Genomic DNA, 89,360 nt, shown 5'->3' on the forward strand with positions numbered 1-89,360 from the left:
ACCTCCAACTTCTTCCAGGCCTTTGATCTTGAGAGACCGGGCATCCGGTGAACCCGTTTGACGCGCCTCGTAGCCAGCGAGAAGGCCGCCGTCGACAAAGCGGTCTACCTCGCCCAGCTCCGCTTGGCTTCCTGCTCATTGGGCACGACAGCGGACTTTTTCTTCAAGCAATGCCGTCACAATAAGCTAAATTAGGGAATAGCGCTGGATCCCGGCGCATTCACCAGTCTATATGGATTGGTCAAAGCCGCTCCCGGGAGTGCAGGCTTCTCAAAATACCCCTGCTGTTCCTTCGTAGTCTCACGGCTGATGCGAGGCTTGGTCCACTTGCGTGCAATCGACACGACGATCTGTCTAGCGGTTTCCTCCTCGATATCGAGGGGTCCTGCCGGCGGATCCTCAGGGCCGCCCCTCGGCGGTACCGCCGTGCAGGTCAGCACGTATGCGCCGTTCGGCTTTTAGATGCGAACAGGATCGCGTTGCCCGGCTACAAGGTAGTACCCGCTCGAGTGATCCACGGGCCATGCACCGAGTTGGAAAAGCGGCTCCAAAACGCGCCTTTCAGCGACGATACCCTGGATTCGGATCCGCGGTTTCACGTACTTGGACCCGTCTACGATGGCTAACGCGGACGCCATCGATCTCTGAGTTGACCAGCGAAATCGGCCTCTACCCAGAGGAGCGACTCCCTACCTCGTCAGACCCGCTTGCCGATCCAACTCAAAACTTCGTCATGTTTGCCGCAGGTGGATTGGGTGACCGCACGAGGGTCTTCTTGTATTCCGCCACTGCCTTCAATATCGGCCCTAAAACCCAGTCGTACATTGCGCCGATATTGTGCTCCTGTTGCGGGTCGGCCTCGATGTTGAATACCGGGGATAACCGTTCATGGGTGCAGCGCTTGCACCTACGCCTCCCATCAGGATTGCCCCGCCCGCACCGCTGCGGCCCGGCGCTACGTCAGCAAAATAGGCCCGGAACTGCTTCCAGCGAACGGCGACCAGTTCCGAACGCACGAAGGTCAGCAAATGCTGGCGCGCCCCGTTGTCATCTTCGCCGAGCAGGAGTTTGCTCTGGTCGACGCAGTCGATCGGCCGGTTGTCCGGAATTTTGCCGCCCGCAATATGTGCGAGGGTCGGGAAGAAGTCCATGATCGAGAACATTGCGTATAAGGACCGCGGCTTGATCCGTTGCGGCCAGCGGATCATGGCGGCGGCGCGGATTGCGCCTTCGCTCACTTCGCCAAGCGCGCCGCGGCAAGGCCCGGAGGCTCCCATGTCTGGCATGTCGGCGCCGAAGCGGCTCGCGCCAGGACCGTCCGGTCCGTTGTCGGAGGCGACAACGACGATGGTATCCTCCTCTGCGCCAAGCTGCTTCAACGCGTCAAGCATCGTGCCGACTAAGGCATCGCCCTCCAGCAGGGAGTCGCCAAACTGGCCGATACGGGACGCGCCTTCGATGACTGGTGCGCCTTTTGACCCGCGGTCGTGGAGATCTTTCCTCGATCCAGAGTTCACGATCCGAGCGCCCTTTCGACCGCGTCGACAAGTACGGCCGCCGCGAACGGCTTTCGCAAATATGCGATGCACCCTGCCTGCTCTGCCTCGGTTTTCAGGCGAGCGTCTTCGAGGGCGGTAATGAAGATCACCGGCAGCTTCAATCCAGCCACTTTCACCCTCCGCTGTAGTTCGATGCCGGACATGCCGCCCAGGTCGATGTCCAGCACGAGGCAGCCGATCGGCGTCTCTGGATCACGGCCGAGAAAGGCTTCCGCCGATGCATACTCCATCGCCAGAAACCCGTAGGCATTGAGGAGCCGCCCGACGCTTCGACGTAGGCTCGCATCATCATCGACGACTGCGACAGTGCGGCGCAGCTTTCCCACCTCATGCCCCCCATTCGTGACAATACGCGAGATACGCAGTTGCCTGTCATTGTAGGTGCGTCGGCGGTTGCTTGATATTGCCCTAAGGGGATGGTCGCCCGATCACTCCCAGAGAGCACTGCGTCCGCGGTCGAGGCCGATGTCGGCGGCGATCGTGACAACCTCCGCCAAAGACTTTGCTCCGAGCTTCTCCATAACCTGATGGCGGTGCACCTTCACCGTCCGCTCCGAAATGCCAAGGGCATAGGCGATCTGCTTGTTGAGCTGGCCACGGATGATCAGCCCGAAGACTTCCGCTTCGCGCGCGCTCAAGCTCGCCATCAATGTCCTCAGCTCCTGCAGACGCTCGTGCTCGGCCCGCCGCCTTTCATATTGAGCCAACGCGCACTCGATCGTTTCCATCAGGACGGCGACCGAGCTCGGCTTCTCCAGGAAGTCCTGTGCGCCCGCCTTCATCGCGTCGACGCCGGCCTTTATGTCTCCTTCGCCGGTGAGGAATACGATTGGCAGTAGCGGCGCCAGCTCCCACAACCGGCGCTGTATCTGCAGGCCAGACTGGCCGGGCATCTGCAGGTCAAGGAGAACGCAGCCCGGCTCGCAGCTTGGAAGGCAGGCGAGAAACTGATCTCCGGATTCATAGGCCTCGACCTTCACGCCGTAGGCGGAGAGCAGCCGTGCAGTCGCCGTTCGGTAGGATTTGTCGTCATCGACGATATGGACGACCGGTTTCATGAGCCTCGCTCCTCCCGTCGGGCCAGAGGCAGGACCACCCGGAAGATGGCGCCGCCTTCAGGCCGGTTGTGCGCAGAGATCGTGCCGCCATATGTCTCGACGATGGCGCGCGCTATGGAAAGACCCAACCCTGTCCCTGCCTTCTTGGTCGTATAGAACGGCTCGAAGATGCTGGACAGGCGTTCTTCGGGAATGCCGTTGCCTGTGTCGACCACACAGAGCTCGGCCCTCTCCTTCGCAATTCCTGTTACGAACGTCAGGATTCTTCTGGCGCAATCGGCGTCCATCATGGCGTCCATCGCGTTGGTCGCCAGATTGAGGACGACCTGTTGCACATGAACTTTGTCTGCCCGAACCGGCAGCTCGGTCGTCGGCTGTTTCGTATTAAGCGTAATCCCTCTGCGATCAGCCTCGCCGTGCATGATGTGGATCGCGCTCGACGTGATGTCGTTCAGGTCGAATTCCTGCCAATCAATCTCACGTCTCTTCTTGAGCAATCCTCGCATCCGGCCAATGATGTCGCCCGCACGCTGATCGTCCTCCTGTATGTCGAGAAGGATCTGCTGAATCAACTCCAGATCGGGGTTGCCACTTCGAAGGAGCTGTGACGCTGCCTCGGCATTGTTTCGAATTGCCGACAGGGGCTGGTTTAGTTCGTGGGCGATCGATGAAGACAAGGCGCCGGCCGTTGCGGACTGGTTGAGGTGGACAGCTTCGAGCAGGTGAAGGCGAGACATACTCTCTGCATCCTGGCGACGACGTCGCTCGAGCAGCAATGCAGCGATAACGCCGGCCTGCATTAGAACGACGCCGAGCGCCACTGTTACCGCCAGCCAGTGTTCTTCCCACAGGCTCTTCTCCTTGTGCATCTGGACGGTACCCGGAGGAAGGTTCCCCTCCGCAAGCCCCCAACGTCGGAGTTGTCGAGAATCTACGATGTTTATCTGGGGTGCCTGGATATCGGACACCGGTCGGCCGGCTATGACATCGACGACAAGATTTCCGACGGTCCGGCCCAAAGCGTCAAAGGTGACGGTATTGCCGCCGACGATGCCATGGTCGATGTAGGTCTGATAGGGGCCATAGACAGGCGCGCCGGCCGTTGCCGCGATCAGCTTGATCGCCTCGCGCGGAATGAAATTCCGCCCTGCCCGATCCTTAAAGACCGTCAACGCCAAGATAATGCTATCGGACGGGACATGCGATGCACGTTCGACAAATTCCTCGATCGTCAGATCTTCAAGGTACGTCGTTTCGTATGATTTGGAGAACTCGTCAAGATCGGCGTGCGCCGTCGACAACCATCCCCGGTCGAAGTCCGACGATCCACCGATGATATACAGGTAACGGGCATTGGGCTGCAGTTTGCGGGCCATTTCGGCCGTCTTCAAAATATCGAATGTGGCGAACGCGCCGATCACGTCATCGGGTAGATCGATGTTCTCCGCGGTGGAGCTGCCGAAGCCTGCGGCGACTATCTTCGCACCGGGAGCGATCCTTCCTCGGTTCGTCGATATGAAGCTGGCAGACTCCTTGCCAAGTGCGACGATCACGTCCGGGCGACGAGCGGCATACTTCTCCGCCAGATATCGGCCCATGCGTACGACATGATCGGCTTCCGGAAACCTCGACAGATCAAGAAACTCCGAAAACAGATCGATCTTGCCCTCAGTCGCTTCCAGCAGGCGGCTGCGCAATGCTTCTCCGGCAGCGGTCGTTGCCGCGATCCGCTCATCATAGGGATAAAGTATGAGAACCCGCGGCGGCCGATCGAGGAGTGCATGCGACGTTTCCGAGGCAACGGCGTAGCACCCGCAAACAACCGCTGAGACAGCGATCGCCAGAACGGCGGCTCCTTGAAATCTAGCGGAACAACTGCATCCCCAGCCCATCAGACTTCCCCCAGATGCTCGGCGAACATAACAGCTTCACGCTGTGGTGTCATCCGGACAATTGCTACTCCGGATTGTTCCGAAGTCCGCAGATTCCCCAAAGGGCAATATCGGGGGAGAACCTTATTCGGTAGAGTTGGGCGGCGCCGGATAGAGTGCAACTCGGCGGGCGCACTCATCTGGGAGTACATCCTATGCTAGCCAGCCCCGACCTCCGCAAAACGGCACGCGGCGTGATGCTCGTGCTCGCCGCCACACTTTTCCTGGCGGCGTCCGCCTCCGCGCAGAGCGATCCCCTGTCCTCCTGGAACGATACCGCGCCCAAGGCAGCTATCGTCTCCTTCGTCGAGAGGGTAACCAAGCAGGGTTCGCCCGATTTCGTCCCGGAAGCCGAACGCATCGCCGTCTTCGACAATGACGGCACGCTGTGGGTCGAGCATCCGATGTACACGCAGCTTGCCTTCGCCCTGGACCGCGTGATGACGCTCGCTCCGCAGCATCCGGAATGGAAAAATGTACAGCCGTTCAAGGCGGTGCTCGAAGGCGATATGAAAACGCTTGCGGCATCGGGCGAAAGAGGCCTCCTGGAACTCATCATGGTCACCCACGCGGGACTGACGAACGACGATTTCCAGAAGGTCGTCACCGATTGGCTTTCAACGGCACGGGACCCAAAATTCAAGCGGCCCTACACCGAACTCGTCTACCTGCCGATGGTGGAACTGCTTTCCTATTTGCGCGCCAACGGCTTCAAGACCTACATCGTGTCGGGTGGTGGCGTTGAGTTCATGCGGCCATGGACGGAGAAGGTCTACGGCGTCCCGCCGGAGCAGGTCATCGGTTCCTCGATCAAGACCGAGTTCAAGATGCAGGACGACACGCCGACCCTGTACCGTCTGCCGGAAGTCAACTTCGTCGATGACAAGGCGGGCAAGCCGGTCGGAATCAACCAACAGATCGGCCGTCGACCGATTGCAGCGTTCGGCAATTCCGACGGCGATCTCGAAATGCTGCAGTGGACGACGATGGCGGGCGCGCCTGCGCGTCTCGGCATGCTCGTCCACCACACCGATGCGCAGCGCGAATACGCCTACGACCGTGATACCGAATTCGGCCGCCTCGACAAGGCGCTGGATGCCGCCGCGATCACCGGCTGGACCGTCATCGACATGAAGGCCGACTGGAAGCAGATCTTCAAGGACTAGGACCGTGCGCCTGGGCGGCGTGCCAAATGCTTGAGACATCACACTTCAACGACGTTCACCAAGGGTGACGGGCTTCCTGCCCGTTCCAACTGGGAGGATAGATGCCATGAAAGTCGACCGTTTCACCACGCTGATCTTTGCCGCAGGTTTTGCGATGACGACCGCTGCCTTCGCACAGGATGCGCCGAAGAAGCCGCACGTACCGCTCGAAAGGGCAATTGGCCAAGTCACGCCGACAGGTCCGGTGCCGTCATTGGCAGTGATCAATTCGGCTGGTGCCAAAATCGAAAACGGAAAGCTCGTTCTGACCGGCGTCTCGGCCAACTCGATCGTCTTTGCCGACCGGCCGGTGCGCGCCGCCGGCCATGTGACGACCGAACAATTCATCATGCAATGGGACGACGGCAAGGACAATTTCGCCGTCGATCCTCCGAACGCGACGGTATCGGTGCTGGGCGGCGGATCTGACGTCAGCGACGCCGTCGTCACGCTGAAGACTCCGAAACTCGACGGCACGACGCTGACATTCGACATCGCCGTTCTGGAGGGAAGCCTAAGCGGTGCGACTGGACCCGCGGCACTCTTCATCGATCACTTCGGTGGAAGTTTCGGAGGAGGTGGTTTCGGTGGCTTCCATGGAGGCGGTTTGGGCGGCGGCAGCTTCGGCGGCGGCGGTTTCCGTGGCGGAGACTTCGCGGGAGGCGATTTCCGTGGCGGCTTCCGTGGAGACGACGTGCATATCGGCGACACGAACATCAACCGTGTCGGCGGCACCTACTGGCATGCGCCCGTCTACCATGGGGCTTGGTATCGCGGCGCTCCCGTTGCCGCGGGCGTGGTCGCCGGCGCAGCCATCGGAGCGGCGGCAGCCCGCCCCTACTATCCCTACTACAATTCCTACGACAACAACCAGCAATGCGGCTACTATCCCTACCCGCCATGCTATTGATCTTCCATCTGCGTCACGAAGGCGGCGTGACGCTTCCAAACCAGCTATCATGGAGCGATCGAGTGGCAGGATCTGTTCGGTCAGAAGCGGAAAAGGGATTGGTCCTCCTCCTGACCCTATTGTTCCTGTCGCTGGCGTTCAGCGGGCAGAGCCTTGCTACCGAGAAAATAGCGACGTCCGCTCCGGATCCCCGGTTGTCGATTCATGAAGGTTTTGTCGACGAAACGACCTGCGCCTCCTGCCATGGCGATCAGGCGGCCGCTTTCGCAAAATCCCACCATGCCAAGGCCATGGCGCTGGCGACCGACGGCACCGTCCGCGGCGATTTCAACAATGCTCGGTTTGAACACGACGGCATTGTCACGACGTTCTCTCGTCGCGAAGGCCGGTTTTTCGTCAAAACGGAAGGGCCGGATGGCAACGAAGGCGAGTTCGAAGTCAAATATACCTTCGCCTATGAACCGCTTCAGCAGTACCTCGCGGATATAGGAGGAGGACGGCTGCAGGCTCTCGACATAGCCTGGGACACGGCCAAACGACAGTGGTTCTGGCTCGGCAACGACGCCCCGGCCAAGCCCGGTTCGACATATCATTGGACAGGCTCCTTCTACCGCTGGAACCGCACCTGCATCGACTGTCATTCGACCGATCCTCAAGCGAACTTTCAACCGGCGGCGAACGAATACAACTCGACCTATGTCGCCACCAGCATCGGCTGTCAGTCCTGTCACGGTCCGGGTGCCGAGCACGTCGCATGGGCGCAGTCCAGCGACGCCTCGTCAGCCGACAAGCCAGACCTGGGCTTGCCGAAGGCCGATGCAAGCGTCTGTTTTGCCTGCCATGCAAGACGGACCAAGCTCTTGAGCGGCTACGATGCCGGGAAGCCTTTTCTCGACTACTTCTCCCCTGCACTACTCCGACAGGATCTCTATTTTTCAGATGGGCAGATACTCGACGAGGTCTTCGAGTATGGCTCCTTTCAACAAAGCAAAATGGCAAGGGCGGGGGTGACATGTCTGGACTGCCATCGGCCACACGATGCCGGCCTGAAGGCCGAGGGCAATGCGCTCTGCGCGCAATGCCACGCGGAAACCAAACCTGAGCGCTTCGTCAAGCAGGATCCGAGTGGCCTGTTCGACGCGCCTGTTCACACCCACCACCCGGTCGGTTCGGCGGGAGCTCAATGTGCCAATTGCCACATGCCCGAGCGCATATACATGAAGGTAGATCCGAGACGCGACCACTCGTTCGTCATCCCTCGGCCAGATCTGTCGACGACATTCGGAACGCCGAATGCATGCACGACGTGCCATGCTGAAAAGGACAATGCCTGGGCAGCCGAGAACATGGACAAATGGTATGGAACGAAATGGCGTCAACGCCCCACGATCACCCATACTTTCGCCGGAGCCGCAAACGGCGATCGGACAGCCGTGGAGGCGTTGCGCAAGCTTGTCAAGGATCGGGAACAGGCGGGGATCGTCAGGGGTAGCGCAATCGCTAGAATGAGCCGGATCGGCGGAGTGGATACAACCGCGGACATTCGGGCCGCGTCAACAGATGCAGATCCCCTTGTGAGGCTTGGCGCCGCAGAAGCAGCAAGCAGCCTCCCGCCAGAACACAGGCTAGAGGCGATCGGCGACCTGCTCAGCGATGACACCCGCGCTGTGCGTGTCGCGGCCGTCACCGCTCTCGGCAGCACTCCTGCCGACCTCTTCGGCAACCAGCGAGGCAGCTTCGAGAAAGCGGTCGAAGACCTGCGCGCCTACGTCGATACAAATGCAGACGTTGCGGAAACGCAAAGCAACTATGGTGTCTTCCTGTTCGGCCAACAGCGTATTCCAGAGGCCGAAGCCGCCTTCCGGCGGTCGATTTCTCTCGACCCTACCCTAGAAGGTTCGCGTGTCAATCTCGCGGAGTTTTACCGTGCCATCGGACGGAACGACAAATCCGAGCAAACCTATGCCGAAGCAATTTCAATTTCGCCCGAACGGGCAGATTTGCGCTACGGACATGGTCTCTCGCTGGTTCGCGAAAAGGCGCTGACCGACGCGATCGCAGAACTCGAGGAAGCGGTCCGGCTTGACGCTGGAAACTCCCGCTACCAGACGACGCTAGCAGTCGCCCTCGATTCCGTCGGCAGGACCGAAGACGCCCTGAACCGTCTCGATCGCTGGGCGGCGACGGGAGACGCAGCCATCATCGGCCTCGCGCTGCAATATAGTTTCAAGCTTCAGAGGCTGCCGGAAGCGTTGCAATTTGCCGAACGAATGGCCCAACTGAGACCCCAAGACCAGCAGATCTTGGATCTGCTCAGGCAGTTGCGCCAGGCAGTCAACCAAAAATAGGCGTACAGCTTGCGGAAATTCACCTCCTGTTGCACAGTCCCGACTCGGGATCAGTGCTGGGTTCAAACGAGATCGGGGGATTCTCATGAAGGCCATTCACTTGCATGCGATTGTCTTGCTAGCCGGCGTCACAGCCGCAACGATCGGCAACGCCGCCGATATGACGCCTCTCGCGCCGGAGGCGAAGACGGTCGAGACCCGGAGCGGCTGGGAGTTCACGGTCGCGCCATACTTCTGGGCTGCCGGGATTTCCGGAGACGTACGGCAATTCGGGCTTCCCGAAGTCAACATCGACGCCGATTTCGGCGACATTCTCGACAATCTCGACTTCGCCTTCATGGCGACAGGCGAAGCACGATATGACCGCTACAGCATCGTCGGCGACGTGATCTACGTCAAACTGGGGGCCGATGCGCACACGCCCCGTGGCATCTTTGCCGACAGCGTCGACGTGACGTCCGAGACCTTCGCAGGACTTCTCGGCGTGGGTTACGCCGTCCTCGAAGATCAAAATGGCCACCTTGACGTGTTCGGCGGTATGAAAGTCTGGTCGGTCGAGACGGACATCTCCTTCAACGGCGGACTTCTGGCCGGTGTGGAGCGGGAAGACAGTGCCACGTGGGTGGACGCGGTCGTCGGCCTGCGCGGGAACTACTTCTTCACCCCGGAAATCTATGTCACGGGATGGGGACTGGTGGGCGGCGGCGGTGCCGACGTCGACTGGGACGTGGGCCTCGGCCTCGGTTACAAGTTCAACGACACCATCTCGGCGGTGGCCGGATACCGCGCACTGGGCGTCAACTACGAGAACGACGGGTTTGTCTTCGACGTTGTCCAGCAGGGCCCGATCATCGGGGTTTCGTTCCACTTCTAATGAGGGCGAGAGCGCCTTGAGCAGTTCGGCGATCAGCGCAGCTGACGGTCGTCGTGCTCTCTTTGCGATAGCCGGATGTCCTGCAGAAATCGGACGAGCGACCCCGCCAGGAAGCAAAGTGCCGCAATGAATAGTACGGCGGCGCCTGGTTCGTGGCGGTATCCCAAAAAAGCGATGACGAATCCGAATAGGAGGAGAAGCGTCACGCCGATCCCGGCAAGGACGGCCATGTGCAATGCTCTGTTCAAGAGCAGTTCCCGCCGCCTCAGCTCCCCGATTTCCTGCTTCAGCCACACTCGAGAGACATCACCTTCATCGATCTCGCGGAGGCTTCTGATCCGCTCGGTTACGCCGGAAATCCGATTGACCAGAATCGCCACCATCGCCGCGACGGCATTGAGCACGAATGCCGGCGCGACCGCGTGATTGATCATTGTTGAAAGCTGATCAGCTTCGACTGACATACAGGCACCTTCGATCTATACGGACGAATGGACGACCGCGCCGTGGAGGCGCTACGGAATCACATTGACTGCACGCGCGGCCACGAGCACGAGTGTCAGCAGTGAAATGGCACTTTCGAGCATCATCAGCCCCTTCGCACGCCGGGTGAGCGGCAGCACGTCGGTAGGACTGAACGCGGTCGCCGTATTGAATGCGAGGGAAAGATAATCGAGGTAGAGCGGTCGCCAGTCCGGGGGCGCCAGTTCGGGAACCGAAGCCTGGGGAAAGAGCCAGTCGGGCGTTCCAGCCATCCCACGCGCGATACGCGATGGGCCACCCGCGTCGATCTGCCAATAGAGCAGCGAGAAGGTGAGCACGTTGGTGATCCAGATGGTAACTGAAGACGTCAACAGCGACACTGATCGCGTCTCGGGCGGGTGGATGGTGATGATCCCAACCATATCTCCGAGTTCTGCCGCCGTATTCCCTGCATAGACGCCGGCAAGCAGCATGATGGCGACGTGCTCGATGCGCAGCCACATTGCCTTGTCGGTCGACACCGTCACCATGATCATTGGAACGATAGCTGCAATCAGGACCGCGTATGACACCCATCGCGGCATGGCATAGACGTGATGCGGCAGCACGTCCAAAAGGGCGAACACCGCCAGGATCGCCATCACAGGAGGCCAGCGTGGTTCGTCGCGACCTGCTTGGATGAAATCGCTCATCGTTACGCCCTCAGTCGGCCCCAAGGCCTGACAGATAAAGCACGGAGCGGACGCCCCGAAGGGCGTCGGCTCCGACGTCGTTACGCTACTGCGCGCATCAATCGTGACCTGTCTTCATTTCCCGGACCTGCTGCATCACTTGCTCCAGATTGTAGCTTGCAGGGCTCTGAAGCGGCGGGAAGTCGATGTAGGTCTCGAGATGCTTCAGCCACAACTGCTGGCCGATGGGCAGGATGTTCCAGTCATAGACATAGGCGGTGGACGGTGACGCGATGGCGCCGCCTGTACCGAAGAGCGTCTTCAACTGTTCTCCGACCGAGGTTTCGAATGGGTCGCGCTTGATGTTGACGACCTGCGTCCAGGCGAACGGCCTCACCCCGGCAATGAATCCAGCCGGATCGTCGGAGACCATGGCGAAGTACATCTTCCAGTTCTTGTAGCGGACAGCCGACGGCTCCTTACCGGAATAGTACAAGAACGAGTCGCGCGCGGATGGCGACTTGCCTTCCAGGAAGTCGCGCTGGTCGATCCCGTCGAGCGTGGTCTTGACGATCTCCGGATACTTGCCCGCCTCGATCTCTTTCTTCAGGCCGTCGCCCTTCGGACCGCCTGCGATGTTCACAAAGGTCGGCAGCCAGTCGAGCGCAGAGAACATCTCGTTCTTGACTGTGCCGGGCTCGATGTGCCCCGGCCAGCGAACCAGAAGCGGCGCACGCATGCCGCCTTCCCAGGTGCTGAGCTTTCCGCCCTTGAACGGGGTTGTGCCGCCATCTGGGAAGGTGATCGTCTCGGCACCGTTGTCGGTCGTAAAGACGACGATGGTGTTGTCGAGTTCTCCCATCTCCTCGAGCCTCTTCAAAACGTAGCCGATATTGTCGTCCATCTGCTTCATGCCGGCTTCGTTGACGCCCCAGTCCTTGCCGCCGGGCTCGCCGACCATTGCCAAGTACTTGTCAGGCAGCACGGTGGTGATGTGCATGCGGGCCGGGTTGTACCAGACGAAGAACGGCTTGTTGGTCTTCTTCGGGTCATTGCGGTCGAGGAAATCGATGACCTTGGCCGAGATCTCCTCGTCAATCGTCTTGGAGCGCTCAAGCGTCAGAGGCCCCTCATCCTTGCAGCTTTGGTTCGCCGGGGATCCGTCGGACGATTTGCACGCAAGCATCGGACGCGGCGGCGTCAGGCAGGTCGTGGTTTTTGGGTCCACCGCCGCCGGGTCTTCCGCTATCCCAGGAATCGGCGTGTTCCTGCAAGCTGGTGCGATCCCCTGCTCGGTTGCGGTCTTGTTGATGTCGGGGAAGCTTACCCCCTGCATGGCGTCGAGGTGATAGAGGTAGCCCCAAAATTCCTGGAACCCGTGTGCCGTCGGCAGGGATTCGGTGGTATCTCCGAGATGGTTCTTGCCGAACTCACCTGTCGAGTAGCCGAGATCATACAGAAACTTGGCGAGGTGAGGCGTGCCGGCCCGCAGGTAGGACGGGCTTCCGGGAATCTCCGGCAGAACCATGCCGACGCGCACCGGCTGCATGCCGGTGATGAACGCGGTCCGCCCTGCCGTGCAGCTCTGCTCGGCATAGTAGGTCATGAACTTCGCCCCTTCCCGGCCGATGCGGTCGATATTGGGCGTTTCACCGACCGCAAGACCTTGGTGATAGATGCTCGGCTGCATCCATCCGATGTCGTCACCCATGATGAACAGGATGTTGGGCTTCCTGGTCTCCTGCGCATGTATTGCCGCCGTGCTCGCCAGCAGGCAACCGGCGACGGCAGCCGCCGCTGTGCATATCTTTGCCGTTCGTCTCATTTCTGATGCCTCCCTCAAGGGACTTCGCGTGGATGGCCACGTTGGTTGAAAAGACGTGTCAAAGCAGAGGAGACAATTCGGAGAGCTCCAAGTTGCAACTCAGCAGAATGGAGCGAAATAGCGCTCATGGCGCGCATTGTTGCCCCTCGACTTGCCGAAAGAGGGCATGTCCACTCTTCCACATATTTTCTACATCGTATCAGTGGGTGCAGATATTGCCCTTTAGGGAATCCGAATTCGGCTTGGCAGTTGCTCCGCCCAGACGAGCGTGAGGCCGAAATCGAGCTGGGGTGTCCTTCCTCCGGGAGCCTCTCGTCGCAACAGATGTTAGCACTGTCCCTGCAGTGAAAGGCGGCGAACGCGACTCCCCCTATTCAATCGCCCTTCAGCCACCAGCCAGGGCTTCATGGGCTTGTCCGGCAGGCGGGCCGTGAACCGCAGTGCCTGCGCGGAAGAGAGCGGCCACGAGGCGTCGGGCGGGCGTGATCGCGACTCTTCAAGTTGACGTTGGCTTCACCCGGCGCCGCAGATGCACTTGACAAAATCGGCTTTTGTTGGCGCCTAGACGCCAAGACTATGTTATCGTTCATTGAATACAACAAAGGAATTACATGGGCCGTTCATTTCAGACGCTTTCCTTCCTTGCCTCCTCGGCAACCGAGGCGCTGGCGGCGCGGGAAGAGCTGATTCGCATCTATGGCGACGTGCCCCCTGATGATGCCGACGTGATCGTCGCCCTTGGTGGCGACGGCTTCATGCTGCAGACCCTGCACAGCACAATGAATTCCGGCAAGCTTGTCTACGGCATGAATCGCGGCTCCATCGGCTTCCTCATGAACGACTACCGAACGGAGAACCTGCAGGATCGGATCTGCGCAGCCGTCGAAAACGCTTTTCACCCGTTGCAAATGACAACGGCGAATTCAGACGGCACGAATTCGACAGCACTTGCCATTAACGAGGTGTCGTTGTTCCGGCAATCCTACCAGGCCGCCAAGCTGCGGGTCGAGGTGGACGGCGTCGTCCGGCTCGACGAACTCATCTGCGACGGTCTGATGGTGGCAACGCCCGCGGGTTCGACGGCCTATAACCTCTCGGCCCATGGGCCGATCCTGCCGCTTGACGCACCTCTTCTGGCGATGACTCCGGTCAGCGCGTTCCGGCCGCGGCGTTGGCGCGGCGCGCTTCTGCCAAACAAGGTGACGGTCGATATTCACATCCTCGAGGCCGAGAAGCGCCCGGTCAACGCGGTTGCCGACAACACGGAAGTCAAATCGGTGCTTCACATTCGCATCGCTCAGTCGGAACATACCACGGCGCGCATTCTTTCCGATCCTGATCGATCATGGTCCGATCGAATTCTTGCCGAGCAGTTTGAGGACTGAGAGATGAGTCTGCGACGAACGACGCTTTGCGCACTGCTGCTCGCCGCGATCGCACTCTGCGCTCGAACCGCTGCGGCCGAAGACGCAACCCTGCCGGCTTCGATCATATTCGCGACAAGCACGGGTTACTGGGAGGACGACGGCACGACGCCTGTCGTCCAACGGGCACCTTCAGCTCCTCGGACCTCGGCGGCAGCTGCCGCTCCGGCAAAACCGCGCCACGGCTATTACAAACTGTTTGCTGTCAGGCAAACAGACCGGACGGCCAAAATCTATCTGCAACAGATCGAACAGGGCGCTGGTGGGCCTGCGATTGCCTCGACCGTGGAATTGCAGGAACTCAACGATCTAAAGCCATATGTCACCGACATCCGGCCTGAAAGCTCATCCGGCATGCTCAAGGAGCCTGGCCTTTTCGCAATGGTCTACCTAAAGACCGACCCGGATGCGGAATCGGAAACGTGGACAGTTGTCATCGACGAATTCGGTGAGGTTACCGTTGGCAAGGCAAGCAACTAAAGCGTTGTTGCTGCTCTTCCGCACGAGAATCCCCAACAAGCAGGCTTTTATGATTGAATCAAAAAAGGCCCCTTTCGGGACCTTCTTCAAATTCACACTTCGGAGTGATCAGTCGACGTCGTCTACGACCGCGTCCGGCTTGCCGCTGATGCGGTGGGCGAGCGCCGCTTCCATGAACTCGTTGAGTTCACCGTCCAGGACATCGCCCGGCGCCGTGCTTGCCACACCGGTGCGCAGGTCCTTGACCAGCTGATAAGGCTGCAGAACATAGGAGCGGATCTGGTGTCCCCAGCCGATGTCGGTCTTGGACGCCGCTTCCGCGTTCGCTGCTTCTTCGCGCTTCTTCAATTCCGCCTCGTACATGCGGGCACGCAGCATGTCCCAGGCCTTGGCACGGTTCTTGTGCTGCGAGCGTTCCTGCTGGCAGGCGACCACGATACCCGTCGGAATGTGCGTGATGCGCACGGCCGAGTCGGTCGTGTTGACGTGCTGGCCACCCGCGCCCGACGAACGGTACGTGTCGATGCGGCAATCGCTTTCGTTGATCTCGATGTTGATCGAGTCGTCTACGACGGGATAAACCCAGATCGACGAGAAGGACGTGTGACGGCGCGCGTTGCTGTCATAGGGCGAAATTCGAACGAGGCGATGAACGCCCGACTCGGTCTTCAGCCAGCCATAGGCATTGTGCCCCTTGACGAGCAGCGTCGCGGACTTGATTCCTGCTTCTTCGCCATCGTGAACTTCGAGAAGCTCGACCTTAAAGCGTTGACGCTCCGCCCAGCGGGTATACATGCGCAGAAGCATGTTGGCCCAGTCCTGGCTTTCCGTGCCGCCGGCGCCGGAGTGAACTTCGAGATAGGTGTCGTTGCTGTCGGCTTCGCCCGAAAGCATCGCTTCCACCTGACGGCGGGCAGCCTCAGCCTTCAATCCCTTGAGGGCGTCTTCGGCGTCCTTGACGACGCTCTCATCGCCCTCTTCCTCGCCCATCTCGATGAGCTCGATATTGTCGGTGAGCTCTTGCTCGAGCTGCCTCACGCCATTGATGCCGTCATCCAGCTGCTGGCGCTCGCGCATCAGCTTCTGTGCTTCCTGCGCATCGTTCCAGAGGTTCGGATCCTCTGCCTTGTTGTTCAACCAGTCCAGTCGTCTTACCGCCTGGTCCCAGTCAAAGATGCCTCCTCAGCAGGGTGATAGCCTGCTTGGTTTCATCGACCATGTTCTGGATTTCCGCTCGCATTTTCCTGCTTCTTTGCGTTGCTTCGAAAGTTGCCCGTCAAATAATTGTGGCGGCTGCGGATGTAAAGAGCCGCAGCCGCCACAACTGTTCGGGGGAAGGTTTAGTAGAGTCCGCCAGCGCCGGACTGCACGGCCTGATTGGCCTGCGGAGAGGTCTTCAAAATCTCCTCGGGCGCCATGGTGTTGTCCATGCCGATAACCGAGAAGCTGTCGGCAGGACCAGTGCCCGGCTTGAAAGCTTCGATGATCGTGTTCGGATCGCCCTGCGCCGCAGCCATGCCGGTCTTGCGGTCGATCGGAATGAGGTTCATCCCGGCGGGAATGACAAACTTGGACGCCGGCATGTCCTTAACGGCTGCCTGCATGAATTCGTTGAAGACCGGCGCCGACAGCGAGCCACCCGTGCCACCGCGGCCGAGCGTCGAAGGCGAGTCGAAGCCGATATAAAGACCGGCGACGAGATCCGGCGTGAAGCCAACGAACCATGCGTCCTTCTCGTCGTTCGTCGTACCGGTCTTGCCAGCAACGTCACGCTCACCGAGATCGATCTTGCCGGCAGCGGTACCACGCTGCACGACGCCCTGCAGCATCGAGGTGATCTGGTAGGAGGTCATCGGGTCAAGAACAGTTTCGCGATTGTCGACGACGTTGGGCTCGTCCTGGTTCTGCCATTCGCTGGCATTGCAGCCCTCGCAGACGCGCTCCTCGTGCTTGAAGATCGTGCGGCCGTAGCGATCCTGGATCCGGTCGATCAGCGTCGGTTTGATCTGCTTGCCGCCGTTGGCGATGACCGAATAGGCCGACACCATGCGAAGGACCGTGGTCTCGCCGGAGCCCAAAGACATGGCGAGAACCGGCATCATGTGATCGTAGATACCGAAGCGCTCGGCATATTCGGCAACAACATTCATGCCGAGGTCGTTGGCAAGACGCACCGTCATGCGGTTGCGCGAGTGCTCGATGGCGAAGCGAAGGGTATTGGCGCCACCGCCCTCGCCTTCATAATTGTCCGGCGCCCATACCTGGCCATTGCCGGTCTGGATCGAGAGCGGGTCGTCGCTGACAACTGAAGCCGGCGTATAGCCATTGTCCATGGCCGCCGCGTAGACGAACGGCTTGAAGGACGATCCCGGCTGGCGCATCGCCTGGGTCGCGCGGTTGAATTCCGACTGCGCGTAGGAGAAGCCGCCGACCATCGCAAGCACGCGACCGGTCTTCGGATCCATTGCGACCAGGCCGCCCTCGACCTTCGGCGGCTGGCGAAGCCGGTAGGAATTGGAACCGTCGTCGCCCAACCGCTCGACGTAGACGACATCGCCGGCGGACAGGACGCCCTCCGGCGACTTGACCGTCTTCCGGCCGGCAGCCGAGCGATACGCCCATTGCATGTTCTTGGCCTCGATGACACCGCGCTCACGCTCGGCAGGAATCTTGCCGGCGCCGTCTTTCGGCGGCTGAAGTCCGATGTCGACGCTGTCGCCGGAAACGGCCAGTACAACTGCCAATCGCCATTCGGACACGTCGGTCAGCGCCGGAATATCGGCCAGCGCCTTGCCCCAGTCAGCCGTCGTGTCGATCTGCTTGATTGGGCCGTGGAAGCCGCGGCGCTCGTCATAGGTCGTCAAGCCGTCCTGCAGCGCCTTGCGCGCGAAGACCTGCAGCGCAGGATCAAAGGAGGTACGAACGGACAGTCCGCCTTCGTACAGCATCTTCTCACCGTACTGCTCGATCAACTGGCGGCGGACCGCCTCGGCGAAATAGCCGGATGCAAAGAGCGAAGGCCCGCTGCTGCGACCGGTAACACCAAGCGGCTGCTTCTTGGCCTCGGCACCGTCAGACTGGCTGACATAGCCATTTTCGACCATGCGATCGATGACCCAATTACGACGGGTGACCGCTGCTTCGGGATGGCGGAATGGATGATAGTTGGCCGGGCCCTTCGGCAGGGAGGCAAGATAGGCCGCGTCGGCGATCGTCAGTTCGTTCACCGACTTGTTGAAATAGGTGAGCGAGGCGCTCGCAATACCGTAGGAGTTCAGGCCGAAGAAGATCTCGTTCAGGTACAGCTCAAGGATCTTGTCCTTGCTGTAGGCTTGCTCGATACGGAAGGAGAGGATCGCTTCCTTCGCCTTGCGCTCCATCGTCTGTTCGCTGGAAAGCAGGAAGTTCTTGGCGACCTGCTGCGTGATCGTCGAACCACCCTGCGTCGGACCGCCGGTCAGGTAGGCAACGACTGCGCGCGCAAAGCCAGTAACGTCGATGCCGGGATGCTGATAGAAGTTTTTGTCTTCCGCAGACAGGAATGCAGCCTTGACGCGATCGGGAACCGCCTGAATCGGCAGGAAAAGTCTGCGCTCCTTGGCGTACTCCGCCATCAGCGCACCGTTGCCTGCATGCACGCGGGTCGTCACCGGCGGCTCGTAGCTGCTCAGCACTGCGTAGTCTGGAAGGTCCTTCGTGACGGTTGCCAGGTAAACGGCAACAACAGCCGCCACGCCCAGGAACAGGACGCAAGCCACTCCGAAGAAATATCCAAGAAGTCTAATCATATTTAAGCTACCGGTATCTCAATCATCGATCGGCGCGAGCATAACCATCGCATGGATCGGGGCATCTTGCGTGTTGGGCGACTTACTCCATGAGCGTTTTCGCCACAAGCCGATTCCGTTTCACCTATGGAAACACAAGCCTGAGTAACGGCGTGAATGTGAGTAAAATAGGGCCTTGAAGCGCTATTCCCACATTGCAATTGCGTTACCCGAGCAAGTGTCGCATCTGCGCCACGGCTGAACTTAGCCGCCATTTGCAACCATCGCCATTCGATAGTGCTTCACCGCCTCCGTCAGCAGGTCCGCCATCTTTCCCCGCCATCCGTCATCGAGGAGCAGTTTTTCGTCTTCCCTGTTCGAAAGGAAGCCTAGTTCCAACAGGATAGACGGCACATCTGGCGCCTGCAGAACGCGGAAGCCGGCATGGCGATGCGGATTGTTGATTGTCCCCACCTGATCCTTGAAAGACGCGAGCACGCTCTCTGCCAGAGAAATCGAGAAAGCCTGCGTTTCGCGGCGTGTCAGGTCGAGCAGAATATCGGCGACTTCGGGAGGCTCGGCCACGGTCTCCTTGCCGGCAATCTGGTCGGAAAGGTTTTCGCGGTCGGCGAGATCGGCGGCGAGCTTGTCCGAGGCCCGGTCGGAGATCGTGTAGACTGTCGCGCCGCGAATATCCTTCTGCTTCAGGGTGTCGGCATGCATCGAAATGAAGAGGCCTGCATGGTTCTGACGGGCGATCTCCACACGCTCGGACAGCGACAGGAACGAGTCGTCCTTTCGCGTCAGAAACGCCTTGATGCCGGACTCGCGGTTGAGGCGATCGGCCAGCGCCTTGGCGAATGCGAGCGTTACGTCCTTCTCCTGCGTCTTGGTATCGACGCCGATCGCGCCCGTGTCGATCCCACCGTGACCGGCATCGACAGCGATGATGAAATCGCCGTTGGCCGGCTTCTCCGGCGCAGGAATCGCACTGGTCGTCTGTTGAGGCGAAGGATCGCTCCATGACTGGGCCTTGACCAGTTCGATGAACTTGTCCTTGTCCGTCATTGCAGCATCGAGGACGAGACGATGCCCCTTGCCGTCCTCATCCGCCTGAACCTTGGCGACTTCCATCTTCACCGGCTTCTTGGCCGTCAGTACGATGCGCGCACTGTCCTGATCCATCCTTCCGTAACGGATGTCCTTGAATAGCCCCCTCGCCTCGAGGTCGGCGGTTGGGAACCCGAAGGCCGTCGCGGGCAGATCGATCACCACGCGTTCGGGATTGGCGATGTAATGGACCGAAAAATCCGGGGCCCGATCGAAATCGATGACGATACGGGTGCGTGCATCGTCGCCGATGATGCGGGCACCGTAGGCGAGCAAAGGCTCAACCTTGGCTGCATCATTTGCTCTCACGTCCGGAAGACATACAAAAACCATCGCCGCCACAGCGACGAACGCACCCGCAACCTTCGTCCTCCGCCATCCGGATATCACCGTCGCGGGTCGTACCCTCTTAAACAATCGACCGCCACACCTTAAATAACATTCCGATCAAGTTCTCCCGGTAAACGCGAAATTGCCCGTGTCGACGTCCTTCGCGGCCGCGGAGCCGAATCGGGGCCCTTAATCCCCGATTTTCTATGCCTTCCAAAATCCATCAATATTATGGCACATTTGGCTTTTCCCTTGCTATTGTGACAGAGAAAACATACAAGGATTTTTAGGGTAGAAGTGCTGACGGGATAGAGTCGCCTGCACGGCAGCCAAACCGATAAGGAACTGGCGCCACAACCGGCAATCGTCTGCCGTCATATGTGTTTCCACTCGAAATTGGATCCTGAATTTTCCGGCGTATGCGGGAACTTCATCGGTGGATAGCCACCAACCGCTCTTTACAGAGAGAGCAAACTCATCGGACCTGAACAAGGTCTTAGTTTTGTCGATCTCGCTTGGTCTTTGATGGTGTCGCAGCAGGTTTTATCTGAAGTCTACAGGCCCCGGGAGAATATCTCCCCCGCTGCTGTCTGGCTGCTGCCTTCCACACCGCACCAATCGCGACTTTCATTATCCGGCGCTGCAATGACGAGCCGCACCTCTTCTGTCTCATCGACACAAGCGGATGCTGACGTTCGACCGCGCCGAGGAGCACAGCTTACATGGCAGACAAGATGCTTATCGACGCGTCTCACGAGGAAGAGACGCGCGTTGTTGTCGTTCGCGGAAACCGCATAGAAGAATTTGACTTCGAGTCGCAGCACAAGAAGCAGATTCGCGGCAATATCTATCTCGCAAAGGTAACGAGGGTCGAACCCTCGCTGCAGGCCGCCTTCGTTGATTACGGCGGCAACCGGCACGGCTTCCTGGCCTTTGCCGAAATTCACCCCGACTACTATCAGATCCCGCTTGCCGATCGTCAGGCCCTGCTTCGCGCCGAAGCCGAAGAGCATCGCCGCGACGACGACGTCGAACATGTCGAGACGGCACCGGTCGATCTCTCCACCCAAGAGCAGCCGGACGTCGGTGTCGAAGCGCCTACAGCGGAAGCCGCGCCAGAGGTAGAAACTGCTGCCGTAATCGAGACGGTCGAGGCCGTTGCGGAAGTTGCCGAGGAAGCACCGGCCAAGAAGGCAAAGCCCCGCCGCAGCCGCAAGAAGGCAGCGCCGGCTGCCGAAGCGCCGGCAAGCGATGAGGCTGCCAGCGAAGCCACTGTTGACAACGATGACGAAGGCTCCTCGGGCAACGAGATGGCTGCAATGGTCGAGACGGACTCGATCTCCGAAGAGGTCGACGCGCGCCGCCGCAGCGATGACGACGATGACGACGATCACGACCACGAAGAGGAAGTGATCGAATCAGTCGGCGCCGAAGATGCCATGGAGGAAGTTCCCGATCGCGTCCAGCGCAAGCCGCGCAAGCAGTATCGCATCCAGGAGGTCATCAAGCGCCGCCAGATCCTGCTCGTTCAGGTCGCCAAGGAAGAACGCGGCAACAAGGGTGCTGCGCTCACCACCTACCTGTCGCTGGCAGGCCGCTATTCGGTTCTGATGCCGAACACCGCCCGTGGCGGCGGCATTTCCCGCAAGATCACCAACCCGCAGGACCGCAAGCGCCTGAAGGAAATCGCGCGCATGCTCGAAGTGCCCCAGGGCATGGGCGTCATCCTGCGCACCGCGGGCGCAAATCGCACCAAGGTCGAGGTCAAGCGCGACTTCGAATATCTGATGCGTCTTTGGGAGAACGTCCGCACGCTGACGCTGCAGTCGACCGCTCCCTGCCTCGTCTATGAGGAAGGCTCACTTATCAAGCGCTCGATCCGCGACCTCTACAACAAGGATATCGGGGAGATCATCGTCGCCGGCGAGGAAGGCTATCGTGAAGCGAAAGACTTCATGAAAATGCTGATGCCGAGCCACGCCAAGGTGGTTCAGCCTTATCGCGACATCCACCCGATCTTCTCGCGCTCCGGCATCGAGGCGCAGCTCGACCGCATGCTGCAGCCGCAGGTGACGCTGAAGTCGGGCGGCTACCTGATCATGAACCAGACAGAAGCGCTGGTTTCGATCGACGTCAACTCCGGCCGTTCGACCCGCGAACATTCGATCGAAGATACGGCGCTCCAGACGAACCTCGAGGCGGCCGAAGAGATCGCCCGACAGCTTCGCCTGCGTGACCTTGCGGGCCTGATCGTCATCGACTTCATCGACATGGAAGAGAAGCGCAACAACCGCGCCGTCGAGAAGAAGCTGAAGGAATGCCTAAAGAACGACCGCGCCCGCATCCAGGTCGGCCGCATCTCGCATTTCGGTCTTCTCGAAATGTCGCGCCAGCGCATCCGCGCTTCCGTTCTCGAATCGACGACGCAGGTCTGCTCGCATTGTGGCGGCACCGGCCACGTCCGTTCGCAGTCCTCGGTTGCCCTGCATGTCCTGCGCGGCATCGAGGAATACCTGCTCAAGAACACGACGCACAACATCGCGGTTCGCACGACGCCTGATATTGCGCTGTACCTGCTCAATCACAAGCGCCAGACGATCGTCGACTACGAAGTCCGCTTCGGCGTTGCGATCATTATCGACGCAGACGGCTCTGTCGGCTCGCAGCACTTTGCGATCGACCGCGGCGAGCCGGTCGAGAACCCGGTCAAGATCGAAAGCCTGTTCAACTTTGCCGCCATTCCCGATGACGACGACGATATCGTGGTCGAAGTCGACGAGGAGGAAGAAGAGGAACTGGAGGCCAAGCCGGCCGCCGCTGAACGTCCGGCACAGCGCGCCGAAGGCGATGGAGAGGGCCGCAAGCGCAAGCGCCGCCGCCGTCGTCGGGGCCGTAACGGCAACGGCGAGCCGGTAGCCACCGACAGCAACTCTGCCGAGGCTGAGGAAGGCGACCAGACCGGCAGCGATGACGAGGATGAAGGCGACCAGAGCGTCGCCACCACCTCGGAAACGCGTGACGAAGGTGATGAGACCCAGCGCCGCAAGCGCCGCCGTCGTGGCAAGCGCGGCGGCCGCCGCAACCGCGAGGAAGGCGGCGAGCAAGAAGCTTCTGCGGCGGAAGTGGCAAGTGACGGTGCTGAGGATGGCGAGACAGAGGTAACCGCCGCCGAGGTGATCGAAGCTGCCGCTGACGAAGCAGTCGAAGCTCAGCCAGCGATGGCAGCTGTTGAAACAGGCGCCTCGGTTACTGAGGACGTGAAGCCGAAGCGCGCACGTCGTAGCCGCAAGGCATCTCCGATCGAGGAGCCCGTTGTGGAAGAGGCCGCGGCGGAAGCGGCACCGACCGCGGAAGCTGAAGCCGAGTCTGCAGCCGCAGACCTCGCAACGCCGGCCGTCGAAGACGCAAAGCCTGTCCGCGCCAACAGGGAGTCGAACATCTCTTCATCTGAACCGACGGTTAAGTCGACGCGCAGCGATGCCGCGGAAAGTGAAGGTGACGGCAAGCCGAAGAAAGCTGGCTGGTGGCAGCGCCGCGGTTTTTTCTAAGACTGATCTTCGGCGATAAATAAGCAATACGATCCGGTTGCGGCGACGCAGCCGGATCTTTTATGCTCTCGTGAGATCGACGTCTCACCTGCTCCGTAGCGAAGGAGCGCAGGTCAAAACCACCTTGGATAGCGCGACCATGCCTGAGCAAGCGTTTGTCGCGGCGCAGATGTTCCGGGCCGGATGCCTACCGCTGATAGCCAGATGATGGCCCCTAAGGACCGCTGACGAAGGCTGCTACGTACTCTTACAAAGTGCCACCCTTGTCGACACATCGGGGATACACGTCTCCGGTTGAATTACACCTGTGATCAACGGGTATGGCCAGCAGGCACGGGAGAGGCGATATGGACATGAAACAGATGATGGCGGCGGCTTTGTTGATGGGGTGCGCGCTTGCCGAGCAACCCGCTTACGCGCAACAGCCACAGCTCCAGCGCACCGATATTGTAAAAGGCGATCTAAGCATTCCTGGCCATGAAGCCGTGCAGGTTCGGGTAGATCTTGAGCCCGGCGCGGTGTCAATCAAACACAGGCATCCAGGCGAAGAGATTGCCTATGTCCTCGACGGCGTGATTGAGTATCAACTTGAAGGCAAAGAGCCCCTGACGATCAAGGCCGGCCAGGCCTTGTTCATTCCCGACGGAGTGGCGCATGTGGCGAAGAACGTGGGCGACGGCAAGGCATCCGAGCTTGCGACCTACGTCGTCAGGAAGGTGTCGGAGCTGGTTCAGCCCGACGAATGAGCCTTGGTGAGTGCGCTCGACGCACCTCAATCCCGCTCGGCAATCGCGGTCTCGTGCGGGTATTCTCCGTAAAACGCCCGCCAGTTCGCGATCGCGAAACCAAGGACCACGAGGGCTCCGCCCTGATGCAGCAGCCCCCAATGAAGCGGGACTTGCAACAACAAGGTGGCGATTCCAATCGCCGCCTGAGCCATCACTAGCACAAAGAGAACGACGGCGCGTCGAGCATGCGTCGTGGACGGCGCTGCAGCAAGGGCAATGATCATGTTGACCAGCGTCACTGCAAACAGGGTGTAGGCACCCAGCCGATGGAGGAACTGCACCGTCTTGGGGTTCTCGAAGAAATTGATCCAGGCCGGTTGCTGGATCAATAGGTCGGAGGGAACGACGGAGCCGTCCATCAACGGCCAGGTGTTGTAGGTAAAGCCGGCATCGAGGCCAGCGACGAGCGCACCGAGATAGATCTGAAAAAACGCAAAAACGGCGATCACAGCGGCCCAGACATGCGAGCCCGGCGTGGGCGCCGGATCATCGGAGTGAGGGGAAAGCCCTCGCATGATCCACATGCAGGACGCGAAGATGAGACAGGCCATGACAAGGTGCGTTGCCAACCGATACTGGCTGACGTCGGTTCGGACGGAGAGCCCTGACGATACCATCCACCAGCCGATCGCGCCCTGCAGTCCACCCAGCATCAGAATTCCGAAGAGAGGCCAGCGCAGCCGTCGCTCCACCTTTCCTGTTACCCAAAAATAGAGCAACGGCAACGCGAAGATGACACCAATGCCGCGTGCAATCAGACGGTGGGCCCACTCCCACCAAAAAATGCCCTTGAACTCGTCGATGGTCATTCCGTCATTTATTTGCTGATACTCGGGAATGCGCTGGTAGAGCTTGAATTCCTCGTCCCATTCCGCGGCGCTCAGAGGCGGAATCACGCCGTGGATCGGCTTCCACTCGGTGATCGACAGGCCCGAATTCGTAAGTCTGGTGGCGCCGCCGACGATCACGAGACAGAACAGTGCCAAGAGCACAAAGCCCAGCCAAATGCGAACAGCCCGGCGATTGCCCTCCTGCCGGCGTATCTCACCCAATATCTGCTGTTCGGTGCTCAAGTTCGCGATGGCCATGGCTGCTCCTTACGTCCGGTAGTTGATTTGCCTGAGCGGCTCATGCAAAACAAGCCCCGAACCTTTGCGGCATGCCGTCGCGGCAGTTCAACACCAGTGCGAAAGATATCTGATGCCTGTCCGCCTCCGGAAATTTATCGGTACGATCCTGATCGTCGTGCTCGTACTCGCCTACGCGGTGCTTGCAAACACGATCGCAGTCGCGACGCTCGGCAACGCTCCATGGTGGGGGCAACTCCTCTACTTTTTCCTGACCGGGCTGCTGTGGGTTCTTCCCGCCATGGTTATCATCAAATGGATGGCAGGGCCGAAGCAGCAGTGAGCCGTTAACGTCAGGATAACCGTGATCGACGGAAAGCACGGTGCGTCGTGGCCCATAAACGAAATGGATGCCCTGCTACCCTATTCTCCGCGCTAGCAAGTCAGACCGGAGAAAAACCGTGCAGGCGCAGAAGCTTCCTGTTCCAGATAAAGCGCAACATTCGAGGGAATCCGACGCGGGCATTTCCGAATTGCGGGCGCTGACCGCGCAGCTTGCAGTGACGGAACTCGATATCGTCGTCCTGGATGGCTTGGAACCGCTGGAAGAGCTCTGGCGCGAGCTCGATCGCGACGATCTGAATTCCCTACACCAAGGTTACGACTGGTGCATGTCGTGGACTAACGCCCATGGAAACCCACTATCGATCGTCTGGGGCAGGCTTGGCGAAGAGACCGCATTTATTCTGCCAATAGAGATAAACAGGTTTCACGGTTTCCGCACCGCCAGATTTGTCGGTGCAGATCACAGCAACATCAACACGGGCCTCTTCACAGCACGCTTCATCGAGCTGGCCAAGGGTCTCGAGCGCCGAAAATTCGCGGAGTTGCTGCGTCGCGCTCTGGTTGGAAGCGCCGACCTTCTGTTGCTGCAGAACATACCGCTGGAATGGCGCGGACGCCGCAGTCCTCTAGCGCTGTTGCCGATCGTCCAGAACCAGAACCACGCCTACCATCTTCCGCTCCTGGCAGACATGGAAACGACACTCCAACAAGTGAGCGCAAAGGGCCGACGTAAGAAGTTTCGAACGCAGCTGAGACGTCTGGAGGCGCTCGGCGGGTTCGACTACATTTCTACCGGAACTTCGTATGAGCAACATCGGCTGCTCGATCGCTTCTTCGAGCAGAAGGGCGAACGATTCAAGGCGCTTGGACTGCCGGATGCGTTCGAAGACTCAAAGACCAAGGCTTTCCTGCACGGCGCACTCGACATTCGCGACCCCGACAGCAAGACGGTGGGGCTGGAAATGCACGCGATCCGCCTGAAGGGCGAGTACGATGGTCATATCGCGGCCCTGGCTGGTATTTCTCGCAAGGGCGACCACATCATCTGCCAAATCAGCGCAATCGATGAAAGCTTGGCGGCGGATGCGAGCCCTGGCGAATTCCTATTCTGGCAGATGATCGCCGGGCAGCATGGCAAGGGCGTCGGCCTGTTCGACTTCGGCCTTGGCGACCAAAGATATAAGCGCTCATGGGCACCAGTAGAAACCGGGCACTATGACGTTGTTCTGCCGCTTTCGTTACGCGGCAGAGTGGGCGGCCTCGTTCACCGGGCAATCACACGATGCAAAGCTTTCATCAAGTCTCGCCAGAAGATCTACCAGCTTGTCCAGCGCATACACCGGATGATCGGCGTTTGATCACGCGGCATGCCGAGAGATCGGGCTTTCAAGGGGCTCGTCGCTATCGGACATCAGCACGACACGCCCGTAGCCGGCCGCTTCGAACTCGGTCATAGCGGTCACGAACTCCGGCTCGACGATCTCAGGCATGGAGAGGATGATTTCGACGTCCTTGCTCTGCGTCAGGCGCGAAACGCCGGCCACGTCGGCAGCGCCGCATTCCACGATCACGAGATCATAGGCCGAGACCAGAGCGTCCAACAGCAAAGACAGCCGATCGGCACCGCGCATCGCCCGGCGCGGATCGCTGATACCTTGCGGAATGAAGTGTGCGTCGGAGCGGCTGTCGCCATGGATCGTATCGCCGAAGGCCGCATCCCCGCAGAGCAAATCGGTTATGCCGAGCATGTTGCGATCCTCGGCCATGAGGTCGGTCGGCAGCCCCGAGCCCGTCATGTCGACTAGTATGACACGCGAGCCATCCTCGGCTAACTTGCGCACAAGCGATACGGTTGCCGCCGAGCCGTCATTGCCGGTCGGCGAAATGGCGATGGCCAAAGGCGCTCTGCTGCCGCGAAGGTAGCCCGAGACAGATGCTATCGAGAACTCGTTCGTTTCGACGGCACTTTCCTCCTCGACTGGCTCGGCAACCGGCTCCTCGTCTGCGGGTGTAGCCAACAGGCTCGGTGTAGCCACCCGCCTGGCGGAACCGGCAGTCGTCGCTTCGGGCTCCTCTGCTTCATCACGCACCACCTTCTCCTCGGGTGGCTCGACGGGGCGGAGTGCCCGACCGCTGAAGAGTTCGGCGAGAATGATCACAATCGATGTCATAATGAAGGTTGCCAACGCAGCGACGATGACGATCGGCAAAACCTTCGGGAAATAGGGATCGACGGGTTTTATCGCCTTCGACACGATACGTGCGTCGGCTGGGCTTGAATTCTTGTCGGAGCGCGACGCCGCCTCGCGGTAACGAGAGAGATAGCTTTCCAGGAGTTGCCGCTGCGCCGTGGCTTCGCGCGTCAGGGCATTTAGACCAACCTCGTCTTCCCCAGCCTGGGCGCTGTTGGCCTTCAGTTTGTCGGCCTGCCGCTCCAGTTCCTTTTGGCGAACCGCAGAGACCTTCGCTTCGTTTTCGATGCTTGCGAGGATCTTCTGCGTCTCCTGGCGAATCTGTGCCTTGATGTCCGAAAGCTGCGCGCGAAGGCTCTTCAGTCGCGGATGGTTATTGAGCAACGACGTCTGCAGGTCGGAGATCTGCGACTGCAGACCTGACTCCGTGCTCTTCAGCCGCTGGATCGACTGAGACGACATGATGTCCTGTAATGTATCGGATGGCTCACCGGAGGAGAGAGCATTGCGTACGGACTGAGCACGCGCCTCGGCATTGGCGCGCTCTCCCCGGACCCTGGTAAGCTCTGCCGAAATGTCGTTCAACTGCTGTGTGGCGAAATTCGAGCCGCCGTTGGTCGGCAGCAGTCCGTGCACGGCGCGGTATTCCGCCACCTTCTGCTCGGCATCATTGACCTTCTGGCGGAGATTTTCGATCTCCGGCTCCAGCCAGCGCGTCGCCTCGGAATTCGAATCCAGCTTGGCGCCGCTCTGGGTGGCAAGGTAGACCGCCGCCATTGCATTGGGGATTGTCGCCGCGAGCTTCGGATCCTTCGAGGTGAAGGTAATGCCGATCACGCGCGATCCCGGCACCTGATAGACCTGAAGCCTTTCCATGAAGGCGTCGATCACGCGCTCTTCGGGGGGATTCTCATACGGGTTTTTCTTGAGGTGGAGCGCCACCAGGATATCGGTGAGTGCCGAGCCATTCGCGGCCGCATCGAACTCCGGCAAATCGTAAAGCTTCTGGCCGTTGATGACCTGCTTGATGAGGTCCGAGGACTGGAGAAGCTGCACCTGGCTCGCAATATTGAGCTCGTCCAGCAATGGTCCCGCATTGGTATCGTTTACCTGCGCATTGGCGAAGGCTGGGGCACGGGGCTCGATCAGGATGCGCGTTTCGCTTCGGTACTTGGGGGAGATCATCTTAGCGCCCGTGAAGGCGATCCCTGCCCCCAACGCGGTGATTGCCAGGACCTTCAGCCGGCGTGCCCAAACGGCGCGGACCAATTGTCCAAGATCTATGTCCACATCCTGATTACCCGATACGCCGGACATGCTTGTACTCCAAGAACAAACGTGGCCGCGAGGGTAAATCACTATAGTAACCCAACGGTTAATGTTTGCGCCGCCCCTCCGGCGGCACATCGACCGGTCGAAGTCAAAAAAATCGGCGGTTTTTACCGACCGTTAACCCTAACGGATTGATAACGGCTGAGATCGAATTCGTTTTCCTATGAGCAGACGCGATGCCCTTCGCACAGCCCAAGTTCCTGATGGCTCTGAGCCTCGCCGCCACGACCGCGGTCCTGAGCGGCTGCAATAGCTACAAGCCCGCCCCCCAAGCCTTCAACCAGGCGACGATCCAGCCCTATTCGCTGGACAGCGGCGACCGGCTGCGCATTACCGTGTTTGATCAGCCAAGCATGACCAACACGTACACGATCGACCAGGCCGGCTACATCGCCTTCCCGCTTGTCGGTCAAGTCCCTGCTCGCGGGCGCACGCTGCAGCAGCTATCGGGGCAGATCGCGCAGAAACTCAGGCAGGGCTACTTGCGGGATCCCGACGTCACGATCGACGTCGACCGCTACCGCTCGATCTTCGTTATGGGCGAAGTTGGCCAGTCCGGCCAATACGCCTACCTTCCCGGAATGACGGTGCAGAATGCCGTTGCCGTTGCCGGCGGCTTCACCTCGCGCGCCAATCAGGGCGCGGTCGATGTGACCCGCAAGATTAACGGGCAAGTAATCACGGGGCGCGTCAATATCTCTTCGGCGATCATAGCCGGCGACACCATCTATGTTCGCGAACGACTGTTCTGATCCGCGATGACTGAACAGCGTCCGCTCCGCATTCTCCATTGTTTCAGGTCACCGGTTGGCGGAATCTTCCGCCATGTCCGCGATCTGGTGCTAGAGCACAGCAAGGCGGGGCACGAGGTCGGCATTCTCTGCGACAGCTCTACGGGCGGCGAGCATGAAGACCGTCTATTCGACGATATTCGTCCCTTCCTGGCGATGGGTTTGACGCGCATGCCGATGCGGCGGCACGTCAGCCTCTCCGATCTCGGAATGCTCTGGGATACGTACAAGAACATCAAAAGTTTGCGGCCGGATGTGCTGCACGGTCACGGCGCCAAAGGCGGTGTGCTCGCGCGCCTTGCCGGCTCAGCCCTGCGGGTGAACAGGTATCGCGTAGCCCGCCTCTATACAGCGCACGGCGGAAGCCTGCATTATTCCCGCAGATCGCTCATGGGGCAATTCGTGCTCCGCATGGAGCGCCTGCAGGAATACTTCACCGACGCCCTCGTCTTCATCTGCGAATACGAGCGCGATGCGTATACGAAGAAGGTCGGTCGACCACGGACGGAAACGCGGCTGATCTACAACGGGATCGGTGAGCGTGATTTCGAGCTCATCCCAACCCGTTCAGATGCAGTCCACTACATCTACGTCGGCATGCTGCGGGACCTTAAGGGTCCCGATCTCTTTGTGGAGGCCTTCGCGAAAGCGGAGCGTATTCTCGGACGTCCGCTTTCGGCCGTGATGGTCGGCGACGGACCAGACCGCGACCGATACCGGGACATGATGATCGAACGCGGCCTGGGCAAGCGGATCAGCATGCTGCCGGCAATGCGCGTCCAGCAAGCCTTCGCAATGTCCCAGAATCTCGTCGTGCCGTCACGCGCCGAAGCCATGCCTTACATCGTGCTCGAGGGTCTCGGCGCCGGCAAGACCATCATCGCAACTCGTGTTGGCGGAATTCCCGAGGCATTGGGCAGAGATAGCCCGGCCCTTGTCAACCCTGACGATTCCGACGATCTCGCGCGCGCCATGGCGGATGCGATCCGCATCCCCGATTGGCATGACGCCGTGATGCCGCCGATGGAGCAGGTGAAGTCGGTTTTCTCGGCCTCGGTGATGGCCAATGATGTCCTGAAATTGTACCACGACGTCCTGGAGCTCCAATCCGGGCAAGCTCTTGCGGTTGCTTCGTAAAAGTTTCTTAGGGGCTTCCTGCTATGCCGTTCCGATAACCAGCGGCGGTAGCCTCATGAACAAGGCAGAGAAGAGCGATCAATTTAACCTCGATGCGCTACGCAAACAGGTTTCAGACATCAATCGGCACAACAAAGACGCGGATAAAAAGGCCCAGCCGGAGCCGATCAACAGCTATGCCCGTCAGATCGCCGAGCAATTCAGTGCGGGAAACCGCTCGCCGGCTATCATCATCGGCCAGTTTCGCCTGTTGGAATTTGCTTCGCAATTTCTGATCGGGCTGCTCGTATTCCTTCTCTGGCCGGGGAATGAGGCGGAGACCCTCTTTGGACGCGCCGTCACTGCCGTAATTGTTGCGGCCCTCCTCGTCTGCGGGCTCCAGACGGCCGACACTTACTCCGTCCCCGCCTTGCGCACGCGTTTGCGCCTGCTGCCACGCGTTTTTGCCGTGTGGGGATCGGTCTTCGTGATCGTCGCTGGCGCAAGCGCATTCGCCGGCAACGTCGGCTCGACCGTGGTGCCGGCCTATTTTGCCTGGTTCGTTGCTGGCGCGATCTTCCTCCTCGCAGCTCGCTTCCTGTTCGCCTACGGCATCCGCAACTGGTCGCGCAACGGCATCATGGAGCGCCGCGCTGTGATCGTGGGCGGTGGAGCACCGGCCAAAGAGCTGATCCGGGTCCTCGAGCAGCAGCCCGACAATGACATCCGGATTTGCGGCATCTTCGATGATCGCGGTGAGAAACGGTCGCCGATCATGGTCGCAGGTTATCCGAAGCTCGGAACGGTCGCCGAACTGGTCGAGTTCGTCCGTATCACGCGCATTGACATGCTGATTATTTCGCTTCCGCTCAGCGCCGAGGCACGCATTCTGCAGCTGTTGAAGAAGCTTTGGGTCCTGCCCGTCGATATCCGCCTCGCCGCTCATGCAAATCGTCTGCGCTTTCGTCCGCGCGCCTACTCGCGCATCGGCTCCGTCCCGATGCTCGATATTTTCAACAAGCCGATCCGGGACTGGGATTCCGTCGCCAAGCGCTGCTTCGACATCTTCTTTGCGTTGCTCGCTCTGGCGCTTTTCTGGCCGATCATGCTGACAACAGCGGTCGCCATCAAGCTGACCTCGAAGGGGCCGGTCTTCTTCAGGCAGAAGCGTCACGGTTTCAACAACGAGATCATCAACATCTTCAAGTTTCGTTCGATGTATGCCGACAAAGGCGATCCGACCGGTCGCGCCGCCGTCACCAAAGGTGATCCTCGCGTAACCCCGATCGGACGCTTTATCCGCAAGAGCTCGATCGACGAACTGCCGCAGCTTTTCAACGTGCTGACGGGCGACCTTTCACTGGTCGGCCCGCGCCCGCACGCCATTCTTGCGCAGGCGAAGGATCGTGCTTTCGGGGACGTCGTGGAAGGCTATTTCGCTCGCCATCGCGTGAAGCCCGGGGTGACCGGCTGGGCGCAGATCAACGGTTGGCGCGGAGAGGTCGATCACGACGACAAGATCAAGTTCCGGACGGCCTACGACCTCTACTACATCGAGAACTGGTCGCTCTGGCTCGATCTGAAGATCCTGTTCCTCACGCCCTTCCGGTTGTTCAATACGGAAAACGCCTATTGAGCGCGGTCGAAGCGACATCTCTGCGCGTCGCCCAGCCGCAACGAGCAACGTTGCGGCTGCTTGGTTCGGCGATGGTCGCCTTTGGCGTCTTTCTCTCCGGCTTCGTTATCGACGAGCCGGCGCCTTATGAGCTCTGGATGGCCGCGCTTCTCTGCATCTGGTTCATTCTGGGGCTTAGGATCTCGCGCTTCACCGTGCCGCTTCTGGCACTGCTGCTTGCCTTCAACATTGGTGGCATGCTTTCGCTGACGCAAATGAAAGATCTCGGGACCGGACCGATGTATGTCGCCGTCTCAACCTTTCTCGCGCTCACAGCGATCCTCTATGCAGCGATTATCGAGGATAGCCATCGGCGCCTGCCGCTCATTTTCAATGCCTGGGCATTCGCCGCCGTCATCACCTCGATGCTCGGGATTCTCGGCTACTTTCACGCCTTCCCCGGCGCGGAGGTCTTCACGCTCTACGATCGTGCCAAGGGCGCCTTCCAGGACCCTAACGTATTCGGCCCGTTCCTGGTCCCGCCATCCCTCTACCTCGTCCACGGCATTCTCGTCGGCAACTTGAGGACGTCGCCGATCAAGGCCTTTGCACTGTTGATCCTGGCGCTTGGCGTGTTTTTGTCCTTCTCGCGTGCGGCCTGGGGTCTTTTTCTTCTCGGCATTGTCCTTCTGATCTTCTGCATGATGCTCAAGGAACGCAGCGGCGCGTTTCGCCTGCGGATCCTGATCCTGTCGCTTGCCGCGATCATGCTACTGATCGGATCGCTGGTCGTTGCATTGCAATTTCCGAAGGTCAGCGCGCTCTTTTCGGCACGCGCCCAGCTCGTGCAGCAGTATGACGGCGAGCACCTCGGTCGCTTCGATCGCCACCGCATTGGCTTCACGATGATGATGGAACGGCCACTCGGAATCGGTCCGCTGGTCTTTGGCACAATGTTTCCGGAAGACGAGCACAATGTCTGGCTGAAATCACTAACGAGCTACGGTTGGCTCGGCTTTCTCAGCTATGTCACAATGCTTTGCTGGACGATCCATCTCGGGTTCAGCAATCTCCTCAGGGATCGCCCGTGGCAGCCCTATCTGATGATCGCATGGATCGGGGTGTTAGGGCATGCAGCAATCGGCAACGTCATCGACATCGACCACTGGCGACATGTCTACCTGCTTTTCGGCGTCGTCTGGGGCTGCGCTGCGCTCGAACAGCGCCATAAACGACGTCTTACAACACGTCGGTCTTGCGAACGAACGCCGGCGCACTAGTCTTTGATTCATGATTACAGCCACACAAATGCGCGGTGCCCGCGCCATGACCGGAATGAGCATCGAGCAACTGGCAGCCGCATCCGGGTTGCCCGCTGCCACCATCGAAACAATGGAACGCGACGAGCAGGACGGGGAGCCACACGCATTGCTCGCCGTCAAGCAAGCACTTGAAGCGGCGGGCATTATCTTTATTGCCAGCGGCAATCACGACGAAGGCGGACCAGGGGTGAGATTGCGGGCGCGCACGGGGGCCGATGAAGGCATCCGCCCGGAAAACCTCAACGCTGCGAACGACGATTAATCCAGTATCTTTCTTGGAGACCTGAAATTACAAATAGGCCTTTGCGAGAGCCGAAAGCTTGCCCTGGTCTCTGACGCCCTGTCGATAGAGCTGGATCAGAAGCGCGCCGATAGTCTCGGCGGCCGAGGTGTTCCGCTCGAGCCCCCTGTCCTTACAGACATCGTCAAGCACCCCGGACAAAAGATCGAGATCGTCCGAGAAAAGCGGCAGGTCACGCGGAAGAACTGGGGATTTGAGCATGACGCCACAGCTCCCATCAGGGGCTATCAATACCAGCGATTGTCATCGACCGCCCATCCATAGCCGACGATGCGGCCACTATGCGCGCGAGCCGGCAATTTATCAACCGAACATTTCTTGCGGAAACATTTATGTGAATGGCGTAGGCCAAGCCTGCCGATGGGCGAGTTCTGCCTCAGTTCTTCAGCTGCTCCGAGGCAAGCTGCGACTGGAGCGAGCCCTCAATGATGATCCTTGCGCTGACCTTGACGACATAGGTCTCGGCCAGTTCGGTCAGCGCCAGCGCGACTTCGTGCTCCGGCCAACCCGACGACACGGCCTTCTCAACCAGAGCCCCAAAGGGCTCCGATAGCGCTTCCCGGCATGTTTTGCTCGTCTCGCGGTCTGCCATGCGTCATCCACCAGCATTTGCGGGGCATATATTACAGAAAACTAATAATTATTCGAGTTACCACGACAAATTTCTGACAGCGGTATTTCCGTTGAGCCTCGACAGGCAGCCATCAGCATCGGAAATACTGCCGGAACAACGCGATTGCGTCGGCGCCGCACAATTGATTCGTCGACAAGTACCATCAAGGAGGCGAGATGACCTTCGGGCTTCTGGGGGTGCCGAAGGTTGAGTAAATGGTCGGGGCGACTGGACTCGAACCAGCGACCCCTTGACCCCCAGTCAAGTGCGCTACCGGGCTGCGCTACGCCCCGACCTGCCAAAACGGCCTGATCCTGTTAGTCTTTTGGGATTCCACACGCAAGAGGAAAATCGCCACTGGTGAATAAAAAGGAATAAGCGCGCTTCAACACAGAAAATCCCGGGGAGATCCGACGGGCAGCTCGCTTCCATTCTCATCCGAAGTCAACGACGCCGACTGGGCCAATTGGAGATGCCGTTCGCAACATGGCAGCGCTCAGCAGCGCGCCACCTGGTGGTTTTCACAAAGCCAGCCAATCAACCGAATGTGCAGACGGACGTAAGGGCTGCCAGTGTTCCCGGTTGAGATCCCTTGATGGATAGTTTCACTTGTGAACAGCTTCCGTGGCGCGCCGTCGATGATTGATATGCCGAAGTGCAGCGAGCCCAATTCCGGTGAGACGCGATGGATCCTATTTTTGTTCCATCGCCTCCCATCGCCGTTCCTTGCGCGTCTTTGGCTTTAGCCGCTTGTAGGTTCTTTCAACGAAACGGAGGAATCTCGTCACATGCATCAGCTTGTCAACGAATGAGCTCAAATTCACGAGACGCTCCGCCAGCACCTCGTTTGCCGTGAAAGCGATCTCGGCAGGAGAGTATTCTGGAAAGTGTGCGGAAAGCTCTGCATAGGAATTGGTTCGCTCGCGGCCAATAATGTCGATCTTCCCGCGCCGATACATTAGTCGCAAGACCACTTGTTCGAACGTCCAGTCATGAACGTCAAGAACCTGATAGCGCTCGCTTCGCTTGGACGAAAAGCCGGCCAGAGTGACCGTTACTCCCAGTTGGAGATTGGCGAGCCAAAAGCACAATGCAAATCCCGTGGTTGGCAGACTTGCAGTTGGATAAAACGGAGCGAACACATCCGTCAGATCCAGATGCCTGACTTTCACATCACCAAATGCGGAAGCTGGGCTGAACTTTTCGCTGTCACCGATGGTCAGATTGATGATCCCAAGGAAGCTACTTTTATCAAAGTACTGGAGAACCTTGGATACTTTGCCGCTTTTGACAAGGTTGGCTCCCAGAGCTCCGCTTCGCGACACCAAAAGGGCATTGCGCGTAAACGGTTTGCTCAGGACCTTGTAGACCTTGTTGAAGAAGATGAAGAGCGTCGTCTCAGGAAAGCGCGACGCAAGCTCGTCGATGTCGACCTCGTCGCTATTTGCCACTAAGACGATATCGCTGTAGCCGAGAAAAAACGATCTCCAGTCCTCCGTGTTGATTTCCACTGGAGGAGTCGCGTTCATCGTTTCAAGATCGCTAGCGCCAGATCTGCTCATCGTTCAAACCATGTTTGTGTTGTCGTGCTAAAGGAACGCGTGGAGGCAGTTGCGCGATCGCCGTTCTCCGTTTCACTTCTTCGCCTGTCCCAGTTTTCACCAGGCGCCCCGGCGCTCCCACATAGACGCCAAAAGGCACCGTTATCCTTTCACCACACTGTTCGTCCCTATATGGCGCCTCGGGCGATACGGAAGCCCACAAGCACCGCGACTCCCGCGCCGATCCAATGAACGAAGCTTGACGAAAAAGCCGAGATTCAAGCGTCACACCGGAGCGAACTGCGGATCGATCGCGAGCGCCTTGTCGAGCCACTTTTGAGCATACTCGACATCCTGCCAGTTCTTGAACCAAGGGCCGCCGTTGGTGTAGTGAACGCCCTTCGGATAGCCGGCGGACGGCTTTGAGCTCCAGCCTTCCAGCCAGTTCCACTCTTCCGGAATTTCTCCGATCTCGCTGTCATCGGCCCATTGGAGACGATGAAGAAACGCGCCGGTTTCGGCGTTGATGCGTTCCGGCGTCAGGTTGCGGGTGGAGGGATGGCCGCAATTGAAGAGCATGAACGACGACCAGTTCTTCCGCGGATAAGTTGTCTGGATCTTGCCATCCATCTTTACGCCTTCCTTCGGCGTGTAATCATGATGGACGCAGGCAACGGCCTGGTCTTCATTGCGATACTGCAGCAGGTCAGCGACGTCGCCAAAGAACAGGAAATCGCAATCGCAAAACAAAGCCCAGCCCTTGTAATCGGCAAGCCATGGCGTGAAGAAGCGGGAATAGGTAAATTCCGTTGATGCCAGCGGATCGACCGCGCGGGTGTAGACACCACGGTCGATTAGATCCTGCAGCTTGATTGGGTGTACATCGACCTCGATCGAGGCATGTTCGAGCAGCGATTCCTTCGCAACTTCATAGGCGATATCTTCGCGTGAATCCCAACCGATGTAGACTGATAAGTCTGCCATGCACACTCCCCTTTTCTTCAGTAGTCAGAAGCCGATGGAACACTCGGCGCTGTTCTTATCAGCGCCGATGATTGCTAGCTCGCGCATCGTAACGTCGAGCGTGAGAAGGGCTTCAAAGCTCAAATCTGATTTGAGCAAATGTGAACAACAAATGTAAACAGCAAAACTCACCTTAAACGACGAAAGATGTGGACACTTCGCGACCAGACGCGCGATTGATATTGGCATATCAGCAACATCGAGGGATCGACGGTAGCAATCCGCCGGTCATGGGCCGATCCCACGGAGGACCCGTTTCTGACCTAATTTCCTTGTGTTTCGCCCGGATTGTCACCAACGACGCTTGGCACCTCGAGCGCCACGGCGAACAGACCTGTAACAACCCAATGTGGCTCGACTTTTTTACCGAACCTATGGAATCTCAAGCGCTCGGCGCCCTCTGCGGCAAAACACAGCCGGGCCGTCCGCGCGATATAACAGTCCCGTGGCGCACCTCGGTTGCCAAGACCGCTTGCTTTGTGTCTGCTCCGTGGCAGACCAGCCAAAGGCGAATCGTTGCCAAGATGGGGAAATCCGACCATGAAAACCCTAAAAACAATAGCAATTGTGGTTCTGAGTTCGGCATGCATAAGTGCGGCACAGCAGCCAACGATGATAGGCGATTTTGGCACCCAGACGCTGGCTCTCATCAATTCCTACAGGACGAGCCGTGGCCTATCTCCCCTCGCCGCAAATGGCACGTTGAAAGCGTTGGCCCGGCAACATAGCCTGTACCAAGCAGCTCGAAGAACCATCAGCCACGATGGCTTCCGCCAGAGATCGGCTCAAGCCAGAGCTGCGGGCCTCAGTGTGGTGTGTTCGGAAAACGTCGGTGTTGGATATATGACTCCACAGCAGCTTTTTTCTGGCTGGAGGAGTTCCCCGGGCCATAACACGAACCTGCTTCGACCTAACCTGCGATATGCGGGAATATCCGTGGTCGGAGGCTACTCGACTTTCTTCGCTTGTCGATAGTTTTGCCTTCGCCTGCGAACCGCAGGAAACTGCCGCTATTGGGGTAGCTCAAAAGGCTTGCTCGATCCGCCCTACCCGATTAAGAGACCTGCGAAACGCTAGACTTGGATAAGAACATGCAGATCGAGATCCCCTGCCCGAAATGCAGGAACACCCGAATGAAGTTCGAGCGACCCGAGCCGCTCGACAGCGATATACTTATCTGCTTCACCTGCGGCCACGAACTGGGAACACTGGGTTCGGTCAAGGCAAAGATGCTTGCTGCCTTCGAGCGCATGAAGAAGCAGGCGCAGCAACAGCGCAAGCACTAGCAGCAGCTATTTGACCAACGCAACGCGGCCGTCGGGGCCGCTGTCGACACGCCAACCCCGATAATCGGGGATCGAAAAGTGCGGCGTTGCGAACGGCGTCGTATGCGTTTGTGTAATGACCGTCACATCTGCCCCCGCCGCTTCGCCTGCGAGAATACCGGCAACGGCATCTTCGAACACCAGGCATTTTGTCGGATCGACTCCGAGGCGTTTGGCGCCCAGCAGGTAGCATTCCGGGCTCGGTTTGCCGGCCGCCACTTCTTCACCGCTTACCATTGCTACCGGTGTGGGAATGCCAGCCGCTGCCATGCGGCGCCTGGCGAGTTCGATCGGTGCCGACGTTACGATCGCCCACTTTTCCGGCGGAATACCGTTCAGGAAATCGATAGCGCCGGGAATCGCGACGATGCCCCCGACATCTTCCATCTCCTCCTTCAGCAATTGCCTTGCCTCATACTCCGGATCTACGCCTGGCAGCGCCAGTTGCCGAATGACGTCGGACGCGCGAATGCCGTGGATCGTCTTGAGGAAGACCTCCGGCTCGAAGCCATACCGGATCGCCCATTCGCTCCAGACGCGTTCGACCACCGCAATGGAATTCAAGAGCGTGCCGTCCATATCGAACAGGAAGGCGTCGTAGAATTTGCCGGGAACGGAATGAGAGGCGGTCACGAAAGTTTCCCTGGTACTGACTGATATTGAACTCGGCCAACTGCTGTGAACCCGGCAGAGGCTGCGCCCGAAGAGCGGGCGACGTTTCACTCACTAAGCCAAAGGCACCTGGCGCTCAGCGAACCTGGTCCAGCAAGCGCTTGCATTCGAGGAGATCGTAGAGTGCTTCCTGGAGCAGAGCCCGATCCTCCTTACCGACGCTCGACTTGCCGATCGAAACTTCGGGAGATTCTTCATCGCCACCGCCAAAATTAAAAAACCGGCGGGTGATCGGTGGTTTCGCGCGGCCGACGAGCTGATCCTCCTCGGACATCCCGACCCGCGGTTCGGCGGCGTCGGCGCCCTCCTGCTGGCCGCCCGTCAATGCCTGAACGCTGGCAAGGTCGCCATGTCCGATCGCTATGACGAACTTGTTGCCATTGGTCTTCAAGAGCTTCTGCACGCCCTTGATGGTATAGCCGTGATCATAGAGCAGGTGCCGGATGCCCTTCAGGAGATCGACATCCTCGGGCCTGTAGTAACGTCGGCCGCCGCCGCGCTTCATCGGCTTGATCTGCGGAAACCGCGTTTCCCAGAAGCGCAGGACATGCTGTGGAAGGTCTAGGTCGTCCGCCACCTCGCTGATGGTGCGGAACGCATCGGGGCTCTTATCCAACATCCTTACTCCCTACGCGGTCTCGGGGCGTGCCGCGCGTCTGTTCGGCTGATAAGACGCGGCTGTATCTCATGAACGCCAGAACCGAGCCGCGACTCATCATATTTCAACGGTTTGACGCCGTGAATTCAAGTCACGTCTTGAATACCGCACAGATCGTTCAGGGAAGATTATAGTTGTTGTCGGCAAACGAGAGAACGATTCTCTCTTTTTGGGTCCGATCAGGAGGCCGGATTGGCGGTCTTCTGCTTGGTCTTGCGCAGGGTATGCGCCTTGAGAATCCGCGTCTTCAAGACATTCGACGCCTTGAAGGTCATGACGCGGCGGGGAGAGATCGGCACTTCCTCGCCGGTCTTGGGGTTACGTCCGATGCGCTCATTTTTGTCGCGCACCTGGAAGGTCGCAAAAGACGAAAGCTTGACAGTTTCGCCGCGAACAATCGCGTTACAAATCTCGTCGATGACAGTTTCCACGAGCTCAGCAGATTCGGTTCTCGAAAGACCGACCTTGCGAAAAACCGATTCCGCCAGGTCTGCTCGCGTCACTGTCTTTCCGGTCATGGTTTCCCCGCCCATTTGCCAATTATATTATGAAAGCGAATAAAGAGTATTTGTCTTGCGCCTCACGGTCAAGCTCTTGTTCGTCGGTAGTTTTTTGGATTTTCGGGTTACCAGCGCAGGAGTGCGGCGCCCCAGGTAAAGCCGCCGCCCATCGCTTCCAGCATCACCAGATCGCCTTCCTTGATGCGGCCATCGCCGGCAGCCGTCGCCAGCGCGAGCGGAATCGAGGCGGCAGAGGTGTTGCCGTGAAGATCAACCGTAACGACTACTTTCTCTGGAGCAATATGCAACTTCTTGGCGGAACCATCGATGATGCGACGATTGGCCTGGTGCGGCACGAGCCAGTCGAGATCGTCAGCAGTCGTCCCTGTCGCGTCGAAGGCAGCCTGAATGACGTCGGTGATCATGCCGACCGCATATTTGAAGACTTCGCGGCCTTCCATGCGAAGCTTGCCAACTGTGCCAGTCGTCGAGGGGCCACCATCCACGTAGAGCTTTTCCTTGTGGGAGCCGTCGGAACGCAGATGCGCCGTCAGCACGCCGCGATCGACCGTCGTGCCCTCGCCTTCCGCAGCTTCCAGCACGATTGCGCCGGCGCCGTCGCCGAAGAGGACGCAGGTCGTGCGATCGTTCCAGTCGAGAATGCGCGAGAAGGTCTCGGCGCCGATCACCAGCACACGCTTGGCGAGACCGCCCCTGATATAGGCGTCGGCGGTCGTCACTGCGTAGACGAAGCCCGTGCACACGGCCTGCACGTCGAAGGCAAAGCCATGGTGCATGCCCAGTCGGTTCTGGATATTGACGGCAGTCGCCGGAAAGGTGTTATCGGGCGTTGAGGTGGCACAGATGATGACATCGATGTCGGCCGGGGTCAGACCAGCCCGGTCGAGCGCTGCGCGCGCTGCCGCTTCGCCGAGCGACGAAGTCGTCTCGCCCTCGCCGGCAATGTAGCGCTGGCGAATGCCAGTGCGCTGGACAATCCATTCGTCTGATGTGTCCACGACATCTTCCATGTCGCGATTGGTCATAACGCGTTTCGGAAGTGCGGCTCCGAACCCGCGAACAACTGAACGGATCATATTGCTTAAACCTCGTCGCTCATGCGGCTTCCGGCCCGATCGGGGGCAGCCGCTTGGCATGATACTTTTGAAGATCGTTTTCTATTTTCTGATTGAGGCCATTCTTGGCCATGTCGTAGCCGACCTCGATGGCTGCAGCGATGCCCTCGGCGCTGGCGCCGCCGTGGCTCTTGATGACGACGCCGTTGAGGCCAAGGAAGACGCCGCCGTTAACCCGGCTCGGATCCATCTTTTCGCGCAGCATGTCGAACGCGCCTTTGGCGAAGAAGTAGCCGATCTTGGCAAGCAGCGTGCGCGACATTGCGGCGCGCAGATACTCGCCGATCTGGCGCGCCGTGCCTTCGGCCGCCTTCAGCGCGATGTTGCCGGAGAAGCCTTCGGTCACGACGACGTCGACGGTCCCCTTGCCGAGATCGTTTCCTTCGACGAAGCCATAGTACTCGAGCGAGTCGATGTTCGCCTCGCGGAGCAGCCGCCCCGCCTCCTTCACCTCTTCCTGCCCCTTGATCTCTTCGACACCGACGTTCAGCAAGCCGATCGTCGGACGTTCGATCTCAAACAGCGCGCGGGCCATTGCCCCACCCATGAGGGCGAAATCCATCAACTGCTGCGAATCCGCGCCGATCGTCGCGCCGACGTCGAGAACGATGCTTTCGCCCTTCAGCGTCGGCCAGATGGCGGCGATCGCCGGCCGCTCGATATTGGCCATCGTGCGCAGACAGAACTTGGCCATCGCCATGAGGGCGCCGGTATTGCCGGCCGACACGGCAACGTCGGCCTCCTTCGTCTTCACCGCCTCGATCGTCCGCCACATGGTGGAGACATAACGACCGCGGCGAAGCGCCTGACTCGGCTTCTCGTCCATACGGACGGCCAGTTCGCAATCGTGGAAGACAGTCTTTTCCTTAAGCTTCGGAAACCTGTCGAGAACCGGCTCGCACTGTTCCTTCAAACCATACATCACGAAGGAAATATCGGGATGTCTTTCCAGTGCCTTGGCGGCGCCGGGGATGACAACCTGGGGACCATGGTCGCCACCCATGAGGTCGATAGAAATTCTGATCACGCGTCCCTGATCCTTATTTTTCGCCTCCGGCGGGCGAAATTTCGGCCAAAATACCGGTTTTCCCGTCGCTTACAACTGAATTGTGTCAAATCCCCAACGGCGTTCAGTCCTTTTTCCAATCCTTCAACACGGCGAAGGCGGACGGCTTTTTATCATTCTCTCCAGTGTCTTCTACGTGACCGCCGAACTCGACACCTGCCTTGCGGGGATAAGGATCTATCGCAAGAGCCGCGAATTCCGTCACGACCTCACCGGCATCGATTGTATCGCCGGTAAAGCTCTCGGGAAGGTCCGGACCGTCAGGATCGAGCACCATCTCACCGGCATCATTGGCTGGCCGACGCGCAAGCTTCGAATTTTCAGGCACGAAGATCTGCTCGAAGGTCTCATCGATGGCGGATGGAACCGGATCGAGGGTAACGACGCAGGATTGGACAATATTTGCCTGGACCCTGCCCTTCATGCGGATGCCGTCGCGCTTCCACCGAGCGATCTGAAGTTCGGCTTTGAGGCTGTCCACAGAAAGGACATTCCAACGCTCGGCGAGCGCCGCCAATTCCCGCTTGTCGGCCTCCAGATGCACCTCGACAGGATTGGCCGATATATGACCGACATTTACGAGGTAAGAGAATGGCACGTCATCTCTCTTGTTCTTCATCGTCTTCTCCTCAGGCAACCTTCGGGAGCGTCGCCGAGCCTGTCGCGATGACGTCTTCCGACTGAGACAAAAGATGGTCCTCGGCCTCGAACATCCAGCCCGCGAGACCGCGCATATCGACCGGCTCGGTCGTCTTGGGATGGATGTTTCGGACAAGCGCAGCGGCAAGCCCTTCGGCATCCCTGGTGTCCATCGCCTTGGAGTAAGCCTCGAGGCGGCCATAGAACATGCCCGCCAGCTTCTTCATGCGTTTCGGCACGCTGTTGTCGCCGATCCCCAGTTCACGAATGGAGTAGTCGATGTCCTGGAAAAAGGCATCGACGATTTCCTGCGCGATTTCCTGGCCGCTCGTCTCAGACGTTCGTGTGCGCCGGAAGAAGAGGATCATCACCGCGGAGAGCATTTCGAAGCGCCCCATGACCGTATCCGGCACATTCAGGCGCTCATAGAGTTCCGGCATCCGCGCGGCCGACGTTAATGCCTGATATTGCCGATCAACGATTGCCTGATTGTTGTTTTTCTTGCCAAAGAGCCCGAAGATCATTGTTTTGTCCGGAAAGGCCTCATTCTTGACGCCAAGCGGCGTCCGGCCTTGTTGCATGATTTCGAAAGCTGGTTTACCGAAGCAGGCGCGAATTGCAATGCCGAAGGTGGCCACTTTCGGGACAGCACCCCATCTGTCCGCACGAGCCAACGGGACGTCTGACCCCGGAATGGCCACAATGGTTTTGCATCAGCGATCTGAGGCCGGTGGCTGCCATTCATAATTTAGGGAGTAGATGTCGTTGACGAAACGGTATTTCAAGTCTGACAAGAAATTCCTCAGCAATGCCGCCATTGCCATCATGATCGCCTCCGCCGGACTTTCGGGCTGCCAGACAGGAACCGTCCTTAATGGCGGGTATGTCGCCGACGAGCAGTCTCTGAATCTCGTCCCGGAAGGATCGAGCCGCGAGCAGGTTCTCCTATCCCTGGGCACGCCGTCAACGACGGCGACGTTCGATGGCGAAGTCTTCTATTACATCTCACAGCGCCGCGAGCGCTCCATGGCCTTCCAGAAGCTGAAAGTCGTCGACCAGAGCGTTTTGGCGATCTATTTCGACAAGGACGGCATCGTTACGCGTCGCGCGAACTACACCCTCAAGGACGGCAAGGTTTTCGATACGATTACCCGCGTCACCCCGACAGGCGGCAAGGACTTCACCTTCCTGCAGCAACTCCTGTCCGGCGGCAGCGCCGCGAACGCTGCCAAGGGCCTCTTCGGTGGCGGCACCTCGCAGCCGGCGTCCCCGCAGAATCCGGCCAGCTTGCGCTAACGGGGATCGAACTCCCAAAGAAAAACCCGCCGGATCGCTCCGGCGGGTTTTTTAGTGTTCGTTCGCGGTTAACCTCGGGCCAGAACGGCAAGAAGCAGAAGCGCGACGATGTTGGTGATCTTGATCGCCGGATTGACGGCCGGACCCGCCGTGTCCTTGTAGGGATCGCCGACCGTGTCACCGGTCACCGAAGCCTTGTGGGCATCCGATCCCTTCATGTGGCGAACGCCGTCCTTGTCGACGAAACCGTCCTCGAAGCTCTTTTTGGCGTTGTCCCAAGCGCCACCGCCCGAGGTCATCGAGATCGCGACGAACAGGCCGTTAACGATCACGCCAAGCAGCGATGCGCCCAGCGCCGCGAAAGCCGATGCCTTGTCGCCGCCGGAAATGAGCAGGATGCCGAAATAGACGACGATCGGCGCCAGCACCGGCAGCAGCGATGGGATGACCATCTCGCGGATCGCTGCCTTAGTGAGCAGGTCCACGGCCCGGCCGTAGTCTGGCCGTTCAGTGCCTTCCATGATGCCCGGTTTTTCGCGGAATTGCCTGCGCACTTCCTCGACGATCGAGCCGGCCGCACGACCCACTGCGGTCATCGCGATGCCACCGAACAGGTATGGGATGAGGCCGCCGAAGATTAGGCCGGCAACGACATAGGGGTTAGACAGGCTGAAGGAAATTTCGCCGACGCCGTTGAAGTACGGATACTGGCTGGGATTGGCGGCGAAATATTGCAGGTCGTTGGCATAGGCGGCGAAGAGGACCAGTGCACCGAGACCAGCGGAACCGATCGCGTAACCCTTCGTCACGGCCTTCGTCGTGTTGCCGACCGCGTCGAGCGCATCGGTCGACTTGCGCACCTCCGGCGGCAGATGCGCCATTTCGGCGATGCCGCCGGCATTGTCGGTGACCGGACCGAAGGCATCGAGCGCGACAATTATGCCCGCAAGGCCGAGCATGGTGGTGACCGCGATGCCTATGCCGAACAGGCCGCCGAACTGGTAGGTCGCCAGGATGCCGCCGACGATGACGATGGCGGGTAGCGCCGTCGATTCCAGCGAGACGGCAAGTCCCTGGATGACGTTCGTGCCGTGGCCGGTCACTGACGCCTGGGCGATCGAATTGACCGGTCGCTTGTTGGTGCCGGTGTAGTATTCGGTAATGACGACGATCAGTGCCGTAACGATGAGGCCGATCAATCCACAGGCGAAAAGATTGGTTCCGGTCACCTCTGCGCCGCCGACGGTGCCGACTGAGCCCCAGCCGATCGTAAGCGACGTGGCGGCACCAAGACCAATGATCGAGAGCAGACCCGTGACGATCAGGCCCTTGTAGAGCGCGCCCATGATCGAACCGTTGCTGCCGAGCTTGACGAAGAATGTGCCAATGATCGAGGTGATGATGCACGCGCCGCAGATCGCAAGCGGATAGAGCATCGCCGATTGAAGAATGGGCGCCCCGGCGAAGAAGATCGCGGCGAGAACCATCGTTGCGACGACGGACACGACATAGGTTTCGAAAAGGTCTGCGGCCATACCGGCGCAATCGCCGACATTGTCGCCGACGTTATCGGCGATCGTGGCGGGGTTGCGCGGATCATCTTCCGGGATGCCCGCTTCGACCTTACCGACGAGGTCACCGCCGACGTCGGCGCCTTTGGTGAAGATGCCGCCGCCCAGACGGGCGAAGATCGAAATCAGCGACGCACCAAAGCCAAGCGCGACGAGTGAATCGACTACCTCGCGAGAGCTGCCTTCGTGCCCAAGCACGACAGTCAGAACGTAGTAGTAGATCGACACGCCAAGAAGCGCGAGACCGGCCACCAGAAGCCCGGTGATGGCACCCGACTTGAATGCGATTTCAAGGCCGGCCGCCAGGCTTTGAGATGCTGCCTGCGCCGTGCGGACGTTGGCGCGCACCGAGACGTGCATGCCGATGAAGCCGGCGGCGCCGGAGAGAACCGCGCCGATGAGGAACCCGATTGCAGCCGTGCCGGAGAGCAGCAGCCAGGCTGCAATGAAAACGACGATGCCGACGATTGCGATAGTCTTGTACTGGCGCGTCAGATACGCCTGCGCACCTTCACGAATATAGCCTGCAATTTCCTGCATACGCTTGTTGCCCTGATCGGCGGCAAGCACCGACCGGGTTGCCCAGATGGCATAGACCACCGAGAGCAGACCGCATGCTATTACCCATAAAAGAATGCTCATTTCGCTCTTTCCTCCAAAAGAGCCGGAGCTCACTCCCTCTCCGGCTGCGAATACGCCGACTCGATTTCCTCCCACAGAAATGCTGCAACGCCGCGCGGAGATTGCGTGGAGGAAAACGGCGCGTCAAGCCCGCAAACGCCAAAAGCCCTTGCAGCACAATGGGAACCGGGAGTTTCTGGAGGTCGGGGCCACGGCCCCGGCAAAACGCTACTTCTTGGCTTCGCCGCGAACCTGCTTCGCGATGCGGTCAAGCACTGCATTGACGAGCTTCGGCTCATCTTCGCTAAAGAAGGCCTGGGCAATCTCGACATATTCCGTCACGATGACCGCGACGGGAACATCCTTACGATCGAGGATCTCGAACACGCCGGCACGCAGGATTGCGCGGACCGTGCTATCGAGACGCGACAGCGCCCAGTCGTCCTGCAAAGCGGAGGCGATCAGCGGATCAAGTCGACGCTGTTCTCGTACGACGCCGGAGACGATGGAGCGGAACCAGGAGGGGTCGGCCTTCAGATAGGTCTCGCCGTCGAGTTCCTGACCGAGGCGATGCGCCTCATACTCGGCGACGATTTCCAGGACGCCGGTACCGCCAATATCCATCTGGTAGAGCGCCTGAACGGCAGCCAGGCGCGCAGCACCTCGCTGGTTTGCGGTCTTGACGGGACGCTCCGAGTTCTCGTTGTTCATTCGTTATGCACCCAACTTTTTCTTCAGCTCGATCATCGTGAGAGCTGCGCGGGCGGCAAATCCGCCCTTGTCCTTGTCTGAACGGCGGGCGCGAGCCCAAGCCTGATCGTCATTCTCAACAGTCAGAATGCCATTGCCAATGGCAAGGGATTCGCTCACGGCCAAATCCATCAGCGCGCGCGAGGATTCATTCGACACGATATCGAAATGGTAGGTCTCGCCGCGGATGACCATGCCAAGGGCGACATACCCGTCATACTGCGTACCATCATTATCCGCTCCGTCGAGCGCCATGGCAATCGCCGCTGGAATCTCGAGAGCGCCGGGAACGGTGACGACCTCATAGGTCGCGCCGGCCTCTTTCAAGGCGAAGGTCGCGCCTTCAAGCAAGGCATCGGCCATGTCGTCGTAGAAGCGTGCTTCAACGATCAGAATGTGGGGAGCGGTTTCTCGCGCCATGCTTCACCTTCGGTAGCTAGAGGACTTCGCCAATCGGCAGGCCGCGGTCAAAACACGCCGCGACCCGAATGGCAAGCAAATTCCGAACTCGGTTTGGACGCGAAATCCAAGAATCACGGCAGAGGCATGGTTGACAATCCTTGCATCGCCTTGCGCCGAAGGCGGCCCCGGCGCCTCGAAGATGGCAAATGAAGGGCGATCCGCATGAACAATTTGTAACTAAATTCCAGATACTTATTGGTTGAAGGCGGATGATCTGGACACCAATTTCATCTGTGTAACGCTGACGATCCACGGCCGATCGTCAGAGCAGATGAAAGGATACTCCCATGAATCGCGTTGCCGCCATCGCCTCCGCAGTCGCTACTCTTGCCTTCGCAGACGCCAGCCGTGCGGAAAGTCTGGATATGAACACCCCTTCGGGCATCGAACGAACGCTGCGCAGCTTCAGCGGCCGCAATCTCGATGTTCGGCAGGTGTACGATCACGGCGGCTCGGGAAATATCGGGGACCCCAAGTCCTTCGCCGCGCGCAGCGTAAACGACATCCAGATGATCCGTGCCGCTATTGCCGTCAACAAGCCTCTTGTGCATCAACTCAACGCCAGAGGCGTCCTGTTGGGTAACATCGTCAATGCCGACCAGGCCGCGGATGGCGGTATCACCGTCTACTATCGATGAAAGCAAGGGCGACAGCGGAAGCCTGTCGCCCTTACGATGCTTTGCGGTTGTATTTTCTCGCGGGATGGTGCCTCTTCTCCGGAAACAGGAGGGAGACAATGTCCACCGTATCGAAGCCCGTGATCAACATCGCCGATGTGGAGCTTGAACACTGGAAGCAGGGAGATCTGTATGAAAGCGCGGATGCCTCGTTTGGCTCGCTTCTCGGTCTCGCAGGTCTCGGCATAAGCTACAACGAAGTTCCGCCCGGCAAATCCAGCTGTCCGTTCCACAACCATCACGTGGAGGATGAGCTGTTTTTCATTATTGAGGGCACCGGCGAGTATCGCTTCGGCCGTGACCGCTACCCTATCCGGAAGGGTGACACACTCGGTGCGCCCGCCGGAGGACAAGAGACAGCTCACCAGATAATCAACACCGGTTCGACGCCTCTTATCTACCTCGGCATCTCGACAATGGCGAAGACCGAAATCGTAGAATATCCGGATTCCGGCAAATTTCTTGCCAAGACCAATCGCGACGGGGGACAAGCGAACCGCTTTCGCGTTATCGGCAGCGAGAGCGGTAAGTTGGACTACTGGGATGGTGAGCCCGGCGCATGACTTCCATCCGAGAGAGCACTTCGAAATGACAAGTATTCCGGCCATCGAGACCGCGCGGCTATTGCTGCGACCGCACACTGTTGATGATTTTTCGGACTATGCGACGATGTGGAGCGATCAAGCGGTGGTGCGCTTCATCAGTGGTGTGCCCTCTACCCGTGAGCAAACCTGGGCACGCATGCTGCGCGTTGCGGGCATGTGGTATTACTTGGGCTTCGGGTTTCTGGCGATCGAGGAAAAGCAGTCAGGGCGCTTCATCGGGGAAGCAGGCTTTCTCGACATGAAGCGGGACATGCATCCGCTCTCCACGGAAGGCACCCTGGAAACCGGCTGGGGTCTGATGCCCTTCGCGCAAGGACGCGGCTACGCCAGCGAAGCGCTGACGGCGCTGATTGCCTGGGCGGAAGAACGCTTCCCCTCCAAACCGATGACCTGCATCATCCACCCCGAGAACGACCGCTCGCTACGCCTAGCGCGCAAGCTCGGCTTCCGCGAAGTCCAGCGATGCAACTACAATGGAGACGTCATTCTGCTTGCGCGGTCGGGAACTCCGCCAGCCTAGCGGCATAGCGCGCCATGGTATCGACTTCGAAATTGACGAAGTCGCCTGCCTTGCGCTCGCCCCAGGTCGTGACCTCAAGCGTGTGACGGATCAGCAGGACGTCGAAATCCGTGCCGTCGACCGCATTGACCGTGAGCGACGTGCCGTCCAGGGCGATAGAGCCCTTGGGTGCAACGAACTTGGCGAGATGTTCAGGCGCGCGCAGGCGAAAGCGTGTAGCGTCACCCTCTTCGGTCACAGAGAGAATCTCTGCCTTGCCGTCGACGTGACCGGAAACGATGTGACCGCCGAGTTCGTCACCGATCTTCAGCGAACGCTCGAGATTGATGCGGCTACCTTCCTTCCACGTTCCGATTGTCGTCAGACGCAGAGCCTCTTCCCAGGCTTCGACCTCGAACCAGCGGCCGTTGCTGCCGTCGCTCGGCAGGCCGGTCACCGTCAGGCAGATGCCGCCGTGCGAGATCGAGGCGCCCATGTCGATGGTCGCCGGATCATAGGCAGTGGCGACACGCAGCTTGATGCCTTCCTTCAACGGGGAAACGGACTCTATCGTGCCGATGTCGGTGACAATTCCGGTAAACATCAAAGCTCTCTTTCGTATTCGTCCAGGCGGTCGTCGCCAAACATGAAGGTGCCCTTGCGCAGGAAACCCGATGGCATATCGGTCTTCGTCACCGGCGATTCAATACCGCCCTGCCCGATCACCGCAGGGCCTTGATAGAGCAGAATCCGGTCGACGTATCCGGCGTCAAGGAAGAGCCTTGCCGTCCGCGCACCACCTTCGACAACAAGCGAGGAAATGCCGCGTGAGGCGAGCGCAGGCAGCAGCTCGTCCAGGCGGTAGGGATTGCACTGGACGACTTCGACGCCCGCCCGATCGAGCGCGGCACGGCGCGCAAGAAAGGCCGCGTCCTCGCTTTCGTCGAAGCGGGGCGGCTCGGTTGCAACGACGATCAACGGCACCTGCTTGGCGGTCGCAACCAGCTTGCTATCGAGCGGCAAAGAGAGATCTTCGTCGAGCACGACCCGGATCGGCGAGCGGGTCTCAAGGCCTGGGGTGCGAACTGTCAGCAAGGGATCATCAGCAATCGCAGTACCGATCCCAACCAGTATCGCATCGGTTTCAGCGCGCAGCTTCTGCACCTCGGCGCGTGCGGCAGGCCCGGTAATTGCAATCTGCCCTTCGCCCTTTTTCCCGATCATACCGTCGGCAGAAACCGCAAGCTTGAGAGTCACGTACGGCCGGTTCTTTGTCTGCCGCGTGAGGTAGGCGGCAAGCGAACGCTTACCTTCATCTTCAAGAATTCCGGACTCGACCTCGATCCCGGCATCGCGCAGCATGGCAATGCCCCTGCCCGAGACGCGCGGATCCGGATCGGTCACGCTGATGACGACGCGACCGACGCCATAGGCAATCAGCGCCTCCACGCAGGGCGGCGTCTTGCCATGGTGCGAGCAAGGTTCGAGCGTCACATAGGCGGTGGCGCCCCGTGCCAGATCGCCGGCTCCGGCCAGAGCTTGCGGCTCCGCATGCGGGCGCCCGCCGACTGCCGTTACGCCACGGCCGACGATCTGCCCGTCACTCACGATGACGCAGCCGACCGAAGGATTGGTTGATGTCTGGCCGAGGTGCAGGAGACCCAGCCGGATCGCCTCTTGCATGAAACGCGCGTCGTTTTCCGAAGCGCTCATCAGCTAGTTGTCCAAGGGATCGCGAGCGATCTTGGCGTTGATCTCGGATATCACTTTCTCGAAATCCTCGGCATGAGAGAAGTCCCGATAGACCGAAGCGTAGCGAACAAAGCCAACATCATCCAGACTCTTCAATGCTTCCAGCACCTGCAGACCGATCTGCTCGGAGCTGATCTCAACCTCGCCGGAGCTTTCAAGCCGTCGAACGATACCGGAGACCGCGCGCTCGATGCGGTCGCGGTCGACGGGGCGTTTGCGCAACGCGATCTCGAAAGAACGCACCAGCTTGTCGCGGTCGAAAGGCACCTTGCGGCCGGTCTTCTTGACGACCATCAGTTCGCGCAGTTGCACGCGCTCGAAGGTTGTGAAGCGACCGCCGCAGTCGGGACAGATACGCCTCCGGCGGATGGACGTGTTGTCCTCCGCCGGGCGTGAATCCTTGACCTGTGTGTCTTCCGATCCGCAAAATGGGCAGCGCATGCGCTACTCTTAGCCGATGTAGTCGTACATTGGGAAGCGGTTGGTCAGGTTGACAACCTTATCCCGCACGGCAGCTTCGACGGCTGCATTGCCTTCGTCGGAATTGGCGACCTTCAGGCCATCGAGAACCTCGACGATTAGGTTACCGATGTCCTTAAATTCCGCTTCCTTGAAGCCGCGCGTCGTGCCGGCAGGGGCGCCGAGACGAACGCCCGATGTGACGAAAGGCTTTTCGGGGTCGAACGGGATGCCATTTTTGTTGCAGGTGATGTAGGCCCGGCCAAGAGCTGCTTCGGCGCGCTTGCCAGTCGCGTTCTTCTTGCGAAGGTCGACGAGCATCAGGTGGTTGTCAGTGCCGCCCGAGACGACATCGAGCCCGCCAGCGATCAGGGTTTCGGCAAGTGCCCTGGCGTTCTTGACGATCTGGGCCGCGTAGTCCTTGAACTCAGGCTGCAGCGCTTCGCCGAAGGCAACGGCCTTGGCGGCGATGATATGCATCAGCGGGCCGCCCTGGAGACCCGGGAAGACGGCCGAGTTGAACTTCTTCGCCAAGTCCTCGTCGTTGGTCAGGATCACACCACCGCGCGGACCGCGCAGCGACTTGTGGGTCGTGGTCGTGGCAACGTGGCAATGCGGGAACGGCGACGGATGCTGGCCACCGGCAACGAGACCGGCGATGTGAGCCATATCAACCATGAGGTACGCGCCAACGGAGTCAGCAATCTCGCGGAAGCGCTTCCAGTCCCAGATGCGGGAATAAGCAGTACCGCCAGCGATGATGAGCTTCGGCTTGTGCTCTTCGGCCTTGCGGGCGACTTCGTCCATGTCGAGCAGGTTGTCGCCTTCGCGTACGCCGTAGGAAACGACATTGAACCACTTGCCGGACATATTGACCGGCGAGCCGTGCGTCAGGTGACCGCCCGAGTTGAGGTCGAGGCCCATGAAGGTGTCGCCCGGCTGCAGCAACGCGAGGAACACGGCCTGGTTCATCTGCGAACCGGAGTTCGGCTGAACGTTGGCGAAGTTGACGCCGAAGAGCTTCTTGGCGCGTTCGATCGCGAGCTCTTCAGCAATATCGACGAACTGGCAGCCGCCGTAGTAGCGCTTGCCCGGATAGCCTTCGGCGTACTTGTTCGTCATGATGGAGCCCTGGGCTTCCAGCACCGCACGGGAAACGATGTTTTCCGAAGCAATCAGCTCGATCTCATGCCGCTGGCGGCCGAGCTCCTTTTCGATCGCGCCGAAGATTTCCGGATCGGTGTCGGCGAGCGAGCGATTGAAGAAGGTCTGGGTGGAAGCATTTGTCATGGGCGGGCTCCTCAACTGGAATGCGCGAAGGTATTAGCGCCCCGCCCTGTCAAGGGCAATACGGAGAACGACATTTGCTAGGCAATCTACGCGCAACAAAAAACCGCGCCTCGAAAGACGCGGTCTTGAATGCGAACGAGAGGCTCGAGCCTCATTGAACTGGCTGCTCCGTGCCAGCGGTCGTATCCAGCGCCAGCTCGGCATTGCCGTCGAGCTGGTAGATATCGTCGCGGAACTGCACAACGCCATCCGGCATGCCCCAGGCGGAGATGTAAACGAAGTAAACCGGCACTTCTTCAGCGAGTTTGATCGGCGTGTTGACGCGGGTCGTGATGACCTGCTCCATCTGCTGACGCGACCATGGCGGGGTCTCGCGAAGCAGCCACGTCGTCAGGTCGCGCACATTCTGAACGCGGACACAGCCGGAGGATTCAAAGCGCATGAGTTTGTTGAAGAGGCCCTGCTGCGGCGTGTCGTGCATATACTCGCCGTTCTTATTGTAGAAATTGATCTTCGTGGAGGCCATGGCGTTGATCTTGCCCGGGTCCTGACGGAACATCAGATTCGGCGCCTTCTCAGCATTCCAGTCGACCGTTTCCGGCGCCACCTCATTACCCTTGCCGTCAATCAGGCGAATGGCATTCTTCTCGAGGTAGGTCGGATCCTTGCGCATCAGCGGCACGATGTCCTTTTCGACGATCGAGCGCGGTGCGGTCCAATATGGGTTGAGGATGACCTCGTAGACCTTCGAGTTGACGAGATGCGTGGGACGGCTGATGCGTCCGACGACGGCCGCATGGCGCGTGGCAACGCTGCCGTCTTCGACCGCCTCGACGTAAGCCGCCGGAATATTGACCATCAGATGGCGGCGTCCCAGTTCTTCCGGGAACGTTTGAATGCGGATGAGATTGGTGTTCAGTTGCTGCAGACGAACGTCAGCAGGAATGTTCATGGCCTTCAAAGTGAACTCGCCGATGACACCGTCAGCCGGGAGACCGTGGCGCGCCTGGAAGCGCTTGACGGCGCCGTCGACATAGGAGTCGAAAGCACTGGAAATGCCCGCTTCCTGCGGCAGGTCGCCGGTGATGATCAGGCGCTGACGAAGGCTCTGGACGGCCGGATCAGTCACGCCGATCTGCAGACGCTGCTGGCTTGGGCTCACCTCCGGCCAGCCGCCTGCGGAAGCGATCTGCTGATATTGGGCGATCGCCTGTTGGATGCTCGGCACCGACTGCGGTCCGAGAATCGGCGTGTTCGAAACGACGGCCGTCGCCGTGCGGGACGCGGCTTTCGCATCGAACTGGTCGTCCCAATCGCCGCGCTGCGGAGCATTGATGAGCGAGTCAATCGCCGACTGCGCGAATGCGGGGGCAGCCAAAGCGCCCGCGCCGACCATTGCCGCAGACGTCAGAAACGCCCGACGAGAAAAAGCTTCAGTTCTGATTTTCTTCGACATTCATCCCAACCACTAAATTGCCGCTGCCTGAGAGACCGGCGGCCTTCGCTATCCCTGCGAGAACGCAAATCCCTATCAACCCGTCGCCACGGCGCATCGCACAATCTTTCTGCCGGCGATCACATGATTGCGAGCAGGGAGCGCGAGGTTATCGGACCTCAATTGGGGAAGCGCCATTTGCTGTGTATTTCCGCTGACATGCTAATATGGCCAATTCGTGTCGCCCAAAACCACGCTCAACCGTCGGTGGCGGGCGATGTGCAAGTAACCATACCGATCCACAGAATGTGGCGGTTAATAGCGGCTAAAAAACGGCTTGAATACAGGCGATTATGCTTGCCTGCCATGCGTTGCAAAGATGTCACGAGACCGCTGACGGGGTCCGAATTACTCGCGCCAGTGGTCGGCCACCCATGGCGTCGGGCGGATGTAGTGGCGCAGGTAGCGGAACAGCGACTTGTTCCTCCTCCGCTCCGGATCGAACATATGCAGGATGTGATCGAGCGGTGGCGCCGCACGCCCCTTCAACCCGAACCGCCCTTCGACCGCGAACTGCGGATGGAAATCGCGTGGGAATAGGATCACCCGGGCATTCGCGGGTAGGCGCGGCGTCAGGAAATAATTCAGCGGGAAAGGCCAGCGGCAATCCTGCCTGAAATGCAGGACCCAGCGGCGGGGAAAGAACTTCGCGCCACCGGGCGCATTTCGCGTCACGAAGCGCTGTTCGAATTCGTACTTGTCGGCCACGCCCTGCGGATCGGCTCGGAACTTCTCCTGCAACGAAACGAGCTTGCCGACCGGGAATCGGAAAAGAGAGGTCTGCCCGAGGCGTTCAAACGGTGTCGTCTGGTTGCGCGACAGGATGACGTCATCCGGTTCGCCAACCTCGAAGAATGAATCGAGAGAGCCGACAATCACCAGATCGAGGTCCAGAAACAGAACCGGGCCGCTCAACTTTCCAAGCTTCGGACCCCAAAGCCGCGCCTTGGGCCAGATGCCCTTCGTCCTGACCGGCATGTTTTCGACATCCAGCGGCGGCAGGTCCTCGCAGAGAATTTCCGGATTCAGGTCGGCGCGGTTGTCGGTGAAGCAAGTGAACGTGAAGGGCGGCGTGATGTTGCGCCTCACCATGGCGTACAGGCGATTGATGAAGGGAGCCCCGTACTTCGTTCCCCAGCTAATGCAGATGACCTGCTTCACCCCACCGCTTGCAGCCAGTACAGCTGACGTCATAACCACAACTCCTGATTCACGCGAAGACCGAAGGTCCGTGCGGAAGTCATTATCAACTTGGCGACCGAATATGTAGCCCCGTCAGGAAGCGCAGCAAACGGCGGAAAGGGCGCTACGGGATACCGTTGCGCCCTTTCGTGCCTTGGAGGTCCAATAAGCCAGCAGGGAAGTTGGCCTAAGAGATTACAGGCGGTAGAGGATCTGGTCGTTCCAGAAGCGGTCCAGACGGGTCAGCAGCTTGTTCATCTGCGTGAATTCGTCGGTGCCGATGCCGCCGACCTTGTCGATCGAGCCGATGTGGCGCTCATAGAGCTTGGCAACGGTTTCGGCGATGTCCTGGCCCGTTTCCGTCAGGCTAATGCGGACCGAGCGACGGTCGATGCGCGAACGCTGGTGGTTGATGAAGCCGAGATCAACCAGCTTCTTGACGTTGTAGGAAACGTTGGAGCCGAGATAGTAGCCACGGGAGCGAAGTTCGCCGGCGGTCAGCTCGGAATTGCCGATGTTGAAGAGAAGAAGTGCCTGAACGGCATTGACGTCGCTGCGACCCTGACGGTCGAACTCGTCCTTGATGACGTCGAGGAGACGGCGGTGAAGACGTTCAACAAGATGAAGGGATTCCATGTAAAGATCACGGATGCCCTGTTCCTGCTGGTCACGGAAGTTCGATACCGCCTGCGGCTTGATTTTCGTGTTCATGATGACTGCCTCACTGTTTGTTTGGCGGTGTTGGTTTTCTTCCCGCCTTGAGACAGACCCTATCGAATACAAATAAAATTCTACTTAAACCGCAGGCTTAACAGTGCCTTACCGAATCTCCGCGTTGTATCAGGGTAAATCAACGCTTACCTGCTGACGGCGCTTGTGCTTCTCGTACCAGAGCGCGGCGCGGAATCCCAGGTAGACCAGGGCTACCGCAATATGGAGCAGAACGATCAGCCGGTTGGCTCCAAACACCTCCGGCATGAAGCCGTACATGATGGTCTGTCCGCCTGCCGCGAGCACCCAGATAACAGGCCCCCAGGAGACGGCAAGCCACAGGCCGAGAGACGCGACGGGGAACAGAACGGCAAGGCAGGTGCTTGCGACCTTCCATGGAAGGCTGAGCAGATCGAAGCGGCCTGCCCCCACCAGCGAATAGCCGACCAGCATCGCCCAATACTGCAATCCGAACCAGAAGCAGGAAATGGCGACAAGCCGCAAGAACAGGATGAAGAGAACGCTGGTCAGCGTCCGTTTCGGTATCGTCGGGGAATCAGCGTCCATGTCTTAAACAATAGGGTTGCGATTGCGACTTCGCCAGCGCCTCTTCCATTGCGGCCAATCGTCCGGTTTGGATTTCGGCGGCGCCATGATAATGAGCGCTTCGATAATATGGAATGGCAGAAAGCTGGAACGACCATGCAGGACAAGACCCATCTCGTCGACGAAATCACCGGCCATCGGCGCATGCGCCGCAATCGCAAGGCCGATTGGACGCGGCGCCTCGTGCAGGAGAACCGTCTGACGGCCGACGATCTCATCTGGCCGGTTTTCGTCGTTCCCGGCACAGGGATTGTCGAACCAATACCGGCGATGCCCGGCGTCAACCGCATGAGCGTGGATAAGCTCGTCGAGGCCACCAAGGAAGCCGCTGACCTTGGCATCCCGGCGATTGCGACCTTTCCCAATATTGAGATGGAACTGCGTGACGAAACCGGCTCGAACAGCCTCGAGGCCAACAACCTGATCAATCAGGCAACGATCGCGATCAAGAAGGCAGTGCCTAATATCGGTGTCATCACCGATGTCGCGCTCGACCCCTTCACCAGCCACGGCCATGACGGGATCCTGCGACAGGGCGAGATCGTCAACGACGAGACCGTCGATCAGGTCGCGCGTGCAGCAGTCATGCAGGCCGATGCCGGATCCGACATCATTTCCCCCTCCGAGATGATGGACGGCAGAATAGGCGCTATCCGCCGCGCCCTCGATGCCGCAGGGCATCAGAATGTCGGCATCATGAGCTATGCCACCAAGTTCGCTTCAGCTTTCTACGGCCCTTACCGGGAGGCGATCTCGACCGGCGGACTGCTCAAGGGCGACAAGAAAACCTACTACATCGACCCGGCAAACGGCACTGAGGCAATCCGCGACGCCGCGCTAGATGTGGAAGAAGGCGCAGACATGCTGATGGTCAAGCCGGGGCTGCCCTATCTCGACATCTGCTGGCGCATGAAGGAGGCGTTCGGTCTACCGACCTTCGCCTACCAGGTTTCAGGCGAATACACGCAGATCAAGGCCGCCGCGATGAACGGCTGGATCGACGGTGAACGGGCCATGCTAGAAACCCTACTCTCGTTCAAGCGCGCGGGCTGCGACGGTGTCCTCACCTATTTTGCGGTCGAGGTGGCCAGGATTCTCGCCAACCGCTGAGCCCTGCACGAATATTGCATTTGCGGGAAGCGATACCATATCAGCGGCATCGCTTCCCGCAAGGAGACCGCAACAATGACGCTCACTCCCAACCCGCTCTATGCCGCACCGGACGACTGGCGCGCCTATAGCGGCACGCTGAGCCGTCGTGTGTTCGCCTTCATCCTCGACTACGTGATCGTTCTGCTGCTCTGCATCCCGGCAGCCGTCGTGCTTTTCTTCCTGTCGATCGTCACGCTCGGCCTGGGATTCTTTCTTTATCCGGCATTATTCGTAATCGTCGCTGGCCTCTATTTCGGCTTCACCGTCGGTGGCTCCAATCAAGCCTCGCTCGGCATGCGTGCAATGGGAATCGCAATCATGCGGGTCGACGGGCAGCGGATGGACTTTCTGACGGCCATCGTTCACCTGGCGCTTTTCTGGATCCTGAACTCCGTTCTGACGCCGCTGATTCTGCTGGTTGGCCTGTTCACCGAGCGCAGCCGGTTGATCCACGATTTTCTCGTGGGCACCGTCACGGTCCGCACTGCCTAATTGGCCGTGGTGGGCTAAAATAAACACAGCTTCTGATCTTTGCCGGGAAGGTCGTGGCACCATATCCCAAAGTATGACGCGCGACAGCGGGTTCGAAAACAGCCCCGCTGTTGACGTTTTACATTCTTAAGTCATCCTGTCAGATACGCAGCAAACCGAAGGAAATCTCCGCAACAGATGAATACGCAGACCACGCCATCACCGCAGTTTTACCTAACTGCTCCGGCTGCGTGCCCTTATCTGGCCCACGAGATGGAACGTAAGGTCTTTACACATCTCGTCGGCCCCCGCGCAGCGGAGATGAACGATATCCTGACACAAGGCGGCTTTCGCCGGTCGCAGAACATTGCCTATCGGCCAGCCTGCGAAGCCTGCCGCGCCTGCATTTCCGTCCGTATCCTCGCGCAGGAGTTCCTGCCGACGAAATCAATGAAGCGGGTGCTTGCGGCAAATGCCGATATCATCTCGACCGAATTCCCCGCCCAGCCATCCAGCGAGCAATATTCGCTATTCCGACGCTATCTCGACTTTCGCCACCAACAGGGCGGAATGTCCGACATGACGGTGCTCGATTATGCCATCATGGTCGAGGATACACATGTGAACACCAAAATCATCGAGTATCGGCTTCGAAAGGAAGGGGCTGGTCTCGAAGAGCGCCCGACGGGTGAACTCCTGGCTGCCGCTCTCACGGATACGATGAGCGATGGCCTGTCCATGGTCTATTCCTACTTTAATCCTGACATGGATCGACGTTCCCTTGGCACGTTCATGATTCTTGACCACATCAAGCGCACAAGAGCTTTGGGTCTTCCGCACGTCTACTTGGGCTACTGGGTTCAAGGGTCGCGGAAAATGGACTACAAGACTCGCTTCCAGCCACAGGAGCACCTGACATCGCGCGGCTGGGAACGTTTCGATCCCTCCGCAATGCCCGAAAGCACACGCTACTAAATGCTCTTCCCCTCCCTTTCCGATCATCGGAAGGGTCTGCTGCTGACAGCGATCGGCGGCCTGGCTCTTTCCATGGACATTCCACTCGTACGCCTTGCTCACGGGGATATGTGGTCGATCCTCGGCGCGCGCAGCATCACGACCGTCGCCGTGACGCTCGTCGTGGTCTGCCTCATCAGATACCTCAAGGGAACATGGCCTTTGCTTATGCCCGGCAGGCACGGCCTTGCGACGGGACTGCTGTACGGCTGCTCGACGCTGACCTTCCTGCTTGCCGTCTTCAATACGGCAACGGCCAACGTGGTCTTCATCGTCGCGTTCAATCCGATGTTCGGCGCGCTTCTATCATGGGTGTTCCTCAAGGAACGCCCTTCGATATCCACGCTCGTCACCATGGCGGTGATGGTGTTCGGTGTCGGCTTGATCGTGCATGATGGATTGGCCGGCGGCCATGTCTTTGGTGATGCCATGGCGCTACTGAGCGCCCTTATCCTCGCCTCGGCGATAACGGTTGGCCGGGCATCACGCCGGGACATGGGCTTTGTGCCCCTGCTTGCCGCCGCCCTGCCCGCCATACTCGGCTTTGCGAATGCCTTGCCGAGCGGGCTCGCCATAGAACATCCGGCCTGGATCATCCTCAATGGTGCCCTTCTGATGCCGGTTGCCTTTTGGTGCTTAGCGACGGGACCACGCTATTTGTCAGCGCCCGAAGTCGGCATGTTCTATCTGCTCGAAACCATCCTGGCTCCGATCTGGATCTGGCTGATCTTCGCGGAAACGCCCCCGACGATGACGCTCATCGGCGGCACGATCCTCGTCTGCGCGATTACGGCGCACTCGCTTTGGATGGTTCGGAGGAAGCCTGTGCGGCAATCTCTGGCACATTGACCACCTGCATCGCCTCGAGTTCGCGCTCGAGCCCCTGCATCACGTGAAGCCAGCCCTGTCGCGTCTGCTCTTCGAACTGGCCCCATTCGGCGCACATTTCGTGTGAGAGTGTCAGCCGCGTGCCTTCGGCCAATGGTTCGATGTCGATCTGGATTCGATCTGCGTTGTGGTCGTGCTCCGCTGCCGAGAAGCAGAAGACCATTCGCCGCGGCCGGCGCAATTCCAGAAACACGCCGTAATGCACCGCATCACCTGTCGGACGCCGGTCGATAACGAGAAAATGGCCGCCGACCTTCGGATCGATATCGGCGCGGATAACGCGGCCTTCGTCGCTCGCGAAGAGGAAGCGTTTTGCGATCTGAGGATTCAGCCATGCGTCATAGACGGCGCAGGGCGAGGCATTGAAAGTATGCGCAACGTTCAAGGTGATGGTATTGCAAGCACTCATCAACATTCCTCCGTGATCGGACATGACGCTCTCCCTGAGGCGCCACATTCGATCATTCCGTCCGCCTGCGGAATGATGTCTGTCCATGTTGTGATTACACGACAGAGGTAGAGGAGTTGCCTCGCCCGCCAAGAGCGAGGCGCGGATTTATTTTCGCCTTAGCCGGCAAACTTGCCGCTGCGCGGGAAGCCCTTCGGAACGGTGCGGCCGGCTGTCGCGCGATCAGCGAGCCATTCGGCAAGCTCATCCTTGTTCTTGGTGAAGGTGCGGCCGGCGCTGTCTTCCCAGACGAGGCCGTCAGCGATCGCGAAGCAGCGCACGTCAGAGATGCCGCCATCCTTGTAGCGCTGCAGGCGAACGCCCTTGCCGCGACCCATTTCCGGCACCTGCGCCAGCGGGAAGACGAGCAGCTTGCGGTTTTCGCCGACGACGGCGACATGATCACCGCTGACGGGAACGATCAGCTTCGTCTCATCTGGCATGGACACGTTCATGATCTGCTTACCCTTGCGGGTATTGGCCACCATGTCGGTCTCGGCAACGACGAAGCCGTTGCCCGCCGTCGAGACGATCATCTGCTTGCGCGCAGAATCATGCACGAAGGCGGTCAGAACGTCCTGATCGTTCTCCATGTCGATCATGATGCGCAGCGGCTCACCGTGGCCACGACCGCCAGGCAACTTGTCGCCGCCAAGAGTGAACGCCTTGCCGCCAGTCGTGATGATAAGGATCTTGTCGGTCGTCTGCGCCGGGAAGGCAACCTTCAGCCCATCGCCCTCCTTGAAAGTCAGGGTCGCGGTGTCGGAGATGTGCCCCTTCAGCGCGCGGATCCAACCCTTTTCGGAGACGACGACCGTAATCGGTTCCTTCTCGATCATCGCCTGCTGGATGGCCTGCTCGTCGGCCTCGGGTGCATCGGCGAACTGGGTGCGGCGGCGGCCGAGCTCGGTCGCCTTCGCGAACTTCTTCTTTACCTCGCCGATTTCCCACGCGACGGTCTGCCACTGCTTTTCTTCCGACGCCAGCAGGGCTTCGATCTCGCCCTTTTCCTTAGTGAGTTCGTCGAACTCAGTGCGGATTTCGAACTCCTCGAGCTTGCGCAGCGACCGCAGACGCATGTTGAGGATCGCTTCAACCTGGTTGTCGGTCAGCGACCAGCGCGCGATCATCACCGGCTTCGGCTCGTCCTCCTCGCGGATGATACGGATCACCTCATCGATGTTGAGGTAGGCGATCAGCAGGCCGCCGAGGATTTCGAGGCGCCGATCGATGGCAGCGAGGCGGAAGCGCGAGCGGCGCTGCAGCACTTCGCGGCGATGGTCGAGCCACTCCTTGAGCACCTCGTTCAGAGCCATGACGCGCGGGATGCGGCCCATGGACAGAACGTTCATGTTCAGCGGGAAGCGGCTTTCCAGCTCCGTCAGCTTGAACATGGATTCCATAAGGATCGTCGGATCGACCGTCCGGTTCTTCGGCACCAGCACGACGCGGACGTCCTCAGCGGACTCGTCGCGGATGTCCTCGAGCAGCGGCAGCTTGCGCGCCAGCAGCAGTTCGGCGATCTTTTCGATCAGGCGGGACTTCTGCACCTGGAACGGAATTTCGGTGACGATGATCTGGTAGCCGCCGCGGCCGAGATCCTCAGTCTCCCACTTGGCGCGTGTGCGGAAGCCGCCACGGCCGGTCTTGTAGGCTTCGATGATGCTTTCACGGCCATCAATAATAATGCCGCCGGTAGGGAAGTCCGGACCGGGGATGAACTCAACCAGCTTTTCGACCGAAGCATCAGGATGCTTGATAAGGTGGAGTGCTGCGTCGCATAGCTCGTGGACATTGTGCGACGGAATGGACGTCGCCATGCCGACCGCAATACCGGACGAACCGTTTGCAAGCAGGTTCGGGAAGGCGCCCGGCAGGACGACCGGCTCTTCGTCTTCTTCGTTGTAGGTCGGCCGGAAATTGACGGCATCCTGCTCGATGCCGTCAAGCAGCAGACCCGCGACCTCGGTCATACGCGCTTCGGTATATCGGTAGGCCGCGGCACTGTCGCCGTCGATGTTGCCGAAGTTGCCCTGCCCGTCCACGACGGGATAGCGCTGCGAGAAATCCTGCGCCAAACGCACCAGCGCATCGTAAACCGACTGGTCGCCATGCGGATGGAACTTACCTATGACATCGCCGACGATGCGCGCGCATTTCTTGAAGGCGGAATTGGGCCGGATGCCCATTTCACTCATGGCGTGAATGATACGGCGGTGGACCGGCTTCAGGCCGTCGCGCACATCCGGAAGAGCGCGGTGCATGATGGTCGACAGCGCGTAGGCAAGGTATCGCTCTTCGAGCGCTGCCTTCAGATCGACCGGAAGGATACTGTCGTCGTCTCCGCCAGAGGGCGGCAAAATCTCTTGTCCCATATGTCCTGACTAGCCGAGAAGACCCTCTTGAGCAAGGATTCCGGGCATTCCGGCTGTGGACGAAGTCTTGGGGGCACAGGAAAAGAATGGCTTGAGACACTTTGCCTGAATTTGGTCGTTGTTTCGTTTTCCCTTCAACACAAATTTAGAAATCCGCAAATATAACCCGCGATTGAACCACAGTAGACCGGCAACGAATTGAGCCGTCGCTACGCACCGCCACCAGGGGACCCCAGATGACTTTTTACCGGACGACACGGCTAATGCTTTCGGGCGTTGCCTTTCTCTCTCTCGCCGGCTCGGCTTTCGCGCTCGACGGCCAGGATCTGCTGAAGAAGATCAATGCCGCCTATAGCCAACAGGGCGGCACGATCGTTGCCGATAGCGTCAACGTCGACGGTACGACCGTGACCCTGAAGAAGGCGAGCTTCAAGGCAAACAGCGGTGAAGCGGTGTCGATCGGCGATATCACGATGACGGGTGTCGAAGCCGACGACGACGGCGGCTACTACGTCGAGGAAGCGTCCTTCCCGAATGTCAGCGCCACCAATGAGGGCGCGACCTTCACGGCCACCGATCTGACGCTTAGCGGCATTTCGATCCCCGCCGATCCGAAGGGCGAAGGGCTCGACTCCATGCTGCTTTATGAGAACGCTCACAGCGGTCCTGTGAAGGTTGTCCAGAACGGCGCGGAACTATTCTCGATCGCCGAAAGCGACGTCAACCTGACGCTGCGCGAAGACGAGTCCGGCTTCGACTTCGATGGCGCTTTCAAGGGCCTGAAGGCCGATCTCAGCAAGGCAAGCGACGCGCAAAGCAAGGATGCGATCGACAAGCTCGCACTTCAGCACATCCAAGGCGACATCACGATGAAGGGTGCCTGGGAGCTGACGCCAGGCACGATCGACGTTTCCGAATTCGCCTTCGACTTCAACAACATCGGCAAGCTGAACCTCGCCTTCAAAATCTCCGGCTACACGATGCCTTTCTTGAAGTCGCTGCAAGAAGCCGCCAAGCAGGCCGAAGCGAACCAGAACAAGGAAGAAGCGCAGCAGGCTCTCGGCCTCTCGATGCTCGGACTGATGCAGCAGCTGTCGTTTGAAAGTGCCCAGATCCGCTTCGATGATGCTTCCATCACCAAGCGCGCGCTCGACTACGCCGGCAGCCAGCAGAACATCTCCGGCCAGCAGATGGCGGATTCGCTGAAGGCGATGACGCCGATCATGCTGGCGCAGCTCAACATTCCGGAGCTGCAGAACGCCATATCGGCGGCCGTCAACACCTTCCTCGACGACCCGAAGAGCCTGACGCTTGCCGCTGCTCCGGCAAAGCCTGTACCGTTCCCGATGATCATGGGTGCTGCGATGGGCGCACCGAACACGCTGCCGCAGGTTCTCGGCGTGAAGGTTTCGGCCAACGATTGATCGGCCAAGCTTGACTACTTGGAAACCCGGCGCGCCGTTGCCCGCTGGGTTTTCTACTTAGTAGCGAGGTGACCGCTGACCGTCACGTTGTTGGACGCGATCTGGAGCCTCGCAGAAATAAAGAAAGCCGGCGAAATCGATTGCCGGCTTTTATCATTCAGTAAGCCTGCTTAGTCCTTCTTGACCGGCGGGATCGGGCGGATCGCCAGTTCACGCAGCTGCGTTGGCGTTGCCGGCGTCGGTGCACCCATTAGGAGATCCTGGGCCTGCTGGTTCATCGGGAACAGCGAGATTTCGCGCAGGTTCTTCGCGCCGACAAGCAGCATGACAATGCGGTCGATACCGAAGGCCATGCCGCCATGCGGCGGTGCGCCGTACTGGAAGGCGCGGTAGAGGCCACCAAATTGCTCCTCGACCTCGGCGCGCGACTTGCCGGTCAATTCAAAGGCCTTGACCATAACTTCCGGCAGCTGGTTGCGGATCGAGCCCGAGGCGATCTCGAAGCCGTTGCAGACCATGTCGTACTGGAAGGCCTTGATTGACAACGGATCGGCGCCGTTGAGCGCTTCCATGCCGCCCTGCGGCATCGAGAACGGATTGTGGGCGAAGTCGATCTTCTTTTCTTCTTCCAACCATTCGTAGAATGGGAAATCGACGATCCAGCAGCATTCGAAGCGATCGCGATCGACGAGGTTCAGTTCCTCGCCGGCCCGGGTGCGGGCTTCCCCGGCGAACTTGTAGAACTTCGTGGGGTCGCCAGCGACGAAGAAGCAGGCGTCACCGTCATCGAGACCGAGCTGGCTACGGATCGCGTCGGTGCGCTCCTCGCCTATGTTCTTGGCAAGCGGGCCGGCGCCTTCGAGTTTCTCGCCTTCCTTGCGCCAGAAGATGTAGCCGAGGCCCGGCTGGCCCTGGCTCTGCGCCCAGGCGTTCATACGGTCGCAGAAGGCGCGGGAGCCGCCGGTCTTGGCTGGAATAGCCCAAACCTCGACCTTCGGGTTGGAGGCGATCATATTGGCGAAGACCTTGAAGCCGGAGCCATCAAAATGCTCGGTCACGGCCTGCATCTCGATCGGGTTGCGCAGGTCCGGCTTATCGGAACCGTACTTGCGGATCGCCGTCTCATAAGGAATACGCGGGAACTTCTCAGTCACTGGTTTGCCATCGGCGAACTCGACGAAGATGTCACGAATGACCGGCTCCATCGTGTTCCAGACGTCTTCCTGTTCGACGAAGCTCATTTCGAGATCGAGCTGGTAGAATTCGCCCGGCAGGCGGTCGGCGCGCGGGTCTTCGTCACGGAAGCACGGGGCAATCTGGAAGTAACGGTCGAAGCCGGCGACCATCAGCAGCTGCTTGTACTGCTGCGGCGCCTGCGGCAGCGCGTAGAACGTGCCAGGATGAATGCGTGATGGCACGAGGAAGTCGCGTGCGCCTTCCGGCGAAGAGGCCGTCAGGATGGGCGTCGTGTATTCGGTGAAGCCGATATTGCCCATCTCGCGGCGCATGGCCGAAATGACCTGCGTGCGCTTGACGATATTCTTGTGCAGCGTCTCGCGGCGCAGATCGAGGAAGCGGTACTTCAGGCGCACGTCTTCCGGATAATCCGGCTCGCCGAAGACCGGCAGTGGCAGTTCCTTGGCAGCGGAGAGAACTTCGATCTCCTGCGCGTAGAGTTCGATCTCGCCGGTCGCCATGTTCTTGTTGACGGTGTCTTCCGTACGAGCCTTCACGAGGCCGTCGATGCGAATGACCCATTCGCCGCGAACCAGTTCGGCCTGCTTGAAAGCGGGCGAATCCGGATCGGCAACGACTTGGGTGATGCCGTAGTGGTCGCGCAGGTCGATGAAGAGAACGCCGCCATGGTCGCGAACACGATGGACCCAGCCGGAAATCCGGACATTGGCGCCGACATCCGACTTGCGGAGGGCTGCACATGTGTGGCTGCGGTAACGATGCATCATCTCAATTCCCGGTATCTGGCTTAAAGACGGCAGCAAGGGGCTCTGATGGCTCTCCCGCACCGACAAGAAAATCGGGCGGAAAAGCGCATGGACGGTCTGATTTGTCAAGGGTTGGCGCGTAGGGCACGCGCGTTGCGAAGGCTTTATGGCAAGCATGCAACCGTGTCACCGGGAAAAGCCATGCGGCAGTTTGGCAACATCGCACCATATTGCTGAAGCTTGCGGTCAACTTTAAAGAGGAACGCTATCATTTTCTCGGAGCCTCTACATGCCCCTCCTCACTCGCCGCAATCTCCTGAAAGCCTCTGCCGTCGCAGGTGCATATGGCGTCGGTGTCGGGATCGCGGGGAAGTTTGGGCTTGCGGAAGCAGCCCCCGAGCCGCAGGTCTTGAAAGCGGTGAAGACGACGGCCAGTATCACCGATGCCGGTGTCACGAAAGAGATCATGAGCTGGGGTGACGGCGGCATGCCGCCGGTGCTACGGATGACCAAGGGCAAGCCCTATACGGCACAGCTGACGAACGCGCTCGACGAGCCGACGACGATCCACTGGCACGGTTTGAGAATCGCCAACAAGATGGACGGGGTGCCGTTCATAACGCAGCCTTACGTCTATACCGGCGATAGCTTCGATTATGCCTTCACGCCGCCGGATGCTGGCACCTTTTGGTATCATCCCCATTGCAACACGCTGACGCAGATGGGCCACGGCATGACCGGTGTTCTCGTGGTCGAGGATCCAGCCGACCCGACATTCGATGCCGAAGTGGTGCTCAATCTGCGCGACTGGCGCCTCGGCGGCGACGGCCAATTCATTGCGGCCTTCCGTCCACGCGACGCAGCAAAGACCGGTACTTACGGAACGGTAAGGACGGCCAATTGGCACCAGGAGCCACAATACGAGGCGCCGGCCGGCGGTCTCATCCGGCTGCGAATTGCCGTGACCGACGTCACCCGCATCTTCTCGCTGAAGATGGAAGGTGCCGAGGCGACGGTGATTGCGATCGACGGCAACCCTGTGCCGAAGCGCTTTCCGCTCGATCTGCTGCGGATCGGCCCAGGCCAGCGCCTCGATCTCGCCGTGCGGATGCCGGACAGCGAGGGCGCCATTGCCATACTCGAAGACATCAGGGGCACGACGCCGAAGACGATCGCCAAGCTTAGAGCTGTCGGAACATCCTTGAAGCGCCATGTCGGCGATCTCGGCACGCTCAGCGAAAACCCGGTCGCTAAGGCCGATCTGTCCTCGGCACAGAGGATTCCGCTCATTCTCAGCGCCACGGCCGAAAGCGCGCCTGCCGACAGTATCTGCGGCACCTTCGGCTACAGCTTCTGGGCCATCAACAAGGTGCCGTGGCCGGGCGACACCGCGGACCCGACCGCGCCGCTGGCGGAACTGAAGCTCGGCAAGAGCTACATTTTGCAGCTTGAGAACGTGACACCGCATGCGCATCCCATCCATCTGCACGGAATGAGTTTCACCGTCCTGTCGTCATCGACGCGGGAGGTCATGCCACTCGTAAGCGACACCTATCTCGTACAACCAGACGAGAAGGTGCAACTCGCCTTCGTGGCCGACAATCCCGGCGACTGGGTGCTGCATTGCCATATCATCGAGCATCAGAAGACTGGCATGACCAGTTATGTCAGGGTTGTTTGACGGGTCTTTACGGGTTCTAGTTGACTTATCCGGCCGAAAGGAGAAGGAAGGTTCAACTATGTCTATCCTGCGAATGAATTGAGATGATCGAAACAACCGCCGATTTGGAGGCGGCCTGCAAAGAGCTGGCCAAGTCAGAATTCATTACCATCGACACCGAGTTTCTCCGAGAGACAACATTCTGGCCGGAACTTTGCCTGATCCAGATGGCAAGTCCGACAACGGAAGTGCTGGTCGATCCGTTGGCGAAGGGTCTCGACCTCAAGCCATTCTTTGAACTGATGGCCAATCCTGCCGTTTTGAAAGTCTTTCATGCCGCACGCCAGGATATCGAGATCATCTACAACCGCGGCGGCCTCATCCCGCATCCGATTTTTGACACGCAGGTTGCTGCGATGGTTTGCGGCTTCGGAGACTCCGTCTCGTATGATCAGCTCGTCAATCGCACGAAAGGCGTTCAGATCGACAAGTCTTCGCGCTTCACCGACTGGAGCCGCCGGCCACTTTCGGAAAAGCAGCTGGACTACGCGCTTGCCGACGTGACGCACCTGCGCGACGTCTATCTCTACCTGAAGGCCGAGCTCGAACGCGAAGGCCGCTCGTCCTGGCTTCGGGAGGAGATGGATATCCTCGAGGCTCGCGAGACCTACGACATGCATCCGGACGATGCTTGGCAGCGGTTGAAAATGCGCCTGCGCAAGCCGCAGGAACTTGCCATTTTGAAATATGTGGCCGCCTGGCGCGAGCGCGAGGCGCGCTCCCGCAACGTGCCGCGCTCGCGCGTCCTCAAGGATGACGCGATCTACGAGGTCGCCCAGCAGCAACCGAAGGACGCCGAAGCGCTCGGCCGCCTGCGAACGATCCCCAAGGGCTGGGAGCGATCGGCAGCCGGCATCGCCGTTGTCGAAGCCGTCAATGCCGCGCTCGCCTTGCCGAAGGCCGAGATGCCGCATGCTCCACGACAGACGCAACCGCCGGAAGGTGCTGCCGCTGCCGCCGAGCTGCTGAAGGTCCTGTTAAAGCTGATCTCGGAAAAGCATGGCGTCGCACCGAAGGTGATCGCCAACAGCGAAGATCTCGACCGCATCGCGGCGGAAGGCGAGAAGGCCGAAGTCGCAGCGCTGCATGGCTGGCGGCGGGAGCTTTTCGGTGAGCCCGCGCTGCAGCTCATCCAGGGCCAGGTTGCCCTCCGCTTCGTTGGCAAGAAGGTCGAGACGGTGGCGCTCTAGGTGCCATCACAGTCATCTCCAGATCGATTCGGTCCAAGGAAACTGACGCAGCGCCTTTCGGAAACAATCAACGTTTCCTATATGCCCTAGGTATCCCCGACGGACAGGTACCGCGAAAAGGACTACATGAGGGAAATATCTCCGGTCCAGAACTGGCTGTTGATCGCGCTTGTCATAGCCGCGAGCGGCGTTTTCTATGACATGCGCTTCTATGGCGGCCATCCGTTTGTCGGCGCGACCTTTGCGCTGTTCATCGGCATGCCGATCATCGCCTTCGAGCGCAAGGTGATCCTGCGCGGCCTTTACCGGCGCATGCAGGCATTGCCGACGGTGACGTTCTTCCTCGCTGAGATCTTCGTCTACGAGATCCTGATGAGCGTTGGATTTGCGGTTGCCGGCCTCTCGATGTGGTGGCTCGGAGCCTTTCGCCCAGCATCGTGGGTCGATGCCGTTATCCTGCCATTCGACGCCTTTCTTTATGCCCTTGCCGTGTGTGCGCTTATCATCTTCGTGCTACGTATCCGCGAACTGCTGGGCCGCGACATCTTCATCAGCATGCTTTTCAGCCGTTACCGGAAGCCGATCAGCGAGGAGCGCGTCTTCCTGTTCATCGATCTCGTGGATTCGACCTCCTTTGCCGAGAAGCACGGCGATCTTCGAGCCCAACAGATGCTGAGTTCCCTGTTTGCGTCGTTCGCCGAGCCGGTCCGGAAGTACAAGGGCACCATCGATGACTACGTGGGTGACGCCGCGATCATCAGTTGGCCGCTGGAGCGCGGGATCAAGTTCGGCCGATGCGTGAACTGCATCTTCGATATCATCAGCGCGATAGAGGCGGACGCCGAGAACTGGCTGAAGACATTTGGTCAGGTCCCTCGCCTGCGCGCCGCCTTGCATGGCGGTACGGTTATTACGGCCGAAATCGGCGTCGACCATCATAAGATCACCTACTTCGGCGACACCGTAAACACCACATCCCGACTTGAATCGCTCTGCAAGAGTTTGAACCGATCGGTTCTCATCTCAAGCGACCTCGCCCTGCGGATCAAGATGCCGGAGACGGTCTCGGCCGAGGATCTTGGAAGCCACGCCGTCAAGGGCCGCGGCCAGAGCCTCGGCGTTATCGCGCTCGCCAAGGCAGACAACCGCAAGGCGTCATCAAAGCTTCACGCAAGCGTCAACGCGCCGACATGAAAGCATTGCTAATCGAGACCCGCATTCCAATCCTTGGGGGTTTCGATGAAAAATACTTTTCTCGCTTCTGTTTCATTTCTTCTTTTGATCGCTGGTTCGGCCGCCGCCGACCAGCAGGAATTTCCAGCTAAGCTCGGAGGCCAGGCCATTCTGCCGGCCAACACACTCGTCGCGGCTCCAGCCAATGCGCCTGAGTTCCTCAAGCACTCGGGCAAGTTCACGACCGCCGACCGCAAGCGCACCGAAGCGCTCGGTACGGTTCCCGGCAAGGACGGCGCTCGCGTCACCGATCTGAAGCTGCCCTTCGACGGTCAACCAATCCAGGGCTTCTCCGGCATCAAGACCATGCCGGATGGCACGTTCTGGACGCTCTCCGACAACGGCTTCGGCTCGAAGGCGAACTCCAGCGACGCGATGCTCTTCCTGCATCAGGCAAAGTTCGACTGGCAGACGGGCAAGGTCGAGGTCGTCAAGAACCTCTTCCTCTCCGACCCCAGCAAGAAAGCTCCTTTCCCGATCGTTCTGGAAGGCACTGAGAAGCGTTATCTCACAGGCGCAGATTTCGACATCGAATCCGTGCAGCCTGTGGCCGATGGTTTCTGGGTCGGCGACGAGTTCGGACCCTATATCCTCAAGTTCGACACGGAAGGCCGCCTGACCGACGTGATCTCGACCACTGTCGACGGCAAGCCGGTTATGTCGCCCGACAATCCGGTGCTCTCCGTTCCGGCAAATCCGATCGCCAAGATCCGAAGGTCTTGCAATGTCGAAGGACGGCAGCAAGCTCTACGGCCTTCTGGAAGGCGCTATCTATCAGGACGACGGCAAGATGGAGTCGGTTGACGGCCATACCGCCATCCGCGTCATCGAGTTCGACACTGCCTCCAAGAGCTGGACCGGCCGCAGCTGGTTCTACCCTTTCGAGGACAAGGGTGTTTCGATCGGCGACTTCAACATGCTCGACGACACGACCGCGCTCGTCATCGAACGCGACAACGGCGCCGGCACGAAGGACAAGGCTTGCGCCGATCCCAAGCAGCCGAAGCCGGATTGCTTCGAGGCACCGGCCGACCTCAAGCGTATCTACAAGATCGAGTTCAACGACGCCAACGTCGGCAAGTCTGTTCGCAAGATTGGCTACATCGACCTCCTGAACATCAAGGACCCGGACAATAAGAAGAAAGCTAGCGGCAAGGATGGCATCTACGACATGCCGTTCGTGACGATCGAGAACGTCGATCGCGTCGATGCCACCCATATCGTCGTCGGCAACGACAACAACCTGCCCTTCTCGGCGGGCCGCGCTGTCGACAAGGCCGACAACAACGAGTTCAGCCTGCTCGAAGTCGGCGAGCTCCTGAACGCGAAGTAAGTTTACGCTCATAAGGAAGGCCCCGCTCGAAGGAGCGGGGCTTTTTCGGGAACGACGCGGCAGACACCAGATCGGTTGGGCGTTCGAAAATTCGGACTAGCGCTCTGTTGCGCCCTTTCCAGCGAGAATGTGATCTCGGAATTTAGCAATCCGCGTCGTTCGCGTTTCCGACTTTTTCACCCCGTTAAGATTGATCACGTAGCTTTTCTGCCGGCCGGGCGTCAGCTCGTGAAAAGCCTCGGCAAGTTCAGGGTCGGAATCCAGGGCCTCCACCAACTCGTCGGGCAGTTCTATTTGGCTTTGCTCTTTGGGCAGCTTAATGCCTGCCTCCGCATAGCCCATCGCCTCCTTCAAGTAGGACCGGATGACGGGTTCCATCTTTGCTACCTGTGCATTGCTTACAAAACGGAGCATGTCGGGATGTTGGGTGTTCGATCCCTGCTTCTCAAGCACGCCTTCGGGATCCTTCATCAGTGCGGCGTTAAAGAAACTTGCGCGAAAATCGCCGCGGAAGGCACCGAGTATCACGATATTGCGGCCTTCGTGCATGTAGCAGGGATGCGCCCATTTCACCGTCTCGACGAGGCCCGCATCGCGACAGATGCGGCGAAGTTCGTTTAGGCCGTCAATCCATTGCCGTGTCGAACAGTCCGGTGTCGCAAACCGCTCGCAGCGTCCGCATCCTTTCGTAAAAAAGTCCTCAATATCCGTGATCATGTCTCTCGCCCAAATTTCGCTCGTGATGTTGGTTGCAAGCATACCGAACCAATACGTCAACTTAGGGACGAAATTTGTGGGAATGCGCCATAAGCGATCAACAAAGTCGTCGGGTTGTTCGCGGCGGTGTGCCTTGGTCAAGCGCGAAGCGCTACTCGAAGCGGAAAGCCAAGCGCTTGTTGGTAAGTCTGGACAACTGTTGCAGGCGGCCGTCAAGGCGCTCACCGGCAAAGTCGCTGTACTCCGCCGGAACCACGAACTCCAGGTCCAGATCGGGATTGGACGACTTCTGGAAACTCAGGTTGCGGACCACGCCCGGCATGGATGCCGAGAAAAGGTAGACGACCCGCAGCATTCCGCCGAGCAGTTTGGCGCGCTCGACATATTGCGGCGTAGCGATCGTCGCCAACGGCCCCGTCGCGCCGTCATCATGTGGCCCCTCGAACCGGTAGTAGTTGGTGAGCGCGATGAATGCCCGGCCGGGATGGCTGATGCCGACGAAGGACGAATGGGCAATGATGTTCAGTGCCTGCAAGCCGCGATAGTCGGGATGTGCGCGCCAGCTGATGTCGGCGAGCAGGCATGCGGCCTGACGATAGCGCGCCTCTTCTTTCGTCTCGGTGACGCCGAAATAGGGCATCATCCGACCGGTCCACTCCGCCAGTTCTCTGGCATGCTCCGGCGAACGGGCACGGAGAATGGCAAGCTCGCCCGCCGCGGCCAATAGTGGATCGCTGCGGCGCTCGCTGTCGGAAAGCAATGAATAGAGGTAGCCTTCGCGCACGCCCTGCCCCGAAAACGAGATAACAGAGGGGTTCATCGCACTCAGGACTTCCTTCATGGCGACCGCGCCGAAGGGAAGCAACGCGCGGCGATGCTTCGAGACGGCCAACCATGCGGGATCTCTCGAGTCCCTGGCGATCTCCACCTGATCGAGGAACTGCATCATCGCCTCGAGCGAGACCTCGTAACCTTGCATCATATGCAGCGGATACTGCGTCAATTCCATGTGCAGCTTTGCGATGTTTCGCCAGGTGCCCCCCACGGCGTAGAAGGTGCGCCCAGCGCCCTTCGCCAGAAGCTTGGAGCTTGTTCTCACATGCTTGCGAGCAAACGTGCGGGCCTTCTCCATCGAGCCGCCGGCATATTCGGACAGGCGAAGGCCGCCAAGCGGCAAGGTTACGCCGTTGCCGATTTCCTTGCCCTTGATATCAATCAGTTCGAGCGAACCGCCGCCCAGGTCACCAGCAATACCGTCCGGCTCATAGAAGCCGCTGACAATGCCGAGGGCGGAGAACTTCGCCTCTTCTTCACCGGAGAGAACGCGGACCTTACGCTGCAGAATTGTTTCTGCCTGATGGATAAAATCCGGTCCATTTGATGCTTCGCGGGCAGCCGCGGTCGCCAGCACGAACATGGTGGCAGCGCGCGCCTGATCGGACAATGCCTTGAACCGGTGAAGAGCGGCCAGAGCGCGCTCGACGCTCGCCTCATCCATCTTGCCGGTCAGCGCAATGCCCTTGCCGAGCCCGCACAACACCTTTTCGTTGAAAAGGATCGTCGGCGAACGGGACATACCCTCATAGATGACCACACGGATCGAGTTCGACCCGATATCGACAACGGAGACCGGGGCAATCCCTGGAAGGCGCCCCTGGGCTTCTGATTCAACCATGCAGGTCCAATATTACTTGTTGTTTCGGCCGGAAAGCAGGCCGGCGATCAGCTTAGGCGCACTGGATTTCAAGGCTTCGCCACGACCCGACAGGCTGGGGTTGGTCATGAAATACTGCTGCGCGTTGAACGGCTCCTCGCCCTTGCGCACCTCCATGCGCCTAGACGTACCGTCGGGCAATATCTCGTAGCTTTGCTGATTGTCAATGATATTGCCGAGCATAATCTGTGAGAGAACCTGCTCGTGGACCGTCGGATTCGTCAGTGGGACGAGCGTTTCGACACGGCGATCGAGGTTGCGCGGCATCATGTCCGCAGAGCCGATATAAACCAGCGCCTTGTCGGACGGCAGCCCGTGCCCATTGCCGAAGCAGAAGATGCGGCTGTGCTCCAGGAAGCGTCCGACGATCGACTTCACCCGGATATTGTCGGACAGACCAGGCACTTGTGGGCGCAGGCAGCAGATGCCTCGAATGACAAGATCGATCTCAACGCCGGCGCTGCTTGCCGTGTAAAGCGCGTCGATGATCTCAGGGTCGACGAGCGAATTCATCTTCATCCAGATCGCCGCCGGCGCGCCGTTCTTGGCGTGTTTGATCTCTTCCTCGATGTGGCGAACGATGCGCGAGCGCAGCGTGTAGGGAGAAACCGCCAGTTTCATACTCTCTTCCGGCTCGCCATAGCCGGTGATGAAGTTGAAGATATTCGCCATATCGTGCGCGATCACCGGATTGCAGGTGAAGAACGACAGGTCTGTATAAATCTTCGCGGTGACCGGATGATAGTTGCCAGTGCCGAGATGGCAGTAGCTGCGAAGCTTACCCTCTTCGCGGCGGACGACCAGCGACATCTTGGCGTGTGTTTTCAACTCGATGAAGCCGAAGACGACCTGTACGCCAGCGCGCTCGAGGTCGCGCGCCCAGCGGATATTGGCCTCTTCATCAAAGCGGGCTTTCAGCTCCACCAGGGCCGTAACGGACTTGCCGGATTCGGCCGCGTCGATCAGTGCACGGACGATCGGGCTGTCGTTCGACGTGCGGTAGAGGGTCTGCTTTATCGCCAGGACGTCAGGATCGCGTGCAGCCTGGAGCAGAAACTGGACCACCACGTCGAAAGATTCGTAGGGATGGTGAACCACCATGTCCTTTTCGCGGATGGCAGCGAAGCAGTCGCCGGCGTGCTCTCGGACGCGTTCAGGAAATCGCGCGTTGTAGGACGGAAATCGAAGATCTTCACGCGGCGCCTTGGTGATCTCGGACAGCGTGTTCAGGGCCAGCAGTCCGGGCAGAACGGCGACGCGATTTTCCGGAACACTGAGGGCCTGAACAACGAACTGGCGCAGCGACGCGGGCATCTCCGAATCGGTCTCGATACGGATCACTGATCCACGGCGACGGCGCTTCAGTGCCGTTTCGAAAAAGCGCACGAGGTCTTCGGCTTCTTCCTCGACTTCGATATCGCTGTCGCGAATGATCCGGAATGTGCCGGAGCCCTGCACTTCGTAGCCAGGATAGAGCCGGTGAATGAAGACATTGGCGACGTCCTCAAGCGTGATGTAACGGATGGTGTTGCCGTCGTCGGGCAGTCGCACGAAGCGGTCGAGTGCCGGTGGCAGGCGCAACAGCGCCGTCATAGGCTCACGGCCGTTCTTGCTGACGAGCTGCAGCCCGATCGAGAAGCCGAGGTTCGGGATGAAAGGGAACGGGTGGGCCGGGTCGATCGACAGCGGCGTCAACACTGGGAAGATCGCCTGCTCGAACTCCGTTGCGAGCCAGGCCCGATCGGATGCACTGAGTGCACCCGGACGGACGATCAGGATGTCTTCCTTGGCGAGATACTGCTGGAGCACGGCAAGCGATGCCTGCTGCTCCATCTGCAGATTGTCGATTTCCTGAAGGATGGCATCCAGTTGTTCTGCAGGCGTCTTGCCGTCGGGCGTGCGAACAACGATGTTCTGACGCACCTGCCCCTCGAGGCCTGCAACACGGACCATGAAGAATTCGTCGAGGTTTGCTGCCGAGATCGACAGGAAGCGGACGCGTTCAAGCAGCGGATGCTCGGTGTTCAGCGTCTCCTCGAGAACACGGCGATTGAACTGCAGCCAAGAGAATTCGCGATTGATGAAACGTTCAGGACTGGCGAGCAGTTCTTCCAGCGATGGCACAGTCTCATTGGTTTCCGGAGTAGGTTGGTGATGCTCCGCGACTGCACTATCCATGGTCTGATTGTCCCGTTTCATTCGCCCAGCGAATTATATCAGTTTCACGACAGAACTGTGACAGTCAATCCACCGGCTCCGAATTGCCCAATTCATTCAACACTTCAGCGGCGAGAGTTCGAGTAATCTTCGTGCCTCGAGAGAGGGCAAGTCGATCAAGCCTGTCCACAATTGTCTGGGCCGCGTTCAGCGACCGCTCCATCCGGTTGACTATATAGAGGACCAGTTTGTCATCAATATAAAGCTGGCGGTCAGCAAACAGCTTCACAATGACCTGTGACAGCAGTTCCTCGTCCGGCTCCCCGATCTCGACAACCGTCGCAGCCTTTAGACGCGAGCGCAAATCCGGCAGTTCTACCGGCCAGGACATCGGCCACAGGCGGCTTGTCATCAGAAGACTGTGACCATTTTCCCGCACGCTGTTTATCACATGGAAGAGTTCTTTGTCGTCGAAGCCAAGCCGATCGACATCCTCGAACAGCACCGGACCATTGGCGGCATTGATCGCCGCGTTGGCACCGGCCCTTGGATGAATATCGACCGCACCACTGTGATCTTTCCAGATGTTCGCCAGATGCGATTTTCCGGAGCCCACTGGACCGGCGAGGATCACGACGGGCGAAGGCCAGTGCGGCCAGGCATCGACGATCGAGACGGCCGCCGCAAGCCGTTCGGAGATCAACAGATCGTCGCGCCCGGTTGCCGCATCGTGCGAAAAGGCCAAGGGAAGCTGTTCGACGGCATTGCGCCTTGGAGCAGCGTTTTTCACATCAGTCATTTGGGATCAGCTTTTGTCTTGCCGACCTGGCCAATCTTCGACCCGCCAGCATAGAGATCGCTCTCAAGGTAGCGTGAAAGCGCAAAACGGACAAGCACGCCGACCGCGGCAGCCGCCGGCACGGCGACCAAGAGGCCAACAAAGCCGAACAGCGCGCCAAAGGCAAAGAGCGCGAACATCAACCAAACGGGATGCAGCCCGACGCTGTGTCCCACCAGCTTCGGCTGTAGGATGTTTCCTTCCATGAACTGACCGCTGAAAAATACCGCGAGCACCGCGCCGACCCAGATGTAATCGGGCCAGAACTGGACGATGGCAACGCCGACGGCAAGGACTAGCCCCACCAACGAGCCCACATAGGGAATGAAGCTGATCATACCCGCGAACAGACCGATCAGCAGGCCGAAGTTCAAGCCGACCAACGACAGGCCAACCGCATACCAGATGCCCAGGATGAGGCAGAGCGAACCCTGCCCGCGAATGAACCCGGCGATCGCCTGGTCGATCTCGCGCATGATCTGGTGGACATTGGCTACATAGTCGCGCGGAATGTACTGATCGACCTTTGCAATCATGCGATCCCAATCAAGCAGCATGTAGAAGGCCACAACCGGCGTAACGATCATCAGCGAGATCACGTTGACGACGGCAAGACCCGAGCTCCAGACCTGACCAAAGAGGCCAGTCAGGAGTCCAAATCCCTGCGACAGGATTTCGGAGAAGTTGTTCTTGATCGTCCCGAGCTGGTTCCTCACCCAATCCGGCATGAGAGAGTTCTGCGACGTTGTAATGAATGTCTGCAACTGATCGATATAGCCCGGCAGGCGACCGGCAAAATCGCTGAACTGGCTCGCCAAAACCGGTATCAGGATCATCAAGGCCAGCACGATCACGACGATGAAGGCGATCAAGATGACGATCGTCGCCATCAGGCGGCTCAGCCCAAAGCGTTCCAGCCGATCGGCGACCGGATCGAGGAAATAGGCGAGCGCCATCCCTGCGAGGAACGGGAGTAGGATCGAACTGAAGAGGAAGAGGAAGCCGATGAAGAAGGCGAGTACGATCAGCCAGAAGATGACCTGGCGCTTCAGACCTGCCCCGCTAACCTGCTGTGGCATCACATTCCCCGCTGATCGACCGTCTCGTTTTCCCGCATCGTCACGATGCAACCTTTCGAGCACATAGGATGTGGCTGAGAGAATGGTCAACCCCGCCGCTGAAAATCCGGAGGGCCAACGTCAAAAGAGCGGGAAATTGGGGCTTTTTCCATGCAATCCCTTGCATGTAGGCCCGTGTCATGCAATGGCGACCCGCATATTGAGGCGGTGACATTTCCCGCCCCTGCACAGCCATCGGAGAGCAGCATGAGCCAGTCTGGAAAAAACGGCCTGACCTATAGCGACGCAGGCGTCGATATCGATGCCGGAAACCTTCTGGTGGAGAAGATCAAGCCCGCCGTGCGCTCGACGCGCCGCCCCGGCGCCGACGGCGAAATCGGCGGCTTCGGCGGCCTGTTCGACCTGAAGGCAGCTGGTTTCACCGATCCGGTTCTCGTCGCCGCCAATGACGGCGTCGGTACCAAGCTGAAAATCGCGATCGACGCCGATTTTCATGACACGGTCGGCATCGATCTCGTTGCCATGTGCGTCAACGATCTGGTCGTCCAAGGCGCCGAGCCGCTGTTCTTCCTCGATTACTTTGCCACGGGTAAGCTTGACCCCGACCAGGGTGCGGCGATCGTCGAAGGCATTGCTGCCGGCTGCCGCGATGCAGGCTGTGCACTGATCGGCGGCGAGACGGCCGAGATGCCGGGCATGTATTCCTCCGGCGACTACGACCTTGCCGGCTTTGCCGTCGGCGCTGCCGAGCGTGGCCAGTTGCTCCCCTCGGGCGACATTGCCGAGGGCGACGTCATTCTTGGCCTTGCTTCCTCGGGTGTTCACTCCAACGGCTTTTCGCTCGTGCGCAAGATCGTCGGGATTTCGGGCCTCGCCTGGGATGCCCCGGCTCCGTTCGCGGAAGACAAGAGCCTTGGCGAAGCACTGCTGACGCCGACGCGCATCTATGTAAAGCCGCTCCTGAAGGCGATCCGCGAAACCAAAGCCATCAAGGCGCTGGCGCACATCACCGGCGGCGGCTTCCCGGAGAATATTCCGCGCGTTCTGCCGAAGCATCTGGCAGCCGAGATAAATCTTGCTGCTGTCAAGGTTCCTACGGTGTTCTCCTGGCTTTCCAAGACGGGCGGCGTTGAGGCCAAGGAAATGCTGCGCACCTTCAACTGCGGCATCGGCATGATCGCAGTCGTTTCGGCTGAGAACGTTGCGACCGTCACCGCCGCGCTCGAAGCTGAAGGCGAGACGGTCGTGGCACTCGGCCGCATGATTGCCCGCGCCGAGGGTGCAGCCGGTACGCTCTACAAGGGTACGCTCGCCATATGACGACGCCGCGCAAACGCGCCGTCGTCTTCATCTCCGGCGGCGGTTCCAACATGATGGCGCTAGTGGCCGCGGCCAAGGCTGCCGACTATCCGGCAGAAATCGTCGGCGTCATCTCCGACAAGGCCGATGCCGGCGGACTTGCCAAGGCGGCAGCCGAAGGCATTCGGACATTCGCCTTCGTCCGCAAGGACTACGACAGCAAGGAAGCGCACGAGGAAGCGATCTTTGCGGCGCTCGATCAACTGTCTCCCGACATCCTCTGCCTTGCCGGATACATGCGGCTGCTGAGCGGCACTTTCATCCAGCGCTACGAAGGCCGGATGATCAACATCCACCCGTCCCTACTTCCGCTCTTCCCCGGCCTGCACACCCATCAGCGGGCGATCGATGCTGGCATGCGGGTGACGGGATGCACCGTTCACTTCGTTACCGAAGGCATGGATGAAGGGCCAGTCATCGGCCAGGCGGCCGTGCCGATCCGCTCCGACGACAGTGCCGAGAGCCTAGCGGCGCGCGTGCTAACCGTCGAGCACCAGCTCTACCCGCAGGCGCTGCGGCTGTTTGCCGAGGGCAAGGTGCAGATGGAAGGCGGCAAAGCCGTCAGCACAGGCGCCCTCGCCAAGTCAGCGGAAAACGGCAAAGTCATTTCGATCATCGGCGAGCGCGCCTGAACTCAGGCGGCAAGCGCCCGCGGCTGATGCAGCGTACCATCGCTGTAGACGAAACGGCCCTTGCGGAACGTGGCGCGGATGCGGTGCACGTCACCAACCTCGACGACCACGAGATCCGCCTGCTGGCCGAGGGCGATCTCGCCTCGATCCAGAAGACCGGCCGAGCGGGCCGCATTGCGCGTCGCCATGGCGACGGCATGGGGCAGGCTCGTGCGATCGGCGATCTTGAAAATGCCAGGCACGAAGGCTGCGGGATGGTAATCAGCGGCGACAACCGTCAGCAGGCCGGCTGCCGCGGCGTCGAGCGCACTGAGATTGCCGGACATGGATTGTCCGCGTAGGGCATTCGGAGCGCCCATCAGCGTCCACAGACCCCGGCGACGCGCCTCTTCTGCCGCGGCAAGCGTCACCGGAAATTCGCTGATCGTGACGCCGAGATCGTGCATTTGCGCGACCTTTTCGGCGCTGTCGTCGTCGTGGGAGGCGAGCGAAAGCTTGTGTTTCAGGGCAAGATCGACGACCCGCTTCAGCTTGATCTCGATGTCCGGATTGTCGCGCATCTCGATGCGCTTGGTGACCATCTCGGCGGCCATCTCCTCGGAAATGGCGCGGCGTTCGGCAATGCTCAGGATGTAGCTTTCGATGTTGTTGTACTGGCCCTGCCCAGGCGTGTGGTCCGTCAGCGAAACCATATCGACATGACCGGCATCGAGCAGCTTCTCAAGCGTGGGTGCGGCACCGAGGTTGGTGATCTCGTAGCGCGCGTGGACGCGGTGATCGATCAGCAGGTCATCCTTAAGCCGGTTGATACCCTCGATGACGGCCGAGGTCGTCTCAAGCGAGCGGACATGACCGTAGACGCTCTCTGTCGCGAAGGAGACGGCGGCAAAGGCGGTCGTGACGCCAGCCGCCGCCAGCTTCTTATCCAGTTCGTGAATGCTGAAATCGATTGGCATCGGCGCGTTCGGGCGCGGCGCGATCTCGCGTTCCACCATGTCGCCGTGAAGATCGACAAAACCCGGCATCAGCAGGCGCCCGCCGCCATCGATGGCGGCGTTGGCGACCGGCTGTTGCCGAACTTCAGCGATCGCGCCGTCCTCGACGCGCACCGAGCCGTGGCTCACGATCTCATCTGGAAGGACAAGAGTAAAATTGCTGAGCCACATGGATCTGCTCCGAGAGGGTAATTGTGACAAGCCGGAGCGCATAGCGCTGATTCATGACATAGGTGTGAACGCAAAGACGAGTTGGTCATGTGGTTGACCAACTTCACGCCTGCCGCTGGTCACAACTGCTGCAAAGCTGAAACAAGCCGCCGCCGTGGAGCATTTGCGGCCGATTTCGCTCTAGAGTAACGTCTCGCGGTTCAATGTCGCCCACTGCAGCAGGATAATCGTCTTTGCGTCGACGATCTCGCCCTGCTCAATCATCGTCATCGCCTTGCCGAGCGGCACTTCCAGAACTTCGATATCCTCGTGTTCCTCGGCAAGTCCGCCACCGTTCGATACCCGATCGGTCGTATCGATCGATGCGGCGAAGAAGTGCAGCAGCTCCATGCTCGAGCCCGGCGAGCTGTAGGCCTTGAACAGGAAGCGCATGTCTCGAATGCGAAATCCGGTTTCTTCCATGGCTTCGCGGCGGATCGCGGCTTCCGGCTCATCGCCATCGAGCAGGCCCGCCGGCGCCTCGATGATCCAGGCCGGTTCATCATGAAGGTAGACCGGCAGGCGGAACTGCCGGACCAGGACAACCGTGTCGCGCTTTGGATCGTAGAGCAGGATCGTCGCTGCGGGTGTGCGATGATAGACCTCGCGCTGCAGTCGGTGTGTCTTGCCGTCGGAATCCGTGTAGTCAATCTGGAAGCCGCTGAGACGCGTCCATCCGCTCGAGAGCGTCTTTACATCGACGATCTCGGCTTTTGCCTTGTCAAACTTCGTCATGCGGCATCCCTGCGCAGCCAGACCTTGTTGTCGTGAACCGCCGCGCCGCCGTATGGCGCGACCGGATCTGCGCCAGTCAGCACGTTGATGCCTTCGCCATCGACATGCGCCTTGTTCGGCCAGAGACCTTCGGCGATCAGCACACCCGGCTTGACCTCATCGGTGATGCGCACGTGGATGCGCAGGTCACCACGACTGTTGCCGATCCGCACGAGGTCACCATGCTCAATGCCGCCGTCGGCAGCATCGGTCGGATTCATCATCAGCTCCGGTCGCCCCTCTTTCTGGCGCGAGGTCTTCGTCTCCGAGAAACTCGAATTCAGGAAGTTGCGCGCCGGCGATGTTGCGAGCCGGAACGGATGCTCGGCATCCGCCACCTCAATGACATCCACCTGATCCGGGAACGGCGGCAGTCGCTCGTGCGGGCCAAGAGCCCCGACGGCGGCCGGCGGTTTATTCGGCGCGGGACCGTTGACCCAGTCCGGCCGGAAATGGAACTTGCCATCCGGATGCGCGAATCCCTTGAGGAAATGCGCATCCTCGAAATCCGGCTGACGGTCGAACCATTTGTGTTCGAGGAAATGATCGTAGCCCGGCAGGTTGCTGGCCTCGAGAACCCGATCGATCATTTCGCGCGCGGTGAAGCCGAAGCCGGGGCGATCGGCGACGCCGAGCCGTTTGGCCAGTTCCTCGATCACGAACAGGTTCGTTCGCACCGTCGATGGCGGCTCGACCAACTTGGGACCGAGGAGGATGTGGTTCTGGCCACCAGCGCGGTAGATATCGTCATGCTCGACGAACATCGTTGCCGGGATGACGATATCGGCCATTTCGGCCGTCTCCGTCATGAACTGCTCGTGGACGGCGACGAAGAGGTCGTCGCGGGCAAAACCGCGCTTCACCAGCCGCTGCTCCGGCGCGATGTTCACCGGGTTGGTGTTTTGGATCAGCATGGCCGTGACCGGGCCGCGATGGCGCAGCGCTACGGCATCGCCTGCCAACGCACGGCCGATTTGCGACTGGTCGATCATGCGGATATCCGCATCCTTCATCGACTTGCCCGTCAGTTCCGCATTGCTCATGCGGAAGATATCGCTGTTCGAATGGAAGGCCCCGCCGCCTTCATATTGCCAGGAGCCGAGGACGGTGGCGATGGAGGCAGCGGCGTGCATGGCGACGGCGCCGTTACGCTGCCGCGTGAAGCCGTAGCCGAGGCGGAAATAGGTCTTCTTCGTCGTGCCGACGAGCCGTGCAAAGGCCTCGATCTCGTCCACAGACAGACCAGTGATGGCCGCAGCCCATTCCGGCGTTTTCGTTTTCAGATGCGCTTCAAGGCCGCCTGGATCGTCGGCGTATTTGGCCATGTAGTCGCGATCGGCGTAGCCGTCGCGGAAGGCGATATGCATGACCGCACAGGCAAGTGCCGCGTCCGTACCCGGCTTGACGATCAGCGCCATGTCGGCCTGCTTCATCGTCGGATTGTCGTAGATATCGACGACGACGATCTTGGCGCCGCGTTCCTTGCGGGACTTGATGGCGTGGGTCATCACGTTGACCTGTGTGGACACCGCGTTCGTACCCCAGATCACGACGCAATCGGTGCGGCCCATCTCGCGTGGGTCAGGTCCCCGCAGCGTCCCTGTCGCCATCGTGAAGCCGGTCCAGGCCGGATTGGTGCAGATCGACGAGAAGAAGCCGGAATAGCGCTTGGCGTGGCGCAGGCGATCGATCGAGTCGCGCTGAACCCAACCCATGGTTCCGGCATAGTAGTAAGGCCAGATCGCCTCACTGCCGTCCCGGGCTTCGGCCTTGACGAAGGCTTCGGCGATTTCATCCAGCGCCTCGTCCCAGGAAATCTGCTGCCACTGCCCTGCCCCCTTGGCGCCGGATCGGCGCAGGGGATGCATCAGCCGGTCCGGGTGATAAAGTCGTTCGGCGTAGCGCGCGACTTTGGCGCAGATAACGCCCGAGGTATAGCTGTGATCGTTTGCGCCGCGCACACGGCCGATGCGGCCATCGTCACTGATCTCCACCTCCAGCGCGCAGGTCGAGGGACAGTCGTGCGGACAGGCAGTGTGACCGAGCCTGATGTTCGACTTGGCGGATTTGGCGTGAATGGGGGTCGCAATGTTCATGGCTTTTCTATATTCGAACCGGAAACCGGCCAAAAGTCACAAATGACGTCGATCAGGCGAATTCATAACGGGCATCAGCAAAAATGAACTACCGCCACATCTACCACGCGGGCAATTTTGCCGATGTGCTCAAGCACGCCGTTCTGGCGCGGCTGATCCGCTACCTGCAGAAGAAGGATGCGGCGTTTCGCGTGCTCGATACCCATGCCGGTATCGGACTCTATGATTTGTCCTCCGAGGAGGCACAAAAGACCGGCGAGTGGAACGAGGGTATCGGCAAGCTCCTGGGGGCGGACCTCGCTCCGCAGGTCGCAGAGCTGTTGGAGCCATATCTTTCCGCTGTCCGAGAACTGAACCCGGAAGACGGCATCCGCTTTTATCCCGGTTCGCCAAAGCTCTCGCGCATGCTGTTTCGCCCGCAAGACAGGCTTTCCGCCATGGAACTGCATCCGGAGGATTTCGCGCGGCTGCATCGGCTCTTCGAGGGCGATCATCATGCACGCATCACCGAGCTTGACGGCTGGCTGTCGCTCGGCGCGCACTTGCCCCCGAAAGAGAAGCGCGGCATCGTCCTGGTCGATCCGCCGTTCGAGGAGGATGGCGAATACGAACGGCTGGTGGATGGTCTGGCAAAGGCCTACCGCCGTTTCCCCGGCGGCACCTACTGCCTTTGGTATCCGCTGAAGAAGGGCGCGCCGATCAAGGAATTCCATGAGGCATTGCAGGCCCTCGATATTCCGAAAATGCTTTGCGCCGAACTCAGCGTGCGCAGCGATCGCGGCATCACGGGGCTGACAGGCTCCGGCCTGATTATCGTCAATCCGCCCTTCACGTTGAAGGACGAGCTGCATGCTTTGCTGCCCGCGCTCAAGGACCATCTGGCGCAGGATCGCTACGCCTCGCATCGCGCATTCTGGCTACGCGGTGAAAGCAGGGCGGCAAAGGAGGATTGACCGACTCCTGGCGGCGCGAAATAGTCGCGCCGAGACATAACGATATGGAACAACGACCATGAAGATTCTTTGCGCTCCAAGCTCTCCCTATTCCAGCAAAGTACGGATGGCGGCGCACTACCTGGAACTCGATGTCATCGAAATCCGTGTGGACACCAATGCCGGCCCGGCAATCCTTGTCGACAACAACCCACTTGGCAAAATCCCGACGCTGCTCACCGACGACGGACTGTCGATCTTCGACAGCATCGCCATCATGCACTATTTCGGCCGACTGAAAGGCAAGAAGCTTTATCCCTCGAAGAACAGCAAACGGACGGAGGCTGAAATCCTCGAGGCGCTTTGCGACGGAATCTGCGACTGCCTTCTCGCAATCGTCTACGAGCGGCGTTTCCGCGACGAGGAAAAGGTACACCAGCCCTGGATCGACCGGCAATGGAAGAAGGCCGTCAGTGGCTTGAATCACCTCGCCGTTCACCTACCGAAGATCGGTAAGCGGCTGCATGGCGGCCATTTCGCACTGGCGGCAACGCTCGGCTACCTCGATCTGCGCTTCAAGGGTCAGTGGGAGGCCGATCATTCCGAACTCATCGGCTGGCTTCGCCGGTTCGAAAAGAAGTTTGCCGCCTATGACGACCTGAAGCCTCAGAGTTGAGCCTAGCCTTGGTCGGTCTTGGCGAAATCGATGAAGGCGCGCAGCGCCGTCGGCAGCTGCCGACGGCTCGGATAATAGAGGAAGAAGCCCGGATAGAAGGGACACCAGTCTTCGAGCACGCGTATCAGCCTGCCATCGGCCACCGCCTCCTGCACCTGCTCCTCGAAAAGATATCCGAGGCCGCAGCCGTGCAGCACGGCATCCAGCATGATGTCCTGATCCCCCAGCGTCAGGGGACCGGCGACCTCGATCTCCAGTTCGATCCCGCCGCGTTCGAACTCCCATCGATAGAACGCGCCGCCGGCAAAACGGTAACGCACGCATTCGTGGTCGCGCAGATCGTGCGGCGTCACCGGCCTACCCCTGCCCTCGAAATAATTCGGCGCCGCAACCACTGCGAAGCGATGACGCGGACCGATCGGCACGGCGATCATGTCCGCGGCAATACTTTCGCCGAAACGCACGCCGGCGTCGAAGCCAGATGACACCATATCGACCAGCGCGTCATCGATGACGATCTCGACCTCGACGGAGGGGTAGGCCTTCAGGAAGCGCGAGACGATCGGCAAGAGCGCAAGCTTGGTGGAAGCCCGCGCCGCATTGATGCGCAGCTTGCCATGCGGTTGGCCGCGGAAATTGTTGAGATCGTCGAGTGCTGCGTCAATATCGAGGAATGCAGGCCGGATGCGATCGAACAGTCGCTCGCCGGCCTCAGTCAAGGCCACGCCGCGGGTCGTCCGGTTGACCAAGCGAACCGCCAACCTCTCTTCGATTGCCCTTAATGCGTGGCTCAGCGCAGAGGCCGTAACACCCAGTTCGACCGAGGCTTTCCGGAAGCTTCGGTGATTTGCGATCGCGAGGAAGATCGCCAGGTCGGTAGAGCGCACACGCTTCATTGATGAATTTTTCTCAGCAAATTATGAAACACAACGTAAATTCTCTCATCTCTGCCAATACGCTACCTTCACTCCGTAAGCAAATCGCAGCGCAACGGACAAAGGAGATCGTCATGCGTGTTTGGTTCATCACAGGGGCATCGCGTGGTTTCGGCGCCCTTATCGCTCAGGAAGCTCTCAATGCCGGCGACGCCGTCGTCGCGACGGCGCGCAATCCGAAGGGTCTTGAGGAGAAGTTCGGCAATCATCCCCATCTGCTCACCGTGTCGCTTGACGTGACCGACGAAGCCTCTGCGCACAAGGCAGCGGAAGCAGCCGTGAAGCGCTTCGGGAGGATCGACGTGCTGCTCAACAATGCCGGCTTCGGGCTTCTGGGCGCCGTGGAAGAAGCAACCACCGAAGAGATCGAGAAGCTCTACGCCACGAACGTCTTTGGTCTCTTGAAGGTTACCCGGGCGGTCCTGCCGCAGATGCGCCGCCAGCGCTCCGGGAATGTGCTTAACATCTCGTCCATCGGCGGCTACGAGTCGCATGCCGGTTGGGGTATCTATTGCTCGACGAAGTTCGCCGTCGAGGGCCTGTCCGAGGCTCTCGCTGCCGAAGTGGCTCCGCTTGGCATCAAGGTGACGGTCGTCGAGCCCGGTTTTTTCCGCACCGACTTTCTGGATGAGAGCTCACTTGCCGTGAGCCCGAGTTCGATCGCCGACTATCAGCAAACGCCTGTCGGCGCGATGCGCGAATTCGCTGCCGGCCATAATCATCAGCAGCCCGGCGACCCTGCCCGACTTGCTAAGGCGATGGTCACCTTGGCGCACGCCGAAAACCCGCCGCTGCGCATGCCGTTCGGCAGCGACACCGTCGCGGTGATCGAAGCGAAGAACGAGCACGTCGCGAAGGAACTCGCCGCATGGCGTGAACTTGCCGTCTCGACCGATTTCCCCAAGCAGGTCTAAGGGTTCCTCGCATAGACAAAAAAGCCGGGCTAGAGCCCGGCTTCAGACTGCTGACAAACCCCTGGCGTAGCTGGGGGTTTTATGATTCTGTGGGACATGTTGAAGAAACCTGCCCCCACCCAGACGGCTCTTGAGATGGTGACGCTCGACAGCCTGGTGCCGAAGGATCATCTGCTTCGCAAGATCGATGCGGTGATCGACTTTTCCTTCATCCATGACCGCGTTGCCGGGCTTTATTGCGCCGACAACGGCCGGCCGCCGCTCGATCCGACCTTGATGTTCAAGGCTTTGTTCATTGGCTACCTGTTCGGCATCCGCTCGGAGCGTCAGCTGGTGCGCGAGATCGAGGTCAACGTCGCCTATCGCTGGTTTCTGCAGATGAAGCTGACGGATGGTGTGTTTGACGCCTCGACGCTGTCGCAGAACCGCCGCCGGCGCTTCAGCGACACCTCGGTCGCCCAGGACATCTTTGATCATATCGTTGAGCAGGCAATCCGTCATGGCCTGGTGGATGGCACGGTGCTTTACACGGATTCAACGCATCTGAAGGCGAATGCCAACAAGGGCAAATATGATCTTGCGATGATCGAAAAGTCGCGC

General features: G+C 59.5%; 81 protein-coding genes, 1 tRNA gene and 1 pseudogene. 36 read left to right on the forward strand and 47 right to left on the reverse strand.

The window, feature by feature from the left end; genetic code table 11:
* Nucleotides 1-806 precede the first annotated feature (806 nt).
* The 4 genes from FHX09_RS18765 to FHX09_RS18780 all read right to left on the reverse strand — a co-directional run bounded on the left by FHX09_RS18765 (nucleotide 807) and on the right by FHX09_RS18780 (nucleotide 4,509).
* Nucleotides 807-1,517 (reverse strand): sulfatase-like hydrolase/transferase, encoded by a 711-nt coding sequence (locus FHX09_RS18765; protein ID WP_165933144.1) that lies wholly within the window; start codon nucleotides 1,515-1,517, stop codon nucleotides 807-809.
* On the reverse strand, nucleotides 1,514-1,885 hold the full coding sequence (locus FHX09_RS18770; RefSeq protein WP_007791502.1) for a response regulator: 372 nt from the start codon (nucleotides 1,883-1,885) through the stop codon (nucleotides 1,514-1,516). The genes FHX09_RS18765 and FHX09_RS18770 overlap by 4 nt, the downstream gene beginning before the upstream one ends.
* 102 nt (nucleotides 1,886-1,987) lie before the next feature.
* Nucleotides 1,988-2,617, reverse strand: a complete 630-nt coding sequence (locus tag FHX09_RS18775; RefSeq protein ID WP_132592274.1) for a response regulator — start codon at nucleotides 2,615-2,617, stop codon at nucleotides 1,988-1,990.
* Nucleotides 2,614-4,509: a HAMP domain-containing sensor histidine kinase gene (locus FHX09_RS18780; RefSeq protein WP_184450499.1), complete on the reverse strand. Its 1,896-nt coding sequence runs from the start codon at nucleotides 4,507-4,509 to the stop codon at nucleotides 2,614-2,616. The genes FHX09_RS18775 and FHX09_RS18780 overlap by 4 nt, the downstream gene beginning before the upstream one ends.
* Before the next feature lie 194 nt (nucleotides 4,510-4,703).
* Between FHX09_RS18780 and FHX09_RS18785 the strand changes: the two genes are divergently transcribed.
* The 4 genes from FHX09_RS18785 to FHX09_RS18800 all read left to right on the forward strand — a co-directional run bounded on the left by FHX09_RS18785 (nucleotide 4,704) and on the right by FHX09_RS18800 (nucleotide 9,885).
* Nucleotides 4,704-5,714 (forward strand): HAD family hydrolase, encoded by a 1,011-nt coding sequence (locus tag FHX09_RS18785; RefSeq protein WP_132592270.1) that lies wholly within the window; start codon nucleotides 4,704-4,706, stop codon nucleotides 5,712-5,714.
* A 106-nt stretch (nucleotides 5,715-5,820) separates the two neighbouring features.
* On the forward strand, nucleotides 5,821-6,663 hold the full coding sequence (locus FHX09_RS18790; RefSeq protein WP_132592268.1) for a hypothetical protein: 843 nt from the start codon (nucleotides 5,821-5,823) through the stop codon (nucleotides 6,661-6,663).
* A gap of 62 nt (nucleotides 6,664-6,725) precedes the next feature.
* A complete protein-coding gene (locus FHX09_RS18795) occupies nucleotides 6,726-9,011 on the forward strand; it encodes a tetratricopeptide repeat protein (RefSeq protein ID WP_183722213.1) in 2,286 nt (761 codons plus the stop codon).
* A gap of 85 nt (nucleotides 9,012-9,096) precedes the next feature.
* Nucleotides 9,097-9,885 (forward strand): hypothetical protein, encoded by a 789-nt coding sequence (locus tag FHX09_RS18800; RefSeq protein ID WP_132592264.1) that lies wholly within the window; start codon nucleotides 9,097-9,099, stop codon nucleotides 9,883-9,885.
* Between the two features lie 32 nt (nucleotides 9,886-9,917).
* Here FHX09_RS18800 and FHX09_RS18805 read toward each other — a convergent pair whose 3' ends face one another.
* The 3 genes from FHX09_RS18805 to FHX09_RS18815 all read right to left on the reverse strand — a co-directional run bounded on the left by FHX09_RS18805 (nucleotide 9,918) and on the right by FHX09_RS18815 (nucleotide 12,864).
* Nucleotides 9,918-10,349, reverse strand: coding sequence for a DUF2721 domain-containing protein (locus FHX09_RS18805; protein WP_132592262.1), 432 nt, complete (start codon nucleotides 10,347-10,349; stop codon nucleotides 9,918-9,920).
* Between the two features lie 51 nt (nucleotides 10,350-10,400).
* Nucleotides 10,401-11,060, reverse strand: coding sequence for a hypothetical protein (locus FHX09_RS18810; protein ID WP_132592260.1), 660 nt, complete (start codon nucleotides 11,058-11,060; stop codon nucleotides 10,401-10,403).
* A 97-nt stretch (nucleotides 11,061-11,157) separates the two neighbouring features.
* Nucleotides 11,158-12,864, reverse strand: coding sequence for an arylsulfatase (locus tag FHX09_RS18815; protein WP_132592258.1), 1,707 nt, complete (start codon nucleotides 12,862-12,864; stop codon nucleotides 11,158-11,160).
* A gap of 611 nt (nucleotides 12,865-13,475) precedes the next feature.
* Here FHX09_RS18815 and FHX09_RS18820 point away from each other — a divergent pair.
* Nucleotides 13,476-14,249, forward strand: coding sequence for an NAD kinase (locus FHX09_RS18820; protein WP_132592256.1), 774 nt, complete (start codon nucleotides 13,476-13,478; stop codon nucleotides 14,247-14,249).
* 3 nt (nucleotides 14,250-14,252) lie between these two features.
* Nucleotides 14,253-14,768, forward strand: a complete 516-nt coding sequence (locus tag FHX09_RS18825; protein WP_132592254.1) for a hypothetical protein — start codon at nucleotides 14,253-14,255, stop codon at nucleotides 14,766-14,768.
* A 108-nt stretch (nucleotides 14,769-14,876) separates the two neighbouring features.
* Here the strand turns inward: FHX09_RS18825 and prfB are convergent.
* The 3 genes from prfB to FHX09_RS18840 all read right to left on the reverse strand — a co-directional run bounded on the left by prfB (nucleotide 14,877) and on the right by FHX09_RS18840 (nucleotide 19,978).
* A protein-coding gene (prfB, locus tag FHX09_RS18830; RefSeq protein ID WP_132592252.1) for a peptide chain release factor 2 occupies nucleotides 14,877-16,008 on the reverse strand; the annotation gives its coding sequence in 2 pieces (ribosomal slippage) (nucleotides 14,877-15,938 and nucleotides 15,940-16,008; 1,131 coding nt in all).
* A gap of 100 nt (nucleotides 16,009-16,108) precedes the next feature.
* Nucleotides 16,109-18,556, reverse strand: coding sequence for a penicillin-binding protein 1A (locus FHX09_RS18835; RefSeq protein ID WP_132592250.1), 2,448 nt, complete (start codon nucleotides 18,554-18,556; stop codon nucleotides 16,109-16,111).
* A 243-nt stretch (nucleotides 18,557-18,799) separates the two neighbouring features.
* On the reverse strand, nucleotides 18,800-19,978 hold the full coding sequence (locus FHX09_RS18840; RefSeq protein WP_132592248.1) for an N-acetylmuramoyl-L-alanine amidase: 1,179 nt from the start codon (nucleotides 19,976-19,978) through the stop codon (nucleotides 18,800-18,802).
* A 719-nt stretch (nucleotides 19,979-20,697) separates the two neighbouring features.
* Here FHX09_RS18840 and FHX09_RS18845 point away from each other — a divergent pair.
* On the forward strand, nucleotides 20,698-23,523 hold the full coding sequence (locus FHX09_RS18845) for a ribonuclease E/G (RefSeq protein WP_132592246.1): 2,826 nt from the start codon (nucleotides 20,698-20,700) through the stop codon (nucleotides 23,521-23,523).
* A gap of 347 nt (nucleotides 23,524-23,870) precedes the next feature.
* Nucleotides 23,871-24,269 (forward strand): cupin domain-containing protein, encoded by a 399-nt coding sequence (locus FHX09_RS18850; RefSeq protein ID WP_132592244.1) that lies wholly within the window; start codon nucleotides 23,871-23,873, stop codon nucleotides 24,267-24,269.
* A gap of 26 nt (nucleotides 24,270-24,295) precedes the next feature.
* On the opposite strand, the gene FHX09_RS18855 is transcribed toward FHX09_RS18850, so the two are convergent.
* Entirely contained in the window at nucleotides 24,296-25,399 is a 1,104-nt protein-coding gene (locus tag FHX09_RS18855; RefSeq protein ID WP_007801123.1) for a COX15/CtaA family protein, read from the reverse strand.
* A 112-nt stretch (nucleotides 25,400-25,511) separates the two neighbouring features.
* Here FHX09_RS18855 and FHX09_RS18860 point away from each other — a divergent pair, with 112 nt between their 5' ends.
* The gene (locus tag FHX09_RS18860) at nucleotides 25,512-25,721 is read left to right on the forward strand and encodes a DUF2842 domain-containing protein (protein ID WP_007801121.1); all 210 of its coding nucleotides are present in this window, start codon (nucleotides 25,512-25,514) and stop codon (nucleotides 25,719-25,721) included.
* A 118-nt stretch (nucleotides 25,722-25,839) separates the two neighbouring features.
* Nucleotides 25,840-27,081, forward strand: coding sequence for a GNAT family N-acetyltransferase (locus FHX09_RS18865; RefSeq protein WP_132592242.1), 1,242 nt, complete (start codon nucleotides 25,840-25,842; stop codon nucleotides 27,079-27,081).
* Here the strand turns inward: FHX09_RS18865 and FHX09_RS18870 are convergent, their stop codons facing one another.
* Nucleotides 27,082-29,232 (reverse strand): Wzz/FepE/Etk N-terminal domain-containing protein, encoded by a 2,151-nt coding sequence (locus FHX09_RS18870; RefSeq protein ID WP_184450500.1) that lies wholly within the window; start codon nucleotides 29,230-29,232, stop codon nucleotides 27,082-27,084.
* A 191-nt stretch (nucleotides 29,233-29,423) separates the two neighbouring features.
* On the opposite strand from FHX09_RS18870, the gene FHX09_RS18875 reads away from it, so the two are divergent.
* From FHX09_RS18875 to FHX09_RS18895, 5 genes are read left to right on the forward strand one after another with little or no spacing between them, the layout of a single operon-like run.
* The gene (locus tag FHX09_RS18875; protein WP_007801115.1) at nucleotides 29,424-29,999 is read left to right on the forward strand and encodes a polysaccharide biosynthesis/export family protein; all 576 of its coding nucleotides are present in this window, start codon (nucleotides 29,424-29,426) and stop codon (nucleotides 29,997-29,999) included.
* 6 nt (nucleotides 30,000-30,005) lie between these two features.
* The gene (locus tag FHX09_RS18880) at nucleotides 30,006-31,175 is read left to right on the forward strand and encodes a glycosyltransferase family 4 protein (RefSeq protein WP_132592238.1); all 1,170 of its coding nucleotides are present in this window, start codon (nucleotides 30,006-30,008) and stop codon (nucleotides 31,173-31,175) included.
* Nucleotides 31,176-31,230: 55 nt separating this feature from the next.
* Nucleotides 31,231-32,790, forward strand: coding sequence for an undecaprenyl-phosphate glucose phosphotransferase (locus tag FHX09_RS18885; protein WP_132592236.1), 1,560 nt, complete (start codon nucleotides 31,231-31,233; stop codon nucleotides 32,788-32,790).
* Nucleotides 32,787-34,049 carry an O-antigen ligase family protein gene (locus tag FHX09_RS18890; protein WP_132592234.1) on the forward strand — a complete coding sequence of 421 codons (1,263 nt, stop codon included), beginning with the start codon at nucleotides 32,787-32,789 and terminating at the stop codon, nucleotides 34,047-34,049. The genes FHX09_RS18885 and FHX09_RS18890 overlap by 4 nt, the downstream gene beginning before the upstream one ends.
* Nucleotides 34,050-34,059: 10 nt before the next feature.
* On the forward strand, nucleotides 34,060-34,353 hold the full coding sequence (locus tag FHX09_RS18895) for a DNA-binding protein (protein ID WP_132592232.1): 294 nt from the start codon (nucleotides 34,060-34,062) through the stop codon (nucleotides 34,351-34,353).
* Between the two features lie 27 nt (nucleotides 34,354-34,380).
* Here the strand turns inward: FHX09_RS18895 and FHX09_RS18900 are convergent, their stop codons facing one another.
* The 5 genes from FHX09_RS18900 to FHX09_RS18920 all read right to left on the reverse strand — a co-directional run bounded on the left by FHX09_RS18900 (nucleotide 34,381) and on the right by FHX09_RS18920 (nucleotide 37,530).
* Complete coding sequence (locus tag FHX09_RS18900; RefSeq protein ID WP_007801104.1) at nucleotides 34,381-34,593, reverse strand: hypothetical protein; 213 nt, start codon at nucleotides 34,591-34,593, stop codon at nucleotides 34,381-34,383.
* A gap of 175 nt (nucleotides 34,594-34,768) precedes the next feature.
* Nucleotides 34,769-34,984 carry a hypothetical protein gene (locus tag FHX09_RS18905; RefSeq protein WP_132592230.1) on the reverse strand — a complete coding sequence of 72 codons (216 nt, stop codon included), beginning with the start codon at nucleotides 34,982-34,984 and terminating at the stop codon, nucleotides 34,769-34,771.
* A gap of 237 nt (nucleotides 34,985-35,221) precedes the next feature.
* Nucleotides 35,222-35,298 (reverse strand) — tRNA-Pro (locus FHX09_RS18910).
* A 399-nt stretch (nucleotides 35,299-35,697) separates the two neighbouring features.
* Nucleotides 35,698-36,567 (reverse strand): 3-deoxy-manno-octulosonate cytidylyltransferase, encoded by an 870-nt coding sequence (locus tag FHX09_RS18915; RefSeq protein WP_132592228.1) that lies wholly within the window; start codon nucleotides 36,565-36,567, stop codon nucleotides 35,698-35,700.
* 264 nt (nucleotides 36,568-36,831) lie between these two features.
* Nucleotides 36,832-37,530, reverse strand: coding sequence for a hypothetical protein (locus FHX09_RS18920; RefSeq protein ID WP_007801096.1), 699 nt, complete (start codon nucleotides 37,528-37,530; stop codon nucleotides 36,832-36,834).
* Nucleotides 37,531-38,181: 651 nt separating this feature from the next.
* Here FHX09_RS18920 and FHX09_RS18925 point away from each other — a divergent pair.
* Both FHX09_RS18925 and FHX09_RS18930 read left to right on the forward strand, forming a co-directional pair.
* Complete coding sequence (locus tag FHX09_RS18925; protein ID WP_245505512.1) at nucleotides 38,182-38,544, forward strand: CAP domain-containing protein; 363 nt, start codon at nucleotides 38,182-38,184, stop codon at nucleotides 38,542-38,544.
* 116 nt (nucleotides 38,545-38,660) lie between these two features.
* Nucleotides 38,661-38,855, forward strand: a complete 195-nt coding sequence (locus tag FHX09_RS18930; protein ID WP_184450505.1) for a hypothetical protein — start codon at nucleotides 38,661-38,663, stop codon at nucleotides 38,853-38,855.
* A gap of 6 nt (nucleotides 38,856-38,861) precedes the next feature.
* Here the strand turns inward: FHX09_RS18930 and FHX09_RS18935 are convergent, their stop codons facing one another.
* The 7 genes from FHX09_RS18935 to FHX09_RS18965 form a co-directional block, all read right to left on the reverse strand.
* Nucleotides 38,862-39,527 carry an HAD family hydrolase gene (locus FHX09_RS18935; protein WP_132592222.1) on the reverse strand — a complete coding sequence of 222 codons (666 nt, stop codon included), beginning with the start codon at nucleotides 39,525-39,527 and terminating at the stop codon, nucleotides 38,862-38,864.
* Between the two features lie 115 nt (nucleotides 39,528-39,642).
* The gene (locus FHX09_RS18940; RefSeq protein WP_132592220.1) at nucleotides 39,643-40,185 is read right to left on the reverse strand and encodes a MerR family transcriptional regulator; all 543 of its coding nucleotides are present in this window, start codon (nucleotides 40,183-40,185) and stop codon (nucleotides 39,643-39,645) included.
* 218 nt (nucleotides 40,186-40,403) lie between these two features.
* Nucleotides 40,404-40,742: an integration host factor subunit alpha gene (locus tag FHX09_RS18945; protein WP_007801086.1), complete on the reverse strand. Its 339-nt coding sequence runs from the start codon at nucleotides 40,740-40,742 to the stop codon at nucleotides 40,404-40,406.
* A gap of 107 nt (nucleotides 40,743-40,849) precedes the next feature.
* Nucleotides 40,850-41,821: a beta-ketoacyl-ACP synthase III gene (locus FHX09_RS18950; protein ID WP_007801084.1), complete on the reverse strand. Its 972-nt coding sequence runs from the start codon at nucleotides 41,819-41,821 to the stop codon at nucleotides 40,850-40,852.
* Between the two features lie 19 nt (nucleotides 41,822-41,840).
* Nucleotides 41,841-42,887 carry a phosphate acyltransferase PlsX gene (plsX, locus tag FHX09_RS18955; RefSeq protein ID WP_132592218.1) on the reverse strand — a complete coding sequence of 349 codons (1,047 nt, stop codon included), beginning with the start codon at nucleotides 42,885-42,887 and terminating at the stop codon, nucleotides 41,841-41,843.
* A 103-nt stretch (nucleotides 42,888-42,990) separates the two neighbouring features.
* The gene (locus FHX09_RS18960; RefSeq protein WP_007801079.1) at nucleotides 42,991-43,545 is read right to left on the reverse strand and encodes a DUF177 domain-containing protein; all 555 of its coding nucleotides are present in this window, start codon (nucleotides 43,543-43,545) and stop codon (nucleotides 42,991-42,993) included.
* Nucleotides 43,546-43,555: 10 nt separating this feature from the next.
* A complete protein-coding gene (locus tag FHX09_RS18965) occupies nucleotides 43,556-44,146 on the reverse strand; it encodes a ubiquinol-cytochrome C chaperone family protein (protein WP_183722262.1) in 591 nt (196 codons plus the stop codon).
* A gap of 178 nt (nucleotides 44,147-44,324) precedes the next feature.
* Between FHX09_RS18965 and FHX09_RS18970 the strand changes: the two genes are divergently transcribed.
* A complete protein-coding gene (locus FHX09_RS18970) occupies nucleotides 44,325-44,861 on the forward strand; it encodes an outer membrane protein assembly factor BamE (protein WP_024316602.1) in 537 nt (178 codons plus the stop codon).
* A 68-nt stretch (nucleotides 44,862-44,929) separates the two neighbouring features.
* On the opposite strand, the gene FHX09_RS18975 is transcribed toward FHX09_RS18970, so the two are convergent.
* From FHX09_RS18975 to FHX09_RS18985, 3 genes are all read right to left on the reverse strand, one after another.
* Nucleotides 44,930-47,074, reverse strand: a complete 2,145-nt coding sequence (locus FHX09_RS18975) for a sodium-translocating pyrophosphatase (RefSeq protein ID WP_007801073.1) — start codon at nucleotides 47,072-47,074, stop codon at nucleotides 44,930-44,932.
* Between the two features lie 207 nt (nucleotides 47,075-47,281).
* On the reverse strand, nucleotides 47,282-47,764 hold the full coding sequence (gene nusB / locus FHX09_RS18980) for a transcription antitermination factor NusB (protein ID WP_007801071.1): 483 nt from the start codon (nucleotides 47,762-47,764) through the stop codon (nucleotides 47,282-47,284).
* Nucleotides 47,765-47,767: 3 nt separating this feature from the next.
* Complete coding sequence (locus FHX09_RS18985) at nucleotides 47,768-48,223, reverse strand: 6,7-dimethyl-8-ribityllumazine synthase (protein WP_007801069.1); 456 nt, start codon at nucleotides 48,221-48,223, stop codon at nucleotides 47,768-47,770.
* 329 nt (nucleotides 48,224-48,552) lie between these two features.
* Here FHX09_RS18985 and FHX09_RS18990 point away from each other — a divergent pair, with 329 nt between their 5' ends.
* The 3 genes from FHX09_RS18990 (at nucleotide 48,553) to FHX09_RS19000 (ending at nucleotide 50,067) form a co-directional block, all read left to right on the forward strand.
* Complete coding sequence (locus tag FHX09_RS18990) at nucleotides 48,553-48,903, forward strand: hypothetical protein (protein ID WP_007801067.1); 351 nt, start codon at nucleotides 48,553-48,555, stop codon at nucleotides 48,901-48,903.
* A gap of 98 nt (nucleotides 48,904-49,001) precedes the next feature.
* The gene (locus tag FHX09_RS18995) at nucleotides 49,002-49,505 is read left to right on the forward strand and encodes a cupin domain-containing protein (protein WP_132592216.1); all 504 of its coding nucleotides are present in this window, start codon (nucleotides 49,002-49,004) and stop codon (nucleotides 49,503-49,505) included.
* A gap of 25 nt (nucleotides 49,506-49,530) precedes the next feature.
* On the forward strand, nucleotides 49,531-50,067 hold the full coding sequence (locus FHX09_RS19000; protein WP_132592214.1) for a GNAT family N-acetyltransferase: 537 nt from the start codon (nucleotides 49,531-49,533) through the stop codon (nucleotides 50,065-50,067).
* Here the strand turns inward: FHX09_RS19000 and FHX09_RS19005 are convergent.
* The 8 genes from FHX09_RS19005 to FHX09_RS19040 form a co-directional block, all read right to left on the reverse strand.
* On the reverse strand, nucleotides 50,030-50,650 hold the full coding sequence (locus FHX09_RS19005) for a riboflavin synthase (RefSeq protein ID WP_007801061.1): 621 nt from the start codon (nucleotides 50,648-50,650) through the stop codon (nucleotides 50,030-50,032). The genes FHX09_RS19000 and FHX09_RS19005 overlap by 38 nt on opposite strands.
* The gene (ribD, locus tag FHX09_RS19010; protein ID WP_132592212.1) at nucleotides 50,650-51,759 is read right to left on the reverse strand and encodes a bifunctional diaminohydroxyphosphoribosylaminopyrimidine deaminase/5-amino-6-(5-phosphoribosylamino)uracil reductase RibD; all 1,110 of its coding nucleotides are present in this window, start codon (nucleotides 51,757-51,759) and stop codon (nucleotides 50,650-50,652) included. The genes FHX09_RS19005 and ribD overlap by 1 nt, the downstream gene beginning before the upstream one ends.
* 3 nt (nucleotides 51,760-51,762) lie before the next feature.
* A complete protein-coding gene (nrdR, locus tag FHX09_RS19015) occupies nucleotides 51,763-52,239 on the reverse strand; it encodes a transcriptional regulator NrdR (protein WP_007801056.1) in 477 nt (158 codons plus the stop codon).
* Nucleotides 52,240-52,248: 9 nt separating this feature from the next.
* Entirely contained in the window at nucleotides 52,249-53,547 is a 1,299-nt protein-coding gene (glyA, locus tag FHX09_RS19020; protein WP_132592210.1) for a serine hydroxymethyltransferase, read from the reverse strand.
* Between the two features lie 151 nt (nucleotides 53,548-53,698).
* Nucleotides 53,699-55,003, reverse strand: a complete 1,305-nt coding sequence (locus FHX09_RS19025) for a L,D-transpeptidase family protein (RefSeq protein ID WP_037084017.1) — start codon at nucleotides 55,001-55,003, stop codon at nucleotides 53,699-53,701.
* A gap of 387 nt (nucleotides 55,004-55,390) precedes the next feature.
* Complete coding sequence (locus FHX09_RS19030; RefSeq protein ID WP_132592208.1) at nucleotides 55,391-56,236, reverse strand: glycosyl transferase; 846 nt, start codon at nucleotides 56,234-56,236, stop codon at nucleotides 55,391-55,393.
* A 183-nt stretch (nucleotides 56,237-56,419) separates the two neighbouring features.
* Nucleotides 56,420-56,935, reverse strand: coding sequence for a MarR family winged helix-turn-helix transcriptional regulator (locus FHX09_RS19035; protein ID WP_007801049.1), 516 nt, complete (start codon nucleotides 56,933-56,935; stop codon nucleotides 56,420-56,422).
* Nucleotides 56,936-57,064: 129 nt separating this feature from the next.
* A complete protein-coding gene (locus tag FHX09_RS19040) occupies nucleotides 57,065-57,502 on the reverse strand; it encodes a DUF6163 family protein (protein ID WP_132592206.1) in 438 nt (145 codons plus the stop codon).
* Between the two features lie 135 nt (nucleotides 57,503-57,637).
* Between FHX09_RS19040 and hemB the strand changes: the two genes are divergently transcribed.
* From hemB to FHX09_RS19060, 4 genes are all read left to right on the forward strand, one after another.
* Entirely contained in the window at nucleotides 57,638-58,651 is a 1,014-nt protein-coding gene (gene hemB / locus FHX09_RS19045; protein WP_184450501.1) for a porphobilinogen synthase, read from the forward strand.
* A gap of 75 nt (nucleotides 58,652-58,726) precedes the next feature.
* Entirely contained in the window at nucleotides 58,727-59,185 is a 459-nt protein-coding gene (locus FHX09_RS19050; RefSeq protein WP_007801043.1) for an RDD family protein, read from the forward strand.
* 177 nt (nucleotides 59,186-59,362) lie between these two features.
* Nucleotides 59,363-60,139, forward strand: a complete 777-nt coding sequence (locus FHX09_RS19055) for an arginyltransferase (protein ID WP_007801042.1) — start codon at nucleotides 59,363-59,365, stop codon at nucleotides 60,137-60,139.
* Entirely contained in the window at nucleotides 60,140-61,027 is an 888-nt protein-coding gene (locus FHX09_RS19060; RefSeq protein WP_132592202.1) for a DMT family transporter, read from the forward strand.
* Here the strand turns inward: FHX09_RS19060 and FHX09_RS19065 are convergent.
* Both FHX09_RS19065 and parC read right to left on the reverse strand, forming a co-directional pair.
* A complete protein-coding gene (locus FHX09_RS19065; RefSeq protein ID WP_245505511.1) occupies nucleotides 60,966-61,475 on the reverse strand; it encodes an SRPBCC domain-containing protein in 510 nt (169 codons plus the stop codon). The genes FHX09_RS19060 and FHX09_RS19065 overlap by 62 nt on opposite strands.
* A 158-nt stretch (nucleotides 61,476-61,633) precedes the next feature.
* On the reverse strand, nucleotides 61,634-63,889 hold the full coding sequence (gene parC, locus FHX09_RS19070) for a DNA topoisomerase IV subunit A (protein WP_132592198.1): 2,256 nt from the start codon (nucleotides 63,887-63,889) through the stop codon (nucleotides 61,634-61,636).
* Between the two features lie 236 nt (nucleotides 63,890-64,125).
* Between parC and FHX09_RS19075 the strand changes: the two genes are divergently transcribed.
* On the forward strand, nucleotides 64,126-65,313 hold the full coding sequence (locus FHX09_RS19075; RefSeq protein ID WP_007801034.1) for a hypothetical protein: 1,188 nt from the start codon (nucleotides 64,126-64,128) through the stop codon (nucleotides 65,311-65,313).
* A 170-nt stretch (nucleotides 65,314-65,483) separates the two neighbouring features.
* On the opposite strand, the gene aspS is transcribed toward FHX09_RS19075, so the two are convergent.
* Nucleotides 65,484-67,274: an aspartate--tRNA ligase gene (gene aspS / locus FHX09_RS19080; protein ID WP_132592298.1), complete on the reverse strand. Its 1,791-nt coding sequence runs from the start codon at nucleotides 67,272-67,274 to the stop codon at nucleotides 65,484-65,486.
* Nucleotides 67,275-67,545: 271 nt separating this feature from the next.
* Here aspS and FHX09_RS19085 point away from each other — a divergent pair, with 271 nt between their 5' ends.
* From FHX09_RS19085 to FHX09_RS19100, 4 genes and pseudogenes are all read left to right on the forward strand, one after another.
* Nucleotides 67,546-68,937, forward strand: a complete 1,392-nt coding sequence (locus tag FHX09_RS19085) for a multicopper oxidase family protein (RefSeq protein ID WP_183722223.1) — start codon at nucleotides 67,546-67,548, stop codon at nucleotides 68,935-68,937.
* 83 nt (nucleotides 68,938-69,020) lie between these two features.
* The gene (gene rnd, locus FHX09_RS19090; protein WP_007801029.1) at nucleotides 69,021-70,166 is read left to right on the forward strand and encodes a ribonuclease D; all 1,146 of its coding nucleotides are present in this window, start codon (nucleotides 69,021-69,023) and stop codon (nucleotides 70,164-70,166) included.
* Between the two features lie 126 nt (nucleotides 70,167-70,292).
* A complete protein-coding gene (locus FHX09_RS19095) occupies nucleotides 70,293-71,360 on the forward strand; it encodes an adenylate/guanylate cyclase domain-containing protein (protein ID WP_132592192.1) in 1,068 nt (355 codons plus the stop codon).
* Nucleotides 71,361-71,405: 45 nt separating this feature from the next.
* Nucleotides 71,406-72,732, forward strand: a pseudogene (locus FHX09_RS19100) (esterase-like activity of phytase family protein).
* Nucleotides 72,733-72,828: 96 nt separating this feature from the next.
* Here FHX09_RS19100 and FHX09_RS19105 read toward each other — a convergent pair.
* The 5 genes from FHX09_RS19105 to FHX09_RS19125 form a co-directional block, all read right to left on the reverse strand.
* The gene (locus FHX09_RS19105; protein WP_037084037.1) at nucleotides 72,829-73,449 is read right to left on the reverse strand and encodes a YdeI/OmpD-associated family protein; all 621 of its coding nucleotides are present in this window, start codon (nucleotides 73,447-73,449) and stop codon (nucleotides 72,829-72,831) included.
* A gap of 151 nt (nucleotides 73,450-73,600) precedes the next feature.
* Nucleotides 73,601-75,124 (reverse strand): exopolyphosphatase, encoded by a 1,524-nt coding sequence (gene ppx, locus FHX09_RS19110; RefSeq protein ID WP_132595193.1) that lies wholly within the window; start codon nucleotides 75,122-75,124, stop codon nucleotides 73,601-73,603.
* A 12-nt stretch (nucleotides 75,125-75,136) separates the two neighbouring features.
* On the reverse strand, nucleotides 75,137-77,341 hold the full coding sequence (locus FHX09_RS19115) for an RNA degradosome polyphosphate kinase (protein ID WP_132595191.1): 2,205 nt from the start codon (nucleotides 77,339-77,341) through the stop codon (nucleotides 75,137-75,139).
* 64 nt (nucleotides 77,342-77,405) lie between these two features.
* Complete coding sequence (hdaA, locus tag FHX09_RS19120; RefSeq protein ID WP_183722237.1) at nucleotides 77,406-78,119, reverse strand: DnaA regulatory inactivator HdaA; 714 nt, start codon at nucleotides 78,117-78,119, stop codon at nucleotides 77,406-77,408.
* Nucleotides 78,116-79,237 carry an AI-2E family transporter gene (locus tag FHX09_RS19125; protein WP_007801015.1) on the reverse strand — a complete coding sequence of 374 codons (1,122 nt, stop codon included), beginning with the start codon at nucleotides 79,235-79,237 and terminating at the stop codon, nucleotides 78,116-78,118. The genes hdaA and FHX09_RS19125 overlap by 4 nt, the downstream gene beginning before the upstream one ends.
* 246 nt (nucleotides 79,238-79,483) lie before the next feature.
* On the opposite strand from FHX09_RS19125, the gene purM reads away from it, so the two are divergent.
* Entirely contained in the window at nucleotides 79,484-80,557 is a 1,074-nt protein-coding gene (purM, locus tag FHX09_RS19130) for a phosphoribosylformylglycinamidine cyclo-ligase (RefSeq protein ID WP_132595187.1), read from the forward strand.
* Nucleotides 80,554-81,228 carry a phosphoribosylglycinamide formyltransferase gene (gene purN, locus FHX09_RS19135; RefSeq protein ID WP_132595185.1) on the forward strand — a complete coding sequence of 225 codons (675 nt, stop codon included), beginning with the start codon at nucleotides 80,554-80,556 and terminating at the stop codon, nucleotides 81,226-81,228. The genes purM and purN overlap by 4 nt, the downstream gene beginning before the upstream one ends.
* 2 nt (nucleotides 81,229-81,230) lie before the next feature.
* Here the strand turns inward: purN and FHX09_RS19140 are convergent, their stop codons facing one another.
* The 3 genes from FHX09_RS19140 to FHX09_RS19150 all read right to left on the reverse strand — a co-directional run bounded on the left by FHX09_RS19140 (nucleotide 81,231) and on the right by FHX09_RS19150 (nucleotide 85,303).
* Nucleotides 81,231-82,394 (reverse strand): alpha-D-ribose 1-methylphosphonate 5-triphosphate diphosphatase, encoded by a 1,164-nt coding sequence (locus FHX09_RS19140; protein ID WP_132595183.1) that lies wholly within the window; start codon nucleotides 82,392-82,394, stop codon nucleotides 81,231-81,233.
* Nucleotides 82,395-82,574: 180 nt separating this feature from the next.
* Complete coding sequence (locus FHX09_RS19145) at nucleotides 82,575-83,168, reverse strand: NUDIX domain-containing protein (protein WP_007801006.1); 594 nt, start codon at nucleotides 83,166-83,168, stop codon at nucleotides 82,575-82,577.
* Nucleotides 83,165-85,303, reverse strand: a complete 2,139-nt coding sequence (locus FHX09_RS19150; protein WP_132595181.1) for a molybdopterin oxidoreductase family protein — start codon at nucleotides 85,301-85,303, stop codon at nucleotides 83,165-83,167. Before FHX09_RS19150 ends, FHX09_RS19145 begins: the two co-directional genes overlap by 4 nt.
* A gap of 83 nt (nucleotides 85,304-85,386) precedes the next feature.
* Between FHX09_RS19150 and FHX09_RS19155 the strand changes: the two genes are divergently transcribed.
* The gene (locus FHX09_RS19155) at nucleotides 85,387-86,256 is read left to right on the forward strand and encodes a 23S rRNA (adenine(2030)-N(6))-methyltransferase RlmJ (protein ID WP_183722242.1); all 870 of its coding nucleotides are present in this window, start codon (nucleotides 85,387-85,389) and stop codon (nucleotides 86,254-86,256) included.
* 58 nt (nucleotides 86,257-86,314) lie between these two features.
* Entirely contained in the window at nucleotides 86,315-86,911 is a 597-nt protein-coding gene (locus tag FHX09_RS19160; RefSeq protein WP_007801000.1) for a glutathione S-transferase family protein, read from the forward strand.
* 2 nt (nucleotides 86,912-86,913) lie between these two features.
* On the opposite strand, the gene FHX09_RS19165 is transcribed toward FHX09_RS19160, so the two are convergent.
* Nucleotides 86,914-87,807 carry a LysR family transcriptional regulator gene (locus FHX09_RS19165; protein WP_184450502.1) on the reverse strand — a complete coding sequence of 298 codons (894 nt, stop codon included), beginning with the start codon at nucleotides 87,805-87,807 and terminating at the stop codon, nucleotides 86,914-86,916.
* Nucleotides 87,808-87,920: 113 nt separating this feature from the next.
* On the opposite strand from FHX09_RS19165, the gene FHX09_RS19170 reads away from it, so the two are divergent.
* Both FHX09_RS19170 and FHX09_RS19175 read left to right on the forward strand, forming a co-directional pair.
* On the forward strand, nucleotides 87,921-88,760 hold the full coding sequence (locus tag FHX09_RS19170) for an oxidoreductase (protein ID WP_132595175.1): 840 nt from the start codon (nucleotides 87,921-87,923) through the stop codon (nucleotides 88,758-88,760).
* A 96-nt stretch (nucleotides 88,761-88,856) separates the two neighbouring features.
* A partial coding sequence (locus FHX09_RS19175; RefSeq protein WP_184450503.1) for a transposase occupies nucleotides 88,857-89,360 on the forward strand: 504 nt, incomplete at its 3' end.

This window comes from Rhizobium sp. BK538 (assembly GCF_014197575.1).
Taxonomy (GTDB): domain Bacteria; phylum Pseudomonadota; class Alphaproteobacteria; order Rhizobiales; family Rhizobiaceae; genus Rhizobium.

Bases quoted from the DNA above. Each gene is read 5' to 3' on its own strand.
- FHX09_RS18875 (WP_007801115.1), top strand. From the start codon at position 29,424: ATGCCCTTCGCACAGCCCAAGTTCCTGATGGCTCTGAGCCTCGCCGCC.
- FHX09_RS19145 (WP_007801006.1), bottom strand. From the start codon at position 83,168: ATGACGAAGTTTGACAAGGCAAAAGCCGAGATCGTCGATGTAAAGACG.
- FHX09_RS19140 (WP_132595183.1), bottom strand. From the start codon at position 82,394: ATGTGGCTCAGCAATTTTACTCTTGTCCTTCCAGATGAGATCGTGAGC.
- FHX09_RS19095 (WP_132592192.1), top strand. From the start codon at position 70,293: ATGAGGGAAATATCTCCGGTCCAGAACTGGCTGTTGATCGCGCTTGTC.
- FHX09_RS19160 (WP_007801000.1), top strand. From the start codon at position 86,315: ATGAAGATTCTTTGCGCTCCAAGCTCTCCCTATTCCAGCAAAGTACGG.
- FHX09_RS18785 (WP_132592270.1), top strand. From the start codon at position 4,704: ATGCTAGCCAGCCCCGACCTCCGCAAAACGGCACGCGGCGTGATGCTC.
- FHX09_RS18940 (WP_132592220.1), bottom strand. From the start codon at position 40,185: ATGTTGGATAAGAGCCCCGATGCGTTCCGCACCATCAGCGAGGTGGCG.
- FHX09_RS18780 (WP_184450499.1), bottom strand. From the start codon at position 4,509: ATGGGCTGGGGATGCAGTTGTTCCGCTAGATTTCAAGGAGCCGCCGTT.
- purM (WP_132595187.1), top strand. From the start codon at position 79,484: ATGAGCCAGTCTGGAAAAAACGGCCTGACCTATAGCGACGCAGGCGTC.
- FHX09_RS19025 (WP_037084017.1), bottom strand. From the start codon at position 55,003: ATGTCGAAGAAAATCAGAACTGAAGCTTTTTCTCGTCGGGCGTTTCTG.
- FHX09_RS19040 (WP_132592206.1), bottom strand. From the start codon at position 57,502: ATGGACGCTGATTCCCCGACGATACCGAAACGGACGCTGACCAGCGTT.
- FHX09_RS18880 (WP_132592238.1), top strand. From the start codon at position 30,006: ATGACTGAACAGCGTCCGCTCCGCATTCTCCATTGTTTCAGGTCACCG.
- FHX09_RS18960 (WP_007801079.1), bottom strand. From the start codon at position 43,545: ATGAAGAACAAGAGAGATGACGTGCCATTCTCTTACCTCGTAAATGTC.
- FHX09_RS18895 (WP_132592232.1), top strand. From the start codon at position 34,060: ATGATTACAGCCACACAAATGCGCGGTGCCCGCGCCATGACCGGAATG.
- FHX09_RS19065 (WP_245505511.1), bottom strand. From the start codon at position 61,475: ATGAGTGCTTGCAATACCATCACCTTGAACGTTGCGCATACTTTCAAT.
- FHX09_RS18840 (WP_132592248.1), bottom strand. From the start codon at position 19,978: ATGGTTTTTGTATGTCTTCCGGACGTGAGAGCAAATGATGCAGCCAAG.
- nrdR (WP_007801056.1), bottom strand. From the start codon at position 52,239: ATGCGCTGCCCATTTTGCGGATCGGAAGACACACAGGTCAAGGATTCA.
- FHX09_RS18965 (WP_183722262.1), bottom strand. From the start codon at position 44,146: ATGCAACAAGGCCGGACGCCGCTTGGCGTCAAGAATGAGGCCTTTCCG.
- hdaA (WP_183722237.1), bottom strand. From the start codon at position 78,119: ATGACTGATGTGAAAAACGCTGCTCCAAGGCGCAATGCCGTCGAACAG.
- FHX09_RS19115 (WP_132595191.1), bottom strand. From the start codon at position 77,341: ATGGATAGTGCAGTCGCGGAGCATCACCAACCTACTCCGGAAACCAAT.
- FHX09_RS19150 (WP_132595181.1), bottom strand. From the start codon at position 85,303: ATGAACATTGCGACCCCCATTCACGCCAAATCCGCCAAGTCGAACATC.
- FHX09_RS18945 (WP_007801086.1), bottom strand. From the start codon at position 40,742: ATGACCGGAAAGACAGTGACGCGAGCAGACCTGGCGGAATCGGTTTTT.
- FHX09_RS18985 (WP_007801069.1), bottom strand. From the start codon at position 48,223: ATGGCGCGAGAAACCGCTCCCCACATTCTGATCGTTGAAGCACGCTTC.
- purN (WP_132595185.1), top strand. From the start codon at position 80,554: ATGACGACGCCGCGCAAACGCGCCGTCGTCTTCATCTCCGGCGGCGGT.
- FHX09_RS19170 (WP_132595175.1), top strand. From the start codon at position 87,921: ATGCGTGTTTGGTTCATCACAGGGGCATCGCGTGGTTTCGGCGCCCTT.
- FHX09_RS18995 (WP_132592216.1), top strand. From the start codon at position 49,002: ATGTCCACCGTATCGAAGCCCGTGATCAACATCGCCGATGTGGAGCTT.
- FHX09_RS18835 (WP_132592250.1), bottom strand. From the start codon at position 18,556: ATGATTAGACTTCTTGGATATTTCTTCGGAGTGGCTTGCGTCCTGTTC.
- FHX09_RS18905 (WP_132592230.1), bottom strand. From the start codon at position 34,984: ATGGCAGACCGCGAGACGAGCAAAACATGCCGGGAAGCGCTATCGGAG.
- FHX09_RS19035 (WP_007801049.1), bottom strand. From the start codon at position 56,935: ATGAACACGAAAATCAAGCCGCAGGCGGTATCGAACTTCCGTGACCAG.
- FHX09_RS18900 (WP_007801104.1), bottom strand. From the start codon at position 34,593: ATGCTCAAATCCCCAGTTCTTCCGCGTGACCTGCCGCTTTTCTCGGAC.
- FHX09_RS18970 (WP_024316602.1), top strand. From the start codon at position 44,325: ATGTCGTTGACGAAACGGTATTTCAAGTCTGACAAGAAATTCCTCAGC.
- aspS (WP_132592298.1), bottom strand. From the start codon at position 67,274: ATGCATCGTTACCGCAGCCACACATGTGCAGCCCTCCGCAAGTCGGAT.
- FHX09_RS18810 (WP_132592260.1), bottom strand. From the start codon at position 11,060: ATGAGCGATTTCATCCAAGCAGGTCGCGACGAACCACGCTGGCCTCCT.
- FHX09_RS18920 (WP_007801096.1), bottom strand. From the start codon at position 37,530: ATGGCAGACTTATCAGTCTACATCGGTTGGGATTCACGCGAAGATATC.
- FHX09_RS18805 (WP_132592262.1), bottom strand. From the start codon at position 10,349: ATGTCAGTCGAAGCTGATCAGCTTTCAACAATGATCAATCACGCGGTC.
- parC (WP_132592198.1), bottom strand. From the start codon at position 63,889: ATGGGACAAGAGATTTTGCCGCCCTCTGGCGGAGACGACGACAGTATC.
- FHX09_RS18925 (WP_245505512.1), top strand. From the start codon at position 38,182: ATGATAGGCGATTTTGGCACCCAGACGCTGGCTCTCATCAATTCCTAC.
- FHX09_RS19060 (WP_132592202.1), top strand. From the start codon at position 60,140: ATGCTCTTCCCCTCCCTTTCCGATCATCGGAAGGGTCTGCTGCTGACA.
- FHX09_RS19000 (WP_132592214.1), top strand. From the start codon at position 49,531: ATGACAAGTATTCCGGCCATCGAGACCGCGCGGCTATTGCTGCGACCG.
- FHX09_RS19165 (WP_184450502.1), bottom strand. From the start codon at position 87,807: ATGAAGCGTGTGCGCTCTACCGACCTGGCGATCTTCCTCGCGATCGCA.
- FHX09_RS19050 (WP_007801043.1), top strand. From the start codon at position 58,727: ATGACGCTCACTCCCAACCCGCTCTATGCCGCACCGGACGACTGGCGC.
- FHX09_RS18815 (WP_132592258.1), bottom strand. From the start codon at position 12,864: ATGAGACGAACGGCAAAGATATGCACAGCGGCGGCTGCCGTCGCCGGT.
- ribD (WP_132592212.1), bottom strand. From the start codon at position 51,759: ATGAGCGCTTCGGAAAACGACGCGCGTTTCATGCAAGAGGCGATCCGG.
- FHX09_RS19030 (WP_132592208.1), bottom strand. From the start codon at position 56,236: ATGACGTCAGCTGTACTGGCTGCAAGCGGTGGGGTGAAGCAGGTCATC.
- FHX09_RS19105 (WP_037084037.1), bottom strand. From the start codon at position 73,449: ATGATCACGGATATTGAGGACTTTTTTACGAAAGGATGCGGACGCTGC.
- FHX09_RS19125 (WP_007801015.1), bottom strand. From the start codon at position 79,237: ATGCCACAGCAGGTTAGCGGGGCAGGTCTGAAGCGCCAGGTCATCTTC.
- FHX09_RS18845 (WP_132592246.1), top strand. From the start codon at position 20,698: ATGGCAGACAAGATGCTTATCGACGCGTCTCACGAGGAAGAGACGCGC.
- FHX09_RS18860 (WP_007801121.1), top strand. From the start codon at position 25,512: ATGCCTGTCCGCCTCCGGAAATTTATCGGTACGATCCTGATCGTCGTG.
- FHX09_RS19055 (WP_007801042.1), top strand. From the start codon at position 59,363: ATGAATACGCAGACCACGCCATCACCGCAGTTTTACCTAACTGCTCCG.
- FHX09_RS18990 (WP_007801067.1), top strand. From the start codon at position 48,553: ATGAATCGCGTTGCCGCCATCGCCTCCGCAGTCGCTACTCTTGCCTTC.
- FHX09_RS18930 (WP_184450505.1), top strand. From the start codon at position 38,661: ATGCAGATCGAGATCCCCTGCCCGAAATGCAGGAACACCCGAATGAAG.
- FHX09_RS18885 (WP_132592236.1), top strand. From the start codon at position 31,231: ATGAACAAGGCAGAGAAGAGCGATCAATTTAACCTCGATGCGCTACGC.
- rnd (WP_007801029.1), top strand. From the start codon at position 69,021: ATGATCGAAACAACCGCCGATTTGGAGGCGGCCTGCAAAGAGCTGGCC.
- FHX09_RS18850 (WP_132592244.1), top strand. From the start codon at position 23,871: ATGGACATGAAACAGATGATGGCGGCGGCTTTGTTGATGGGGTGCGCG.
- FHX09_RS19085 (WP_183722223.1), top strand. From the start codon at position 67,546: ATGCCCCTCCTCACTCGCCGCAATCTCCTGAAAGCCTCTGCCGTCGCA.
- FHX09_RS19155 (WP_183722242.1), top strand. From the start codon at position 85,387: ATGAACTACCGCCACATCTACCACGCGGGCAATTTTGCCGATGTGCTC.
- FHX09_RS18825 (WP_132592254.1), top strand. From the start codon at position 14,253: ATGAGTCTGCGACGAACGACGCTTTGCGCACTGCTGCTCGCCGCGATC.
- FHX09_RS18775 (WP_132592274.1), bottom strand. From the start codon at position 2,617: ATGAAACCGGTCGTCCATATCGTCGATGACGACAAATCCTACCGAACG.
- FHX09_RS19075 (WP_007801034.1), top strand. From the start codon at position 64,126: ATGACTTTTTACCGGACGACACGGCTAATGCTTTCGGGCGTTGCCTTT.
- nusB (WP_007801071.1), bottom strand. From the start codon at position 47,764: ATGAACAACGAGAACTCGGAGCGTCCCGTCAAGACCGCAAACCAGCGA.
- FHX09_RS18870 (WP_184450500.1), bottom strand. From the start codon at position 29,232: ATGTCCGGCGTATCGGGTAATCAGGATGTGGACATAGATCTTGGACAA.
- FHX09_RS18915 (WP_132592228.1), bottom strand. From the start codon at position 36,567: ATGAGCAGATCTGGCGCTAGCGATCTTGAAACGATGAACGCGACTCCT.
- FHX09_RS18790 (WP_132592268.1), top strand. From the start codon at position 5,821: ATGAAAGTCGACCGTTTCACCACGCTGATCTTTGCCGCAGGTTTTGCG.
- FHX09_RS19005 (WP_007801061.1), bottom strand. From the start codon at position 50,650: ATGTTTACCGGAATTGTCACCGACATCGGCACGATAGAGTCCGTTTCC.
- FHX09_RS18820 (WP_132592256.1), top strand. From the start codon at position 13,476: ATGGGCCGTTCATTTCAGACGCTTTCCTTCCTTGCCTCCTCGGCAACC.
- FHX09_RS18975 (WP_007801073.1), bottom strand. From the start codon at position 47,074: ATGAGCATTCTTTTATGGGTAATAGCATGCGGTCTGCTCTCGGTGGTC.
- FHX09_RS18950 (WP_007801084.1), bottom strand. From the start codon at position 41,821: ATGATCCGTTCAGTTGTTCGCGGGTTCGGAGCCGCACTTCCGAAACGC.
- glyA (WP_132592210.1), bottom strand. From the start codon at position 53,547: ATGACAAATGCTTCCACCCAGACCTTCTTCAATCGCTCGCTCGCCGAC.
- FHX09_RS18800 (WP_132592264.1), top strand. From the start codon at position 9,097: ATGAAGGCCATTCACTTGCATGCGATTGTCTTGCTAGCCGGCGTCACA.
- ppx (WP_132595193.1), bottom strand. From the start codon at position 75,124: ATGGTTGAATCAGAAGCCCAGGGGCGCCTTCCAGGGATTGCCCCGGTC.
- FHX09_RS18855 (WP_007801123.1), bottom strand. From the start codon at position 25,399: ATGGCCATCGCGAACTTGAGCACCGAACAGCAGATATTGGGTGAGATA.
- hemB (WP_184450501.1), top strand. From the start codon at position 57,638: ATGCAGGACAAGACCCATCTCGTCGACGAAATCACCGGCCATCGGCGC.